Annotated in this window: 92 protein-coding genes, 1 tRNA gene, 2 rRNA genes and 1 pseudogene (2 of these 96 running past the window's edge); 26 read left to right on the forward strand and 70 right to left on the reverse strand. The window is 59.0% G+C overall.

Features of this window, described 5'->3' with window-relative positions; all coding sequences use genetic code 11:
* Positions 1-75: the end of a GNAT family N-acetyltransferase gene (locus LCH97_RS09645; protein WP_227301539.1), read on the forward strand. 384 nt of this gene lie to the left of the window's left edge; only the last 75 of its 459 coding nucleotides appear in the window; its start codon lies off the left edge, out of view; it ends in the stop codon at positions 73-75.
* 28 nt (positions 76-103) lie between these two features.
* Here LCH97_RS09645 and queG read toward each other — a convergent pair whose 3' ends face one another.
* Positions 104-1,153 carry a tRNA epoxyqueuosine(34) reductase QueG gene (queG, locus tag LCH97_RS09650; RefSeq protein WP_227301540.1) on the reverse strand — a complete coding sequence of 350 codons (1,050 nt, stop codon included), beginning with the start codon at positions 1,151-1,153 and terminating at the stop codon, positions 104-106.
* 37 nt (positions 1,154-1,190) lie between these two features.
* Here queG and tsaE point away from each other — a divergent pair, with 37 nt between their 5' ends.
* Both tsaE and LCH97_RS09660 read left to right on the forward strand, forming a co-directional pair.
* Positions 1,191-1,682 (forward strand): tRNA (adenosine(37)-N6)-threonylcarbamoyltransferase complex ATPase subunit type 1 TsaE, encoded by a 492-nt coding sequence (tsaE, locus tag LCH97_RS09655; RefSeq protein WP_227301541.1) that lies wholly within the window; start codon positions 1,191-1,193, stop codon positions 1,680-1,682.
* Entirely contained in the window at positions 1,643-2,881 is a 1,239-nt protein-coding gene (locus LCH97_RS09660; protein WP_227301542.1) for an N-acetylmuramoyl-L-alanine amidase, read from the forward strand. The genes tsaE and LCH97_RS09660 overlap by 40 nt, the downstream gene beginning before the upstream one ends.
* Before the next feature lie 75 nt (positions 2,882-2,956).
* Here the strand turns inward: LCH97_RS09660 and yacG are convergent, their stop codons facing one another.
* The 7 genes from yacG to LCH97_RS09695 all read right to left on the reverse strand — a co-directional run bounded on the left by yacG (position 2,957) and on the right by LCH97_RS09695 (position 9,470).
* Positions 2,957-3,142 carry a DNA gyrase inhibitor YacG gene (yacG, locus tag LCH97_RS09665; RefSeq protein WP_081600596.1) on the reverse strand — a complete coding sequence of 62 codons (186 nt, stop codon included), beginning with the start codon at positions 3,140-3,142 and terminating at the stop codon, positions 2,957-2,959.
* 2 nt (positions 3,143-3,144) lie between these two features.
* A complete protein-coding gene (gene zapD / locus LCH97_RS09670; protein ID WP_227301543.1) occupies positions 3,145-3,930 on the reverse strand; it encodes a cell division protein ZapD in 786 nt (261 codons plus the stop codon).
* A complete protein-coding gene (gene coaE / locus LCH97_RS09675) occupies positions 3,927-4,544 on the reverse strand; it encodes a dephospho-CoA kinase (protein ID WP_227301544.1) in 618 nt (205 codons plus the stop codon). The genes zapD and coaE overlap by 4 nt, the downstream gene beginning before the upstream one ends.
* Positions 4,537-5,391: an A24 family peptidase gene (locus LCH97_RS09680; RefSeq protein WP_227301545.1), complete on the reverse strand. Its 855-nt coding sequence runs from the start codon at positions 5,389-5,391 to the stop codon at positions 4,537-4,539. The genes coaE and LCH97_RS09680 overlap by 8 nt, the downstream gene beginning before the upstream one ends.
* Entirely contained in the window at positions 5,391-6,611 is a 1,221-nt protein-coding gene (locus LCH97_RS09685) for a type II secretion system F family protein (RefSeq protein ID WP_227301546.1), read from the reverse strand. The genes LCH97_RS09680 and LCH97_RS09685 overlap by 1 nt, the downstream gene beginning before the upstream one ends.
* Positions 6,612-6,629: 18 nt before the next feature.
* Positions 6,630-8,342, reverse strand: a complete 1,713-nt coding sequence (gene pilB, locus LCH97_RS09690; protein ID WP_370630685.1) for a type IV-A pilus assembly ATPase PilB — start codon at positions 8,340-8,342, stop codon at positions 6,630-6,632.
* Between the two features lie 150 nt (positions 8,343-8,492).
* A complete protein-coding gene (locus tag LCH97_RS09695; RefSeq protein WP_227301547.1) occupies positions 8,493-9,470 on the reverse strand; it encodes a porin in 978 nt (325 codons plus the stop codon).
* Between the two features lie 305 nt (positions 9,471-9,775).
* On the opposite strand from LCH97_RS09695, the gene LCH97_RS09700 reads away from it, so the two are divergent.
* Positions 9,776-11,182: a deoxyribodipyrimidine photo-lyase gene (locus tag LCH97_RS09700; RefSeq protein ID WP_227301548.1), complete on the forward strand. Its 1,407-nt coding sequence runs from the start codon at positions 9,776-9,778 to the stop codon at positions 11,180-11,182.
* A gap of 103 nt (positions 11,183-11,285) precedes the next feature.
* On the opposite strand, the gene LCH97_RS09705 is transcribed toward LCH97_RS09700, so the two are convergent.
* Positions 11,286-11,672 (reverse strand): ComEA family DNA-binding protein, encoded by a 387-nt coding sequence (locus LCH97_RS09705; protein WP_227301549.1) that lies wholly within the window; start codon positions 11,670-11,672, stop codon positions 11,286-11,288.
* Between the two features lie 67 nt (positions 11,673-11,739).
* A complete protein-coding gene (locus LCH97_RS09710; protein ID WP_227301550.1) occupies positions 11,740-12,447 on the reverse strand; it encodes an inner membrane protein YpjD in 708 nt (235 codons plus the stop codon).
* A gap of 214 nt (positions 12,448-12,661) precedes the next feature.
* Between LCH97_RS09710 and ffh the strand changes: the two genes are divergently transcribed.
* From ffh to purB, 3 genes are all read left to right on the forward strand, one after another.
* Entirely contained in the window at positions 12,662-14,017 is a 1,356-nt protein-coding gene (gene ffh, locus LCH97_RS09715) for a signal recognition particle protein (RefSeq protein ID WP_017508264.1), read from the forward strand.
* A 57-nt stretch (positions 14,018-14,074) separates the two neighbouring features.
* Positions 14,075-14,974 (forward strand): RimK family alpha-L-glutamate ligase, encoded by a 900-nt coding sequence (locus LCH97_RS09720; RefSeq protein ID WP_227301551.1) that lies wholly within the window; start codon positions 14,075-14,077, stop codon positions 14,972-14,974.
* A gap of 72 nt (positions 14,975-15,046) precedes the next feature.
* The gene (gene purB / locus LCH97_RS09725) at positions 15,047-16,417 is read left to right on the forward strand and encodes an adenylosuccinate lyase (RefSeq protein WP_017508266.1); all 1,371 of its coding nucleotides are present in this window, start codon (positions 15,047-15,049) and stop codon (positions 16,415-16,417) included.
* Between the two features lie 151 nt (positions 16,418-16,568).
* Here purB and LCH97_RS09730 read toward each other — a convergent pair.
* From LCH97_RS09730 to LCH97_RS09755, 6 genes are all read right to left on the reverse strand, one after another.
* A tRNA-Met gene (locus LCH97_RS09730) sits at positions 16,569-16,645 on the reverse strand.
* A gap of 48 nt (positions 16,646-16,693) precedes the next feature.
* Entirely contained in the window at positions 16,694-17,512 is an 819-nt protein-coding gene (locus LCH97_RS09735) for an undecaprenyl-diphosphate phosphatase (RefSeq protein WP_227301552.1), read from the reverse strand.
* 71 nt (positions 17,513-17,583) lie between these two features.
* Complete coding sequence (locus tag LCH97_RS09740; RefSeq protein ID WP_227301553.1) at positions 17,584-18,189, reverse strand: thiol:disulfide interchange protein DsbA/DsbL; 606 nt, start codon at positions 18,187-18,189, stop codon at positions 17,584-17,586.
* 15 nt (positions 18,190-18,204) lie between these two features.
* Complete coding sequence (locus LCH97_RS09745; RefSeq protein WP_227301554.1) at positions 18,205-18,819, reverse strand: SPOR domain-containing protein; 615 nt, start codon at positions 18,817-18,819, stop codon at positions 18,205-18,207.
* Between the two features lie 114 nt (positions 18,820-18,933).
* A complete protein-coding gene (locus LCH97_RS09750) occupies positions 18,934-20,448 on the reverse strand; it encodes a YifB family Mg chelatase-like AAA ATPase (RefSeq protein WP_227301555.1) in 1,515 nt (504 codons plus the stop codon).
* 6 nt (positions 20,449-20,454) lie between these two features.
* A complete protein-coding gene (locus LCH97_RS09755; protein WP_227301556.1) occupies positions 20,455-20,727 on the reverse strand; it encodes an accessory factor UbiK family protein in 273 nt (90 codons plus the stop codon).
* A 248-nt stretch (positions 20,728-20,975) separates the two neighbouring features.
* Here LCH97_RS09755 and glnK point away from each other — a divergent pair, with 248 nt between their 5' ends.
* Both glnK and LCH97_RS09765 read left to right on the forward strand, forming a co-directional pair.
* Positions 20,976-21,314 carry a P-II family nitrogen regulator gene (glnK, locus tag LCH97_RS09760; protein WP_017510221.1) on the forward strand — a complete coding sequence of 113 codons (339 nt, stop codon included), beginning with the start codon at positions 20,976-20,978 and terminating at the stop codon, positions 21,312-21,314.
* Between the two features lie 23 nt (positions 21,315-21,337).
* A complete protein-coding gene (locus tag LCH97_RS09765; protein ID WP_304956706.1) occupies positions 21,338-22,645 on the forward strand; it encodes an ammonium transporter in 1,308 nt (435 codons plus the stop codon).
* A gap of 80 nt (positions 22,646-22,725) precedes the next feature.
* On the opposite strand, the gene LCH97_RS09770 is transcribed toward LCH97_RS09765, so the two are convergent.
* The 10 genes from LCH97_RS09770 to gltB all read right to left on the reverse strand — a co-directional run bounded on the left by LCH97_RS09770 (position 22,726) and on the right by gltB (position 35,985).
* Positions 22,726-23,157 (reverse strand): ClpXP protease specificity-enhancing factor, encoded by a 432-nt coding sequence (locus tag LCH97_RS09770; RefSeq protein ID WP_227301557.1) that lies wholly within the window; start codon positions 23,155-23,157, stop codon positions 22,726-22,728.
* Positions 23,158-23,251: 94 nt separating this feature from the next.
* On the reverse strand, positions 23,252-23,854 hold the full coding sequence (locus tag LCH97_RS09775) for a glutathione S-transferase N-terminal domain-containing protein (protein ID WP_026108187.1): 603 nt from the start codon (positions 23,852-23,854) through the stop codon (positions 23,252-23,254).
* A 233-nt stretch (positions 23,855-24,087) separates the two neighbouring features.
* Positions 24,088-24,849, reverse strand: coding sequence for a cytochrome c1 (locus tag LCH97_RS09780; RefSeq protein WP_227301558.1), 762 nt, complete (start codon positions 24,847-24,849; stop codon positions 24,088-24,090).
* 13 nt (positions 24,850-24,862) lie between these two features.
* A complete protein-coding gene (locus tag LCH97_RS09785) occupies positions 24,863-26,200 on the reverse strand; it encodes a cytochrome bc complex cytochrome b subunit (protein ID WP_227301559.1) in 1,338 nt (445 codons plus the stop codon).
* 15 nt (positions 26,201-26,215) lie between these two features.
* Positions 26,216-26,800 (reverse strand): ubiquinol-cytochrome c reductase iron-sulfur subunit, encoded by a 585-nt coding sequence (gene petA / locus LCH97_RS09790; protein WP_147682542.1) that lies wholly within the window; start codon positions 26,798-26,800, stop codon positions 26,216-26,218.
* 125 nt (positions 26,801-26,925) lie between these two features.
* The gene (locus tag LCH97_RS09795; protein WP_227301560.1) at positions 26,926-27,672 is read right to left on the reverse strand and encodes a Nif3-like dinuclear metal center hexameric protein; all 747 of its coding nucleotides are present in this window, start codon (positions 27,670-27,672) and stop codon (positions 26,926-26,928) included.
* 151 nt (positions 27,673-27,823) lie between these two features.
* Positions 27,824-29,467 (reverse strand): chaperonin GroEL, encoded by a 1,644-nt coding sequence (gene groL / locus LCH97_RS09800; protein WP_147682540.1) that lies wholly within the window; start codon positions 29,465-29,467, stop codon positions 27,824-27,826.
* Between the two features lie 47 nt (positions 29,468-29,514).
* On the reverse strand, positions 29,515-29,802 hold the full coding sequence (groES, locus tag LCH97_RS09805; protein ID WP_017510212.1) for a co-chaperone GroES: 288 nt from the start codon (positions 29,800-29,802) through the stop codon (positions 29,515-29,517).
* Between the two features lie 228 nt (positions 29,803-30,030).
* Complete coding sequence (locus LCH97_RS09810; protein WP_304956707.1) at positions 30,031-31,446, reverse strand: FAD-dependent oxidoreductase; 1,416 nt, start codon at positions 31,444-31,446, stop codon at positions 30,031-30,033.
* Between the two features lie 87 nt (positions 31,447-31,533).
* A complete protein-coding gene (gene gltB, locus LCH97_RS09815) occupies positions 31,534-35,985 on the reverse strand; it encodes a glutamate synthase large subunit (RefSeq protein WP_227301561.1) in 4,452 nt (1,483 codons plus the stop codon).
* Between the two features lie 257 nt (positions 35,986-36,242).
* Here gltB and LCH97_RS09820 point away from each other — a divergent pair, with 257 nt between their 5' ends.
* From LCH97_RS09820 to LCH97_RS09835, 4 genes are all read left to right on the forward strand, one after another.
* On the forward strand, positions 36,243-37,694 hold the full coding sequence (locus LCH97_RS09820; RefSeq protein WP_227301562.1) for a phosphatidylserine/phosphatidylglycerophosphate/cardiolipin synthase family protein: 1,452 nt from the start codon (positions 36,243-36,245) through the stop codon (positions 37,692-37,694).
* A gap of 520 nt (positions 37,695-38,214) precedes the next feature.
* Positions 38,215-40,476: an arginine/lysine/ornithine decarboxylase gene (locus LCH97_RS09825; protein WP_227301563.1), complete on the forward strand. Its 2,262-nt coding sequence runs from the start codon at positions 38,215-38,217 to the stop codon at positions 40,474-40,476.
* A gap of 73 nt (positions 40,477-40,549) precedes the next feature.
* Entirely contained in the window at positions 40,550-41,302 is a 753-nt protein-coding gene (locus LCH97_RS09830; protein ID WP_227301564.1) for an ABC transporter substrate-binding protein, read from the forward strand.
* Positions 41,303-41,562: 260 nt separating this feature from the next.
* The gene (locus LCH97_RS09835; RefSeq protein WP_227301565.1) at positions 41,563-42,564 is read left to right on the forward strand and encodes a Wzz/FepE/Etk N-terminal domain-containing protein; all 1,002 of its coding nucleotides are present in this window, start codon (positions 41,563-41,565) and stop codon (positions 42,562-42,564) included.
* Between the two features lie 172 nt (positions 42,565-42,736).
* Here LCH97_RS09835 and LCH97_RS09840 read toward each other — a convergent pair whose 3' ends face one another.
* The 9 genes and pseudogenes from LCH97_RS09840 to LCH97_RS09875 all read right to left on the reverse strand — a co-directional run.
* Positions 42,737-43,510, reverse strand: coding sequence for an ABC transporter substrate-binding protein (locus tag LCH97_RS09840; RefSeq protein WP_227301566.1), 774 nt, complete (start codon positions 43,508-43,510; stop codon positions 42,737-42,739).
* Between the two features lie 11 nt (positions 43,511-43,521).
* Positions 43,522-44,310: an ABC transporter substrate-binding protein gene (locus LCH97_RS09845; protein WP_227301567.1), complete on the reverse strand. Its 789-nt coding sequence runs from the start codon at positions 44,308-44,310 to the stop codon at positions 43,522-43,524.
* 72 nt (positions 44,311-44,382) lie between these two features.
* A complete protein-coding gene (locus LCH97_RS09850) occupies positions 44,383-45,525 on the reverse strand; it encodes a PLP-dependent aspartate aminotransferase family protein (RefSeq protein ID WP_227301568.1) in 1,143 nt (380 codons plus the stop codon).
* Positions 45,526-45,609: 84 nt separating this feature from the next.
* Positions 45,610-46,269: an amino acid ABC transporter permease gene (locus LCH97_RS09855; RefSeq protein ID WP_227301569.1), complete on the reverse strand. Its 660-nt coding sequence runs from the start codon at positions 46,267-46,269 to the stop codon at positions 45,610-45,612.
* 63 nt (positions 46,270-46,332) lie between these two features.
* On the reverse strand, positions 46,333-47,112 hold the full coding sequence (locus tag LCH97_RS09860) for a transporter substrate-binding domain-containing protein (RefSeq protein ID WP_227301570.1): 780 nt from the start codon (positions 47,110-47,112) through the stop codon (positions 46,333-46,335).
* 227 nt (positions 47,113-47,339) lie between these two features.
* Positions 47,340-48,002 carry an IS3 family transposase gene (locus LCH97_RS09865; protein ID WP_227301571.1) on the reverse strand — a complete coding sequence of 221 codons (663 nt, stop codon included), beginning with the start codon at positions 48,000-48,002 and terminating at the stop codon, positions 47,340-47,342.
* A gap of 21 nt (positions 48,003-48,023) precedes the next feature.
* Positions 48,024-48,116, reverse strand: coding sequence for a helix-turn-helix domain-containing protein (locus tag LCH97_RS18785; RefSeq protein WP_304956708.1), 93 nt, complete (start codon positions 48,114-48,116; stop codon positions 48,024-48,026).
* A gap of 41 nt (positions 48,117-48,157) precedes the next feature.
* Entirely contained in the window at positions 48,158-48,472 is a 315-nt protein-coding gene (locus LCH97_RS09870) for a DUF1153 domain-containing protein (protein ID WP_227301572.1), read from the reverse strand.
* Between the two features lie 57 nt (positions 48,473-48,529).
* Positions 48,530-48,649 (reverse strand): annotated as a pseudogene (locus tag LCH97_RS09875) (transposase); the annotation flags it as partial.
* On the opposite strand from LCH97_RS09875, the gene LCH97_RS09880 reads away from it, so the two are divergent.
* The 8 genes from LCH97_RS09880 to LCH97_RS09915 all read left to right on the forward strand — a co-directional run bounded on the left by LCH97_RS09880 (position 48,615) and on the right by LCH97_RS09915 (position 56,923).
* Positions 48,615-48,917 (forward strand): hypothetical protein, encoded by a 303-nt coding sequence (locus LCH97_RS09880; RefSeq protein ID WP_227305433.1) that lies wholly within the window; start codon positions 48,615-48,617, stop codon positions 48,915-48,917. The pseudogene LCH97_RS09875 and the gene LCH97_RS09880 sit on opposite strands and share 35 nt — an antisense overlap.
* A 107-nt stretch (positions 48,918-49,024) precedes the next feature.
* Positions 49,025-50,182 (forward strand): HD-GYP domain-containing protein, encoded by a 1,158-nt coding sequence (locus LCH97_RS09885; protein WP_227301573.1) that lies wholly within the window; start codon positions 49,025-49,027, stop codon positions 50,180-50,182.
* Positions 50,183-50,185: 3 nt separating this feature from the next.
* Positions 50,186-51,712 (forward strand): PAS domain-containing methyl-accepting chemotaxis protein, encoded by a 1,527-nt coding sequence (locus LCH97_RS09890; RefSeq protein ID WP_227301574.1) that lies wholly within the window; start codon positions 50,186-50,188, stop codon positions 51,710-51,712.
* Complete coding sequence (locus LCH97_RS09895; RefSeq protein ID WP_227301575.1) at positions 51,705-52,922, forward strand: HD-GYP domain-containing protein; 1,218 nt, start codon at positions 51,705-51,707, stop codon at positions 52,920-52,922. The genes LCH97_RS09890 and LCH97_RS09895 overlap by 8 nt, the downstream gene beginning before the upstream one ends.
* Positions 52,923-52,963: 41 nt before the next feature.
* Positions 52,964-54,544 carry a PAS domain-containing methyl-accepting chemotaxis protein gene (locus tag LCH97_RS09900; protein ID WP_227301576.1) on the forward strand — a complete coding sequence of 527 codons (1,581 nt, stop codon included), beginning with the start codon at positions 52,964-52,966 and terminating at the stop codon, positions 54,542-54,544.
* 93 nt (positions 54,545-54,637) lie between these two features.
* Positions 54,638-55,348: a two-component system response regulator RstA gene (rstA, locus tag LCH97_RS09905; RefSeq protein ID WP_227301577.1), complete on the forward strand. Its 711-nt coding sequence runs from the start codon at positions 54,638-54,640 to the stop codon at positions 55,346-55,348.
* A gap of 3 nt (positions 55,349-55,351) precedes the next feature.
* Complete coding sequence (gene rstB, locus LCH97_RS09910) at positions 55,352-56,650, forward strand: two-component system sensor histidine kinase RstB (protein ID WP_227301578.1); 1,299 nt, start codon at positions 55,352-55,354, stop codon at positions 56,648-56,650.
* A gap of 84 nt (positions 56,651-56,734) precedes the next feature.
* Positions 56,735-56,923, forward strand: a complete 189-nt coding sequence (locus tag LCH97_RS09915) for a hypothetical protein (RefSeq protein WP_227301579.1) — start codon at positions 56,735-56,737, stop codon at positions 56,921-56,923.
* An 84-nt stretch (positions 56,924-57,007) separates the two neighbouring features.
* On the opposite strand, the gene rph is transcribed toward LCH97_RS09915, so the two are convergent.
* The 3 genes from rph to LCH97_RS09930 form a co-directional block, all read right to left on the reverse strand.
* Positions 57,008-57,724: a ribonuclease PH gene (rph, locus tag LCH97_RS09920; protein ID WP_227301580.1), complete on the reverse strand. Its 717-nt coding sequence runs from the start codon at positions 57,722-57,724 to the stop codon at positions 57,008-57,010.
* Between the two features lie 64 nt (positions 57,725-57,788).
* On the reverse strand, positions 57,789-58,652 hold the full coding sequence (locus LCH97_RS09925; RefSeq protein ID WP_227301581.1) for a PP2C family serine/threonine-protein phosphatase: 864 nt from the start codon (positions 58,650-58,652) through the stop codon (positions 57,789-57,791).
* Between the two features lie 2 nt (positions 58,653-58,654).
* The gene (locus tag LCH97_RS09930; protein WP_227301582.1) at positions 58,655-59,593 is read right to left on the reverse strand and encodes a serine/threonine-protein kinase; all 939 of its coding nucleotides are present in this window, start codon (positions 59,591-59,593) and stop codon (positions 58,655-58,657) included.
* Positions 59,594-59,673: 80 nt separating this feature from the next.
* Here LCH97_RS09930 and LCH97_RS09935 point away from each other — a divergent pair, with 80 nt between their 5' ends.
* Positions 59,674-60,540: a YicC/YloC family endoribonuclease gene (locus LCH97_RS09935; protein WP_017509658.1), complete on the forward strand. Its 867-nt coding sequence runs from the start codon at positions 59,674-59,676 to the stop codon at positions 60,538-60,540.
* A gap of 58 nt (positions 60,541-60,598) precedes the next feature.
* Here LCH97_RS09935 and LCH97_RS09940 read toward each other — a convergent pair whose 3' ends face one another.
* The 26 genes from LCH97_RS09940 to smc form a co-directional block, all read right to left on the reverse strand.
* Positions 60,599-61,468 (reverse strand): NAD(P)-dependent oxidoreductase, encoded by an 870-nt coding sequence (locus LCH97_RS09940; RefSeq protein WP_227301583.1) that lies wholly within the window; start codon positions 61,466-61,468, stop codon positions 60,599-60,601.
* Entirely contained in the window at positions 61,465-61,824 is a 360-nt protein-coding gene (locus LCH97_RS09945) for an EscU/YscU/HrcU family type III secretion system export apparatus switch protein (RefSeq protein ID WP_227301584.1), read from the reverse strand. Before LCH97_RS09945 ends, LCH97_RS09940 begins: the two co-directional genes overlap by 4 nt.
* Positions 61,805-63,313, reverse strand: a complete 1,509-nt coding sequence (locus LCH97_RS09950; RefSeq protein ID WP_227301585.1) for a flagellar hook-length control protein FliK — start codon at positions 63,311-63,313, stop codon at positions 61,805-61,807. The genes LCH97_RS09945 and LCH97_RS09950 overlap by 20 nt, the downstream gene beginning before the upstream one ends.
* Positions 63,310-63,702 (reverse strand): DUF2802 domain-containing protein, encoded by a 393-nt coding sequence (locus tag LCH97_RS09955; RefSeq protein WP_227301586.1) that lies wholly within the window; start codon positions 63,700-63,702, stop codon positions 63,310-63,312. The genes LCH97_RS09950 and LCH97_RS09955 overlap by 4 nt, the downstream gene beginning before the upstream one ends.
* Positions 63,703-63,744: 42 nt before the next feature.
* Positions 63,745-64,026 carry a flagellar protein FliT gene (locus LCH97_RS09960; protein WP_227301587.1) on the reverse strand — a complete coding sequence of 94 codons (282 nt, stop codon included), beginning with the start codon at positions 64,024-64,026 and terminating at the stop codon, positions 63,745-63,747.
* Between the two features lie 25 nt (positions 64,027-64,051).
* Positions 64,052-64,474, reverse strand: coding sequence for a flagellar export chaperone FliS (fliS, locus tag LCH97_RS09965; RefSeq protein WP_227301588.1), 423 nt, complete (start codon positions 64,472-64,474; stop codon positions 64,052-64,054).
* A gap of 30 nt (positions 64,475-64,504) precedes the next feature.
* On the reverse strand, positions 64,505-65,908 hold the full coding sequence (gene fliD / locus LCH97_RS09970; RefSeq protein WP_227301589.1) for a flagellar filament capping protein FliD: 1,404 nt from the start codon (positions 65,906-65,908) through the stop codon (positions 64,505-64,507).
* A 15-nt stretch (positions 65,909-65,923) separates the two neighbouring features.
* On the reverse strand, positions 65,924-66,346 hold the full coding sequence (locus LCH97_RS09975) for a flagellar protein FlaG (RefSeq protein ID WP_227301590.1): 423 nt from the start codon (positions 66,344-66,346) through the stop codon (positions 65,924-65,926).
* A 75-nt stretch (positions 66,347-66,421) separates the two neighbouring features.
* Positions 66,422-67,261, reverse strand: coding sequence for a flagellin (locus tag LCH97_RS09980; RefSeq protein ID WP_227301591.1), 840 nt, complete (start codon positions 67,259-67,261; stop codon positions 66,422-66,424).
* 203 nt (positions 67,262-67,464) lie between these two features.
* Positions 67,465-68,307: a flagellin gene (locus LCH97_RS09985; RefSeq protein WP_227301592.1), complete on the reverse strand. Its 843-nt coding sequence runs from the start codon at positions 68,305-68,307 to the stop codon at positions 67,465-67,467.
* A 170-nt stretch (positions 68,308-68,477) separates the two neighbouring features.
* Positions 68,478-73,022, reverse strand: coding sequence for a glycosyltransferase (locus LCH97_RS09990; RefSeq protein ID WP_227301593.1), 4,545 nt, complete (start codon positions 73,020-73,022; stop codon positions 68,478-68,480).
* A gap of 69 nt (positions 73,023-73,091) precedes the next feature.
* Positions 73,092-74,486 carry a radical SAM/SPASM domain-containing protein gene (locus tag LCH97_RS09995; protein ID WP_227301594.1) on the reverse strand — a complete coding sequence of 465 codons (1,395 nt, stop codon included), beginning with the start codon at positions 74,484-74,486 and terminating at the stop codon, positions 73,092-73,094.
* Positions 74,487-74,508: 22 nt separating this feature from the next.
* Positions 74,509-75,564 carry an alpha-ketoacid dehydrogenase subunit beta gene (locus LCH97_RS10000; protein ID WP_227301595.1) on the reverse strand — a complete coding sequence of 352 codons (1,056 nt, stop codon included), beginning with the start codon at positions 75,562-75,564 and terminating at the stop codon, positions 74,509-74,511.
* Positions 75,564-76,538 (reverse strand): thiamine pyrophosphate-dependent dehydrogenase E1 component subunit alpha, encoded by a 975-nt coding sequence (locus LCH97_RS10005; RefSeq protein WP_227301596.1) that lies wholly within the window; start codon positions 76,536-76,538, stop codon positions 75,564-75,566. The genes LCH97_RS10000 and LCH97_RS10005 overlap by 1 nt, the downstream gene beginning before the upstream one ends.
* A gap of 2 nt (positions 76,539-76,540) precedes the next feature.
* The gene (locus LCH97_RS10010; protein WP_227301597.1) at positions 76,541-77,641 is read right to left on the reverse strand and encodes a radical SAM protein; all 1,101 of its coding nucleotides are present in this window, start codon (positions 77,639-77,641) and stop codon (positions 76,541-76,543) included.
* A gap of 7 nt (positions 77,642-77,648) precedes the next feature.
* Positions 77,649-79,166: a PfkB family carbohydrate kinase gene (locus tag LCH97_RS10015; protein ID WP_227301598.1), complete on the reverse strand. Its 1,518-nt coding sequence runs from the start codon at positions 79,164-79,166 to the stop codon at positions 77,649-77,651.
* Positions 79,167-79,170: 4 nt separating this feature from the next.
* Entirely contained in the window at positions 79,171-79,737 is a 567-nt protein-coding gene (locus LCH97_RS10020; protein ID WP_227301599.1) for an SIS domain-containing protein, read from the reverse strand.
* Positions 79,734-80,726: an SDR family oxidoreductase gene (locus LCH97_RS10025; protein WP_227301600.1), complete on the reverse strand. Its 993-nt coding sequence runs from the start codon at positions 80,724-80,726 to the stop codon at positions 79,734-79,736. Before LCH97_RS10025 ends, LCH97_RS10020 begins: the two co-directional genes overlap by 4 nt.
* A gap of 77 nt (positions 80,727-80,803) precedes the next feature.
* The gene (locus LCH97_RS10030) at positions 80,804-81,526 is read right to left on the reverse strand and encodes an S-methyl-5'-thioinosine phosphorylase (RefSeq protein WP_255619193.1); all 723 of its coding nucleotides are present in this window, start codon (positions 81,524-81,526) and stop codon (positions 80,804-80,806) included.
* Positions 81,527-81,629: 103 nt separating this feature from the next.
* On the reverse strand, positions 81,630-82,172 hold the full coding sequence (locus tag LCH97_RS10035) for a hypoxanthine-guanine phosphoribosyltransferase (protein ID WP_017509678.1): 543 nt from the start codon (positions 82,170-82,172) through the stop codon (positions 81,630-81,632).
* 66 nt (positions 82,173-82,238) lie between these two features.
* A complete protein-coding gene (gene galU / locus LCH97_RS10040) occupies positions 82,239-83,111 on the reverse strand; it encodes a UTP--glucose-1-phosphate uridylyltransferase GalU (RefSeq protein WP_227301602.1) in 873 nt (290 codons plus the stop codon).
* Between the two features lie 56 nt (positions 83,112-83,167).
* A complete protein-coding gene (locus LCH97_RS10045; RefSeq protein WP_227301603.1) occupies positions 83,168-84,610 on the reverse strand; it encodes a tetratricopeptide repeat protein in 1,443 nt (480 codons plus the stop codon).
* Positions 84,607-87,045 (reverse strand): NAD-dependent DNA ligase LigA, encoded by a 2,439-nt coding sequence (gene ligA, locus LCH97_RS10050; RefSeq protein ID WP_227301604.1) that lies wholly within the window; start codon positions 87,043-87,045, stop codon positions 84,607-84,609. Before ligA ends, LCH97_RS10045 begins: the two co-directional genes overlap by 4 nt.
* A 66-nt stretch (positions 87,046-87,111) precedes the next feature.
* Complete coding sequence (locus tag LCH97_RS10055) at positions 87,112-88,254, reverse strand: cell division protein ZipA C-terminal FtsZ-binding domain-containing protein (RefSeq protein WP_227301605.1); 1,143 nt, start codon at positions 88,252-88,254, stop codon at positions 87,112-87,114.
* A 99-nt stretch (positions 88,255-88,353) separates the two neighbouring features.
* Positions 88,354-89,034, reverse strand: a complete 681-nt coding sequence (locus tag LCH97_RS10060) for an energy transducer TonB (protein WP_227301606.1) — start codon at positions 89,032-89,034, stop codon at positions 88,354-88,356.
* 4 nt (positions 89,035-89,038) lie between these two features.
* A complete protein-coding gene (gene smc, locus LCH97_RS10065) occupies positions 89,039-92,521 on the reverse strand; it encodes a chromosome segregation protein SMC (RefSeq protein WP_227301607.1) in 3,483 nt (1,160 codons plus the stop codon).
* Between the two features lie 139 nt (positions 92,522-92,660).
* Between smc and LCH97_RS10070 the strand changes: the two genes are divergently transcribed.
* From LCH97_RS10070 to LCH97_RS10085, 4 genes are read left to right on the forward strand one after another with little or no spacing between them, the layout of a single operon-like run.
* On the forward strand, positions 92,661-93,221 hold the full coding sequence (locus LCH97_RS10070) for a YqgE/AlgH family protein (RefSeq protein WP_147689057.1): 561 nt from the start codon (positions 92,661-92,663) through the stop codon (positions 93,219-93,221).
* A complete protein-coding gene (gene ruvX, locus LCH97_RS10075; RefSeq protein WP_017509686.1) occupies positions 93,214-93,645 on the forward strand; it encodes a Holliday junction resolvase RuvX in 432 nt (143 codons plus the stop codon). The genes LCH97_RS10070 and ruvX overlap by 8 nt, the downstream gene beginning before the upstream one ends.
* Position 93,646: 1 nt before the next feature.
* Positions 93,647-94,294, forward strand: coding sequence for an HAD family hydrolase (locus LCH97_RS10080; RefSeq protein ID WP_227305313.1), 648 nt, complete (start codon positions 93,647-93,649; stop codon positions 94,292-94,294).
* Entirely contained in the window at positions 94,273-94,848 is a 576-nt protein-coding gene (locus LCH97_RS10085) for a nucleotidyltransferase family protein (RefSeq protein WP_227301608.1), read from the forward strand. The genes LCH97_RS10080 and LCH97_RS10085 overlap by 22 nt, the downstream gene beginning before the upstream one ends.
* 41 nt (positions 94,849-94,889) lie before the next feature.
* On the opposite strand, the gene ylqF is transcribed toward LCH97_RS10085, so the two are convergent.
* From ylqF to LCH97_RS10115, 6 genes are all read right to left on the reverse strand, one after another.
* Positions 94,890-95,825 (reverse strand): ribosome biogenesis GTPase YlqF, encoded by a 936-nt coding sequence (gene ylqF / locus LCH97_RS10090; RefSeq protein ID WP_227301609.1) that lies wholly within the window; start codon positions 95,823-95,825, stop codon positions 94,890-94,892.
* Positions 95,826-95,828: 3 nt separating this feature from the next.
* Entirely contained in the window at positions 95,829-96,041 is a 213-nt protein-coding gene (locus LCH97_RS10095) for a DUF3820 family protein (RefSeq protein WP_017509690.1), read from the reverse strand.
* A 69-nt stretch (positions 96,042-96,110) separates the two neighbouring features.
* Complete coding sequence (locus LCH97_RS10100) at positions 96,111-96,464, reverse strand: hypothetical protein (RefSeq protein WP_227301610.1); 354 nt, start codon at positions 96,462-96,464, stop codon at positions 96,111-96,113.
* 27 nt (positions 96,465-96,491) lie between these two features.
* A complete protein-coding gene (locus tag LCH97_RS10105) occupies positions 96,492-97,016 on the reverse strand; it encodes a hypothetical protein (RefSeq protein ID WP_227301611.1) in 525 nt (174 codons plus the stop codon).
* A gap of 476 nt (positions 97,017-97,492) precedes the next feature.
* Positions 97,493-97,605, reverse strand: a 5S ribosomal RNA gene (rrf, locus tag LCH97_RS10110).
* A 107-nt stretch (positions 97,606-97,712) separates the two neighbouring features.
* A 23S ribosomal RNA gene (locus tag LCH97_RS10115) occupies positions 97,713-99,433 on the reverse strand (it continues 1,170 nt past the right edge of the window).

Raw genomic sequence — 99,433 nt, forward strand, 5'->3', positions numbered from 1 at the left:
CGTACCCAGGCGCACAAGCTGTACTTCCGTCTGGGCTTTGTGATTTCCTCGTTCCACTTCACCAAAGCCCTGTAATACCCAGGTTGGCCGCGTGCGGCCAACCTTATCCCGCCGCGGCCTTGCTGTGTTGCTGCTGCAGCGCCCACTGTACCGACTCGCGCAATACCTCATCCTCCGCCTGGCACTGCTGTTGCAGCGCGGCAACAATGTCTATGGCGTACGGGGCATTCCCCAGCGCAATGGCAATATTGGACAGCCACTTACTGTACCCGATGCGATAAATCGGGCTACCGGCCATGCGCTGCTGGAAATCCTGCTCGCGCCAGGCAAACAGCGCCAGCAAACTGATAGCGTCCAGGCCATGGCGTACGGCAAAGTCAGCCTCGGCTGTCGGCACAGCAAAGCGGTTCCAAGGGCATACCAGCTGGCAATCGTCACAGCCATAAATGCGGTTGCCAATGAGCGGGCGAAGCGGCTCGGGGATGGCCCCTTTGAGCTCGATGGTGAGGTAAGAAATACAGCGCCGCGCGTCCACGGTATACGGTGCCACAATCGCCCCGGTGGGGCAGGCGTCCAGACAGCGGGTACAGCTGCCGCAGTGCCCTTCCTCCGCGGGATCTTCCGGCAGAGGCAAATTGGTCAGGATTTCGCCCAGGAAAAACAGCGAACCCTGCTTTTTGTTAAGTAGCAGGGTGTGCTTGCCGCGCCAACCCTGCCCGGCTTGCGCCGCCAGGGCCACCTCGGCTAGCGGAGCACTATCGGTAAACACACGAAACTGGTGCTCGGGCACGGCCGCACTGATCTGCTCGGCCAGCTTTTGCAGCCGGTTGCGCAGCACTTTGTGATAGTCACGCCCCAAGGCGTAGCGTGATATGTAAGCCTGATCTGGCTGCTGCAGTACCACCTCGGCATCGGCTGCGCTTTGCGGCCAGTAGTGCATACGCAAGCTGATCACACGCAGCGTACCCGGCACCAGCTCGGCTGGGCGCACCCGCAGTGCACCATGACGTGCCATGTAGTCCATCTCGCCGTGATAAGCTGCGGCCAACCAGCTGGCAAGGCGCTGCTCGGCCTCGGGTGGCAACGCCGCCTGCGTGATGCGTGCCTCGGCAAAGCCCAGGCCCTGCGCCCACTGCTTGATTTGGCTGGCCAAATGGCGATAATTCTCGTTTTTACAGGATATTCCACTCATGGCAACGGATGATACCAGTGTCAGCGCCGGCTACCTTGCCGATGAAGCCGCGACTTTGCAGCTGGGTAGTCAGCTGGCCAGCGCTTTGCAAGGCGGGCTGCAACTACAGCTGGATGGCAACCTCGGCGCGGGCAAAACCACGTTCACGCGCGGCCTGTTGCAGGGCCTGGGCTACAGCGGGCGGGTAAAAAGCCCGACCTATACCTTGGTAGAGAGCTATCCGCTACCCACGCTCACTTTGCACCATTTCGACCTGTACCGTTTTAATGACCCGGAAGAATGGTACGACGCCGGCTTTGCCGACTACTTTGCCAACGATACCGTCTGCGTTATCGAATGGCCTGACAAAGCCGCGGGAGTATTGCCCCAGCCCGATCTGGTACTGAAACTTAGTGTAGATGGCGATGGTCGCAACTATCGCCTTCATGCCCACAGTGAAACAGGACACGTATGTCTCAAGCGCTTCATGACGCACTGCGCCGCAAGCTGATCGGCGCGGCTGCGGCCACTTTTCTGCTCACAGTCAGCCGTGCGGGCCTGGCCGCCAGCAGCCAGATCGTTGCCGTACGGGTGTGGCCGTCATCCACCTATACCCGCCTGACTATCGAAGCCGGTAGCGAGATCCGCTACAAGCACTTTGCCTTGGCCAACCCGAACCGTCTGGTGATCGACCTGGAAGACGTGCAGCTCACCGGTGTACTGCAAGAAATCAGCGGCCAGATTCAGTCCGCAGACCCGTTTATCCGTACCGCACGCGCCGGCCAGTTCAATAGCAACACCGTGCGTCTGGTACTGGATCTGCGCAACGAAGTGAAGCCGCAAATTTTCTCGCTCAAACCGGTAGGCGAATACCAGCATCGCCTGGTAGTAGACCTGTACCCGGCCAACGCGCAGCAGGACGACCCGCTATTGGCACTGCTGCAGGACTACAACAAAGGCCAACTGGACAACAACGCCCCACGCGGTAATAAAGGTAAAACCGACCCGGCACGCCCGGTGGTCATCATGATCGACCCTGGCCACGGTGGCGAAGACCCTGGTGCGGTAGGCCCCAGCGGTACGCGCGAAAAAGACGTAGTGCTGCGTATTAGCCGCCAGCTGAAAAAGCTGGTGGACGCCGAAAAGAATATGAAGGCCTATCTGACGCGCGACGAAGACGTATTCCTGCCGCTGGGCGTACGCGTGGCCAAAGCGCGCAAAATCGGTGCAGACCTGTTTATCTCGGTACACGCTGATGCAGTAGATAACCGCACCGCACGTGGCTCGTCGGTGTTTGCACTGTCCGAAAACGGCGCTACCAGTACCATGGCGCGCCTGCTGGCCAAAACGCAGAACGACGCCGACATGATTGGCGGGGTCAAGATTGCCGGCAAGGACAAGTACCTGGCGCACACCCTGTTCGACCTGACCCAGACGGCCACCATCAACGACAGCCTGAAGCTGGGCAAAGCCGTACTGGGCAAAATGGGCGGCCTGAACAAGCTGCACAAGGAAAAAGTAGAGCAAGCCGGTTTCGCGGTACTGAAAGCGCCGGATATTCCGTCCATCCTGGTGGAAACCGCCTTCATCAGCCACCCGGAAGAAGAGCGCAAGCTGGTCGACCCCGCATTCCAGCAAGATATGGCCGAGGCCATCATGTCGGGCGTGCGCACCTACTTTGCCCAAGGCGCGGTGATTGCACGTACCTGAAGGTTGGCCGCAGCCGGCCTGCCATGAAAAAAGCGCTGCCTTGGCAGCGCTTTTTACTTAACGGCGTCCCGCAGCTTAGAGCGAGTCCAGTTCTTTCATCGGGTCATCGCCAGACACTGGCACGCGGTACTCTTCGTTGGCCCACTGGCCCAGATCGATCAAACGACAGCGTTCACTGCAAAAAGGGCGGTACGGGCTTTGCGGCCCCCACGGCACTGCTGCCTTGCACTGCGGGCAGGCGACGGTACGTGTTGTTGTCATGGTCAGAACTTGCAATAGGTCAGAGAGAAATCCACGTCATCCTCTACCTGGCGCGAGCGTACTTCGCCGGTAGCCGCGTGGATAAAGCGTACATTGATGGCGTATTTGTTGGCAGAGACTTCCGGCACGATCTGCAAGCTACTGTCGAAACCGACACGAATCAGCTGCACGACCTTGCCACCGGACATCTGCTGAAAAGCGCCACGCCGCGCGGTGTACTGGTGGGTTTTACCGCTATCACGCAGCAATTTCAGCAGGATGTTGGCCGCCCAGGCAGTGGGCATCAGCGGCGCAGCCCAGCGCTGCAGGTCGGCCCTGCGCTGCTCGCTATCGTGCTGTAGCCACAGGTGATACGACGGCAAATCATACTGGCAGGTACCACCCGGAATCACCGAGCGCTGTTTGATAGCCATCAGCCATTCATTCTCGCGCAGGTGCTGGCCAAACTTGCCGGTGATATCCAGCAGGCTCGCCATGGTGCGCTCGATTTCCTCCTGCTGTGACTCCAGCGCGTCCTGCTGTACTACCGGGTTGTCGCGTAGCGACTCCAGGTTCAGCTTTTGACGCTCCAGCTCTTGCAGCAAGTCGGACTTCAATTCGGTACGCCCGGCGGCTTCCAGTACCTCGAACAGCGACATCAGCGCAGCATGGTGCGAATAGCTCTCCTGCTGGGCAATGAAAAACACCAGACGCTGGTATACCTGCTCCAGTCGAAGCAAAGTACGAGTACGTTCTACTAGGGGAAACTCGAAACTGGTCACAGCAGCTGTCCGTTGATTAGATGTCATGCCGGATCGGCAATGCCAAAGCAGGCTAGATAATAACGGTGTTTGGCAGCAACTAGAAGCGCCAGCGCTGCCAGATCGCCATCATTAGGCAAAACATCATCCGCCAGTGACAAACGCTGCTCACGGCTCATCTGCGCAGCAATGATGGCGCGTACCTGCTCCTCTGCCATGCCGTTACGCGCCATTACCCGCTCAATCTGCGTGGCGGGGGCGCAATCCACGAGCAAACTACGCGAGATGACCTGTTGGTAACGCTGGCTTTCAAACAGCAAAGGCACCGCCAACAAGCAATAAGGCGCGGATAGCGCCGCCAGTTGGCGCAGGCTCTCCGCATGAATCATCGGGTGCAGAATACCCTCCAGCACCTGCCGCTGTGCTGGCTCGGCAAATACCAGCGCCCGCATCGCCGCGCGGTCCATCGCACCATCGGCCTGCTGCATGCCGGCGCCGAACGCCGCAACAATCGCCGGCATGGCCGCGCCACCCGGCGCGGTCAACGCATGGGCAACGGTATCGGTATCCACACAGGGGATACCATAGCCCGCAAAAAGCTTGGCTACGGCACTCTTGCCGCAACCTATGCCGCCGGTCAGCCCCACGACCGGGCTAGGCACCGGTATACCAAGCCACAATCGGCTTGCCCCAGACAAACGCAATCATGCCCGCCGCGGCCAGATAGGGGCCAAACGGCATCGCCTGGCCACGATCGTGGCAGCGTAAAGCCACCATCAGCAAGCCAACCACAGCGCCTACCAGCGAAGAGAGCAGCACCACTAGCGGCAGCATGCTCCAACCCAGCCAGGCACCCAATGCGGCCAACAGCTTGAAGTCGCCATAGCCCATGCCCTCTTTACCGGTAGCCAGCTTGAACAGCCAGTAAATGCTCCACAGGGTCAGATACCCTGCCATGGCACCGACCACCGCATCAGCCAAAGGAACCGTGACGCCAAGCAGGCTAAACAGTAGACCAGCCCACAGCAGTAGTAGCGTCAGGTCATCGGGTAGCAATTGTGTCTTGGCATCGATCAGCGCCAGCGCCAGCAGCAGCATGCTGAAAAAACATGCGGCCAACCATGGCCAGCCCAGCCCCAGCTGCGCGGCAAAAGCAGCAAATGCCACACCGGCGACCAGCTCTACCAGCGGGTAGCGCCACGCAATGGCGCCACCACAGCTGGCACAACGCCCGCGCTGCCACAGATAGCTGAGCACCGGGATGTTTTGCCAGGCCCGGATAGGAGCATGGCAGTGCACACAAGCGGATGGGGGGTAAAAAAGATTGTAGTTGGCCGCAGGCTGCGGCTCCTGCCCCTGCAACACCGCACACTCTTGCTGCCACTGCTGCTCCAGCATCAATGGCAAGCGGTGTATCAGCACATTCAGAAAGCTGCCCACCAGCAAACCCAACACCAGCGCGAAACCGACCTGCCACGCTGCGGGCAATAACATCAATTCGTCCAGCATTAGCCCACCACCTGACCCATCTTGAAGATCGGCATATACATTGCCACCACCAGGCCACCAATCAGCACACCCAGAATCACCATGATCATCGGCTCCAGCAGGCTGGAAAGTGCGGCGACGGCGTTATCGACTTCTTCTTCGTAGAAGTCCGCCACTTTGTCCAGCATGTCATCCAGCGCGCCGGATTCCTCGCCGATCGCCGTCATCTGCAGCACCATATTGGGGAACAGATTACTGCGCTGCATGGAAAAGTTCAGCGTGGAGCCGGCACTGACATCGGCCTGGATAATCTTGGTTGCGTCAGCATAGACCTGGTTGCCCGCAGCGCCAGCCACCGAGTCTAGCGCCTCGACCAAAGGCACACCGGCGGTAAACAGCGTAGACAAGGTCCGTGACCAGCGGGCAATCGTGGCCTTTCGTACGATGTCGCCAATAATCGGTACACGCAGCAGCAAGCGGTCCGCACCTACCTGCATGGCGGGCGAACGCTTGTACACCGTCACCAGCCCCCAGATAGTGCCGCCGATACCACCAAAAATCAGCCACCAATACTCGACAAACAAATCAGACAGCCAGATCACCAGCTGGGTAGGCCCTGGTAAGTCGGCACCAAAACTGGAGAACAGTTCTTTAAACGCGGGGATAACATAGATCAGGATCACCGCCGTGATTACAAAGGCAGTAACGATAATTGCCGACGGGTAAATCATCGCCGACTTGATCTTGCCCTTGATCGCGATGATCTTTTCCTTGTAAGTCGCCAGCTTGTCCAGCAGCGAATCCAGCACACCGCCGGTTTCACCGGCCGCGATCAGATTGCAAAACAGGCTGTCGAAATACACCGGATATTTGCGAAAGGCATCAGCCAGGTTGCTACCGGTTTCCACCTCGGAACGCACATCCAGCAGGATTTTGGTAAAGGCCGCATTGCTATGGCCTTTGGCACTGATGTCAAACGCCTGCAACAGCGGCACGCCCGCTTTCATCATGGTGGCCAGTTGCCGCGTAAACAGCGCCACGTCCCGCTCAGTAATGCGCTTGCCAAAACCAGCACGCTTCTTGCTGACCTTGGTGGCGTTGATGCCTTGGCGGCGTAGCTGTGCCTTGGCCACCGTCTCGGACTCGGCACGAATCTCGCCACGGATGATCTTGCCTGTCTTGTCCTTACCCTCCCAGTTCCAGATCGCCGAGGAGGGCTTCTTCAGTGCAGCTTCCGCCATAATGCCGGGTTACTTTCTTTATTCGTTGGTAACGGCTTCAATTTCGGTCAACGAGGTAACGCCCCGCTTTACCTTCAACAAACCAGAGTGACGCAGATCCACCATGCCCTCTTTCTTGGCAAGGTCGGCAATGTCTATCGCGTTACCGTCCGACATGATCAAACGCACCATGGCATCAGTAATAGGCATTACCTCATAAATACCGGTACGGCCTTTATAGCCGGAACCACGGCATTCGTCGCACCCCACCGGGCCATAAGGCTGCCAGCTACCGTCCAGTTCTTCTTCGGCAAAGCCAGCACGCAGTAGCGCCTCATGCGGGATATCCACCGGCTTTTTGCAGTGGTTACACAGCTTGCGCGCCAGACGCTGCGCCATGATCAGCAGCACCGAGCTGGCAATGTTGAACGGTGCTACGCCCATATTCAACAAACGGGTCAGCGTCGCTGGTGCATTATTGGTGTGCAGCGTAGAAAACACCATGTGGCCGGTCTGGGCTGCCTTGATAGAAATATCCGCGGTCTCGAAGTCGCGAATCTCACCCACCATGATCACGTCCGGATCCTGACGCAGAAACGAACGCAAAGCCGAGGCAAACGTCAGGCCCGCACGCTCGTTGACGTTAACCTGGTTGATGCCCGGCAAGTTGATTTCCACCGGGTCTTCCGCGGTAGAAATATTGGTATCCGGTTTATTCAGGATATTCAGGCAGGTGTACAAGGAAACCGTTTTACCGCTACCGGTGGGCCCGGTTACCAGCACCATGCCATACGGCCGCTCAATGGCTCGTAGTAACAGTGCCTTCTGGCTGGGTTCAAACCCTAGTTGTTCGATATCCAGCGAGGCGGCAGACGCATCCAGGATACGCATCACGATTTTCTCGCCATATAGCGTAGGTAGCGTGCTGACCCGGAAGTCCACAGCCTTGGTACTGGATATTTTCAGTTTCAGGCGGCCATCCTGCGGCACACGCTTTTCCGAGATATCCATGCGCGAGACCACCTTGATTCGCGAGGCAATCTTTTCTTTGATCGATAATGGTGGCTGCACAATCTCTTTCAGATTGCCATCGATACGGTAGCGCACGCGGTAAAAGCGCTCGTACGGTTCGAAATGGATATCCGAGGCACCACCATTAATCGCATCCAGCAGGATCTTGTTTACAAACTTCACCACCGGCGCATCATCTACATCCGGCATGCCATCCGGTACCGCCTCGGTATCCGGGTCGGCGATTTCCAGCTCGCCAAACTCGTCCGCCGCCATACTGTTAAATGCGGCAACGGCGGCATTCTCGCTGTAGCGGCCAACCAGCTTGCCTAGCTTGTCGTCCTCGACCACCACCACATCTACAGTCAGACCAGTCTTGAAGGTAATGGCGTGAAACGCCGCAGTTTGTGTCGGATCAGACGTCCCGACAAACAAGCGCGTACCACGTTTATACAATGGCAATAAGCGCTTACCCGCCACCAATTCGTCGTCCACCACGCCTTTGGGGAGGCTGTCACTACTGACCGTAGACAAGTCCAGCAAAGGTAAACCAAACATGCTGCAGGCAAACTTGGCAATCGCCAGCGGCGTAAGCTTTTTGCTCAGCACCAATTGCTCTACGAATGAAATGCCAGATGCCTGGGCCTGACGCTGGATGCTTTCTGCGTCTTGCACCAACAGATGTTCGCTTTGCACCAAAGCACGACCGAGACCGGAAATCGAAGCAGCGTCCATAGACATCAGTACTTGAAAGTGAGTTAAGCCGATTATACGACCGAAGCCGTCAGGTATCAGCAAGCATTGTGTACTTTACTGCAAAGCCATGCCTTGTTCTGCAATAAAAAAAGGCTGCCGAAGCAGCCTTTTTGCATACTAATCGAAAAGATTCGATTAGAAGCTGTGTACCAGGTAAACAGCGGCAGTACGCTTCTTGTCGTTTTTGCCAGTTACAGTCTCGGACTGCTTCTGGAACTCAACGCCAGCGTTGGTGCGCTTGGACAGAGCGTAGTCTACGCTAGCCGAGAACACGTTGAAGCCGTCTTTCTGGGAAACGCCACCTTTTTTGCTGTCGTTCTGTTTCCAGTAGCCGACCATCGGAGTAACAGCACCCATTGCGTAGGTAGCGCTGATACCGTAGCCACGTTTTTTGGTCTGGTTTACGCCAGTGTTTGCTTTGGCATCGCCGTAACCGAAGTTCAGGCCAACATCACCCAGGGAAGCCTGAGCGGTGAACTGGTTGGTTTTGTCGGTAACACCAGCAACAGTACCGTTCTTTTTGGAAGTACCGGAGTAAATCAGGGTCACAGGACCAGCAGCGTAGCTAATGCCCAGGCCGCTGGAGTAGGAAGTGGCGTTAGCAGCAACAGCTTGGCCGGAACCTTCTTTCAGCTGTTGGGAGATCGCTACTTTCAGACCAGCAACTTCAGCGGAGTCAAAGCGGATGGAGTGAGCCAGACGTGCTTCGCCATCTTTGTAGGAACCGTCGCCGTGCAGACCGATTACGGTGAACACATCAGCGTTACCGGAGAAACCGGAGTTGGTTGGGTTGCTTACGTTACCGAAGCGAACTTGACCGAAGGAGCCTTTAACACCAACGAAAGTGTCACGACCGCCCCAGGCGTTGGTTTTTTCGTCGTAAGCAGGGTCGATACGGTTAGCAACTTGCCATACAGCTTTCAGGCCGTTACCCAGATCTTCGGAACCAGCGAACTTCACTTCACCGGCAGCGCGGTTCATGTCGTTAACGGAGCCAGCGGAACCAGTTTTGGTGTTTTGGATACCAACGCCAACAACGCCGGAGATAGTAACGTCAGCCATTGCAACAGCCGGCAGAGCAGCCAGAGTAGCCAGTACGATCAGCTTCTTCATGTGTGTTCCTTTCGAGGTCATGTACACTGCCCGATGAGTAGCCGGCACGTTTTGTGGGTGCCGGGCGGGCTGTCTTGACCACCGGTTAACCGGCGGTATCTGGACTGGAATATAAATGCACCGTTGCAAAAAAACAAAGCTTTAGTGCGGTTTTTTTGGTCACTGCAGTTTGTATACAACCAGAAAATACAAGGCAAGGCATTGTTTATTAAGGAAAAAGACTATTTTTCAACAGTTGTACACTAGCAACAGAAAACATGCCTACCACGCTAGCTGTTGCGTTTGCCACACAAGACCAATCAAACATGACTCTATCGAAATCACTAATCTGGTTCCGGCGCGACTTGCGCCTGGCCGATAATGCCGCGCTGTTCGAAGCCTGTACTCACGCTGACATGGTGTATGGCGTGTTTGTCTTTGACAGCACAATACTGGCACAGCTGCCGAGTGACGATGCGCGGCTGGGCTTTATCCACCACGCCGTTAACGAGCTCAAGCAGGCACTGCAAGCCCGCGGTGGCGACCTTCTGGTTTTGCACGGGGATCCCGCCACCCTAATCCCTGCTCAAGCGCACGCCCTAGGTTGCCAATCCGTATACGCGAATCGTGATTACGAGCCCTACGCCCGCAGCAGGGATGCACAAGTCGCCAGCCAGCTGGCGCAGCTCGGCAGTACATTGGTTTTGTGTAAGGATCAGGTCATTGTTGAGTGCGACGAGCTGCTCACCGGGCAAAACAAACCCTACACGGTGTTTACACCGTATATGCGCGCCTGGCGGAAACGCTTCCACGCCGGTTTAGTGCAACCTTACCCGGATACAGGAAAAGCATGCTGGGGCAAGCCTGACGCGGCCATCTCACCCATGCCCATGCTGGATGAATTAGGATTCGGCCCGTCATCGATCACCCCAGCGGCCAACCCCGGGCGTGATGCCGGGCTGGACTTGCTGACTCGCTTTACCCGCAAACTGCCGCATTACCATACCCTGCGCGACTTTCCTGGCGAACCCGGCGTATCCGGCCTGTCTGTTCACCTACGTTTTGGCACCGTATCGGTAAGAGAAGCCGTAGCCCTCGCCATTTCACAAGAAAACGAAGGCGCCAGCTGCTGGCTCAACGAACTGATCTGGCGCGAGTTCTACCAGCAATTGCTATGGCACTTTCCGCATGCGGCAACGGAAAGCTTCAAGCCTGCGTATCAGTCGCTGCAGTTTCCAGGGGAGCGCAGCTGGTTCGAAGCCTGGTGTGAAGGACGCACCGGCTACCCTATCGTGGATGCGGCAATGTGCCAGCTGAACCAGACCGGCTACATGCACAACCGACTACGCATGATTGTGGCCAGTTTTCTGGTGAAGGACTTGCTGATTGACTGGCGCTGGGGCGAGGCCTATTTTGCCGCCAAACTAATGGACTTTGATCTTGCGGCCAACAATGGTGGCTGGCAGTGGGCGGCCTCTACAGGCTGTGATGCGCAGCCTTACTTCCGTATCTTCAACCCGGTAAGCCAATCGGAAAAGTTTGACCCGGAAGGGAAGTTCATCCGGCGCTATCTGCCCCAGTTGGCCGCACTGGATAACAAGCAAATCCATGCCCCCTGGCTGGCCAAGCAGCTTCCCTTGGGCTTTATCCTGGGCGAAACATATCCGGAGCCCATCGTTGACCACGCCGTGCAACGGGAACGGGCACTGGCGCTGTTTGGCAAGCAAGATTAGCCATGGGCCTGCGCCAATCCATACACCTGAAACACGCTGCAGACTGGCTTATCGCATGAAAAAGCCCGGCATACGCCGGGCTATGTGCAGGACAGGTGTCTGCTTAGGGTTTTTTGGCGGCAGCAGGCGTAGCAGCATTTGCTGCAGCCTTGGCAGGTTTAGCTGCTTGCTGTGCCGTGGCGGGTGCTGCAGTGCTTGTTGCACCTTTGGCTGCGACTTTAGCTGCCGCAGCATTCGTGCTACCACTCACGGCCAGATCAGCTTTGAGCTTTTCTACCGTTTTCTCGCCGATGCCTGGCACATTCACCAGATCCGCCTGGCTTTTGAAAGGTCCATTTTTGGCTCGGTAGTCAATAATGGCCTTGGCTTTTACCGGGCCAATACCCTTCAGGGTTTCCAGCTCTTGCTGAGTCGCCGTGTTGATGTTCACCGCGGCCAGGGCGGCTACCGACATCAGCATGGCAAACAGGCCAATAATCCATTTCTTCATAACTACTCCTTATAGAAAGATGTGATTACGGCACAGATGCCTGCCGCTGACTCAATATGCCAAAAGCTCAATAGCGATGTAAAACAAACTCCAGCACTATCTTGCTACCGATATAGCCAAAAAGTAACAGTGCAAAACCCGCCAGCGTCCAGCGTATGGCCAAGCGGCCGCGCCAGCCATGCATCTTGCGGCCAACCAGCAAGCTGCCGAATACCAACCAGGATAAAAAGCCGAAAATGACTTTGTGGCTCAGCGGCACCGCACGACCAAACACCTCTTCAGCAAAAAACACACCGCTGGCCAGACTGCATGTCAGCAAGATAAAGCCCGTGCCCAGGGTCTGGAACATCAGGTTTTCCAGCACCAGCAACGGCGGCATCTGCCGGGCCAGGGCAAACCGCCGGTGATGCAAGGCGCCCTCCTGCACCAGCATCAGGACAGCCAGCATGGCACCGATCGCGAACAGACTGTACGCCAGCAGAGAGACGAGCAAATGCAGCATGAACGCCAGGTTATCGATGGCATACAACGTGTGGGGAATGGGCAAAACTTCTGCCATCAGGAGGCCTATGGCGGCTAAAGGCACCAAAAATATCTGCAAACCTTCCATACGGGCAAAGTAGCTGCCGGTCCAGAAAATCAGCAGCATGATCCAGCTCAGCAGGGACAGCACCGAACCAACCCCCAGACGGACGCCGCCATCGTGCAGCACCGGCATAGCCAGAATGGCGGCGTGCATTAGCAGGAGTATGCCCAGCAAGGAATGCTCGCTCACCGGCTGGCGCTGCCAGGAAGCCGCACCGCGCCAGTGCGCCAGGAAATGCCAGGACAGCCCCATATAACCGCAGGCCAGCAGAATTAGCAAAATGAAGAGGAATCCGCTCATGGAATGTGGGAGCTCAACGAACCGGAACCGGGTCGTGGTAAAATGAACGATTGCAGAAGTCTACACCAAGCCGAGAGCGCTTGGCAGACCATAAGGATATCCCATGCTTGACAACCTTACCTCACGCCTCACCAGTGCGCTGAAAACCTTGCGCGGTCAGGCACGGATCTCGGAAACGAATATACAGGATGCCCTGCGCGAAGTGCGCATGGCGCTGCTGGAGGCCGATGTCGCCCTGCCGGTGGTAAAAACCTTCATCAGCCAGGTGAAAGAACGGGCCCTAGGCCAAGAGGTTCTGGGCAGCCTGACCCCAAGCCAGGCGCTGATCGGCGTGGTGAATGAAGAGCTGGTCAAGCTGATGGGCGAGAAAAACGACGCCCTGAACCTGGCCGCCGTACCACCCGCCATTATCCTGATGGCCGGCCTGCAGGGCGCCGGTAAAACCACCACCGTCGGCAAGCTGTCCAAACTGCTGAAAGACACCCAGAAGAAAAAGATTCTGGTGGTGTCTGCCGACGTGTACCGCCCTGCTGCCATCGAGCAGCTGAAAACCCTGGCTGAACAAGTTGGGGTGGAGTGGTTCCCGTCTGCCGGCGACCAAAAACCGCTGGCCATTGCCCAGGCGGCGCTGGACTACGCCAAACGCCATTTCTTTGACGTGCTGATGGTGGATACCGCCGGCCGCTTGGCCATTGACGAAGCCATGATGGCTGAAATCAAGGAGCTGCACGCTTTCCTGAAACCGGTAGAAACCCTGTTTGTGGTAGATGCCATGCAGGGCCAGGATGCTGTCAACACGGCCCAGGCTTTCAACGAAGCGCTGCCACTGACCGGCGTAGTGCTGACCAAGATGGACGGCGACTCGCGCGGTGGTGCCGCGCTGTCGGTGCGTCATATCACGGGCAAACCGATCAAGTTTATCGGTGTAGGCGAGAAAATCAGCGGCCTGGAGCCCTTCCACCCAGACCGTCTGGCTAGCCGCATTCTGGGCATGGGCGATGTGCTATCGCTGATTGAAGACGTGCAAAAAGGCATAGACCAGGACGAAGCCGCCAAAATGGCGAAAAAGCTGAAATCCGGCAAAGGCTTCGACCTGGAAGACTTCAAGGCCCAGATGCAGCAAATGAAGAAAATGGGCGGCATGACCAGCCTGCTGGAAAAAATGCCAGGTGAAATCGGCCAGCTCGCCAAGGGCGTGCAGGGTGCCGAGGCTGAAAAATCCATGCGCCGCATCGAGGGCATCATCAACTCGATGACCATGGAAGAGCGCCGCAAGCCCGAGCTGATCAAAGCCAGCCGCAAACGCCGTATTGCCAACGGTTCCGGCGTGTCGGTACAAGAAGTAAACCGCTTGCTGGCCCAGTTCGAACAGACACAGAAAATGATGAAAGCCTTTTCCTCCAAAGGCGGCATCATGAAACTGATGAAGGGCATGAAAGGCATGCTACCTGGCATGTAATTGTGAGCAACGGGCGTCGTGTACGCCCGTTTTTCATGCGGATGTGAAGGGTGTTTGATGCAATACGATATCGTTGTCCTGACCGACCACGCCTTACTGCAGCAAGATGAAAACGATTGGTACAGCCGCCAGGTTCATCTGGAAGATGGTCTGGTAGCAAGCGCACTGGCAAAGCTAGGCCTGAAGGTTGGCCGCAAAGACTGGGCAGAATACGGCTATGACTGGGCACAATGCCGAGCCGCCGTGTTTCGTACTACCTGGGATTACTTTCACCGCTTTGACGAATTTGCCCCCTGGCTAGCCAAAGTCAGCCAGACCACCCGCCTTTTCAACGAGGCCGGGCTGATCCACTGGAACCTCGACAAGCATTATCTAGCCGACTTGCAACTAGCCGGTATCAATACCGTGCCTACCTGCTATATCGAAGTGGGCGATACCCGCACACTGTCACAAGCACTAACCCAGAGCGGCTGGCAAGAAGCCATCCTGAAACCGGTGATTTCCGGTGCCGCCCGCCATACCTACCGGCTACAAGCCGATGGTGCCGCCGCACTGGAGTGCACTTTTGCCGAGCTTATCCAGCAGGAAGCCATGATGCTGCAGCCGTTCCAGCACGACATCCTGACGCAAGGCGAGCTGTCACTGATGGTCATCGACGGCCAGTACACCCACGCCATACGCAAAACAGCCAAAGCGGGTGACTTCCGCGTGCAGGACGACCATGGCGGTACCGTGCACCGTTACGAGGCCAGCGCCGAGGAAATCCGCTTCGCCGAAGCTGCAGTGGCAGCCGTACCGTTTGATGTGCTGTACGCCCGGGTGGACATGGTGCGCGACAACCGCGGCCAACTTGCCATCATGGAGCTGGAAATGATTGAACCCGAGCTGTTCTTCCGGTTCAAACCGGAAGCAGCCGACCTACTGGCCGCGGGTATTGCGCGCCGGCTGGCCAACTGAGCCCGCACTGAAGATTTCTTTTTGAAGCAACCGGCCAGCCTGCGCTGGCCAGCAACCTGGAAGCACTGAGTGATGAACCTGACCACGCTGACCGCCCTTTCCCCGCTCGATGGCCGCTATTCCGGCCAAGCCGAACCGCTGCGCACCATCTTCTCCGAATACGGCCTGATGAAAGCCCGTATCAAGGTAGAGCTGGAGTGGCTGAAAATGCTGGCTGCCGAGCCGGGCATCGAGGAGGTAAAGCCGTTCTCTGACGCCACCATCCGCGAAATCGACGATGTCATCGCCAACTTCTCCATCCAGCACGGCGAAGAAGTCAAAGCCATCGAAGCACGCACCAACCACGACGTAAAAGCCATCGAGTACTGGCTGAAAGAGCGCCTGTCCGGCAACCCGGAAGTGATGGCTGCCAGCGAGTTCATCCACTTCGCTTGCACCTCGGAAGATATCAACAACCTCAGCCACGCCCTGATGCTGAAAACCGCGCGCAATACCGTGATGCTGCCGGCGCTGGACGAGGTGATCACCAAGCTGAGCCAGCTGGCACACGACCAGGCTGCCGTACCGATGATGTGCCGCACCCACGGCCAACCTGCCACCCCGTCCACCATGGGTAAAGAGCTGGCCAACGTGGTTTACCGCCTGAAGCGCCAGCGCGAGCAGCTGGTAAAACAGGAACTGCTGGGCAAAATCAACGGCGCCGTGGGCAACTACAACGCCCACATCGTGGCCTACCCGAACGTCGACTGGGAAAGCCTGGCAGGCCGTTTTGTCAGCGGCCTGGGTCTCACCTTCAACCCGTACACCATCCAGATCGAGCCGCACGACTACATGGCCGAGCTGTACCAGACCCTGAGCCGCGTGAATACCATCCTGATCGACCTGGACCGCGACATCTGGGGCTATATCTCGCTGGGTTACTTCAAGCAGAAGGTAAAAAAAGACGAAGTGGGCAGCTCCACTATGCCGCACAAGGTGAACCCGATCGACTTCGAAAACTCGGAAGGCAACTTCGGCCTGGCCAACGCCATCCTGCAGCATCTGGCAGAAAAGCTGCCGGTGTCCCGCTGGCAGCGTGACCTGACCGACTCCACCGTATTGCGCAATATGGGCGTGGGCTTTGGTTACACCCTGCTGGGCTTCAAGGCACTGATGAAAGGCCTGAACAAGCTGGAAATCAACCCGGCCATGCTGACATCCGACCTGGACGCCACCTGGGAGCTACTGGCCGAACCGATCCAGACCGTGATGCGCCGTTACGGCGTACCTAACCCGTACGAGCAGCTGAAAGAGCTGACCCGTGGCAAAGACGGTGTCACCCGTGACACCTTGGCAGCATTCATCAAAGGCCTGGAGATTCCAGAGGCAGAGAAAGTACGCCTGCTGGCGCTGAGCCCGGATAGCTACCTGGGTAAGGCAGAAGAGCTGGCTCGCCGCATCTGATGCCCCTGGCTGCCGCGCATGTCGTGGTAGCCACCAAAACACAAAACCCCTTTCAATATGAAAGGGGTTTTGCTTTTACATCGACAGTGCACAGAGTCGCGCGCGCATGAAAAAAGCCGTTAATCAAGGATTAACGGCTTTTTTTGAAACTTGGTTGCGGGAGCAGGATTTGAACCTACGACCTTCGGGTTATGAGCCCGACGAGCTACCAGACTGCTCCATCCCGCGACAGAGAGAACGCATAATAGACGATCCCTATAATAACGTCAAGCCTTTTTATACGTGCCAGGCCACCAAGCCAAAATACCATGTCGCCAGAATCACCAAACCAAACACAATGCGATACCAGGCAAAAATCTCATAGGTATGGTTGGCCACAAACTTGACCAAGGTACGCACTGCCAGCAAGGCACTCAGGAAGGCCGCCACAAAGCCGACGGCAAACATGGGGAAGTCGGCCATCGATAGCAGGTCGCGGTGCTTGTACAGGTCGTACACAGTCGCGGCAAACATGGTCGGCACAGCCAGAAAGAAGGAAAACTCGGCAGCTACTTTGCGATCCAGTCCAAAGAACATGCCGCCGATGATGGTAGCACCGGAACGGGAAGTACCCGGGATCATGGCAATCACTTGCGCCAGCCCCACCTTCAAGGCATCGCGGCCGCGAATATCATCCACCGTATGGATACGCGCTACCTGCTGACGACGCTCGGCAAAAAGAATCACCAAGCCACCGATGATCAGTGCGGTGGCGACGCTGATCGGGTTAAACAGATGCGCCTTGATCTGCTTGATAAACAGCAGCCCGATTACCGCCGCAGGCAGAAAAGCAATCAGCAAGTTGGCCGCAAAACGCTGCGCCTTGGCATCATGGGTAATGCCGGTGGCGAGCGAGACAAAACGTTCCCGGTACTGGAACAGCACCGCCAGAATGGCACCAAACTGGATAGCAATCTCGAAGACTTTGCCTTCGTTCTGGAAGTTGATCAGATCCCCGACCACAATCAGGTGGCCTGTACTGGATACCGGCAGAAACTCGGTCATCCCCTCGACAATACCCAAGAGCAGCGCCTTGGCGAGCAATAGAAAATCCACAGAGAACCTTTTGTACTTAAGTAAAGAAAACAGGCCGCCCATCACGGGGCGGCCTGCTATGTCACCGCAGCTTACTTGCCGCGCGCCTTGATGATCAGCTCATCAACAACCTGCAACAGGCGGGCAGGCTCGGCTGCCATGGTAGCGTACTTGCCGGCCACGACAATGGTAGGGGTACCCTGGATAGCATAGTCGCGGGTCATTTTACTAGCGCGGCCAACCTGGGCATTGATACCAAAAGATTTATACGTCTGCATGAAGGCCGTGACGTTCACGCCAGGCTGTGTTGCCAGCCACTTGCCCAGTGCAGCTTCGTCAGCCAGGTTGATCTTTTGCTCTACCATGGCCTTCAGTGCCGGGGCATGCAGCTTGTCCAGGGTCTTGGTGGCATTAAAGGTAGCAAACAGACGGGCCAGCGGCTCCATCTGCGCACCCCAGACAATCTGCTCACGACGGAAGCTTACATTGGCAGGCAGCTTTTTGGCCCAAGGCGCCAATACCGGCTCCAGATGGAAGCAATGTACGCAGTGATAAGAGAAGAACTCGATCACCTCCACTTTGCCAGGCGTCGCCACCGGTTGGGGCTTGGGCAGAACCGTGTAGTCTTTACCTTCCACAATCGCGGCATGGGCAAAGCCGGTAAGGGTAAACATCAGGGCAAGCAACCACTTCTTCATGACAGATCTTTCGTCTTATTTAGCAGGTAATTTTACAAGCGACGCGTCAACACCTTCCTGACGCAGGCGGGCCTTCAATGCATCGACATCTTCCTGACGCTCGAATGGCCCGATACGCACACGGTGTACCAAGCCTTTTTCGGGCAGGTTAAGCGACTGGATCTTGGCTTCCACCCCCATCAATGCCAGCTTGGCTTTCATATTGTCTGCATCGCTTTCCGACTGGAAAGCGCCGGCCTGCAAGAACAGGCGTGGCAGCGCTGGGGGCTGCGCCGCATCTGCCGGCTTGCCATCCTGCTGGATAGCTTCCTGCTGACCAGGAAGAATCTTGTAGAAATCAAAGCGCTGCCCGTCCGCATCCGCCGGCGCTGGCTTTGCTGGTACCGCAGCAACAGGTGCCGAGGCCGGCACCACAGCCGGCACCGCTACCGGCGCGGGCACAGGTACCGGTGCAGCCGTAGTGGCAAGCTTGGCACCCGGCTCAAGCAGCTCGGCAGCAGGCAAAGAGGCTTCCTCTTTGCCCTGCATCTTTTCGAGATTACTGAAAGGCGTAGAGGCACGATTCAGGTACATGGTCATGCCTACGGCAATACCCACACCGACAATTAGCCCTACCAGCACGCCAGTCATCAAACCACCACTACTCTTGCCAGCTGGCGCACTACGCCCCCCTGCTCGGGAGGTATGCTTCAAATCTCTGTTACTCATAAGCCCACTATATTAATTTTAATCTTGCCATGCTGTTTACTTGCCCGCGGCAAAGCCGGCCAACCCTCGCCGGAACTGTACCGCCTGCAGGATATGCTGGCGTGACACTTCCTGGCTTCCCGCCAGATCGGCCAGTGTGCGCGCCACACGCAATACGCGGTGATACGCACGGGCTGACAAATCCAGTTTTTCCAGTAGCTGATTGAGCTGCTGCTGCAAGACTGGCGACAAGGCACAGTGCAAAGCGAGCTCGGCAGCTTGCAAACTGGCATTGCTCTTGCCCTGACGCTGCCACTGACACTGCCGGGCGGCATCTACCCGCTCACGCACCCGCGCGCTAGACTCGCCAGCGGGTAACGTCTGCAACTCGTCAAGCGAGAGCGACCCGACTTCTACCATCAAATCAAACCTGTCCAGCAACGGACCCGACAGTTTACCCCGATAGCGCAAAACCTGCTCCGGCGTACAGCGGCAAGTGCGACGCGCATGCCCCAGGTAGCCACAAGGGCAAGGGTTCATGGCGGCCAACAGCTGGAACCTGGCCGGATAACACACCTGACGCGCGGCACGGGATATATGAATCTCTCCAGTCTCAAGAGGTTCCCGTAAGACCTCCAGCACTTTGCGGTCAAACTCGGGCAATTCATCCAGAAACAGTACGCCATGATGCGCCAGCGTGATCTCGCCCGGGCGCGGATCTGACCCGCCGCCCACCAACGCCACCGCGGAAGCGGTGTGATGCGGGTGCCGATAGGGCCTAACGCACCATAAACGCACATCAAAGCCTTGGCTGCCCAAAGACTGCACAGCAGCACTCTCTAGCGCCTCATCTTGGCTCATTGCCGGCAAAATGCCGGGCAAGCGTGCGGCCAACATGGACTTCCCCGTACCCGGAGGGCCCTGCATCAACAGGCTATGCCCACCGGCAGCGGCCACTTCCAATGCCAGCTTGGGCAAGCCCTGACCTTTCACCTCGTCCAGATCGGGATAAACCACCTGGCCTTGCCATCCCTCGGGATAAACGGTGCGTTCCAGCAGGCTGATGCCTGATAGATGTGCACAAACTTCTACCAAGCTATCCGCAGCATAGATCTCGACCCCCTGCACCAAGGACGCCTCTATTGCACTACTTCTGGGCAGGATAAAGCGCCTGCCACTACTACGTGCCGCCGCCACCATGGCCAATGCACCACGAACAGGCCTGAGCTCCCCGCCCAAACCAAGCTCACCGGCCAATTCGTAGCCGGACAACACATCTAGTGGCAGCTGGCCATCTGCGGCCAACAATGCCACAGCAATGGGTAAATCAAAACGGCCCGACTCTTTCGGTAAGTCGGCAGGCGCCAGATTCACCGTAATGCGACGGGCCGGAAAATCAAAACCGGACTGGATGATCGCAGCGCGCACCCGTTCGCGACTTTCCTTTACCTCGGTATCCGGCAACCCTACCAGGGTAAAGGCGGGCAGGCCGTTAGCCAGGTGCACTTCGACCGCCACCTCGGGTGCACTGATGCCGGCAAGCGCGCGGCTCAAGCAGACCGCGAGCGACATACAGATCTAGCTAGGGTCAGCCTGCGCATCCGTACTGGCCGGCGTGGCGCTTTGCGTTTCGAGCTGCACCAGACGGAGCTCCAGCTCGGTCAGCTGAGCCCGGGTTTGCGCCAGCACTTCCTGCTGGATATCAAACTCTTCACGCGTCACCAGATCCATACGGCTGAACGTTGCAGCCATCATGGCTTTCACGTTCTTTTCCAGATCTTTAGCCGGGCTGGCAGCGATGGTTTCGGAGATTTTATTGCTGATTTCGTCGAACAGTTTCTGACTGAGCATGATGACGCCTTGACTTTGGCATGATGAATGCAGGGCAGTTTAGCAAAAAGTGCCCTCCCCTGCATAAGCGCAGACGCACCATTACCGAGCAAGCCCATCTTAAAGCGTGCAACATAGCAAGAACGTATCGAATACAGAAATGGAAATTGCTGCAATTGATTGAAATATAAAGAAAATACAACTCTGGCACAGTTCATGCATAGGCAGATTTGTCACACTCACTCATTACTGAGCACCAAGGAGCCAACATGAAACTGGTCAGCGCCATTATCAAGCCCTTCAAGCTTGACGAAGTCCGTGAAGCCCTTTCCGCCATCGGCGTGCAAGGTATTACCGTTACCGAAGTGAAAGGTTTTGGCCGCCAGAAAGGCCACACAGAGTTATACCGTGGCGCAGAATATGTCGTGGACTTTCTACCGAAGGTCAAACTGGAAATTGCCATTAGTAACGAGCAGCTGGATCAAGTAGTTGAAGCCATCGAAACAGCCGCCCGTACCGGCAAAATCGGTGATGGCAAGATCTTCGTCTACGATCTGGAGCAAGTGGTTCGTATCCGTACCGGTGAAACTGGCGCCGACGCCGTTTAAGCCTCTGCTGAAAGGACAATAAAATGAGCAAGAAACTACTCTCGCTAGCAGCACTCGGCGCACTGTGTACAGCTTTTCCGGCGCTGGCCGATGGCGCGCCAACCCTAGTGGAAACCAAAGTCATCAGCGCGGGTGATACCGCCTGGATGATGACCTCCACCGCGCTGGTTCTGTTCATGACCATCCCTGGCCTGGCACTCTTCTACGCCGGCATGGTCCGCAAGAAAAACGTGCTGGCCACCCTGATGCAGAGCTTTGCTATCTGCGCGCTGATTACCGTGTTGTGGACCGTGGTGGGCTACAGCTTGGCATTCACCCCGGGCAACAGCCTGATTGGCGGCCTGGATCGCATCCTGCTGGACGGTATGCTGTACCTGAAAGATGAAGGCAAGCTGACCGTACACCCACTGGCTGGCACCATCCCGGAAGCCGTATTCATGATCTTCCAGATGACCTTTGCCATTATCACGCCAGCACTCATTACCGGTGCCTTTGCCGAACGCATGAAGTTTTCCACCATGCTGGTCTTCATGGCGCTGTGGTCTCTGCTGGTTTATGTACCGGTAGCGCACTGGGTATGGGCACCCGGCGGCTGGATGTTTGACCACGGCGTACTGGACTTTGCTGGTGGTACGGTTGTCCATATCAACGCGGGTATTGCCGGCCTGGTAGCCGCGCTGGTTCTGGGTAAACGCGTCGGTTTTGGCCGCGAAGCCATGCCCCCGCATAACCTGGTACTGACGCTGGTGGGCGCATCCATGCTGTGGGTTGGCTGGTTCGGCTTCAACGCCGGCTCCGCTGTAGCCGCTGATGGCCGCGCCGCCATGGCCATGGTCGTGACCCAAGTTGCTACCGGCATGGCCGCCCTGTCGTGGATGGCAGCCGAGTGGATCGCCAAAGGCAAGCCCTCGGTGCTGGGTATTGTGTCCGGTGCTGTTGCAGGCTTGGTAGCCATTACCCCGGCAGCGGGTTTTGTCGATGCCAAAGGTGCACTGGCAATTGGCTTGATCTCTGGTGCCGTGTGCTACTGGAGCGCAACCTCGCTGAAACACATGCTGAAGTACGACGACTCACTGGATGCTTTTGGTGTACACGGCGTAGGCGGCATCATCGGCGCACTGTTGACCGGTATCTTTGCAGTAAAAGAAATTGGTGGTGTGGAAGGCAATCTGATGACCCAGGCGGTAGGTGTAGGCGCTACCGTAGTGTATTGCGCCATCGTGACCTTTATCCTGCTGAAACTGCTGGATATGGTGATGGGTCTGCGTGTGAGCGAAGAAGAAGAGCGCGAAGGCCTGGACGTAGTACTCCATGGCGAGCGCGTAGAATAAGCAGCCTGGCCAAGCGTCGAACTTGGCCGCAAAATAAAACCGCCCGGGCTTACCGGGCGGTTTTTTCATGGGCGCACTGTTTAGCTGCGACGCCCTGGAAACGTGATGACCTTCGCCCCTTGCGGCGCAGCATCGGTAGCAGGCTCGGCCGGGGTAGCGGTCACCTCGGCAGCGACAGATGGGCGCACCGCCGTGTCTGCGAGCTTCTCCAGCTCAAAGCCCATACCTTCACCAGAGTCGCGTGAAAAGATGGACAGCACATTACCGACAGGCACCCAGATTTCACGCGAGATACCACCAAAGCGCGCCGAAAACGAAATCCAGTCATTTTCGATACTCAAGCCCTGCGTAGCACCGTAGCCAACATTGAGCACGATCTCGTTGTTCTTCACAAACTCCATCGGCACCTGCACATTCTCGTCGACCCACACCACCATATAAGGTGTCTGCCCCTGATCGGTGCACCACTGATGAATGGCACGAATCAGATAAGGCCTGGTACTGGCTGTCATGGGGAATTCCTCTGCTGGCAATATGAAAACAGGCCAGCCAGCTCTACGGCAGCAACCCTGCCATAAAGCCTAGCCGGCCTGCCTGGTAATGCTATTACTTGCGCATGGCCTTTTCTGCAGGCGTCAGCGAGTCGATAAACGACTGGCGCTGGAACAGGCGCTCGGCGTATTTCAGGATAGGCGCTGCGTTTTTACCCAGGTCAACACCATAGTGCTCCAGACGCCACATCAGTGGCGCAATGGCAACGTCGATCATGGAGAATTCGTCACCCAGCATGAACTTCTGCTTGGCGAAAATCGGCGCGATGGTTACCAGGCCATCACGAATAGCTTCGCGGGCTTTATTGGCTTCTTTGCCGCTAGCACCGTTTTCCAGCGTTTTTACGTGCACAAACAGCTCTTGCTCGAAACGGAACAGGAACAAACGGGCACGCGCGCGCATCACCGGGTCTGCCGGCATTAGCTGCGGGTGCGGGAAACGCTCGTCGATGTATTCGTTGATGATATTGGATTCATGAAGAATCAGGTCGCGTTCTACCAGCACCGGAACCTCGTTATACGGGTTCATCACGGCCAGATCTTCAGGCTTGTTGTGAATATCCACATCAATGATCTCGAAGTCCATGCCCTTCTCGAACAACACGATGCGACAGCGTTGGCTGAAAGGACAAGTACTACCAGAGTAAAGGGTCATCATGAGGCATTCATTCCTTAAACAGGCTTGTTGATCAAATAACGTGCAATTCTAGCACCTTTGACCCACCACTTTCCACAAAAGTTGCATAAGTCAATGAATAAAAAGAGAAATATCAAAAAACCAATCTGTAGAAAACAGGAAAAGCACACTCCGGCACGCGGAATACAAAAACCCCCTTCGCGAACGAAGGGGGTTTGGCTGGCAGCATCAAGCCGCCCCACTTGGCACATGGCTTAGTGGATGTCTTTCCAGTATTCCTTCTTCAGGAAATAGGCGAAAGGCAACAGCAGCAAGAACAGATACAGCAGTACGGTGTAACCCACCTGATGGCGCTTCACTTGTACCGGCTCACCGATATAAACCAGGAAGTTGGTCAGGTCGGCCATACGCTTGTCAAACTCGGCGGTATTAGCCTTGCCGTTTTCCAGCTTGGTCAGCGTGCCGGCATTCACCAGCTCCAGCTTGTGCTCTTCATGACCGTCTGCGCCTTTATGGGTACGCAGCTCTTGCTCACCTTGCCATTCCCACAGGATGTGCGGCATGCCCACCTTGTCGAATACCAGGTTGTTCCAGCCGGTTGGGCGGCTAGGGTCACGATAGAAGCCACGCAGGTAGCCGTACAGGTAGTCGGCACCACGCGAGCGCGCAATCACGGACAAGTCCGGGGGTGTTGCACCAAACCAGGCCTTGGCATCTTTCTTGTCCATGGCCACGTTCATTTGCTCGCCGATCTTGTCGGTAGCAAACATCAGGTTGGACTTGATCTGCTCTTCGGAAAGGCCAATGTCAGTCAGACGGTTATAGCGCATGGCGCTGGCCGAATGGCAGGACAGGCAGTAGTTCACAAAGGTCTGTGCGCCACGCTGCAAGCTTTCGGTATCCTGGATGTTGATTGGTGCTTTTTCGAGGGCAGGGCCTTCGGCAGAAGCAAACGCACCAACAGCAGGAACCATGAGGGCTACGGCGGCAACCAGTTGACGGATAGTCTTGTTCATAGTGCCCCCTCTATCAGATGAATTTTGCAAACAGGGTAGCGGCCACCAGCGTTACTGCCACCAGTACCACAAAGCGTACCTGGCGAGCTGGAGTGCTCATGGTCACACGGGTCGGAACCGGTGTAGTACCCACGTCGTTCTTGGTATAGAACGGCATGCCCAGGAAGAACGCAAAATAGATAAAGGAGAACAGCTGAGCCACGATGGTGCGCAGGTTGGTGGACGGCAGTGCACCCAGAATACCCAGACCGATAAAGGCGGTAATGAACAGGGTCAGCATGATCTTGAACTTAGGACCACGATAACGGATTGACTTCACCGGGGACTTATCCAGCCACGGCAGGAAGGCAATCAGCACTACGGCAGCACCCATTGCCAGCACGCCCCACACCTGGGTACCGGCAAACGACGGTACTGCGCGCAGAATCGCGTAGAACGGGGTGAAGTACCATACCGGCGCAATATGCGGCGGGGTCTTCAGCGGATCAGCCTGGTCGAAGTTCGGATGTTCAAGGAAGTAACCACCCATTTCCGGCGCAAAGAACACGATCGCGGAGAAGACAATCAGGAACACTGCCACACCCAGAACGTCTTTGACGGTGTAGTAAGGGTGGAACGGAATGCCATCCAGCGGCTTACCGTCTTCACCTTTCAGTTTTTTGATTTCCACGCCGTCAGGGTTGTTGGAACCCACTTCGTGCAGGGCGATCAGGTGGGCTACTACCAGAGCCAGCAGAATCAGCGGTACAGCAATTACGTGCAGGGCAAAGAAGCGGTTCAGCGTCGCATCGCCCACCACGAAGTCACCGCGGATGAATACCGACAGATCCGGGCCGATAACCGGGATGGAAGCAAACAGGTTAACAATCACCTGCGCCCCCCAGAACGACATCTGGCCCCACGGTAGCAGATAGCCCATGAAGGCTTCAGCCATCAGCACCAGGAAGATCAGGGTACCGAATACCCAGACCAGCTCGCGCGGCTGCTTGTAGGAACCGTAGATCACGCCACGGAACATATGCAGGTAAACCACGACAAAGAACATGGATGCGCCAGTGGAGTGCATGTAGCGGATGATCCAGCCACCTGCCACATCACGCATGATGTATTCCACCGAAGCAAACGCCACCGGGATGCCAGCGCCGTTCAGCGTGCCATCCGGCTTGTAGTTCATGGTCAGGAAAATACCGGTAACGATCTGGATCACCAGCACCAGCAGTGCCAGGGAGCCGAAGAAGTACCAGAAGTTAAAGTTTTTTGGGGCGTAGTACTCGGTGACGTGCTCTTTCATCATCGAGGACAGCGGGAAACGCTCATCCACCCAATTGAGGATTTTTTGGCCAGTGCTCATGTATTTTCCCCTCGCTTACTTGTCATCGCCGATCAGCAGCGTGGTATCGGTCAGGTACTTGTGCGGCGGGATTTCCATGTTCTTTGGCGCCGGCACACCGTTGTAGACACGGGCAGCCAAGTCAAACTTGGAGCCATGGCATGGACAGTAGAAACCGCCAACCCATTTCGGGCCCAGGTCGGCAGGCGCCAGGTCCGGACGGTGGGTCGGAGAACAGCCCAGGTGCGTACAGATACCCACGGCTACCAGTACTTCCGGCTTGATGGAGCGGGTCGCATTCTGGCAATACGCCGGTTGCTGCGGCGCTTCCGATTTCGGGTCCAGCAGATCGCCTTCGATAGTCGACAGGTTTTTCAGCTGCTCAGGTGTACGGGACAGAACCCATACCGGCTTGCCACGCCATTCGACGTTGATCTTCTGGCCCGGCTCCAGCTTGCTGATGTCCACTTCTACTGGCGCACCTGCAGCCTTGGCACGCTCAGAAGGTGCAAAGCTCATCAAAAACGGGACAGCCACACCGGCTGCCGCCACACCACCAACCGCGCTGGTGGCCACCGTCAGAAAACGACGGCGCCCCGCATCAACGTGTTGTTCACTCATTACAGTCATCCTCAAACGTGGAAACCGAGCTATAAACTTGAAACTTTACAATTCTACCCGATTCCATGAGGGAACTTGAAGCGCATATGCGACAAATCGCCTCATTGACAACAGGGGCTTAGTTTTCAAACCGGGTTAAAGAGATCGATAAATTGCACATCCAGGGCAAAATCATGCGCCAGCCACTCGCCTAGCGCCTTTACACCATAGCGTTCGGTGGCATGATGGCCCGCCGCGATGAAGCTTACGCCTGTTTCATTGGCCAAATGCTGATTTTGCTCAGACACTTCGCCAGTAATGAACACATCCACCCCCAAAGCGATGGCTTGTTCGAAATAACCCTGCGCGCCACCGGTACACCAGGCCACATGCTGCACGCTACGCGTCTTGTCCCCTAACAGTAGTGCGTCGCGCCCCAGGTTGCGGCCAACTTGCTCGCACAAAGCCTCTGCAGTAGTGCACTGCGCCAGCTCACCGGTCCAGATCAGCGGCTCAGTCACGGACGGAGCCCCATTCTGCAAGCCCAACACTTGGCCCAGCTGCGCGTTATTACCCAGCTCCGGGTGCGCATCCAGTGGCAGGTGATAGGCAAACAGGTTGATGTTGCTGCGCAACAACGCCGCAATACGCTGGCGCTTGATGCCGGTAATGGGCGCTGCCTCGCTTTTCCAGAAGTAACCGTGATGCACCAGAATGGCATCGGCTTGCCGGCGGATGGCTTCGTCAATCAAGTCTTGCGAGGCAGTGACGCCGGTTACCACGCGGCGGATCTCGTCGCAGCCTTCCACTTGCAGCCCGTTCGGGGCGTAATCCTTGAAGCGCCACGGCTCCAGCTTGCCGTCCAGCGCTTTGAGCAAATCTGATCGTTTCATGTTGACGCTCCGCGAGATAAAGCCGGCATTGTGCCAGACTGCACGGGCAAAACAATGCGGCCACCCTGCTGAAAGGTTGGCCGCATTGCCGTAGCACATAAAAAACCCCGCACCGTAGTGCGGGGTTCTGGCTTCGCAGTAGCGAGGCAGCTTACATCATGCCGCCCATACCACCCATACCACCCATACCGCTCATGTCTGGCATGGCAGGCTTGTCTTCCGGCAGTTCGGCTACCATGCAGTCGGTAGTCAGCATCAGGCCGGCTACGGAGGCTGCGTGTTGCAGCGCGGAGCGGGTTACTTTGGCTGGATCCAGCACGCCCATTTCCAGCATGTCGCCGTATTCGCCGGTAGCGGCGTTGTAACCGAAGTTACCTTTGCCTTCCAGCACTTTGTTTACCACTACAGATGGCTCGTCACCGGCGTTCTGCACGATCTGGCGCAGCGGGGCTTCGATGGCTTTCAGTACGATCTTCACGCCGGCAGCCTGGTCGGCATTGGCGGTTTCCAGATCGGCCAGGGTGGAACGGGCACGCAGCAGGGCTACGCCACCGCCAGGCACCACGCCTTCTTCAACGGCAGCACGGGTAGCGTGCAGCGCGTCTTCCACGCGGGCTTTCTTCTCTTTCATTTCCACTTCGGTAGCTGCACCGACCTTGATCACGGCAACACCGCCAGCCAGCTTGGCTACGCGCTCTTGCAGTTTTTCACGGTCGTAGTCGGAAGTAGCGGCTTCGATCTGCTGACGGATCTCGGCAACACGTGCCTGGATCAGCGCGGCATCGCCTGCACCATCGATGATGGTGGAGTTCTCTTTACCCACTTCAACGCGCTTGGCTTGGCCCAGCATGTCCAGGGTCACTTTTTCCAGGGTCAGGCCCACTTCTTCTGCAATCACGGTGCCGCCGGTCAGGGTAGCGATGTCTTGCAGCATGGCCTTGCGACGGTCGCCGAAGCCTGGCGCCTTCACGGCAACCACTTTCAGGATGCCACGGATGGTGTTCACTACCAGAGTAGCCAGCGCTTCGCCTTCTACGTCTTCAGCGATGATCAGCAGCGGGCGGCCGGACTTGGCCACTTGCTCAAGTACTGGCAGCAGGTCGCGGATGTTGGAGATTTTCTTGTCGAACAGCAGGATGAACGGATTATCCAGTGCGGCAATCTGTTTTTCCTGGTTGTTGATGAAGTACGGGGACAGGTAGCCGCGGTCGAACTGCATGCCCTCTACTACGTCCAGCTCGTTCTGCAGCGATTTGCCGTCTTCAACGGTGATCACGCCTTCTTTGCCGACTTTTTCCATTGCAGTAGCAATGATTTCGCCGATATCGCTATCGGAGTTGGCGGAGATGGAGCCAACCTGGGCGATTTCTTTGGTGGTGGCGCAAGGCTTGGCGATCTTGGCGATCTCGCCTACCAGCGAGATAACGGCTTTGTCGATACCACGCTTCAGGTCCATCGGGTTCATGCCGGCAGTCACGAACTTCATGCCTTCGTGCACGATAGCCTGGGCCAGTACGGTAGCGGTGGTGGTGCCGTCACCGGCAACGTCGGAAGTCTTGGAAGCGACTTCTTTCACCATCTGGGCGCCCATGTTTTCGAACTTGTCTTTCAGTTCGATTTCTTTGGCAACGGATACACCATCCTTGGTGATGGTCGGGGCGCCGAAGGAGCGGTCCAGTACCACGTTGCGGCCTTTCGGGCCCAGAGTCACTTTAACGGCGTCAGCCAGAATGTTGACACCCACTACCATTTTTGCGCGGGCGGAATCGCCGAAGCGTACGTCTTTAGCTGCCATGCTTGAAATTCTCCAGAATCAGTTTGATAAGAGGGATGCGGCCCGGATTACTCAACGATGCCCATCACGTCTTCCTCGCGCATAACGAGGAGCTCATCACCGTCAACCTTGACGGTTTGGCCGGAATACTTGCCGAAGATAACCTTGTCGCCAACTTTCAGCTCCAGCGCACGGCGATCGCCGTTTTCCAGGATCTTGCCGTTGCCTACGGCAACGACTTCACCCATGTCTGGTTTTTCAGCTGCGGCGCCCGGCAGAACGATGCCGGAGGCGGTTTTTTCTTCAGCCTCGAGGCGCTTGATAACAACACGATCGTGCAGAGGACGAATTGCCATTTGACTCTCCTAATAGCAGTGGCTGTTGAAAGATGATTACCTATCAATTCAGCGATAGCGGACAGGTGCATTAGCACTCTGCCCTGACGAGTGCTAATCATAGGGACGGCATAGCCGGTTTTCAAGAGGGGGCCGGCCAAGATTTTTACAGTTTGCCACCGCCGGAAATGACAAAGCCCGCCATGTGGCGGGCCGGGCAAGGTTGGCCGCAAGGGCCACTGGCGCGTTTTACCAGACTTGCAGATAAGCCAGCATGCCTTCTGCAGCCTGGCGGCCTTCAAATACCGCACGCACTACCAGGTCGGCACCGCGCACCTGGTCACCACCCGCAAAGATTTTCGGGTTGCTGGTCTGGTGCTTGAACTGGCCATTGGCCGGGGCCACGGTACGGCCCTGCGCATTGCTGGCAATGCCCTGGCGTTCGAACCAGCTAGCGGCTTCTACCTGGAAGCCAAAAGCCACGATAACGTGATCGCACTCGATGACCTCTTCGCTGCCTGGCACGATCTCGGCATTACGACGGCCTTTGGCGTCCGGCGCGCCCAGGCGGGTTTCAGCCAGTTTCAGGCGCAAGCTGCCATCGGCTGCCTGCTCTACGCCCATAGGCTGGCGGTTCCACAGGAACTCCACACCCTCTTCCTTGGCATTGGCCACTTCGCGCTTGGAGCCCGGCATATTGGCCTCGTCGCGGCGATAGGCACAGATCACCTTGCTGGCGCCCTGGCGGATGGAGGTGCGATTGCAGTCCATGGCGGTATCGCCACCACCGAGCACTACCACTCGCTTGCCGGCCATGGATAGTGGTGCATCGCCGGCAGGCAGCGTATCCATGCACTGGCGCACGTTGTTGATCAGGAAAGGCAGCGCTTCCAGCACGCCAGGCAGGCTTTCGCCTTCAAAACCACCCTTCATGTACTTGTAGGCGCCCATGCCCATGAACACGGCGTCGTACTGCTCCAGCAGCGCCTCGATTTCGACATCGCGACCCACTTCGGTATTTAGCTGGAAGGTCACGCCCATGCCTTCCATGATCTCGCGGCGGCGTTGCACCACGCTCTTTTCCAGCTTGAACTCGGGGATGCCGAAAGTCAGCAGGCCGCCGATTTCTTCGTAGCGGTCGATCACTACCGGGCGTACGCCGTTACGCACCAGCACGTCGGCACAGGCCAGGCCAGCAGGGCCGGCACCAATGATGGCAACCTTCTTGTCGGTCCACACCACTTTGGACATATCCGGGCGCCAGCCGGCTTTGTAGGCTTCATCGGTGATGAATTTTTCTACGCTGCCAATGGTCACGGCGCCAAAGCCACCCTGCTCCAGCGTGCAAGCGCCTTCGCACAGGCGATCTTGCGGGCAAACGCGGCCGCAGATTTCCGGCAGGCTATTGGTCTTGTGCGACATCTCGGCCGCCTCGAACAGCTTGCCTTCCTTCACCAGCTTCAGCCAGTTAGGAATGTAGTTGTGCACCGGGCACTCCCACTCGCAGTAAGGGTTGCCACAGGACAGGCAGCGGCCGGCCTGGTCTGTCGCGTCCACCGCGTGTAGCGGGGTGTAAATCTCTTTGAATTCGATCTTGCGCACGGCAACTTCTACTTTGTCGCCCGGGTTGCGCGAGAGCTTCATGAACTGGAAAACGTCACCCATGATCACTTGTCCTTTGCCCTTGCGGCCAACCTTGGCCGCAAGGTGCTTTTATTGCTATCAAGGGGCGGACCAACCCGCCCGTCCCTATCAGTCTTTCAGCAGGCTTTCCAGCTTGGCTGCTTTAGGCTTCACCAGCCAGAAGTAGTCGACGTAATCGTCGAAGTTTTCCAGCATGGCACGGCCGGTTTCAGAACCGGTCAGCTCTACGTGCTTGGCGATCTTCTCCAGCAGGTAGGCACGGTACATGCCCATGGCTTCGCCGTTGATCAGGTTGATATCCACCAGCTCGTTGTTGAAACGGTAGGCAAACTTCTCGGCACGGTCGTATACGAAGGCAAAGCCCCCGGTCATGCCGGCGCCAAAGTTGTAGCCGGTTTCGCCCAGCACGATCACGCTACCGCCGGTCATGTATTCGCAGCAGTGGTCACCAGCACCTTCGATCACCGCCAGCGCGCCAGAGTTACGCACCGCGAAACGCTCGCCGGCCACACCGGCAGCAAACAGCTGGCCGCCAGTGGCGCCGTACAGGCAGGTGTTACCGATGATGATGGACTCGTCCGACTGGTATGCAGCGCCTTTTGGCGGGTAGATGGTCACGCGGCCACCGGCCATGCCTTTGCCCACGTAATCGTTGGCATCGCCTTCCAGCTCCAGGTGCAGACCTGGCGCGTTCCACACGCCAAAGCTCTGGCCGGCGGAGCCGGTGAACTTCACTTTCAGGCAGCCAAACGGCAGGCCGGCTGCGCCATGTACGCGGGCGATTTCGCCAGACAGACGGGCGCCGATGGAGCGGTGAATGTTCTCGATCGGGTAGCTCAGCTCCAGCATCTGCTTGTTGTTGATGGCCGGCAGCGCGTCCACCAGAATCTGCTCGGCCAGCTCGCCCTTGTCGAAGGACGGGTTGGAGTCACTTACGCAGAAGCGTGGCACGCTATCCGGCACCGTGCCTTGCGACAGCAGTGGCGACAGGTCCAGACGCTGCTGCTTGCTGGTTTTGCCGTCCTCCAGGGTGAGCATTTCCATGCGGCCGATCAGCTCTTCCATATTGCGCACGCCCAGCTTGGCCATCCACTCGCGGGTTTCCTGGGCGATGAACAGGAAGTAGTTCATTACCATTTCCGGCAAGCCAATAAAGTACTTGGAACGCAGCTTCACTTCCTGGGTGGCTACACCGGTGGCGCAGTTGTTCAGGTGGCAGATACGCAGGAATTTGCAGCCCAGCGCCACCATCGGCCCGGTACCGAAACCGAAGCTCTCGGCGCCCATGATGGCGGCCTTGATCACGTCGAGGCCGGTTTTCAGACCGCCGTCGGTCTGCACGCGGACGCGGCCGCGCAAGCCGTTGGCACGCAATACTTGCTGCGCTTCGGTCAGGCCCAGCTCCCACGGGCTACCGGCGTATTTCACGCTGGTCAGCGGGCTGGCACCAGTACCGCCGTCGTAACCGGAGATGGTGATCAGGTCGGCGTACGCCTTGGCCACACCAGCGGCAATGGTGCCCACGCCCGGCTCGGCCACCAGTTTTACCGACACCAGCGCCTTCGGGTTCACCTGCTTCAGGTCGAAAATCAGCTGCGCCAAGTCTTCGATGGAGTAAATGTCATGGTGCGGCGGCGGCGAAATCAGGCTGATGCCCGGCTTGGAGCAGCGCAGCTTGGCAATCAGCGGCGAAACTTTATCGCCCGGCAGTTGGCCGCCCTCACCCGGCTTGGCACCTTGCGCAACCTTGATCTGCAGCACTTCGGCGTTCACCAGGTAGTGCGGGGTCACGCCGAAACGGCCGGACGCCACCTGCTTGATCTTGGACATCTTCTCGGTGCCGTAACGCGCCGGGTCTTCGCCACCTTCGCCGGAGTTCGAGCGGCCACCCAGGCGGTTCATGGCGGTGGCCATGGCTTCGTGCGCCTCGGGCGACAACGCGCCCAGCGACATACCGGCAGAGTCAAAGCGTTTGAGGATGCTTTCCACCGGCTCCACTTCGTCAATGGCAATCGGTGTCACGCCGTCGAAATTCAGCTGCATCAGGTCGCGGAACATAGCCACCGGACGAGTGTTCACCAGCTCGGCATACTGTTTGTAGGCGTCGTAATCGGTGTTCTGTACCGCTTTTTGCAGCGTCATCACCACGTCCGGGTTGTAGGCGTGGTATTCCTCGCCGTGCACGTACTTCAGCAGACCACCGTGAGTCACCGGGCGCATCGGGTTGAAAGCCAGACGCGACAGCAGCTTCTGGTCTTCTTCGAAGTCTTCAAAGCTGGCACCCGAAATACGCGACACCGTGCCCTTCAGACACAGTTTGACCAGGTCTTCGTGCAGGCCGATGCCTTCGAACAGCTGGGCACCGCGGTAGCTGGCGATGGTGGAAATACCCATCTTCGACAGCACTTTCATCAGGCCCTTGTTGATGCCCTTGCGGTAGTGTTGCAGCGCTTCGTTCACGCGCAGGCTCACGTCGCCGGTGGCCACCAGGTCGACGATGGTCTGGTACGCCAGGTACGGGTAAACGGCGGTAGCGCCGTAACCCAGCAGGCACGCCATCTGGTGCGGGTCACGCACGGTGCCGGTTTCGGCGATGATGTTGGCCTTGCAACGCAGGCCAGCGTCGATCAGCGCGTGGTGTACGGCGCCGACGGCGAATAGCGCAGGAATCGGCAGACGGTTGGCCGCGATGGTACGGTCGGACAGCACCACGATCACGGTATCTTCCTGCACCGCCTCTACCACGTGCGCCGCCAGGCGCTCGATGGCTTGCTGCAGCGTGCGTTCGGACGGGTCGAAGCACAGGTCGAAGGTGGTGGTCTTCAGGTACGGCTCGGTGCGCGTGGTAATGCGGATAAACTTCTCGCGCGACAGTACCGGGCTGCGCACTTCCAGGCGTTTGGCGTGCTCGGCGGTTTCCTCGAACATATTGCGTTCGGGGCCGAACACGGTGTTCAGCGACATCACGATGGCTTCGCGGATCGGGTCGATCGGCGGGTTGGTCACCTGGGCAAACTGCTGGCGCAGGTAGTCAAACGGCGAACGCACCTTCTGGCTCAGTACCGCCATCGGGGTATCGTCACCCATCGAGCCTACGGCTTCCTGGCCGTCCTCGGCCAGCACGCGCAGAATCTGGTCGCGCTCCTCAAAGCTGATGTTGAACAGCTTCTGGTAGGTCAGCAGCTGCTCTTTCGGCCATGCCTCCAGGCCGGCATCGTCCTCGATGGACAGCTCCAGGCGCGAACCGGCGTCCTTGATCCACTGGCGGTACGGTTTGGCCGACTTCAGCTGCGCGTCGATGTCTTCCGGGTACAGGATTTCACCGGTTTGCAGGTCGGCGGCAAACAACTGACCCGGCTTCACGCGGCCCTTTTTCACCACGTCTTCCGGCTTGTAATCCCACACGCCCACTTCGGACGCGATGGTGAGGATGTTGTCTTTGGTCAGCACCCAGCGCGCTGGGCGCAGGCCGTTACGGTCCAGCATACAGCCGGCGTAGCGGCCGTCGGTCAGCACGATGCCGGCCGGGCCATCCCACGGCTCCATATGCATGGAGTTGAATTCGTAGAAGGCACGCAGGTCTTTATCGGTGGAATCCACGTTCTGCCATGCCGGCGGCACCAAGAGACGCAGCGCACGGAACAGCGGGATGCCGCCCATCAGCAGGCCTTCCAGCATATTGTCCAGGCTCATGGAGTCGGAACCGTCGGTCTGCACGATAGGGCGGATGGCGTCCATGTCGATGTGCGGCGAGGTCATGATGCGTTCGCGCGCGCGGGCCCAGTTGCGGTTGCCCTGTACGGTGTTGATCTCGCCGTTGTGCGCCAGGAAGCGGAACGGCTGCGCCAGCTTCCACTGCGGCCAGGTATTGGTGGAGAAGCGCTGGTGGAACACCGCCAGACTGGACTCGAAACGCGGGTCGGACAGGTCCAGGTAGAACTTGTGCAGGTTGTCCGGCGTTACCAGGCCTTTGTACGACAGCGTGTGCGGCGACAGGGTCGGCAGATAAAAATAAGGGTCGTCTGCCTTGTTGGCTTTTTCAGCCTGGCGACGACCCATATACAGGCGGCGTTGGAACGACAACTCGTCCATGCCGAAGGGGCAGTTAACGAATACCTGGTAGAAGCTGGGCAACGATGCCATTGCCTGCTCGCCACAGGCGCCGATATCGATTGGCACCTGGCGGAAGCCGGCCACTTCCAGGCCCTGGGCTTCCAGGAATTCTTTCAGCCGGTTGCGGCTGCGCTCGCCCTGGGCGGCGTCGGGGTGGGCAAACACCAGACCCGCGGCATACACTGCCTTCAGGGCAAAGCCGGCTTCGGCGGCAACTTCACGCAGGAAGCCGTCCGGCTTGCGGAACAGCAAGCCACAGCCGTCACCCGATTTGCCGTCGGCAGCCACGGCGCCACGGTGGGTGAGTTTGGCCAAGGAGGATATGGCGGTATTGACCAGCCAGTGCGATGGCTTGTCGTCCAGTTGGGCGATCAGGCCGAAACCACAGCTGTCTTGTTCGAAATCCGGGCTGTATAAAGTGCCCTCCAGCCAGCGCTGTCTGTCCATCTTTTGTCCCTGCTTATAATGTGATGCGAATGTTTCGATTCTAAGGTCAAGAATACTGACCCTGCAACCGCTTTTTGTGCGACGCATTATCATTTAATAAACAATAACTTACTGTAATTTTGCCACTACAAAATGCGGGATTACCCGTATCACTCTTTATAATTTGGAGACGCCAACATTCAAAAAAACGACTTGCCTCCCACCACAGCAAAACCCTACAAAATAATGAATTTTTAATACTGTCAGACAATAAACAAATGACATCACCCCACGCTAGCCCGAACCCCAGCTCATTGTTTCGCCAACTGGCAGAACAGGCACTGGCGCGCTCGGCTGGCGCACCACTGGTCGCCGGGAACCAGATAGCGGTGTTGTTTGATGCCGAAGCCAATTTCCAGGCGTGGTGGGACAGTATTGCCGCGGCACAACACAGCGTGCTGATAGAAATGTACCTGTTTGCCGACGACGAATTTGGCCAGCAACTGCGCGGCTTGCTGCTGGAGCGCCTGGCTCATGGCGTGCAAGTGTATGTGTTGTACGACTGGCTAGGCTGCTGGCGGGAACACTACCGCGGCTTTTTCAAACCGCTACAGCAGGCCGGCGCCCAGGTACGCGCCTGGCAAGCACCGGGCTGGGCCAGCGGCCTGAGCCTGCTGGGGCGCGACCATCGCAAACTGATCGTGGTGGATGGCGATACGGCGTTTATCGGCGGCCTGTGCGCCAGCTCGCGCTGGCAGGACTGGCGCGATACCGGCTTGCGCTTACGCGGCCCGCTACTGGCCGACGCCATGGCGGCCTTTGCCGACAGCTGGGCGGCATGTGGCGAGCCCTTACCCGCGCTTGCGGCCAACCTTGCGGCGGCAGGCCAGGTCAGCGCCAGGCTGATCGCCACCACGCCCTCTACCGCCAAGCTGATGCGGCTGGATTTGCTGATTGCCGGCTTTGCCCGCGAACGGCTATGGCTGACCGATGCCTACTTCATGGGCACGGGGGCTTATCTGAGCGCCTTATGCAATGCTGCCCGCGACGGGGTGGATGTGCGCCTGCTGGTGCCGCGCAGCAGCGATATCGGCTGGATCGCCACCGTATCACGCACGCTGTACCGCCCGCTGCTGGAAGCCGGGGTACGGGTATTCGAATGGAACGGGCCCATGATCCACGCCAAAACCGCTGTAGCGGATGGCCGCTGGGCGCGCATCGGCTCTACCAACCTTAACGTGTCCAGCTGGCTGGCCAACCGCGAGCTGGATCTGGCGATAGAAGATGCCCAGCTGGCAGCCCAGATGGAAACCCGCTTTCTGCAGGATATCGATCACGCCACCGAGGTGGTACTCAGTGGCATGCACAAGCGGCCGGCGCTGGCCAAGCCGCGCCAGCAAGGCCCACGCCTGCCCTTGCGCCAGCACGCGGCCGCCAGCGCCGCAGCCGCCGCGCGGCAAGCGGCCCGGTTGGGCGAGGTTCTGGACACCGCCGTACGCGGCACACGCAATGTCGAAGATAGCGAAGCCAGCGCCTTTGCCAGCATCGCGCTGGTGCTGCTAGCGCTGGCCGCCGCCATTCTGTGGCAACCCTATCTGGTGGTGATACCGCTAGCGCTGGTGCTGGTGCTACTAGGTGGCAGCGTACTACTGCGCGCCTTGCCTCGGCTCTGGCGGCGGCGCCAGCGCAGCACGCCTAAAAGCGGTACGCCACCCGACGCCACACCGTAGCAAACACTTGTTTGCGCACGTCTTTTTGATCAAATATATTTGATTACCTTGCAGCGGCAGCCTGGTACGAAAAACTTTTTCTGCCTGTAATACTGCCGTGCAACATAAACGCCCACAATGCCGCTACAATGCGCGCTTTCTTGGGTTATTCGAAGGTGTTTTCCGTTGCGGCCAACCTCAATCAAGGCCACCCGGACGACAACACCCTAAGCCGGCAGACGTGAAGGAGGCGAGCCTCCCAGTGCGGACCGCGGTGCAAAGCGCCCCTTTGTTCCGTCGTGCCTTGGCATGGCGGATAAACAATCGCGCCTCAAGGCCAGCCATCCAGGGCGGCGGCATCACGTCGTACGTACAGAACTGTGCCCCAACGCGCACCGAGTGACACTTCCGGCCCCCGCCGCGAAGGCCAGCTTTGGCGTTACAGGTGCTCACGCCGCCGCACCCGGCGTGGTTCACGCGCAGCCCAAGCGGCCCCACGGCAGCCTGATGTGTCCGAGTTAACAGTCACAAGGACTCAGGTATGCGTTTTCACTTTCCCATCGTCATCATCGACGAGGACTTCCGTTCCGAGAACACCAGCGGTTCCGGTATCCGTGAATTGGCCGCCGCCATCGAAGCGGAGGGCATGAGCGTTATCGGCTACACCAGCTACGGCGACCTCACCTCGTTTGCGCAGCAGCAAAGCCGCGCCGCCGGCTTCATCCTGTCTATCGATGACGAGGAATTCCACACCGACGACTCGGCCGAAACCGCGCTGGGCGGCCTGTACGGCTTTGTGGCGGAAATCCGCCGCCGCAACCCCGACATCCCGGTGTACCTGTACGGCGAAACCCGCACCGCGCGCCACATCCCGAACGACATCCTGCGCGAGCTGCATGGTTTCATCCACATGCACGAAGACACGCCGGAGTTCGTGGCACGCCACATCATCCGCGAAGCCAAATCCTATCTCGACAGCCTGGCGCCGCCATTCTTCCGCGCGCTGGTGAACTACGCTTACGACGGCTCCTACAGCTGGCACTGCCCGGGCCACTCCGGCGGCGTGGCGTTCCTGAAGAGCCCGGTCGGCCAGATGTTCCACCAGTTCTTCGGTGAAAACATGCTGCGCGCCGACGTGTGCAACGCGGTAGACGAGTTGGGCCAGCTGCTGGACCACACCGGCCCGGTGGCCGCGTCCGAGCGCAACGCCGCGCGCATCTTCAGCTGCGACCACCTGTTCTTCGTGACCAACGGCACCTCCACCAGTAACAAGATCGTGTGGCACAGCACCGTCGCCGCCGGCGACATCGTGCTGGTAGACCGCAACTGCCACAAATCCAACCTGCACGCCATCATGATGACCGGCGCCATTCCGGTGTTCCTGATGCCCACGCGCAACCACTACGGCATCATCGGCCCGATTCCGAAAAGCGAGTTCTCGCTGGAAAGCATTCGCGCCAAGATTGCGGCCAACCCGTTCGCCCGTGAAGCGCTGGCCAAGAACCCCAATACCAAGCCGCGCATCCTCACCATCACCCAGTCCACCTACGATGGCATTTTGTACAACGTAGAAGAGATCAAAGGCATCCTGGATGGTGAAGTCGACACCCTGCACTTCGATGAAGCCTGGCTGCCGCATGCCAGCTTCCACGACTTCTACGGCGACTTCCACGCCATCGGTGAAGGCCGCCCGCGCTGCAAGGAATCGATGATTTTCTCCACCCAGTCCACGCACAAATTGCTGGCCGGCATTTCACAAGCCTCGCAGATCCTGGTGCAGGACCCGGAGAACCGCCAGCTGGACACCATGAGCTTCAACGAAGCCTACCTGATGCACACCTCTACCAGCCCGCAGTACGCCATTATCGCCAGCTGCGACGTGGCCGCGGCCATGATGGAGCAGCCAGGTGGCCAGGCGCTGGTAGAAGAGTCGCTGGTCGAGGCGCTGGACTTCCGCCGCGCCATGCGCAAGGTGGACGAAGAGTACGGTGAAGACTGGTGGTTCCGTGTGTGGGGCCCGGACGCCCTGTCCGACGACGGCATTTGCGACCCGATCGACTGGACGCTGAAACCGGAAGACAGCTGGCACGGTTTTGTCGGCATCGAAGACGGCTTCAACATGCTGGACCCGATCAAGGCCACGCTGCTGACCCCGGGCCTGTCGCTGGACGGCAGCTTCGAGGAGCTGGGCATCCCGGCGGCCATCGTCACCAAGTACCTGACCGAACACGGTGTGGTGGTGGAAAAAACCGGCCTGTACAGCTTCTTCATCATGTTCACCATCGGCATCACCAAAGGCCGCTGGAACACGCTGATTTCGCTGCTGCAACAGTTCAAGGACGACTTCGACAAGAACCAGCCACTGTGGCGCGTGATGCCGGAGTTTGTCGCCAAGTACCCGCAGTACGAGCGTGTGGGCCTGAAAGACCTGTGCCTGAAGATCCACAGCCTGTACCGCGAGCACGACATTGCCCGCCTCACTACCGAGATCTACCTGTCCGATATGGAGCCGGCAATGCGCCCGGCCGACGCTTTCGCCAAGATGGCACACCGCGAGATCGAGCGCGTACCGGTAGAGGCACTGGAAGGCCGCGTTACCGCGGTACTGCTGACCCCGTACCCGCCGGGCATCCCGCTGCTGATTCCGGGCGAAGTGTTCAACACCACCATCGTCGACTACCTGCGCTTTGTGCAGGCCTTCAACAGCCAGCTACCCGGCTTTGAAACCGACGTACACGGCCTGGTGGCGACGCTGGTCGACGGTAAAAAAGTGTATTGCGTGGATTGCGTCAAGGCAGGCTAAGCCGACAGGCGTACAATCAAGGCGTACAGGCGCTGCCCTGTGCGCCTTTTTTATTTTTCCGGCCATGTTGTAGATGCTGATTCGCCTGCTGCCACTCTTGTTGCCAACCTTGCTGCTATTCGCCCCTTCAGCCCAGGCACAGACCGCGCTGCAGGCATACAGCATGCTCTACCCGCCACTCCATATGGGCCCCGGCAGTGGGCAGAAACCCGGCATCGCCGACGAGCTGGTACTGCGTGCGGCCAACCTGGCCGGCGTCACCATCGAGATCCGTACGCTACCCTGGCGCCGGGCACAGCTGATGGCCAGCCAGCATCGCGATGCCTGCGTGTTTCCCCTTAGCCGACACCCCGCCAGAGAAAAGCAGTACCAGTGGGTGGGGCTGATCGCGCCGGGTCAGTTGCGCCTGTATAGCTGGGTGGGCAGCACACGCCTGGCAAGCCTGCAATCGGCTGCCGACGCACGTATTACCGTACTGGCAGGGTCATCGGCAGAAATACGCCTGCAACAACAGCGCCTGCCCTATAGCACAACCAATGTCGTCGCAGACGGCTTACGGTTGCTGCAGCTAGGCCAGGCTGACTATTGGGCCGTACATGATGTGGTAGCCCGCTACGAAGCCAGGCTCAGCCGCTTTCCTTTGAAAGCCGTGGCCAGCCTGGGCGAAGCCAACTCCTGGCTGGCTTGCCACCGGAATACCCCGAAAGCACAAGTCCAAGCGCTACAGCAGGCATTTCTGCAGCTACAGGCTCAGGGAGAGGCCGAGCGCATCATGCGAAACTATCTGGGTGACAGGCATGATGAGACCAAACCAGCTGCAGAGTAAGCCACAGGCGCGCTATAGCGTGGCTACACGCTACCGGCCCCCCATCATTCATGATGAAGACATCACGCAGCATGATGCGCACATCACCCGACTACGGTTGACATCATGCCTGCTCAGCCGCGGATAGCACGACAGACTGCCCGCAAACAGCCTTGGCCTTGCCTATTATATATACGCATGTTTTCGGTATAATCACTTACTTGAAACATGCAACTCATCGCGCTAATACGTGTTAACCAACAATAAAGCCGTATACCTCCATGACGCCATCCGAACACTACACAGAAGAACAAGACGAGTTTTCTCTCATTGAATTGCTTACCGTCCTGGTCGTATACCGCCGCCTGATTGCCGTCTGTATCCTGATATTTGCTGCCCTAGGGATGACCTACGCGTACGTAATCAAGACTCGCACCTTTACCGCCGCGGCGACCATTATCACGAACAAAAATAGTGACGTAGGTATCGCCCCGGAGACGATACTATCGCTGGCGCAAAGCGAAGGCATCAAACAGCCGTTGATCAAGCAGCTGGAAAAAGATGGCTTGATCACCGCCGCGGACATCATCAACGATCTGGACGGCACCTACACGGCCAGCCTGAATAACAAAACCAGCCAGATACAGCTCAGCCTGAAGCTGGACGATGCGGCAGCAGCACAAAAGAACATCAATAACACTGTAGAGTGCATTATTGCCGAAGCTAAACGGATGCAGCTCAGCACGGTCAGCCAGAAGATAAGCAAACTGGATGCTGCCAAAGCCGACGTAGCAGCTGAAATCGCTGCCATTGCCGTACCGGCAGGCAAAGCAGACATCGACCAGAATGAATTCCTGGCCTACGCTCTGCCGATTGCGGCGCTGGAATCATCGGTTATCCTGCAAGGCGGTGAGAAGCAATTAGTGCAGAAGATGCAAGAAAATGCGGTATCGCTGCTGCAAGGCGGCAAAGCAGGCAACGTGAGCGATAGACAGAAAAAAGACCTGTTTATTCATACCTACAAAACACTGGTAATACAAAATATTGACAGAGAGCTCAAGTCGCTGAAGCAGCAAGAGCAATCCATTGTCATTGCCATGCCGGCCGCCATCCCTAAAAAAGCAGACAAACCCGGTCGGGCACTGATCGCCCTGCTGTTCATCCTGGCCGGGGTCATGGTAGGTTGCTGTACGGCCTTTGTGCGCGCGGCTATCGAAAAAAGCCAGCACAACCCGGAAACGAAAGAGCAATGGCAACGCCTGAAAAATGCGCTACGCAGCTAACCTAAGCTGATAGCAAGCCATCACGGCAGCACCTTCGGGTGCTGCCATTTTCTTTCTGATGAGCCCGATGCATATCATTTTCGCCGCGCTGCATGCAACTTAGTCATTACAGGTGACTCAAGCAGGCCGCAAATGCAGCGCCAGCCAACCCAAACAATATCCGCCAGCCAAGCTAGCCATCGTTCAGCCGGGAAAAGGCCTGGTGATGGCTGCCATCCTGCACCAGCTTGCGGTAGTGGTAGCGCAGGGTATTCACATATTCGTAAGAGGTCTTTTTGCTCGCGGCCAGGTACAGCGACATCGTCATCGGCAGCGGGTACAGCTGCCGAAACTGCCCACAATCCAGTTTGCTCTGGCGGCAATAAGTCTGCATGGCAATGCGGCTGACAGGCACCGCATCGACCATGCCACGCCGCAGCTTGAGCATGTTGACCTCACTGTTTTCTGACAGATCCAGGCCGCCTACAGAAGTAGGGCTCAGCTCGCTAAAGCCGTTTGCCTTGAGCCAGTCCAGGCGGATATCTTTGTTAATCACACCAATCCGCAGCTGCCTGGCTTGCGCCAGCGAATCCACTTGCGGCGTCTTGCGGCCAACCATGCCGTAAAGATAAATGCGCATATCGACCAGCTCGCCTATCCAGTGAAAGCTGGCTTCGCGCTCCGGCGTGCGTGCCAGAGCATAAATCAGTACATTCGGCGCGTGCTGGGCCAGTGCCAGGCTGCGCGCCCAAGGATAAACATGATGGGTATAGGGCAAGCCGGCGGCCTGCATCAGCTTGTCCACAAAAGGCAATACCGGGCCAGCCAGCTCGCCATCGTGCCAATAGGTAAAAGGCGGCGCATCCTCGGTTACCACGCGGAAAGTCGTGGCAGTGGCAGCTTGCGCCATGCTGCACGCACTCCACCAGCACACCGACAGCAACAGGCGCTGCGTCCATTTCTTCATGATCAAGCTCTCTACCGTACCAGCGCTACGCTAGCACCATCGATATACGGTGCCATCAAGCGTTGATAGCGACCACTACGGTTAAGACGATCGTACGCGCCACGCAGGGCTCGCACTACTGGAGGGGGCGTTTTCAAGCTAGCAGCCACGTACAAGTCCACACTGAAAGGCAACACCATGACACGGCGAAAACGGCTGCAGTCTACATTTTCGGTCAGGCAGAACGAGCGCAAGCCCACAGCCGAGGTGGGCACCATATCGACGCGGCCTTGCAGCAGCTTGCGCATATTGCTCAACCCATCGTTGGTAATATCCATACCGGTACGGCTATCCGCACTTACCTCGCGGATGCCCTGCTCACGCAACCAGTTGGCGCGCACATCATTGGCTGTCACACCCAGCCGGTAATTATGCAGATCGTCTACCGTGCGGGCACGGATATCCTGGCGTGTCTGTAGGGCATACATGGCGTACTGCACCGTCAGCAGTTTGCCAACCCAGTGAAACTGCGCCTCGCGCTCCGGTGTGCGTGCAATGGAATAAATCAGCACATTGGGCAGGCTGCTGGCCATCAGATAAGCCCGCGCCCATGGGTAGACCTGCTGACTGTAGCGTATATCCGCCTCGCGCAGTAGCTGGTCAATCAGCGGCGGGGCTTCGCCCTGCAACTGCCCCTGCCATACATAATGAAGCGGGCGCGCATCTTCGGTAACCACCACCATGGCAGGCAGGCTGGAAGCCTGCACCGTGGCCATTAGCATGCTGGCACCCAGCACCAGCCCTCGAAAAAGACGCTTCATGGCTACCTTGCTCGTGGACAATATTAGTTCATTATTGAACCAACACATCCTTTAGGCCAAGCTGCTTAACGATCAAGCCAAAGCCTGTGCCAGGTCGGCCAGGATATCGTCGATATCCTCGATGCCGATCGACAAACGCAGTTGCCCCTCACGTATGCCCAGCGCCGCTTTCTGTGCTGGCGGCATGCCACCATGCGACATGGTATAGCTGTGATTCACCAGCGACTCCACGCCCCCCAGCGACTCGGCCAGCATGAATAGCTGCAGGCGGCTGGCCACCCGGCTGGCGGCCTCGCGGCTGTCTTCCTTCAGGTAGATGGTGACGATACCGCCAAAACGGCGCATCTGGCGGCGGGCCAGCTCATAGCCCGGGTGGCCGGGCAAGCCGGGGAAAAACACATGCTCGATGGCCGGGTGCTGCTGCAGGTAAGCTGCCACCCGCTCGGCATTGTCGCAATGGCGCTCCATGCGCAGTGCCAGCGTCTTGATGCCGCGCAGGGTCAGGAAGCAGTCCTGTGGGCCGGGTACCGCGCCGGCGGCGTTCTGGATGAACTTGATGGCCTTGAACAGTGCCTCGTCATTCACGGCGACCAAGCCCAGCAGCACGTCGGAGTGCCCGCCCAGGTATTTGGTGGCCGAGTGCACCACTATATCAGCCCCCTGATTCAGCGGGTTTTGCAGATAAGGCGTGGCAAAAGTGTTATCCACTGCTACCTTGGCGCCGTGGGCGTGGGCAATGGCCGACAGCGCCGCCACGTCCACCAGGTTCAGCAGCGGGTTGGTCGGCGTTTCCAGCCAGACCAGACGGGTTTGCGAGCTAATCGCTGCGGTGAGGTTGGCCGCATCGCTCAGGTCGGCAAAGGTCACCTTGATACCCAAGGGCTGCATCACTTTGTCCAGGATGCGATAGGCACCGCCGTACAAGTCGGCTACCGCAATCACTTCGTCGCCCGGCTGCAAGGTAGCACGCAGTACCGCGTCGATAGCGGCCATGCCGCTGGCGAAGGCCAGGCCGTGTTGCGCATCTTCCAGCGCCGCCAGGTTGGCCTCCAGCGCGGCGCGCGTTGGTGTGCCGGTACGGGCGTAGGCAAAGTCCAGCTGCTCGCCTACCGCGTCGTGGGCAAACGCCGAGGTCTGGTAGATGGGCGGCATCACCGCACGGTTATGCTGGTGATAGTCGAAACCGGCATGTACAGCCTTGGTAGCAAATTTCATGGTCTTTATCCCTTGCGGCCAACCCTGGCCGGTATGCATTTGCCACGCCTGCCATGGCACAAACAGGCAGGCCGCGTAAGTGGCTTAACGTTGATAAGCTTTGGCGTAGTGCTGCTCCACACGCTTTTGCACACGCTCAAATAGCGCGCTGAGTACCCAGTAGAGGGCCGCAGCCATCAGGTACAGCGGCAGTGGCTGGAAAGTCTGCGCGATCATGTCCTTGGTAGCCATCATCAGCTCGGACACGGTAATCACCGACACCAGCGAGGTGTCCTTGATCAGCGAAATCAGACTATTGGCCAGGCTGGGTACCGCCAGGCGTATGCCCTGCGGCGCGATGATGTGGCGCATACTCTGCCACCAGCTCAGCCCCAGCGACTGCGCCGCATCCCACTGCCCCTTGTCCACGCCGGCAATGGCACCGCGCAAGCTTTCCGACAGGTAGGCAGCCACATTCAGCGTTAGCGCCAGCACACCGGCGGTCACCGGCTCGAATTCGATACCCACCGACGGCAGGCCATAGTAGATGACAAAAATCTGCACCAGCAGCGGCGTGCCACGCATGGCGCTGACGTAAAATGCCACCAGCGGCGCCAGTAGCGGCACTTTCGCCAGCCGCACCATGGCCACGACAAAACCCAGCGTCAGCCCCAGTACCATGGCACTCAGCGCAAAGAATACCGTCAGGCCAGCACCCTTGAGCAACACCGGCAGCGCCTCTTGCGCCAGACTCAACCATTCCATTCATGCTCTCCAAAACACAAACGCCCCTGCACACGGCAGGGGCGTGATATTCAAGCTGCAGGATTATCGCGCAGCTGGTGCTTTCGATACATCAATACCGAACCACTTCACCGAAATTTTCTTGAACGAGCCATCCTTGTGCAGCGCATTCAGGGCATTGTCGATAGCAGCCTTGAACTTGGGGTTGCCCTTGGCAAACGGAATGCCCATCTGCGTGGTGCCACCTACCGGCGCGCCGGCTTTCAGCGGCAGCTTGGCTTCTTTCAGCGCAAACGGAATCAGCAGGCTGTCGTTGATGGCAGCATCCACACGGCCCAGCGCCAGATCCTGGAAGATCTCGGCGGCAGACGGGTAGAACTTGGCGTCGATACCACCCTGCGCCTTCACCATATCAGCGTAGTTGCTGCCCTGGGTTACGCCCATCTTCTTGCCGGCCAGGTCGGCCAGGCCCTTGAAGGCGCGGGTTTCGTTCTTGCGCACGATCAGCTGCGCGCTGGAAATGGTGTACGGCTGCGAGAAGTCGAACACTTCCTTGCGCTTGTCGTTGATCGACACCTGGTTAAGCACCACGTCGAACTTGCCGCCTTGCAGGCCAGCCAGCAGGCCGCTCCACTCGCCGGTGGTGAATTCCGGCTTCACTTTCAGTTTCTGCGCCAGCGCGGTAGCCAGCTCCACTTCAAAACCAGTCAGCTTCTGGTCTTTGTCCTTGAAGTTGAACGGGGGATAGGTGCCTTCCAGCGCGATTTTCAGCGTACCGCGTTGTTGCACGGTATCCAGCAAGTCGGCAGCGTAAACGTTGGCCGCAAAGCCCAGCAGAGACAGGGTAAGAAGTGCTTTTTTCATGTTTGTTTATTCCTGATAGCTATTGATTTGGCAATCAATACAATGAAAGAAACTATAACAAAGCCGACTGTTTTGCTCCAGCATTGGCTTGGAACAAAAACCGCTAAGCAAATGAAAAAACCCGCCAGTTGGCTAATGCCAGTCAGTTAACGCTGACTGGCATTTTTCGTTGGATATTTGTGCGCCCTGTTCTTCACCATGTAATGACCCAGCCCTTTTTGCACAGGTCAGGCTGCTAATTGATACGCCATCGCTGGCGTCTTCACCCCCAAAGCCTGGTGCGGGCGTCGGTGGTTGTAAAACCCGATCCAGTCTGCAATAACCCGGCTGGCGTGCGCCAGGTTTTCAAAGCGGTGCCGATGCGCACACTGCTCTTTCAAGGTGCGGATCACCTGCTCCACCATGCCGTTCTGCTCCGGCGTGTACGGCGTGATGAACTCCTGCTGCAAACCGTAGCTTTTCACCAGTGCGGTATAGCTGCGGCTGGTAAACACCAAACCATTGTCACTGCGTAGCAGAAAGCGTTGCGGTACCCGGCCCAGGCAACCAAAGCGGTTGATCAGCGCGTGTTTCAGCGCCGACTCGGCCGTTTTGGACTTGCCACTTCGCGATAGATGCCAGCCCAGCAATTCCCGGGTGCAGCAGTCAATCACCAAGGCCAAATGGCACCAGCCATCCTTACCGGCCCAGATACGGCACAGGTCGGTGGCCCAGCGTTGATTGGGCTCGGCCGCCACCGATGGCAGGGCTTGCACACGCGGGCGGAAGCCGACCGGCCGCTTCTTCACCTGCCAGCCTTTGAGCTGGAAGATGCGCTGCACGGTGTTTTTGTTCATGCCCAGCAGGCCTGCTACGGTTCGGTAGCCGAATGAGGGATTCTCCTCAATCATCTCCTTGATCGGCTCGACCAACTACGGCTGCAGCTTGGGTGCAGCCTTCTGCGGGCGGTAGTACAGCGTGCGACGTGGCACGCCGAACCAGCGGCACAGCTTGCTGATGAGCACCTGGATGTCGTCGTCTACTAGTCCCTGCCGGACGAGGTGGACTACTTGTCGTCCTCGCCCAGCAGAGACTGCAGCTTTTTTCTGGCACGTAGCTCCAGCATGGCTTCGCCGTAGGCTTCCTGCAGTTCTTTGAGCTGTTTTCCGTACTGCTCGCGGATGTCCATCGGCTTGGCACGCAGGGCGTTTTCCATGCCGCGCTTGGCCTCATCGACCCAGATCTCGATCTCGGAAGGGGCCAGGTCGAAGGCGCGGGAGGCTTCGGCCACCGTGCGCTTGCCCTGAATGATCTCCATCACCAGCGCGGCTTTGCGCTTGGCGGTCCAGCGTTTGATATCGTCTTCCATGGTCATACTCATCACGTGCTCCTGTGTGAATTATGACCTGCACAGGTTTTTAGTGGGTCATTACAGTCACTTGTAGAACCTCGCGGAACTGATGCCGTGCTCTCGGCATAACTCCGGAACCGGCTTACCAGCCTCTCCCTGCTTGAGCACCGTAATGAGCTGGCTGTCCGAAAACCTTGATTTCTTCATCTGGCAGAACGTCCTCGATTCGAGAAAATTCTACGTCCAACGCCGCTGGTTTCCAGGGGAATTGCCAATATTGGCACCAGCGCAAGCTGCGTGCCCAGAGCGGAAGCTTTACCTACTGCCGATAAAAGTTGGTGTTCTGCTAGGAGAGTGCCTGCACAAGACAGGCATACCATTGGTCTGTATCAATTCAGAGACAGATGCAGCCATCACATTTGCCAGACCAGCAGCATTTGATCTGGGTCAAGCCTGTCCACAAAGCATCCACTAGCATTCGTTTCCCTATAAATATCGGCCAAATTTTCAACACCCTGTTAATACCAGATCAATAATCAAATAAATCATTAAAAATAAAGTAAGCATCATTTAGAGATATTTATGGCCCAACTCCTCCGCAAACTGGCGTTTGCAGACATACAGATGCACAAGCCTATCGACTACTCGATTTTCGACCGCTCGGGAAACCTGATCCTGCGCAAAGGCTTTGTCGTGTCCATGCCTGGCTTTGCCGACAAACTGGTAGAGCGGGGCTATTTCATTGGTATTTCCGAAGCGGGTGACTTGCCATCGGCCAAGGAAATCAAGGCCCGTGCGACGCGTCGCCCGGCAGAGCAAACCAGCGTATTCGTCGAGATGGCCAGCTTTGTCGAAGCCATCGCGCGGATCCACCGCATCATCCTGAGCCCACCCAATAACCTGGCCAATGTGGAAGAGCTGATGCGCAGCCGCGCCCACCAGTTGGTGGGGTTTATCCAGCATGACCCGGACGCGGTGCTGGCCGCTTTATATCTGCAACAACACGGCCAGGACCTGCGCGCCAACAAGCATGTACTGGGTGCCGCAGTGTGTTACATGCTGGCCAGCCAGATCTGCCAGGACGACACCGCCCTGGATTCACTCCTGTGCGCCGCCCTTACCCGGGACCTGGCGCTGTACCACTTCGATAAAGGCCTGGGTGCGCAAAAGGGCTTGGGCGAGCTGGAACAGCTGGCGGTATGGGAACACACCAGCACCACGGTCAAGTTACTGCAAAAGCACGGCATACAAGACAAACAGTGGCTGCTGCATGTTTACGAACACCATGAGCAGCCCAATGGCCGCGGCTATCCGCTAGGCAAAACGCGCGGCGAGGCCCACGAGCTATCCCTGCTGCTGGGGCTGGCCGACGCCTACGCCGGCATGACCATTGCCAATAAGTGGCGCCCCGGCATCTACCCTGCCAACACGCTGAAAGAGCTGTACCTGCAAAAGGACAGCAAGTATCTGGAAAACCATATCGGCTTGCTGATCAAGAAACTCACACGCTTTCCCGCCGGTACCGTCGTAGCGCTGCAAAGCGGCGAGATCGGCGTGGTGAAGAACACGAACTACACCCGCAAGAGCCCGATGGTGTACTCCATCATCGACGAAAAGGGCTTCCCCCGCAGCGAACCGACCCCGCGCGATACCCTGAATACCAAGTACGAAATCAAAGGCTGCATTTCACCGGAGCGGTGCAAAACCGCGCTGCTGGCTATCAAACGGATCTGGATGTAAGACATGAGCGACATCGAATACAAGGTTCCCCTCCACACCGCCATCGTGTCCAAGACCGATCTGAGCGGCATGATTACCTATGCCAATGACGCCTTTATCGCCATCAGTGGTTTCAGCCGCGAAGAGCTGATAGGCAAACCGCACAATATCGTGCGTCATCCGGACATGCCCGCCGCCGCCTTTGCCGACCTGTGGGCAACAGTAGAGCAAAACAAACCCTGGCGCGGCATTGTCAAAAACCGTACCAAAGACGGCGGCTTCTACTGGGTGCAGGCAACCATCGTGCCAATCCGCAAAGCCGGCAAAGTGGTGGGCTATATGTCGGTACGCTACGCCGCCAGCGACGAGCAAATCGAACAGGCCGCCCGTTTATACGCCCAGCCCGGAGCCAAACTGCCCAAGCAAGGGGGCCTGAAGCGCTTGCTGTCGATCAAGTCGGGCTATATCGCCGGCTCGCTGTTCGTGATTGCGCTGCTGATTACCGGTGGCATCCTCGGCATCGGTACCATCCAGCACAGCACCGAGCAGATCAACAAGGCCGACGGGCAATACCTGCGCAAGCTGGACGTGATCAGCCAGCTGGAAATCGACGCGACCCGCGCCCAGAGCGCCCCGATTGCCCTGCGCCAAGCCGGCATTGCACGGCTAGGCAGCCGCTATGCCGCCAACCCGCACACACCCGCAGATATCCGCGACCGCCTGAAAGGGCTGGATGCCCTGAACAATGCCGCCCGCCTGGCGCATAGCAGCGCGCTGGATGCCAGCCTGGAAAACCAGCTACAAGTACTGGTACAGCTGGCAGAGCAGAACCGGCTGCAGATACTGCGCCAGTCGGCGCAGGAGGTTGGCCGCATTAACCAGCGCAACGAGCAGATTGTGGATATCTCCTTGCTGGGCATCATCACGGGCATCATTACCGTGGTGGCCTTTGGCCTGGTCTTCATGCGCCAGATCGTACGTCCGCTGGATTCGGCTATCGAGAACTTCGAGAAAATTGCCGAAGGCGACCTGACCGGCGACGTGCCACTGGATGGTGCCGGCGAAACCGGCCACCTGCTGCGCTCCAGCGTAATCATGCAGATGCACCTGAAGGTGGTGATGGACGAGCTGAACCTGCTGGCAGGCCAGATCGACACCGCCTGCCTGAGCCTGAACACGGCGCTATTCGAGATCAGTGACCATTCCGAGGTACAGCACGACAAGCTGGAAGAAGCCAAGTCGTTCATGTCGCTGGACTTCATCTACGAGCTGTCCAACCAGCTGACCATGCTGGACGAGCTGCTGGCCGACAAGGAAGTTGCCCCGCAGGTAGCCGACTGCATTGCCAGCATCACCAACCTGAACCGGCTGCAAACCTTTGCCCTGGAAGACTTCCTGGACAAGATCGACCTGATCCTGAAGCTGATCGTGTCTAACCGCCAAGATACGCAGGAAGCGTATGCCATGTCGGCCAAACTGCACGAGGTGGCACAAACACTGAACACGCTGGTGAATTACTTCGTGCCGGACGGCAAGAAATACAATGCCTAAGCTACGCAAAATCCATATCGACCAGGCCATGGTAGGCATGTTTGTTGCCAGCCTGGATTGTGACTGGACTGCGCACCCGTTCTGGCTATCGCGCTTTTGCCTGCGTAATGCGGCGCAAATCGACATGCTGCGCCAGGAAGGCATACAGAGTTTTTATATCGATACCGAAAAAGGCCGGGATATTCCCCACGCCACCAGTGCGCCAGCCCCCGCCAGCAACACGGCTACGAAGAAAAGCCAGGTCCGCGCCACCCCACTAAGCCACGAGCTGGGGCTGGCGCGCGATATCGTGCTACGCACCGAAGCCATTACACAAAACCTGATGAAAGATGCCCGGCTGGGCCTGCGGCTGGATGTGGCGGCGCTGCATGGCATCAGCAGCGAGCTGTCCGGCTCATTGGACCGCAACGCACTGGCACTGCGCATGGTGGCGCAGATGTACAGCAAGGATGCCTATACCTTTCAGCACTCGGTCAGCGTGGCGCTGTTGTTGATGATCCTGCAGCACTATCAGGGCGCACCGCACGAGATCGTGGTCGAAGCAGGTATGGGTGGGCTACTGCACGATATCGGCAAGACCCGCATTCCCTTGCAACTCCTCAACAAGCCTGGCCGCCACACAGCAGAAGAGCGTCAGCTGATGCGCGAACACGTGCGCTTTAGCCAGCAGATTCTGGATGAAAACGGTATCCACTCGCCCATCATCCGCGCCATCGCCCTGCAACACCACGAGCGCTTCGACGGAACCGGCTACCCGCTGGGGCTAGCGGGGGGGGCCATCTCGGTATACGGCCAACAAGCCGCCATTATCGATGTATACGACGCGATTACCTCTGACCGCTGCTACCACAAAGGCCTGCCCGCCCCGGTAGCCATCAAGAAAATCTTTGAGCTGGGCAAAAACCACTTTGACCCGAAAGTCGTACGCGAGGTTGTGCACTGCTTCGGCATTTACCCGCCAGGTACCCTGGTACGCCTGGCAAGCGGCAAGCTGGCCGTGGTGAAACGCCACGCAGACGGCGACCTGACCCGCCCCGAAGTGGTGGTGTTCTTTGACACCCTGCGCAACCAGCGCCTCAAACCTGAAAGCATCAACCTGGCCATACGCTATGGCCCCCATGCCGACGATCATGTGGTGCACCACGAGGCCGCCGAGCACTGGCAAGCCCTGCTACCGGATATTCACCAGCTCTTGCTGGATAGCCCCTGACACATAGCCATCCCTTATTTCCCCTTACCGACCCGATCACCATGCGTACAAACTTGCCTGTCAGCCAGACCGAAATACCGTTTACCGAAGGCATCATCGTGACCCAGACCACCCTGGACGGCACGATTACCTATGCAAACGACCGCTTTGTGCAGCTCTCCGGTTTTAGCCGGGAAGAGCTGCTGGGCCAGCCCCACAATATCGTGCGCCACCCGGAAATGCCGCCCGTGCTGTTTGCCGACTTGTGGCATACCGTCAAACAAGGGCAATGCTGGCGGGGCTTGGTGAAGAACCGTACAAAATGCGGTGATTACTACTGGGTAGACGCTTTTGTCGTGCCGGTACTGGAAGGCGACAATATCACCGGCTATATGTCGGTACGCACCCCGGCCAGCCGGGCTGACATCCAGCAAGCCGAGCAAACCTATCCAGCCCTGCTCGCAGGTAAACGCTGGCAAAAACCACCCAAAACCGGGCGCCTCATGGTGTGGTTCCGCCCGCTCTACGTCACCTTGATGACACTGATGGTGGTGCTGGCCGGTGCCACGCATCCCGACCAAAGCGGTCTGCTGATCAGTGCACTAGGCATGGTAGCTACTGGCCTGTGGCTGGTGCTGGAGCGCCAGCGTAAGCAGCAGCAGCAAACCCTGCTGCAAGCCTGTCGCAATATTGCCCAGGGCAAACTCACCAACCCGCTGTGCATCAACCGTGCCGGAGATCAGGGCAAAATAGAGAACGCCCTGGCTTACATGCAGGTCAACCTGAAAGTCATGCTGGATAACCTGCAATGGACCGCTCACCAGCAGACCCGCAACACTCAGCAAGTCCAGGTCGCCGTAGGCGAACTGCTGGGGCATATTGATGAAAGTACTACCGCGGTTACCCAAATGGGCGCTGCGGTAGAAGAGCTTTCGGCCTCGATAGAGCAAGTCGCCTCCAATGCCGAACATACCGCGCGGCTAAGCCAGAATACTCGCCACGACCTGCAGCAAAGCGTAGAACAGATGGCCAGCTCGCAAAACCGCAACCAGGCGGCCGCCCAGGCGGTAGAAGAAGCACAGAACACCATTCGCGCGCTTTCCAGTGCCATCGGGAGTATTTCCCAGGTAACACAAACCATCCACGATATTGCCGACCAGACCAACCTGCTAGCCCTGAACGCTGCCATCGAAGCTGCCCGCGCGGGCGAAAGCGGCCGCGGCTTTGCCGTGGTAGCGGACGAAGTGCGCAAGCTGGCCGAACGTACCAGCCTGAGCACCGACGAAATCAAACACCTGGTCAGCAATGTACAGTTGGCCGCCAAAGGCACTGTCGATGCGATTGCTGCCATCACGCAGGAAACACGGGCCGGCGTGGAAACCGTACAGCAAACACTGACGCGGCTGGACGCCCTGCAGCAGGGCTCCGGCGAGGTGAACATGATGATGCAGGAGATTGCGGTAACCAATGCCCAGCAGTCTGCCACCGCCGGCCACCTGGCCGAACGCATGACACTGATCTCGGCCAGGTTCGATGCCTCGACCGAACAGATTGCCACGGCCAGACAAGCGATTGCCGGCCTGGCCAGCGAGGCCGCCCAGGTAGCCGCACTGGCCAGTGCCTTTGAGGTAGAAAAACGCTAATGCGTGCTTGTCCGGCCATCATGCTGTTACAGGCGCAGGCTTGCCCGGAAAAGCGCAGGCGGCGATACTCAGTTTTTTAGCCGACTGCGCCCCATGAAACACACCGTGCTTTTTGTTGAGGACGACGCCGAACTGGCCGCGCTGATGCGCGACTTTCTGGCGCGCCACGATCTGGACGTGATCATCGAGCCACGCGGAGATACCGCACTGGATGCCGTCACCCGTGTACAGCCTGCGCTGATCCTGCTGGATATCATGCTGCCGGGCAAAGATGGCCTGACGCTGTGCCGTGAGCTGCGGCCAACCTTTCACGGCCCCATCGTGATGCTCACCTCGCTGGATAGCGACATGAACCACATCCTGGGGCTGGAGCTGGGTGCGAACGACTATATTCTCAAAACCACCCCACCAGCAGTCGTAGCGGCGCGCCTGCGCGCCCAGCTGCGCCAGCACACGCCAGCGACAGCCAGCCCGCCCACCCCGTCCAGTCAGCCACAACGACTGGCATTTGGCACACTGATCATCGATGGCCCCTGCCGAGAAGTGTTGCTCGCTGGCGAACGTGTCGCGCTCTCGACATCCGACTTCGATCTGCTATGGCAGCTCGCCAGCCACGCCGGAGAAATCCAGGATCGCGACACCCTGTTACGCGTGATGCGCGGCCTGAGCTACGACGGCCTGGATCGCAGTATCGATATTGCCGTGTCACGGCTGCGTAAAAAGCTGGGGGATGATCCGCTTGCCCCGCAACGTATCAAGACAGTACGCAATAAAGGCTATCTATTCTCGCCGGCAGGCTGGTAAGCCATGCGTAAACTGTTTATCCAGTTTTATCTGCTACTGATCTTCAGTTTTCTGGTGGCGGTATCGCTCGCGGGCCTGGTGTACAAGGAAGTAGCCGAAAAGGCTGGTGACCGCGCGCTGGCCGATCTGCTGAAAACCACGCTCACGCTGATCGAGCACACGCTGGATGGTGTTCCGCAACAGCAATGGCCAGCCGAACTGGCCAAGCTGGACCACGAGCTGGATTTCAATGTAGCGCTACAGCCACTACATAGCCTGCCGCTTGACCCTGTCTCCATGCAGGCCCTGTTGCGTGGCGATATCGTGATGCTGGAAGACGATCTGGTCTACCTGCAGCGCGTCAAGCAGTCACCCTACGCACTCGTTGCCGGGCCAATGAGCTATCTGGTATTCATGCACGAGCTAAAGTGGCTGGACTACGCCCTGCTCACCATGATCGGCCTGTCGCTAGCCATACCCGTGCTGCTATGGATGCGGCCACACTGGAACGAGCTGGTACAACTGGAAAATGCCGCCAAACAGCTCAGCCAGGGGCAGTTTCAGGCACGCGTCAGCCTGGCGCCCACCTCGGGCCTGCAACCGCTGGCACGCGGCTTTAACCATATGGCAGAAAGCGTAGAACTCCTGCTGGAAAGCAAGCAAACCCTGATCAATGCCGTGGCACACGAGCTGCGCACCCCCTTGGCGCGATTACGCTACCGCCTGGCCTTGCTGGACGTGGACGCGGCCAACCCGGTACACGAGGGCATAGAGCGCGATCTCAACAATATCGGCTCGCTGATTGACGAACTGCTGCTACACGCCCGGCTGGGCCGCCCGGACTTGCCGATGCAGCCAGCAACCCTGCCCGCGCACACCTGGCTACGCCAGCGTCTGGACGACCTGACCAGCCACCACCCGCAGCTAAGGGTAAGCCTGCGGGTCTACCACGATAGCCTGCATGCAGACCCCACCCTGCTGGCACGGGCACTGGATAATCTGCTGAACAATGCGGCCAACTACGGCCAGGGCGAAATCGAGCTTAGCTTCACCGTACTCAATGGCGAACAGCAGTTGAGCGTGTCAGATAACGGGCACGGCATTGCCGAAGCCGACCGTTCCAATGTGCTAGAGCCCTTTGTGCGGCTAGACCCAAGCCGTGGTGCCGGCCAGGGGGGTTATGGCCTGGGCTTGGCCATCGTGCGGCAGATCATGCTGGCGCATCATGGCCACATCCGGATAGACGACAGCACACTGGGTGGTGCACGCTTTACCTTGGGCTGGCCGGAGCAACAAAGCGATACAACGATGAACAATTCATAACAGACAAGTAGCAGGCAACTACCTAACATGGCATCAGACGTTGAACACAACGTGTATACCCTACTCTTTGCAAAGGATTTCACCATGAAAAAACTGACTCTGGTTGCTGCTGGTCTGGCTTTCGCTGTTGCTGCTTCCGCTGGTTTCGCTGCTGATGCCAAGAAACCTGCTGCTTCGGCTCCTGCTGCTGAAAAGAAAGTAGAAAAGAAAGCTGAAAAGAAAGTAGAGAAAAAAGTTGTTAAGGCTAAAAAAGCCGCTTCCGCTGCCAAGTAATTCGGCTGCAGGATAAAAAAGGGCACCTTGCGGTGCCCTTTTTTCGTATAAGCCTGCCGGGAAACACGGCAGGACATGACCTGGCTAGCTGGCCAGTGCCTGCTTTTGCAGCGACACCAGCTCGGTAATACCCTTTTCTGCCAAAGCCATTAGCGCATTCATTTCATCGCGGCTAAAAGGGGCACCTTCCGCAGTACCTTGTACCTCGATAAAACGGCCATCACCGGTCATCACGACATTCATGTCGGTTTCGCAGCCCGAGTCTTCTACATAGTCCAGATCCAACACCGGCTGGCCAGCCACCACCCCTACCGAAATGGCAGCAACGTGGTCACGCAAGGGGCTTTCTGCCAGCTTGCCTGCCGCGATCAAGCCGGCAATCGCATCGGCCAAAGCAACAAACGCACCGGTAATGCTGGCCGTGCGCGTGCCACCATCGGCCTGGATAACATCACAGTCGATCAAAATCTGGCGCTCGCCCAGCTTTTGCAGGTCCACCACCGCGCGCAAGCTGCGGCCGATCAGGCGCTGGATTTCTTGGGTACGGCCAGACTGCTTGCCACTAGCTGCTTCGCGGCGCATACGGCTTCCGGTAGAACGGGGAAGCATGCCGTACTCTGCAGTGACCCAGCCTTGCCCCTTGCCTTTCAGAAATGACGGCACCGACTCTTCCACGCTGGCAGTACAGATCACTTTGGTATCACCGCACTCTATCAATACCGAGCCTTCGGCATGTTTGGTGTAATGGCGGGTAAGGCGGACGGTGCGCAGGGCATCTGCGGCGCGTTGGGATGGGCGCATGCGGTTTCTCTCGGTACGTCTGAAACCGGCATTCTAGCGCAAAGCCTTACCAGGCTGACGGGTATCAGCCACGTTTCAGGCCCTGGGTAAGCTCGCTATCCATCAGGGTAGACTGCCAAGTTTGCTCGCTTTGCGTATCGGCGAGCGTTTCACTGTCGATGAAACCCTCCCGCCCCGGGACGAATTGCTCGTCAGACAGCAGCTGCAAGGCAATGGCGCTCAGGTTATCGCTATGCGCACCTGCACGCTTTTCGGCCACGCTGAGCAGGGCGGGCACCACCATGGAGGGCAAACGGCCAACAAAAGCCCTGGCGATTTCATCGTCGCGCAATGGCCCCCACACACCATCAGAACACAGCAACAGCGTATCGCCATAGCCCAAGGGCAAAGTCTCGGCCAATTCGATATCCGGCTCACCGATAGCGCCTAGGCAGTTGTAAATACGGTTACGCGCCGGGTGGTCGTGGGCGTCGGCCTCGTTCAGAAAACCAGTATCGATCAGACGCTGTACATGGCTGTGATCGTTGCTACGCCAAACCACCTGGCCGTCCCGCAGCAGATAGCAGCGTGAATCCCCCGCGTGCGCCACCCACGCCTCGTCGTCCTGAATCACCACCACCACCACCGTGGTACTGGGCACTTCACTCATCCGGTGACGAATGGCGTGGTCCAGAATAGCCTGATGAGACTCTTGCCCGGCATTGAGCAAAAAACGTCGTGGATGCTGTAGCCGGGGTTTGGCGGCTTTCTTGAACAATTCGCAGAACACATCGACTGCAATCTGCGCAGCCACCTCGCCATGCGCATGGCCGCCCATACCATCAGCCAACACCAATAGCTGCGCCTGCTCGGTACAGACTACACCGATGCGATCTTCGTTATAGGGGCGACCACCCACTCTGGTATCTACCGCAATGGCAAATTTCATGGTTATCGCCCTATTAGCCTGCCAAGCCAGGCGGACACGCCGCGCGGGGGCTCGGGGGTAACGTAGTTTTTGTCCCGTAGCCGCTTTTGCATTTCACTCAGGCTAGCCAGACGGGTGAGCGGGTCCAGCCCCAGGCAATCGTCTACCAATGCCAGAAGTTCCGGGGAGTAATAACGGGCAAACGCCTTGCTAGCCGGTACCACTTTGTCCTGTTTCAGACGCAGATCCGCCGACGGCAGCTTGTCGCCCCCCATAGCCATGTACATGCAGGCACCGAGCGCATAGATATCGGTCCACGGGCCCAGCTTGGCCTGGGCATCATACTGCTCGGGCGCAGCATAGCCAGGAGTAAACATGCTGGCCAAATGCTGGACACGCCCCAATGTCTGGCGGGCGGCACCGAAATCCAGCAACACCGGTGTACCGTTGCGACGCAGGTAAATATTGGCCGGCTTGATATCCAGATGCAGCAAATGCTGCAGATGCACTTCGCGCAGACCACCGATCAACTCGGCAAACAAGCGGCGCAGACGCGGTTCGGCAATGCCCTGCGGCGACAGCTCGATCTCCTTGGCCAGCGGGCGTCCTTCGGTATAGTCCATCACCATGTAAACGGTCTGGTTGGCACGAAAGAAGTTACTCACCCTGACAATATTGGGGTGCTGGATAGCGGCCAGGATACGTGCCTCTTCAAAAAAGCACTTCAAGCCCAGCTTGAATGCCTCCCGATCCAGCTCGTTCAACACCGTGACATCGGATTTGCCACGCCGCCCGGTCATGGAGAGTGGCAAATACTCTTTGATCGCGTATTTACGGTCGTACTGGTCCAGCGCCAGATAAACCTCGCTAAAACCACCAGAGCTCAGGCTGCGCACCACGGTGTAATCTTCCAGCCGTGTGCCTACCGGTAGTGCTCGCTGCTTGGATTGCGTAGTGTCCATTGTTATAGTGTGCCAGCCTCAGGATCGATAGAACGATCCGGGGTCAGTTTCCAATTATTCATTCCGTTTCGGGAGCCCCCATGATTTTAAGCATGACAGGCTTTGCCTCTACCACCCGTGAATTCCCGGGTGGCCTGTTATCCATCGAGCTGCGTGCGGTCAACCACCGCTATCTTGACGTGCAAATGCGTCTGCCGGAAGAGCTGCGTATCATCGAACCACAATTGCGCGAGCTGATCGGCGGCCGTGTTACCCGTGGCAAAGTGGAGTGCCGCATTGGCCTGAACCAGACCGACAGCGATACCCCGCAGCTGGAGCTGAACCGCGACACCGTCCAGCGCCTGCTGGCCGTCAGCGCCGAAGTCCGCGAGCTGGCCCCGCAGGTACGCGACCTGGGCATGGGCGAGCTGTTGCGCTGGCCGGGCGTACTCAAGTCGAACTCGCTGGCACCAGAAGTATTGCACCAGCTGTGCCTGGAAGGCCTGAACGCCGTACTGGGCGACTTCCGCGACACCCGCGCGCGCGAAGGCAGCAAACTGGCCCAGGTACTGCTAGACCGCATCAGCGGCATGGACCACATTATCGCAGAGGTCAAGCCACGCCTGCCGGTTATTCTGGAAGCATACCGCACCAGGTTGGCCGCACGTCTGCAAGAAGCGCTGGGCAACGTAGACGACGACCGCATCAAGCAGGAGTTTGCCCTGTTTGCCCAAAAGATCGATGTCGACGAAGAGCTGGAACGCCTGACCACACACCTGGCCGAAGTACGACGCATCCTCAAAACCGGTGGCCAGGTGGGCAAACGCCTGGACTTCCTGATGCAGGAACTGAACCGCGAAGCCAACACACTGGGCTCCAAGTCGGTTTCCACCGAAACCACCCAGGCCTCGGTAGAGCTGAAAGTACTGATCGAACAGATGCGCGAGCAAATTCAGAACGTGGAGTAAGCATTCCGCAATACCCGGCAAGCAACAAGGCCGCCCATCACGGGCGGCCTTGTTACTGTCAGGCGTTATCCGCCCAGATCAGACGGGCAATGGCGGACGAGTCCAGTTCGCCTTCGCCGTTGGCTACCAGCTGGCTGATCAGCCCGGCCACGCGCTCAGCCTCGGGCAGACGAATGCCCAGCTCACGTGCCGTGTCCAGAACAATGCCCATATCTTTCTGATGCAGCTTGGCCTTGAAGCCGGGGGCGTAGTTGTCGTCGATCATGCGCTGGCCGTGCACGTCCAGCACCTTGCTGCCGGCAAAACCGCCCAGCAGCGCCTGGCGTACCGGCGCCGGGTCCACACCGCAGGCCTGTGCCAGCTTCATCACCTCGGCGACTGCCGCAATACCGACCCCTACCGCAATCTGGTTGCATGCCTTGGCTACCTGGCCGGCGCCGCTCGCGCCGATATGGGTAATGGTCTTGCCCATGGCGGCCAGCACCGGACGTACCTTATCCAGTGCAGCCGCATCGCCGCCCACCATGATGGTGAGGGTACCGTTGATAGCGCCGACTTCACCACCGGACACCGGGCAATCCAGAAAGCTGATACCGCGGGTAGCAAGGTTGGCCGCGATGTCACGAGCACCGATGGGCGAGATGGTACTCATGTCGATACACACCAGCCCCGGGCGGGCTGCGCTGGCCACACCATCGTCACCCAGTAGTAGCGCGGCGACGTCGGCGGTATCGGACACATTGGTGATCAACACGTCCACCTTTGCGGCCAACTCGGCCACGCTGGGCACCCAGTGGGCACCATCGTCAATCAGGCTGGCGGCGGTTTCCGGACGGCGTGCCCATACTGCCACCTCAAAGCCGGCGCGCAGAAGGTTGCTGACGCAGGGGCGTCCCATGATGCCCAGACCGATATATCCCACTTTCATTGTTTGGCTCCGTTATCTGCCGCGACGGCAACAGGGGGGGGCCGGCGCATGGCCAGCCATTGTGCAAAGTCGAGTTTTTCGCCCTTGGCGTGCTGTTCCAGGAAATAGACAAAAGCCAATACCTCGGCCACGGCGCGGTAAAGCTCGGGCGGGATATGGCTGTCCAGGTCCACCTGCATCAGCAGGTTGACCAGCTCGGGGGAGTCGTGCACGAACACGCCCGCGTCTTTGGCGTGCTCGATGATGCGCTCGGCCGTCTGGCCGTAGCCTTTGGCTACGACAGTTGGCGCACTGGCGCCATCCTTGTACTTGAGCGCTACCGCGGAGCGGCGGCCATCAGCCCGTACTGGCTTCATGTCTTACCTGCAAGCTGGCCAGTGCCAGACCGGCGGCTTCCATCGAGCCGGCCAGCTGCTGACGGTATTGTTCTATCAGGGTGGCGGCTTCGGGGTTATCGGTATCAAAGGTGAGCTGCACCTGGTTACCTACCAGACGCAAGCGTGCGGCCAGGCCGCCCAATGCCGGCAAACTCATGGCCAGGTTGGTATGCCATGCGCGCATCTCTTGCTGGCCGTTACCCTCGCGCTCACCGCCCTGCTCGGGCTGGATCTGCCATTGTACCAGCTGGCCGGGCCACGCTTGGCCGGTGTACATGAACTGGTGCTGCTCCAGGGTATCAAGCTGGCGCTGTACCAAGTGGCCCGCTTCAGGCGTTACGACGTGCTTGGCGGCACTCGCGTCGGCAGTCGTCAGGGGCGTTGCCAGCCGCGCCTGCGGCTCTTGCTTGAGCTCATCCAGCGACAGGCGGCCATCGACCCAGGCTTTCTGATGGGCTTCGTAGAATACCCCACTCTTTTCAACCGTGGCCTTGAGGTGGGTTTCGTGCGCGGGTGCCGGCTGTGCCGGGTCGGGCAGCAAAGCCGCCTGGGTGGCATGGGCACGTAACGCAGCAGGCATAGCGGCCAACCCTGCGGCCAGGCGGTTGGCAATGACATCCGACAGCGGCTTTCCTTCCAACTGCGCGGCAGCAGGCAAGGCATTGGCCAGTGAGGCAGAGGCCGCCGTTGCGGTAGACCCCTGCACGGTATTGCCTGATGCCAACAGGCTGCTCAGATAGCGCGAAGCGGTGCTAAACGATACAGGGGCTGATTTGTCGCTGGCAGCGGCTTGCGACAGATTGACTTGGGTAAAACTGAGTACCGGCTCAGTAGCACGCACGCGCAACATTAAAGGGTCGGCGCGCAGTGCCTGGCCATCTCCGGGTGCTTTCAGGGTAAACGCTGCATTTTTTACCAGAACGGCAGCACTACCATCAGGTAGACGTTCTGCCACTCTGGCCATCACCCATTCGCCAGACTGGAAAGCCGGTAGCTTGCCCTGTGGCTGGGTAAGAGTTTCCAGCTCGACCCCCTCGCTGCCTGCGGCCAACTGCAGGGCTTGGGCCAGGGCCTGCGACTGCTTGGTGCTTGGCGTATCCGCAGGCGAAGGCGCGGGTTTGAGATCGTCGGCATCCAGCAGCAGGAAGGCCAGCGGCTGGGTAGTAGCCACCCGCAACCGCAGGTCTTCGCCTTGCAGCGTGGCTCCCTGCGGCACATTCAGCAAAAATGGTTCGCCCTTTATCTGGGCCGCGATACGGCCATCAGGCAGACGCTCGCTGATCTTGGCCAGAATGGTTTCGCCACCTTGCAGTACCGGCATGCGCGCCGGGGTACTACTGGCTTCCAGCAGTAAACGCCCCTGCTCTCGGCTAAGCTTGATGGCCTGTGCTGCGCTAAGGGGGTTGCCGGCCAGCTCGGATGTACCTGTCTGCAGACCGGGCAAACCCTGGGAGAGTGGGGAGATCATGCAGTAGGACTATTGCGGTACAAGGAAAGGATCAACTCGGCCTCGCTGCGCGAGATACCGCAGCGTTCGGCCACATCCGCAGTAGAGAAGCCACGCTTGAACAGCTCGATAGCCTGGTTATAGGGGCTGGCGCCCTCAGTAGTGGCGAGTGGCTGCTGGCGAGGCTGCGGTCTGACAGGGGGAGGGACTACGGTAGCGTCGGTGCGTGGTGCCGGAGGTATCTCCTGCACCGTGCGCTGCAAGGCACTGATTTGTCGCTGCAAGTGGTCAAAGGTACTGGCTTCAACCCTGCGCTCGGACTCCATCATGTCAATACGACGCCAGAGCCAGAACACAATGCCGGACTGCAGCACGACAATCAAAAATAATAGCCAATCGGTGGTATTCATCACAGGCTCCGGGGTCTGAGCAGCCAAAACAGCAGCTGAAGCCTAGCGGTATACGGTAGATATCTTCTGCTGCTGGCGTAAACTCTGCAGCATCTCGGAAAGCTCGTGATGACGGCTGGCAACCAGCGTTTCCATCTGTTGATTTTGCTGCAAGGTTTCTATCAATATGGCACGTGTTTGCTCATCCAGCGCGTCGACTTGCAAGCTTTCGCGAAGGCGGGCAAAGCATGGGTCGCGCTGCTCATCCAGCAACAGCCAAGCCTCCCAGTCTTCGCACTGCGCGACAGCCAGCATCTGGGCGGTGAGCTCGGAATAACGCGACAATATTGCAATATCCCAACCAGCCATCTCAAACCTGCCCAACCCGCTGTCCAGCCCCCTGCATCTTGTCCAGCTGTTTCCAGGCTCCGAGCAGGTCTTCGAGCAGCAAAATCACCTCACCCAGTATTTCAGCGTCATTCTTCATGTTTGCCACACCAAGACGGTGCTTCATGTAGAGGTATAACTCCCGTAGGTTGGCAGTCACCTCACCACCTTTTTCAAGGTTAAGCACCGTATCCAGGCCATTGATAATGTCCAGGCCCTTACCGATGAGTTTGCCTTTTGCAATGTAGTTGTTAAGTGCAATCTCGCCCTGCGCCTTGCGTAGAGCCGAGATAGCGCCTTCGTACAACATTACGATCAAACCGACAGGGCTAGCGCCATATACCGAGGCCTCAAGAGCATCGGATTGGTACGCTTTGTTCAATTGCTGCAATGCCAGTCGATTCATTTATTATCACCCTGCCGCATTTTATTAAAATCAACCAAGCATTGATGCCATATAGCTACTTTGGTTCTTCATTTTGGCCAACGCAGCATCCAGTGCCGAGAATTGCGTCATATAACGCTTCTGCATCATGTCCAAACGCGCCTGGATCTGGTCCTGCTTCTGCTTTTCGTACGTGACTTGCTGATTCAGGCTATCGGTACGTACCTGTACCATGCCTTCGGGGCCCAGCATTTTGTTGAGTTTGTCGTTCAGACGGTCAGCGTACCCATCGGCATTGCTGTTACTGAACAGCTTGTACACTGCCGTTGAGTCTTTATTCAGTGCCTTCTTGAACGCTTCACTATCCAACTTTAGGCTACCGTCTTTCTGCAATGCAATACCAGCCTGTGACAAATAACCCAAACCAGACTCAAGCGATACGCCGGCAAGGCCTACTGTCATTTCAGCGGTCAGGTCCTGCATGATCATGCGAGCACCGCTATCTAGCCTTACCGCCGTCCCTATCACCTTGCCGTCAGCATCGGTAACCTGGCTGCTGCTCTGCTTATACATACTATCGATCTGGCTTTTGATTTTATTGAAGCCATCAACAAACGCCTGCACATTCTTGATAACAGCGTCGTCATCACGCGTTACGGTGACGGTAGCGGTCCCAGTCTTGTACAGGTTTAACTCCAGACCGGTCAATGCCTCAGTAACCTTGTTGGAAGATGCCGTAATGGCTACCCCGTTTACCGTGAACTGCGCGTCGCTAGGTGCTGCGGTGCGTTTGGCCAGGTTGGACGCTGCCGTACTAGTACGGTCAAAATCCAAAAATCCCAAACCCAGTGCCGCGCCGCCCGTCAACGAGAATGCACCATCATTACCCGCTTTTTTGCTACTCAGTGCGAGCTTGTAACCATCAGTCCCACTATTGACAACGGAAGCGGAGACATCTCCTCCTTTGGCATTAATGGCGTCACTGATCGACTGCAGCGACGCATTGGCGCCGATCGTCACGCTCAATGTAGTGCCAGATCCGAAAGCAATGCTCAGATCACCTCCAGTAGCATTACCCAGACTTTGAGTATTGGAAGTGATCTTACCTGTGCTGCCGTCATAACTGCTTAGCGCCAATGTCTGAGCGGCCGCCAGCGACGTAACATTTACCACATAGGTGCCAGAAGCCGCAGTTGAACCTGCACTGGCTTTGACCGCACTTGCATCACTGCTGTCGGTCTTGTTGGCATTCAATGCCGAACCGGAAATCAAGCCTCGCAGAGATGTCTGAAAATCCGACAAGGTCGATTTCAGCTTACCTAATGACGAGACCTGATTGTTATAAGTATTGATCCGATTCTTGCTGGATGTCATCGGAGCCTGCTCCAGCGACATCAACTGGGATACCAGTCCCTGCACATCGAAGTTACTGCCGGCGGTGGTGATTGCGGCCATGATCTACTCCAGAGGCTAAGCCTCGTCGTGCAGCAGGATACTGCGAAAATCCTCGATGGCCTTCGCAATACGGATGACTTCAGGCGAAGGAATCTGCCTAATCACTTCCTTGCTGCTTTTGTCAACTACCTTGACGATCTGCATCTGGGTATCGTCGTCTACCGTGAACTGCAGATCACCCTTGTAAAGCTTTACCGTGTCATTCAGCTTTTTGACGGCATCTGCCAGGTCTGACTGGCTGAATACCTGCTGATCAGCCTTACTTTTGGCCTGCTCTTTTGCTTCGGTCTCTTTAACGCCACTTACTGCCTTTAAAGTCTCAGGTTTGATGGTACCCGCAGCCTCTCCGTCTTTGGAGAGCTGTTGCGGCAACTCTACCTGTTGCTTGGCAGTCAGGCCCAAAGGTTGAAAGCCCCCCGTTACTGATCCGATTTGCATGATAAATACCTCATAAAAAAGGACTCCCCCCTACAGCATAATTCAGACCATAGGAGGGAAACCACTTTTCTCACCTTAACGTAGCAAGGACAGCGCAGCCTGCGGCACGGTGTTGGCCTGACCCAGAATGGCAGTACCAGCCTGTTGCAGGATCTGATTACGAGTCAACGAGGCAGTTTCAGAGGCAAAGTCGGTGTCCATGATACGGCTCTTCGATGCACTAAGGTTCTCCACGTAAGCCTGGGTGTTGGCAATCACAGCCTCGAAACGGTTCTGGATGGAACCGAAAGTGGCACGCGTATTGGTCACGGTACGGATGGCCGCATCCATAGAAGCAATCGCAGCCGATGCAGAACCGGAGGACGATACGTTCACCGTACCGGTAGCGGTCAGCGAGCCACTATACGCAGAGATACCAGACAGTTCGACACCACTAGTGGTCACCTGGTTATCTGTAGAGCCAGAGGAGCCTACCTGGAAGGTCAGACCGGAGCCACCTGTGAGCAGTTTGGTTCCGTTAAAGTTCGTGGTTTGAACGATACGCGATACTTCCTGAGTCAGTTGGTCTACCTCTTTCTGCAGCTGCGAACGGTTGTCATCCGAGATGGAGCCGTTAGCCGCCTGCACTGATATTTCACGGATACGCTGCAGGTTGTTTCCTACTTGGCCCAAGGCACTTTCAGCTGTCTGGGCTACCGAAATACCATCGTAGGCGTTTCGAATACCCTGGGAATTACCCCGGATCTGCGAAGAGAGACCTTCAGAGACCGCCAGACCAGCGGCGTCATCCTTGGCAGAGTTTACGCGTAAGCCGGAGGACAGCTTTTGCAGGGAAGAAGCCAGTGCCGAGTTGGACTGGTTCAGGTTGCGCTGCGCATTGAGCGAGGCAATGTTACTATTTACGATGATAGGCATTTTAAACTCCGTTATTATGGCGACTTGGCTCGGAAGCGAACTCCCCGGGTTTTGATACCAATCGCTCTAACACTCTATCGTCAGTTCTTTATTGCTCTTGAGGCCTTTTTTTAAATTTCTCAAAAAAACCCAAAAAAAAATCCCTGGCCGTTGAGCCAGGGACAGAGGTACCAAATTAGTTTGTATATCGTTGTTAGCTATCCTTAGCCACGTAGCAGGGAAATGGCTGCCTGTGGTACTTGGTTTGCCTGCCCCAGGATGGACGTACCAGCCTGCTGCAGAATCTGGTTACGGGTCAGCTGTGCGGTTTCAGCGGCGAAGTCGGTATCCATGATACGGCTGCGGGAAGCCGACAAGTTTTCAGTAAACGCCTGCATGTTGGCGATTACTGCTTCAAAACGGTTTTGTACCGAACCGAAGGTGGCACGTGTGTTGGTAACGGTGCGGATCGAAGCATCCATCGACGCGATCGCCGCAGAGGCAGCACCCGACGAACTCACGTTTACAGTACCGGTGGCAGTCAACGAGCCGCTGTAACCTGCAATACCGCTCATCTCTACACCACTTGTGGCCACCTGGTTATCTGCAGAACCAGACGCACCTACCTGGAAGGTCAGGCCGGAACCGCCGGTCAGCAGCTTGGTGCCGTTAAAGTTAGTGGTCTGTACGATGCGGGAGATTTCCTGCGTCAGCTGATCTACTTCTTTTTGCAGCTGGGAACGGTTGTCATCCGAAACACCACCGTTGGCAGCCTGTACTGCTACTTCACGGATACGCTGCAGGTTGTTGCCTACCTGTCCCAGCGCACTTTCAGCGGTCTGTGCTACCGAGATACCGTCGTAGGCGTTACGCACACCCTGGTTGTTACCGCGAATCTGCGAGGTCAGGCCTTCTGCCACGGCCAAGCCAGCGGCATCATCTTTGGCGCTGTTCACGCGCAGACCGGAGGACAGTTTCTGCAACGAGCCAGCCAACGCAGTATTGGACATGTTCAGGTTGCGCTGTGCATTCAGGGATGCGATGTTGCTGTTAACGATAATGGACATTTTGGCACCTCATTGATTCTATTTGGTTTCTGACCATGCACCGTCTGGCTTGATTCTTGCTGGCAGTGCATTAGCTTATGACCATATTTCGGCCCCCCCCTGCAGAACTTTAAATTTTTTTGTGGCAAAACGAAAAAAGGCAGCTAACGCTGCCTTTTTGCCCGGGTGGCCTAGCGGGTAAACGCGGCTAGCCATTCATCCAGATGATCCTCCAGCCAGTAATCACGGTCCACCCAGGCCCTTAACTGCTCGCCCTCGCATACCCTGGCCGCAGGGTCGGCCGCCAGACGGCGAATCTGGGCAATCCAGGCTTTGGCGTCGTCGCCCACCCGTGTCACTGGCGGCTCGCCGGTGCGGTAAGGGTAAACATCGGAACAGATCACCGGCCAGCCCATCACGCCGTATTCCAGCAGCCGCAGATTGCTCTTGGCCTCGTTGAACGGCAGGGTTTCTAGCGGGGCAACCGCGATGTCCAGATTCAGCGCTGCCATTCTGGCTGGATACTGGTCAAAACTCACCGGTTCATGCTTCTCGGCAATGTACTCATCCAGCCCTTGCGGCCACATGCCCATAAAGACCCAGTCCACCTCATGTGCGGTGGCCTTGATCACCTCTTCCAACAGGGCCAGATCGCCCTGATGCTGCTGAGCACCGACCCAGCCCACTCGCGGTTTGCGGCCAACGTTACGCTGCGACGTCACCCCGGACCAGTACTCGCGCGACAGCCGGTTTGGTACCACGCGGATGTCCGCGATCATGTCGGCTGCCATCTCGCGTAATGGCTCGGTGGTCACTACCAGGCGGTCCACCAAGCCCAGCATCTGGCGCAGGCGACGGCGACCGTCGCGGAAATTGGACATGAAGTGCTTATAGAGCGCACTTTTCTCCGGCAGCTGGGTAATCAGGTCGTCCAGCGACATCACCATGAAAATACCCGGCAGATGCTTGCGGTAGGCCTGCAGCAACTCCAGCTGCGGGTCGGTCATGGCGTTCTGCATAACATAGCTGTCTACGCCCAAACGCTGCAGCTCCACTACCGTTACCAGACGCTGGACATCTTTCTGCTGCCGCAGGCAGGCGGTCAGTGCCTTGCCATCGCGGCTGAGCGCACGTAGCGGCTGGTCAACGCGATATTCACCACTGCCTCCGGCAATGCCGTTACCTAGGATACGCGGTAGTTCAGTGAATTCCGACGGCCAGAAGCGCAGCACTTTCTGCTCGATCTCGCATGGCTTACCGGTCAAAGACAGGTTGGGGTTGTAGGCCGGATCGTTGGCCAAGGCCGGCAACCAGCGCTGCAACAGACGCCCTTGCTCCTGCTGGTTCTGCTCGTGCCGGCGCATGGCTTTCAGCACCTGCTCGCCTTCGGCACGGATGCTGATGCTGTGGTGATGTACCAGCGTGGCATACGGCGTCCACAGGGTGTGCCAGCCGGCGTCACGCAGTCGCAGGCAGTAATCGACGTCGTTGTAGAGCACAGCAAAGTCGTGCTCGTCAAAACCGCCAATTGCACGGAACGCCGAAGCCGGCGTCAGCAGGCAGGCCGCCGTCACCGCCGATAAGCGCTGATCGATCTGCAAGCGGCTCATGTAGCCGGCATCCCCTGCCTCGGCCATCCAGCCCAAGTGGGCGGCACTGCCGATACGGTCGGGGCCGCTGCCAAGGAAAATACCGGCATGCTGCACCTTCGCCGTTTCCGGGAACAGCAGCTTGGCGCCTACCGCACCGACACCATCGCGTACGGCGTGCTGCAGCATGCGCTCCAGCCAGTCCGGCTGCACGATCTCGATATCGTTGTTCAGCAGCAGCAGGTAGTCGCCGCGGGCGTTGGCCGCACCCAGGTTGATCTGGGCCGAAAAGTTGAACGGGGCGTCGTAATGCACCACGCGCAAGCGCTCGCCAAAGCGCTGGATGGCCTGGTCGTAAAAGAGCAGCACGTCCGGATCGTCCGACTGGTTGTCCACCACCACCACGTCGAAATGCGGGTAGGCGGTACGCTCGAACAAGGTGTTGATGCACGGCTCGATGAATTCGAAAGCGTTGCGGCTGGGGATGATAATGCTCACCAGCGGCTGTGCCGTCAGCGGGTACACCACACGCAGCGTCTGCTCAGCCAGGCCCAGCTCGACACGGGCCGGCGTCGCGCTGGCTTGCAGCCAGTCTTCTACTGCCAGCTTGCGCATTGCCAGCTTGCCGTCACGGGCAGGCAAGTGCAGCAACAGCTCCGGCAGGTTGGCAATGGCCGCCGCACCGAAATGGGCCGCCAGGTTCAGCAGCAGCTGGTAAACCTCGAAGCCTTCGTACGGCTGCAAGCCGCCCAGGTGCTGCACAGCGTCGGCACGCAGCAGCACGCTGGCACCGATGTAATCGTAAGCCAGCAACATGTCCAGATCGAACGCCGGCTTGAACTGTGGCTGCTCGTAACCACGCATCGCTACGCTGTCGTGGTCGCAGTAAAGCGCCAGGCAGTTCGGGTCCCGGACCACGCGATCTGCGAGGCGCAGCAAGGCATGCGGCTCCAGCTCGGCGCCGCACGGCAGCAGCATGCCCCAATCCATGCCCACCTCGGCCAGCACCGCGTTGAACAGCTTGGCGGTATCGTCAAACTGGTCGACATGATCCACTTGCAGCCAACCCAGTATCTCGCTGTTTTCAAACAGCGGGTCCGGCGCGGCAAAGTCGGCCACCACGATCAGCCGCCACTGTTTGTACAGCTGCAGCTGCAGCGAATCCAACGTCTTGGCCAGCAACGGGCCCTGCGCCTGGCTGGCCAGCACCACCAGCGTGATCTGCGGCTGCTGTGGCCAGGCCATCAGACGGCGGGCGAGCACCTCGGCGTCAGCTTCGGTCAGCGCGTGGCCGGCCAGCCAGCGCATGTGGTCGACGGCGGGCTGGAAGTTGACCTTGGCCTTGCTCGGGTGCTCGGCAGCCAGTACCACCTTGCGCGCCTCGCGGATATCGTGCTCGCCCAGATCGTCGTAGCGGCGGTAGATCTCGGCAAACACCGCCCGCATGCCCCCCCAGCTTTGTACGGTACGCGAGTCGCCGGCGTTGTCCTTGTCTTCGCGGCGGCGTACCTGCACCGTGGCTTCGGCAAAGTGTACGAAGGGGATGAGACGAGACAGGCGGATCAGGAAGTCCCAGTCTTCCAGCGACGGCAGCTTTTCATCGAAATCGCCCGCCTCGGCGACCACCGATCGCGGGTGGGCCAAGCAATTCACCGGAATGTAGTTGCTGACCTGCAGCATGTTGAAGTCGTAACGCTCGCAAGCGATCTGGTGCTGGCTGACCTCGCGGCGGATGCCGCCTTCCAGCCGCTCCATCACAAAGTGCGCATCACCGAACACCAGCGCCCCCGGGTGCTTGCCGATTTCCTCGTGCAAGCGCGCCAGGTGCTGCGGGTACATCAGGTCGTCGTCGTCGATGTACACGATGTACTGGCCGCGGGCTATACGCAGCGCGAGGTTACGGGCAGACCCGACGCCGCCATTCGGCTTGCGCACGTAGGTGTAAGCCGGCAGCGCATCGGCCACGATGCCCAGCAAGGCCTCCTGCGGTTCGCCACCATCGTTGACGTAGATGAGCTCGAAATCCCGAAATGTCTGCGCTGTAATACTCTGCAGCGTATTCACCGCCAATCCCGGCCGGTTATAGGCGGTACAAATAATGGTAAAGAATGGGCCATCAGCCAAGTGGGGGATCGTTGGCAACAGCGGCTTGGCAACAAGTTCCGGCGCCAGTACTTCTGCGGCAAGGTTGGCCGCATGCATTACGGCGGCTTGCGCCAGTGACTCAGCCGGCACAGTCATCAATTGCTCGCACTGCGCCAGCACCTCGTTCGCTACCTGTGCGGCCAACGGCAGGCGGCCGCTGAACTCGGGTAGCGCCAATTGCTTGAAGAACTCTAGCTTGCCCTGGTACAGGCGGAAAATGCCTTCTAGGTCGGGCAGCAGGCGCGGCAGGTTGGCCGGCGTCAGATAGCGCTTCAGCAGCAGCGAGTGCTCGAAAAACGCCAGACCGGAGCGGGCGTAGCGGTCGCTGGACGAGGCCTGGCTGGCGTGTACACGGAAGACGGAAATATTGGTATTGAGGAAAGCACTCGGCACGCCCGCACACGCCAGTGACAGTGACTTATCCCAGTCTGTGGCACGGAAAAATCTTTCTTCAGGAAAAACCGACAATGACGTATCGAAGAACGGGGACCCGTCCAGAATGCTACGACGAAACAGTGTCGCACAAATGTTGATGTAGCAATCAAAACGAAGTAATGCCGGAAACTCGTCGCGACTGGCAGCATAATCGTACGCCAACCAACCTGGGTGCTCTAGCTGATGACGCTGGCCATTTTCATCCTGTAGCGTGTAGCGGCCAAAAACGTAGCCGCACTCTGGGTGTACCTCTAGCATAGCTAGCAACTTGCCCAATGCACCTGGCTCGATGAAGTCATCCGCGCCCAGTAACATGACATATTCGCCCTGCGCCAATGCTATGCCCTGATTGATATTGGGCGTGGCACCCAAGTTGTGTGTGTTCAGCACGTACCGCACACGTGGGTCGCGGCTGACATAGTCGGCTACCACCTCGGCAGTATTGTCGATAGAGCAGTCATCGCAGATGATCAATTCGAAATCATCGATATCTTGTCGCAATACACTGTCAATGGCTTCGGGGAGATAGTGCGCGTAGTTGTACGCAGGGATGACAATGGAAATCATGTTTAACCCGGTAAGTAGCCAAGCTCACTCGTAGCAAGGGCTTGCCGCTGGCAAGCCCTTGCTACCCGTCTAGATAAAGTTGATGTGTTCCGGCGGGTTTTTCAGGTCCCACAGGAATTTGTTGACGTAGTCCTGGCGGCAGCCGATGGCGCAGTCCTTGTGCACATCTACCGAGGCTTGTACATCCTGGTGTACCTGCCAGTAACGCTCACCACTCACCATGTCGTAGAACGACTGCTCGTGCAGGTCGCCAATGTAGAAACGTTCCTTGTTGAAGAACGGGCCGCAAGGATAAACCTTGCCATTACCGGATATCTGCAGCAGGAATGGCGTGCCGTAGCACACGTCGTATTTACGGTAGCCATCCTTGTACAGTGCCGACTCTGCGGCGGCGTTGATCTTGTTCCACTTGGCCTGCACCACGTAGTCTGCCGTAGAGTAGCTTTCGGCCTCTTTCAGCATGTCGCCGATCTTCAGGTACTCGTCGTAGTTAATACCGATTTCCTTGTATTCGGAATCGGAGCAGTGCTTGATCACGAAATAATCCACGCCCAGCTCGGCACCCAGCTTGGCTTCCGGCAACACCTCGTCAAAGCACTCCGGGATCAGCACCATCTGCAGACCCAGCGTGCACTTGTAGCCGTACTCTTTCTTGATGCGCACCAGCTCGCGGATCTTGTCGATCAGCAAGTCGAAGTTTTCCTCGCGCGACTGATGCACGCGGCGGAAACCATCGGGGGTACCTGCCGACAGGTTGAAGCGGATCCAGCTCATGTTTTGCAGCAGGTCGTGCGCGCGGTCCATGTCCAGCAGCAGGCCGTTGGTGGCCATCGAGGTATCGATGCCCAGCTTGCCAGCCAGCACGGTGGCGTCGTACAGCGCCGGGTTCAGCGTGGGCTCGCCATCGCCGATGAAACCGATGGAACGCACGCCCAGCTTGCCGCAGTCTTCGATGTAAGACAGCAGCGCCTCGCGGCCGATCATGGTGCCCTTGGTCATGTTCTGTACCACCGCGTAGCAGTAAATGCAGGCGGTATTGCAGAACTTGGTCAGGCCCATGTCGATGTGGATGGGAGCAAAGCGTTCGCCGTTCTGCCACGCCATCACCCGGTCCAGGTGATGCATCATCTTGTGGCCATCAAAGCGGAAGCGCTGCGGCGGGTTGCGGAAGCTGGGGCCGGTAAACTGGTTCGGCACGTGCGGCGCTTCCTCGCTGTTGGCGATGCGGATCACGCCGGTCTGGCCTGCCTCATTGTAAAACTGGATTTTCTGGCCAGTGGGCTTATCCAGCTTGTAGCTATTAAGCAGCGCCTCTTCGTCGGTCAGTGCCTTGCGGTTGACGATGACGTTGGAGGTACGCAACTTGTGGCCCGGGTTACGCGCCAGCGGAGCGTCATCGGGAATCATGGTGGTGGTGTTTTGACCGAAACGGTTCACACCCTTTTGTTGTTCATTATCGCTCATGGCAGTCTCCTCGGCGATGGATTCAGAATGGGCCGGTGAACCAGTCACCCGGCACATCGTGGTGTGTTCTTGCTGGCGGCAGGGCGTCCAGCGGCAGCGTTGTCAGGCCCAGCATGCGACCAACGCAGCGCACGATATCGGCCGCCTCGGTATAAAACTGTCGCGTCAGGCCATAACTGGTGGGCTCCGGGCAGTCCGGTGCGGCCAACCGTTGCGGGGCAGCACGCAGCAGCGACCAATGGTCCATGCTGATGCGGGCAATGATTTCGGCCGCTACGGAGCCGGTAGCAAAACCGCTATCCAGCACCAGCAAACGGCCAGTACGCGCCACCGAGGCACGGATGGTGGTCATGTCCAGCGGCTTGATGGTACGCAGATCGATCAGCTCGCAATGCACGCCGGCCTGTGCCAGTGCGCGGCAGGCGTGGCTGGCTTCCGCCACCAGGTAGGACATGGCAACGATGGTGACAGCATCGCCCTCGCGCAGCGTAGCGGCCTGGCCGATCGGCACGCGTACGTCGCCGTCTGCCACCTCGCCCTGCGCCGAATGCACCCAGCGGTGCTCCAAGAATACCACCGGGTCGTCATCGAAAATGGCCGACAGCAGCAGGCCTTTGGCGTCGGCGGCGGTGGCCGGCATCACCACTTTCAGCCCCGGCACATGGGCAAACCAGGCTTGCAGATTCTGGGAATGGGTCGGCCCCTGCCCCCAGCCGCGGCCCACGATCAGGCGCAGCGTCAGCGGCACTTTGTGCCCTTCGCCAAAGGTATAGCGCCACTTGGCGGCGTTATTCACCAGCTGGTCCATCGCCAGCAGGAAGAAGTCCAGGCGCTGGTGGCACATCACAGGGCGCATGCCACCCAGCGCGGCACCGATGCCGATGCCGGTCATCGCGTTCTCGGCGGTGGGCATGTCGAATACCCGCGCCGCGCCAAAGCGCTCCTGCAGACCGGCGGTGGTGCCGAAAATGCGTTTCGGATCGTCTACCCCCAGGCCGTAACACAGCACGCTGGGGTCGGCAGCCATCGCCACGTGCAAGGCGTCATGGATGGCCTGGGCTGCATGGATGCGGGCCATCAATGTTGCTCCTGTAACGGGGTGGCGTAGATGCCGTCGAAGGCGGTATCCGCAGCAGGAAACGGTGCAGCCTTGGCTCGGGCAAAGGCGGTATCGATGCGTGCGGCCAACGTTGCCTCGCACTGCGCCAGCCAGTCAGCGTCGGGTTGCAGGCTGGCAATCAGCTGCGCCACCGGGTCGCGCGCTTTCCAGTCCGCCAGCTCGCCGTCAGGGCGGTAGCCCAGGTGATCATCGTCGGCGTGGCCACAGTGTTCCAGCCAGCGATAAGTGGGCATTTCAATAAAGGCAGGGCCAGCACCGTCACGCAGGCTGGCCACTACCTCGGCGCTGAGCGCCGCGACGGCAGCCACGTCATTACCGTCAACCTCCCACGCGCGCAGACCCAGACCTTCAGTCAGCGTCGTCAGTTTTCGGCCTGCCGGCTGACGCTTTTCCAGCCCGGCGTACACCGAATAGCGGTTGTTCTCGCAGGCAAACAGTACCGGCAGGCGGCGTACGGCAGCAAAGTTGGCCGCTTCGTAAAACACGCCCTCCTCTACCGCACCATCGCCCAGGAAGACACAGGTCACGGCACGGCTACCCTGCAGCTGCTGGGACAGCGCCATGCCGACGCCCACCGGAATGCTGTTGCCGACAATAGCGGTACTGGCCAGAAAGCCGACACGGCGGTCCGACAGGTGCATGGAGCCACCACGGCCACCACAGCAGCCCGTAGCTTTACCGTAGATTTCGGCAATCAGCGCATCCAGGTCGCCGCCTTTCGCCAGATAATGGGCGTGGGCGCGATGGGTGCTGACCGCCTGATCCTGCTCGTCCAGCGCGCTGCAGATACCAACAGCTGCCGCTTCCTGGCCGATAGAAAGATGCACCGGGCAGCGCATCTGCTGCTCGGGATAATGGCGGGCGATGGCCTCTTCGGTACGGCGTACCAGCAGCATGCGCGCCAGCATGGACAGAGATTGTTCGCGACTCATGATCAGATGAAGTTGATGTGCGGTACCGACTGGTTGATCAGGCGGTCCAGATAGCGGTTCACCTCATCCATGCGGCAGTTGCGGCGGCACTCTCGGATATCGAGGTCCTGCCGCACATAACGGAAGCTCTCACGTCGCTTGTCGCCTTCCCAGATAGCCTGGAAGCTACTGTCGTTGAGGTTGCCGTATTCGAAACGCTGGTCCAGCAGGTAAGCGCTGCAGCCGTAGACTCGGCCGTCTGCCATCACGTAGCCCCAGACGAACGGCGTGGCGTGGCACTTCTGATAGCGCTTGGCCGGGTCTTCCAAGTATTTGTGCATGGTATGGCTGCGGAAGATCACCTGGAAGCCGGGGCGATTGTACGTTGCCAGCTCCTGCTCCATCGCCAAATAGGGGTTGTAGTTAATATCTTCGTACTGCCGGGTTTCGCTGAACAAGTGTTGCGAGTACGGTTTGATCACCAGATAGTCGGCACCAATCTCGTCGCTCGCAATACGCGCCAGCTCGGTCATTTCGTGCGCGTTTTCCGGTAGCAACACGGCCTGGATGCCGATGGTGCAGTCGATACCGTGCTGGCGCTTGTAATCCACGGCGTAACGCAGGTTGTCGATCACGCGCTGGAAGTCGCGATCGCGGGTTTTGTGGATGGCGGCGTACGACGCGGCACTACCGGCATTCAGCGACACCTTAATCCACGACACCTTGTCCAGCGACTGGTGCACGAAGGCCTCGTTCAGCAGCACGCCGTTGGTGGTGAACGATACGTCGATGCCGGACGACTTGGTCAGCGCCACGATCTCGTTGATCTTCTTGTGCAGCAAGGGCTCACCCTCGCCGGCGTACATGATACTTTTCACGCCCAGCCGGCCCATCTCGGGCAGCCGTTGCGACAGCATGTCGTAGTCCAGCATCACCGACTTGTAGCCGATGTAATCCACCGCGCAGAAGGTGCAGCGATGGTTGCAGGCGCCCACCGGCGACAGTTCTAGGTAGATCGGGTAGACCTGTTTCGCCTTTTCCCAGTCGTCGCCCACCTCGATCAGGTCCGCCACGCGGCGCGGGTGGTACACCAGCTTATGGCTGTCAATCAGATACGTATCCATGTGCGGCTCACTTCAGCAAGGTGGTGGCGTATTTGGCAAACAGCACCGGGTCGACCGGCTCGCGATTGCATACGATCTGCACGTCCAGCGCGGCGGCGATGCTGCCGGCCAGGGCTACGGTGTCGAGCGGATAGCCGGCGGCCATGCACAGGCCGGCCACCGACAGGAAGGCATCCCCGGCACCGATACGGTCTACCACGCGCGACGACAGCGCCGGAATAGCAAGTGCCTGCTCGTCGTCGACGATCAGTGCCCCCTGCGCACCACGGGTTACCACCATGGCGCGGGCCTGCAACTTGTGGCGCAAGTCATCGGAAATCTGTTCCAGCGACGACTGGCGGTCGTGCGCGGCCAACCTGGCTTCCGGCTCATTCATGCACAGGAAATCGGCACGCGGGTAACGGGTAATCACGTGATAGCCGCGGTTGCCACTGTTGATCTGGGTATTCACCGCCAGGAAGCGGGCATGGGCGGAAATGGCGGCGGCCATCGGGCGCGAGATCAGGCCATTGCCGAAATCCGGCACGATGACGGCATCGAAATCAGCCGCATGCGCTGCAATCCACTCACAGAACTCGGCCTCCAGCGGGGGCTCGCCCGGCTCTTCGCCACCGTAGTACACCTCGAACAGACGTTGCAGGTCCTGGTCAACAAACCGGCGTTTGATCAGCGTAGAAGCGGTAGGGAAATGACGGTGCTCCAGCGTGACGTTGGCCGCCAGCTTGCCCTGCACATAAGCCAGCGAGTCATCGTGGCGGCCCAGGCCGGTTAGCAAGGTCACTTCGCGGGCAAAACCGGCGATATGGTTGGCCACCGCGATGGCGCCACCGGCAAAGCGTTCGGCATCCTGATAGCGCACCGCCAGCGCATTGCCCTTGCCGGTCTGGCCCAGGGTACTGACGTAGTGGTATTCGTCGATGATGGCTTCGCCAATCACCAGCACGCGCAGCGCGGACAGGCCCTTGATGCGTTCCAGGAAGGTGTCCAGTGGACACTGCTGTTTGAACTGCTCGAGAAACTCGCGCGTTTGCGGCGGGAAAACATCGAAATGGTTATTCAGCAGCTTGGTGGAGCTGAAGGTGATTTCGTCGGTGAAATACACGTCACCGCCGTGACGGCGGACCGCCTCGATCTCGCGGGCGATATTGCCGGTGACATCGCGGCTGGCGTCGACATAATCGCTGCCTTTGACGTACAGCGAGGGCTGGATGTGTTCCAGCGCCGGGATGGCGGTTTCGGCATCGCTGACCGCCACCCAGTCCACACAGGCCAGTGCGGCCAGGTTTTCGGCGCGCAGGCTGTCGCCAAATACCGGGCGCCCCGGCCCCTTGCGCACGAAGGCGTCGGCGGTGACGGTCACCACCAACATGTCGCCCAGGCTGCGGGCATGTTGCAGATGGCGGATATGGCCGGCATGCATCAGGTCGAAGGTGCCGTGGCAGTGGATGACACGCTGCCCGGCGGCACGGGCGGCGGTGGTCAGTGTACCGACGTCGGCCAGGCTTTTGATCTTGTCTATGCTCATTACATTACACCAGGGCGTCCGACAGGTAGTGGAGCAGCAATTGATGGCCGACTTCCACCTCGCCAAAATCGTCGGAAGGCAGCCAAAGGTTGATATCGCCAAGCGCACGCAGCGGGTTGGCCACAGCGAAACCGGACAGCGTCAGTACCGCAGCCCCATGACGGCGGGCGGTGGCGACGGCTTCCAGGATATTGGCCGAGCGGCCGGAGCTGCTGACCGCCACCAGCAAGTCGCCGGCGCGCAGGAAGCGGTCCAGCAACTGGCCATACGCGTGCGGGTAGCCGTAGTCGTTGCTCATGCAGGTCAGCACCGAGGGCTCGTGCAGCACATGCGCCCGCAACCTGGCCTTGTTGACCAGGTCGTTCTGCGCGTGGGCCACCAGCGCGGCGCTACCGCCATTGCCGATCAGGTACACATCCTGCCCCTGCTGCTGTACCTGGCGGAACAGCGCCAGCGCGGCATCCAGCCCAGCTTGCTGCACCAGCGGCTGCCCGTCGCGGGCACTGGCCTCGGTACTTTCCAGTACCTGGTTGAAACGCGCCAAGGCGGCGGTAAACGAAGTGGTGATCATGGTTTACTGCCCAGGTGGTCAAACCACGCTCGCGTCGCATCGGCGATGCTTTCCGGCGTCCACAGTGGGGCATCGTTCCAGTCTTCCATGCACTGTTTCATGATGGCAACCCCTTGCTCGAAAGGGACTTGCGGCGCCCAGTCGAGCGCAGCACGGATGCGGGTGGTATCGGCAAAAGTGCAGTCCGGCTCGCCGGGGCGCTTGGGAATATAGCTGCGCTGGCCACCAATAAGGTCCACCAGCTGGTTGACGCTGTAGTGGTTGCCGCTGCCCACGTTGAAAGTTTCACCGCAGATGCCGGACTCGGCTGCCGCCAGAAAGGCGCGGGCCACGTCGGTGACAAAGGTGAAATCGCGGGTTTGTGTGCCGTCGCCGACAATGGTCAACGGCACACCCTTCAGCCGCTGGGCCAGGAACACGCCGAACACTGCGCCGTAGGCACCACTGGTGCGTGAACGCGGGCCGTACACATTGAACAGGCGCAAGGCCATCGCCGGCAGCTGGTAGACCTTGGACCAGTGCAGCACCAGTTCTTCCCCCATCGCCTTGGTCAGCGCGTACGGGTACTCGGGCCGTACCGGAGCCGTTTCCGGCGTGGGGTAGGTGTCAGGAATGCCGTAGCAGGAAGACGAGGCAGCGTACACCAGCCGTTTGACACCCTGTTCGCGCGCCGCTTGCAGCACGTTCAGCGTGCCGCTGACGTTAACATCAAAATAATCATCCGGCTGCTCGATGGACGGCACGATATCGGAGCGGCCCGCCAGGTGCATCACCCAGTCCACGCCGGCAAAGTGCGGCATCAGCGCGGCGCGGTCACGAATGTCGGCTTGCACAAAACGCAGGCCGGGCGCTTGTTGGTAGGCCGCCAGATTGCGCAGGTTGCCGGTGGACAGGTCATCCAGCGCCACCACCTCGTGGCCCTGCTGCAGCAATAATCCGGTCAAATGGCTGCCGATAAAGCCGGCAGCGCCCGTTACCAACACTTTCATCTCAATTCCTTATTATTGAAATTCATCGATATCTATCTGTATCGACCACATACGCTATTAGTTGAGCATCAACATGTTCAAAGCGCTTGCAGGATGCGCTGCAGTTGGTCGGTGGAACCGGCGATGATAGCAGGGTTGAAGTTGGCCGCCGCTTGCTGCCCGCCCAGGCCGGACGCCCAGTTGGTGACGATGCACAACGAGGCATAAGCCAGCCCCAGCTCGCGCGCCAGTGCCGCTTCCGGCATGCCGGTCATACCGACTATGTCGGCGCCCAGCCGCGACAGGGCGCGCACTTCGGCAGCGGTTTCCAGGCGCGGGCCCTGGGTGCAGGCATAGACGCCACCGTCCGCCACGTCTACCCCGGCTTGCTGCGCGGCGGCCAACAGTTGCTGGCGCAAGGCGTTATCGTACGGCTGGGCAAAATCGACATGCTGCACCGCAACACCCTGCCCTTCGTGATAGGTATGCTTGCGGCCCCAGCTGCTGTCGATCAGGTCGTCCGGCAAGGCCAACCGCCCCGGCGCCAGATCGGGACGAATGCCTCCGACACTGGCGATGGCAATGACCTGACGCACGCCCAGGCTGTGCAGCGCCCAGATATTGGCGCGGTAATTGATTTCATGCGGCACGATGGAGTTGCCGTAACCGTGACGGGCCAGGAAAACCACCGATTGCGCCGCGATCTGCCCGAACGTCAGCGCGCAGGACGGGTCGCCGTAAGGCGTACGAACGATCTGGCGATGGGTGATCTGCAGGATGGGGAGTTGGGAAAGACGGGAGCCTCCGATAATGGCAAGCATGACATGCTCCTTCTTGTTATGACTGACTTCCATTTTAATCCGCAGGCATGAAAAAAGCCCACAACATTTCCATGTTGCGGGCCTTGCAAGCCAATGCCGGCGCTTATTTCAGCGCATGGATCGCCGGCAGGTTACGCCAGGCACCGCGTACGTCCATGCCGTAGCCGAATACATAACGGTCTGGCACGTCCAAGCCGACGAAGTCGGACTTGATCGGTTTTGCTTTGCTGATCAGTTTGTTGGCGAAAACGCCGCTGTAGAACGCCTTGGCGCCCATTTCCAGCACTTTGTCGCGGATAGCCGCCATAGTGTGGCCTTCGTCCAGGATGTCGTCCAGCACCAGTACCACGCGATCGCGCACGTCTTCTTTTGGTGCGGTCTTCCACACCAGCTCGCCGCCCTGGGTTTTGTCGCCATAACGGGATACGTGTACGTAGTCAAAGTCCAGCGGGAACAGCAGACGCGGTAGCAGCTGGCCGGTGAACACCACCGCGCCACCCATTACCGACAGTACCAGCGGGTAGGTTTCACCCAGCTCGGCAGTGATTTCGGCGGCCATGCGGTCTACCGCGGCGTCCACTTCGGCTGCGCTGAACAGGATATCGGAGCTATTGAGAATGCCACGAGCTTCGGCAACATTAGGCATGGTATTTCCTTTCAAAAAACAAACGCCGCCTTTATGACCAAGGCGGCGCAGAATGTCAATGCGGGATTAGCCGCGTTGTAGCGAATTCAGGTAGGCGCAGAAGTCTGCACCGACTTCGTGGTGCTGCAGGCCGAACTCCACCGTAGCTTTCAGGTAGCCCAGCTTGGAACCGCAATCGTAGCGTTTGCCCTGGAATGGCAAAGCCAGCACCGGCTCGTCTTTCATCAGCGCGGCGATACCGTCGGTCAGCTGGATTTCGCCACCGGCACCCGGCACGGTATTGATGAGCTTGTCGAAAATACGCGAGGTCAGGATATAGCGGCCAACTACCGCCAGATTGGACGGTGCCACGTCCGGGTGCGGCTTTTCCACGATGCTGGCCACTTCCTGATGGCCGCGTACGTTTTTCTGTACTTCGACGATACCGTAAGAGCCGGTTTCCTCACGGGCAACGGTTTCCACACCCAGTACCGAGCTGTGCGTGTCATCAAACAGGCGCACCATCTGCTCCATGGCACCGGGCTCGCCGGCGATCAGGTCATCAGCCAGAATCACGGCAAAGGGCTCGTCACCCACTACCGGTTTGGCGCACAGTACGGCGTGGCCCAGGCCCAGCGCTTCGGCCTGGCGGATGTAAATGCAGCTGACGTTGGCCGGCAAAATTTCCTGCACCAGCTCCAGCAGCTTTTTCTTGTTACGGTTTTCCAGCTCGGTTTCCAGCTCGTAGGCCTTGTCGAAATGGTCTTCAATACTGCGTTTGTTACGCCCGGTGATGAAGATCAGCTCGGTGATACCCGCCGCTACAGCTTCTTCCACCGCGTACTGGATCAGCGGTTTATCCACCACAGGCAGCATCTCTTTCGGGCTGGCCTTGGTGGCAGGCAAGAAACGCGTCCCCATACCGGCAACCGGAAACACTGCTTTACGAATTTTTTGCATGTGAAGACACCTGCCTCTGCACCAGAAATGAATAATCGGTGTGGATTCTAACATTTTCAGGCAAGCGAATCGCTGCCCGTGATCAGCAAGCGGTGCAGTGCATCAGCTACCTGCAGCCCGACCTCCCGCCACTCACCTACGCGGGGCTGGCACCATAATGCAACCGAGTCATACCACGGCGAGCTGTGCCCCTCAGCCAGAAAGAACGGTGCCCGCTCGGCGCGCATCATCACCCATACCGGTTTGCCTAGCGCCGCCATCAAATGCAAGGCTGCCGTATCGGCGGTGATCAGCAGGTCCAGCTGCACCGCCATGGCGGCGGTATCGGCAAAATCCTGCAATGGCAACGGCTGTACCCAGCCAGCCAGCAGCGGGTCGACGGCGCCGGGCTGCAGCGCGTAGAAGTCCACGCCAACAAGCTCGCGCAAGGGCAACAGTGCCTCCGCCGGTACCGAGCGACCCTGGCGTGCCAGCTCGGCAATGCCGCCGCCCTGCGGTACCGCCAGCCACACCAGCCCTACTTTCAGGCGCCCGGTGTGAGGCAGCAGCCGTGGTGGCTGCGCCAGCACACTACGCAGATAAGGCTGTCGCGGCAGGCTGCCCAGGTCGACGTTGAGCACGCCGGGGAGCGACATCAGCGGCAGCTGCCAGTCAAAGGCAGGCACGGCGCTGGACAAGGGCACAACGGTGACGCCGTCGAGCTGGGTCAGCAAACGCAGCAAGCTATCCTGCACTGCCAGCACAATGTGTGCCTCAGGGTTGGCCGCACGCAGCAAAGGCACAAAGCGCACCATCTGCAGCGTGTCGCCCAGCCCCTGCTCGGCCCACAGCAGCAATGTCTTGCCTGCCAGTGGCTGCCCCTGCCAGCGCTGCGCAGGCCAACGCGGCTGCAGCATGCCTTCCCAGCGCGCCTCGTAGTAAGGCCAGGCCTCGGCATAACGCCCCTGCATCAGCAAGGCTACCGCCAGGTTGAAGCGGCATACCGCCGGCGCGTCGGGCAGCGCCAGTGCGCGCCGTAGCTGCTGTTCGGCTTGCAGCGGCTGCAACGCCGCAATGCACGCCATGGCCAGGTTGTTCAGCCTCGCCGGGCTGTCACCGGCGATGTCCAGTGCCTGCTGTTGGCATTGCCATGCCTGCGCGTAATCGGCCTGGTAATAGCAGATGGTGCCCAGATTGCTCCAGGCATCGGCGTGGCCCGGCTCTTGCCCCAGCACCTCGCGCAATAGCGACTCGGCCAGCGCCAGCTCGCCCAGCTCTTTCAGTAAAACGGCCAGGTTGACCTTCACACTGCTGGCCTGCGGCTGCAAGGTGGCGGCTTGCAAATAATCCTCCAGCGCCAAATTGAGCTGGCGCAACGCCATGCGCGCATTGCCACGGTTAAGCCAGGCCTGCCAATCTTGCGAGTTGACCTGCAAGCAGCGGTCGAAACAGGCAATCGCCTGCTGGTACTGCCCGGCCGCCATCAGCTGGTTGCCCTGCTCGAATGCCTGGGTATTCATGCAGGATCCTGCCCCAGCAGCGCCAGCAAACCCGCCTCGTCCAGCACCGGCACACCCAGCTCCAGCGCTTTATCGAGCTTGCTGCCAGCCTCGGCGCCAGCCACCACGTAGTGGGTTTTCTTGGACACGCTGCCACTCACCTTGCCACCAGCGGCCTCCACCAGTGCTTTGGCCTGGTCGCGCCCCATGGTAGGCAGCGTACCGGTCAGCACAAAAGTTTTGCCGGCCACCGCTTCGTTCAGGCTGGCCGCCTCTTCCACCGGCGTAGCGGCCAGCACTGCATCACGGTAGGCTGCCAACTGCAGCAGCGCGGCACGGTTGGCAGCCACGTCCAGCCAGTCGGCCAGCGCGTTCACCACCTCGGCCGGCAGCGCCAGCTGGATAACGTCCACACGCGGCATGGCCGCCAGCGCGGCGATATCGGGCTGCAAGGCCGCTAGTTGCTGCGCACGCACCTCGGTCAGCCGCGGCACGCCCAGGCGGGCATAAAGGTTGGCCGTAGTCAGTTTGTCGTGCAGCTGGGCCCGCGGCGCGTGTTCGTCAGCAGGGGCTACGCCGGCGGCCAGCAAGGCGTCGATCACCGCTTCGTTCTGCGCCTCGGCAAAGAATTCGGCGATGGCGTCGGCCACCACGCCGCCGATATCCGGCAGCGCCGCCAGCACTGCGCGCGGCGCCTGGCGGATGTGCGCCAGCGAACCTAGCCAGTCGGCCAGCGTCTTGGCGGTAGATTCGCCCACATGACGGATCCCCAGCGCAAACAGCCAGCGCGCCAGCGGCGGCGTTTTGCTGGCGGCGATGGCGTCGATCAGATTTTCGGCCCATTTGGTGGCCACTTTGCCAGCCTTCACCGTTTCTGGCGTGATGCCTTCCTGCTCGTCGGCACGGCGCTTCATTTCCAGTAAATCAGCCAGCGTTAGCCGGTACAGGTCGGCCACGCTGCGCACGTAGTCGAACTCCACCAGCTTGTCGATGTAGCGCTCGCCCAGGCCGTCGATGTCCATCATGCGGCGCCCGGCAAAGTGCTGGATGGCTTGCGTGCGTTGCGCCTTGCACACCAGCCCGCCACTGCAGCGGGCGATGGCTTCGCCTTCTTCACGCACCACGTGGCTGCCACACACCGGGCACTGGCTTGGCAGGCGGTAGGCACTGTACATCGGCTCTTCGCTGCTGCTGAACAGGTCGCCACCCAGGGTTGGCCGCATCGGACGCTTGTCCGGCACCACGGCTACCACTTCGGGGATCACGTCGCCAGCGCGGCGCACGATGACGGTATCACCCACGCGCACGTCCTTGCGGCGCACTTCGTCCTCGTTGTGCAGCGTGGCGTTGGTGACGGTGACGCCGCCGACAAACACCGGCTGCAAGCGCGCCACCGGGGTAATGGCGCCGGTGCGGCCAACCTGTTCCTCGATGGCTTCCACCACGGTCAGCGCCTCTTCGGCGGGGAATTTATGCGCTATGGCCCAGCGCGGCGCGCGCGACACGAAGCCCAGGCGGTTCTGCTGCGCACGGCTGTTCAGCTTGTACACCACGCCGTCGATCTCGAACGGCAGGCCGGCACGGCGCGACAGCACGCTTTCGTAGTAGGCGGCCAGCCCGGCAGCGCCGTGCACCACCGGCCGCAAGTCGGCCTGGACTACCGGGAAGCCCAGCGCAGCCAGCCAGTCCATTTCGGCATCGTGCGTGGCAGGCCAGTCGGCACCGTCTACCTGGGCAATGGCGTAGGCAAAGAACGACAGCCGGCGCTGCGCGGTAATGCGGGAGTCCAGCTGGCGCAGGCTGCCGGCGGCAGCGTTGCGCGGGTTGGCAAACGGCTTGTCACCGCGTTCGCGCTGGGTCTCGTTCAGGCGCTCGAAATCGCGCTTGAGCATCAGCACCTCGCCACGCACCTCCAGCAGCGACGGGACATGCTCGCCATGCAGACGCAGCGGGATAGCACGCACGGTACGGATATTGGCGGTAACGTTCTCGCCACTGCTGCCGTCGCCACGGGTGGCGGCCTGCACCAGTTCGCCATCGCGGTACAGCAGGCTGATGGCCAGGCCGTCGAACTTGGGCTCGGTGGCGTAGGCCAAGTTGGCCGCCGCCAGGTCGCGGCCAACCCGCTCGTCAAAGGCAATCAGCTCGGCGTGGCGCACGGCGAAATCATCGGCCTGCATGTCGGAAAAGGCGTTGGACAGCGACAGCATCGGCACCGCGTGCGTCACGCTATCGAAAGCCGGCAGTACCTCGCCGCCGACCCGCTGCGTGGGCGAGGCGGGGGTTTTCAGCGCCGGATAGTCGGCCTCCAGCTGCTGCAGCTCGCGGAACAGGCGGTCGTATTCGGCGTCTGGCACCGTGGGGGCGTCCAGCACGTAGTATTGGTGGTTGTAGCGTTCCAGCAGCTGCACCAGCTCGGTGGCGCGGGTCTGGACAGGGGCAGGGATGACAGTCATGGCCTAACCTGGAATGCAGCACGCCGGCAGCTGCCGGCGTGATAGTGAATGGGAAATGCTGGCCGCTCAGGCAAACAGCCGCAGGGCAGCCACGCTGCCTGGCGCAATGCCGCGGTCGTCCATATTGCCGTAGATGCGGGTGAGCTGATCGCGGATCTGCGCCAAGCCCTGGTCGCTGAGCACACGGCGGTTATCGTCTACCAGCTGCGCGTCAAACTCTTGCGACAAATGCTTGGCAAACTGTACTGCACGGTCGAATACGGCTACCCCGCCAGCCACACGCGGCACGTCGAACATCAGCGTCAGCGCCGGGAACTGTTTGTCCAGCAAGGTGTGCAAGGTAAACGGGGTCTGGTCGGCAGAAGCCAGCGAAAACAGCGTATTGCCGGAGTCGGCCAGATAGTGGAACTGCCCATCCGGCTCCAGCTGCAGGCCGGCGGCCTCGGCAACACTGCGCAGGCGCGCACCGGCAATGGGCTTGCCTGCCACAATATTGATACCGATCAGCACGTCTACATCAACGCAGAAGCGGTCCAGCTCGCGCGCCGACACCAGCTTTTGCTGGCGCTGCGGAAAACTGACCTGGGCGCCGAGCTTTTCAGCGTAGTGGCTTACCTGTTGGCAGAAGCTGGCCAGTTCCTGCTCGGTAACCGCACCGCCGCGGTCAACCAGCTGCAGGCCAAAGTTCACTTGTTTGTAGCGGGTGCCCGGCAGGATTTCGGCCGGTTTCCACAGGCCACGCTCGGTGCGCAGGATAGCCTGCACACGTTTGGCCACATTGAAGCGCGGCAGCTGGTCTAGCGCCTGCGGCTGCGCGAAGACCACCTCGGCGATGAAGTCCAGCGACGGATCCAGCAGCGATACCACCAAGGCCTGGTGGTCGGCCGCGTCCAGCTCCGGAGGCTCCTGCACTACCGGGGCAGCAGGCTCCGGCTCGGCGGTGCGCACCAGCGGCGCGGGCGGCGGGATATCGTTCAGGTAGGCTGGTGTAGTGTCGTCTTCGTCATCCAGCAACACGGGCTCCAGACGCGCCTGCTGGCCGTCACGCACATTATTTCTGGGGACGTCCAGCAACACATCGGTGTGATGGCGTGCAAAGGCCTGGCTAGTCTTCTTGCGAAAGCGCCATTCCTGATAAAAATTGAAGCCGAATACCAGTGCTACTACCAATGCACTCAGCAACAAGATGCCTATTTTCATTTCGCTCATTGAGCTTTTTCCACAGCAGCAGCCATTATCCGAACCGGTATTATAACAAACCCCCGCAGGGGTACGGCGCGTGAATCAGTACGTCATTTAGCGTTTTGTTCAATTTTCGTCAAGGGAAAAGCGCACCGGCAGCACCAGCTGGGCTGCCACCGGCCGCCCGTTTTCCAGCGCGGCCTGGAACTGCCAGCGCGCCACGCTATCGCGCGCGGCCTTGTCCAGGCGGGTAAAACCACTGCTTTTCTGCAGCTCGGTGCGCTGCAACCTGCCATCGGCATCTATTGCCAGCCGCAACATTACCACGCCTTGCTCGCCCAGATCGCGCGAGATGACAGGATAATCGGGCCGCGGCGCTTGCAGTACACGGGCGGGGCGGCTACTGGCGGCCTCCTGGCTACCCGCCTCGCCACGGGCCGGGCTCTGCCCACCCGGTGTAAGCGGCGCAGCAGCACCAGCGGGCAGCGCTGGCGCAGGGCTAGTGGATAACGGTACCGCGACAGGCACCGGCGCGGTGGCGGTTGATACGGCTGCATCTTGCGCTGCCACAGGGTTGGCCGCGCGCGCCACTTGCGCTGCCCGCCCGCCGTGATCCGGCTTTGGCGCAGCCGGCCTGGCTGGCGTGCCCGGGCTCGCCCGCGGCTGGTGCGCATAGGCTGATACCGGTGCCGGCTGCAGGCTGATCAGCAAGGCGGGGGGCCCTGCCGGTGGCAGCGACAAGGCTGTGGCCAAACCCCATAGCAGCAGGGCATGCAGCAGTAGCGATGCCAGCAGCGCCCGGCGCATGGGCTTAAGCCGTTTCGCGCATTTTCAGCGCCTCGACAATATCCACCGCCACAATACGGCTGCAGCCTTGCTCTTGCATGGTCACGCCCACCAGCTGCTCGGCCATTTCCATGGTGAGGCGGTTATGGCTGATGTACAGGAACTGCGTGTGCGCCGCCATCTGCTTCACCAGGTCGCAGAAACGGCTGGTATTGGCGTCGTCCAGCGGGGCGTCCACTTCGTCCAGCAAGCAGAATGGCGCCGGGTTCAGGCTGAATAGCGAGAACACCAGGCTCATGGCGGTAAGCGCTTTTTCGCCACCCGATAGCAAGTGGATGGTGCTGTTTTTCTTGCCTGGCGGCTGCGCGATGATCTGGATACCCGCCGATAGCAAATCCTCGCCGGTGAGCACCAGCTCGGCGCGGCCGCCGCCAAATAGCGTGGGGAAAAACTCACTCATCTTGGCGTTCACCGCGTCGTAGGTAGCCTGCAGCATATCGCGGGTTTCGCCGTCGATTTTGGCGATGGCTTCTTCCAGCGTAGCCATGGCCTGCATCAGGTCATCGGTCTGGCTGGCCAAATAGTCGCCACGCTTTTTGGCTTCTTCCAGCTCTTGCAGCGCGGCCAGGTTCACCGCGCCCAGGCCATCGATGGCGCGCGCCAAGCGGGCGATTTCTGCGGCCAGTGCATTGGGTTTTACCGCGTCGGTCAGGTGCGGCAGCAGCGCGGCTTCGTCGGCCTCGGCGGTTTTCAGCTCTTCGTCAAAACGCTCTACGTTCAGCCGTGCTTCCTGGTGTTTCAGCAGCCAGTCCGAGCGCGCCTCGCGCAGCGCCGGCAGCGCCGCGTTGATTTCTTGTTGACGTTGCGTGTACTGGCGCAGGGCTTCGGTGAGGGCATTCAGCTGGTCGCGGGTAGCGGACAGGCTGTGCTCGCGCATTTCGCGCACCGCCAGTGCCTCTTGCAACACGTCGTCCGGCGCGGCCTCTTCTACGGTTTCGGCCTCCATGACCAGCGTTTCCAGACGCTCCTGCAGCTGCTGGTCGCGCTCGACCAGCTCGCGCGCGCGGCGCGCCAGCTCGGCTACTTTTTGTTCGGCGGTGTGCTGGGCCAGCTTGATTTCGTGCAACTGGCGTTCGGCGTCGCGGGTTTTGTTACGCGCCAGTTCCAGACCGGTTTCGGCGTTCAGGCGCGCCAAGCGGGCGTCTTCCAGCTGCTCGGCCAGCTCTTCCAGCTGCATGGCGTTTTCTTCAGCCAGCAGCTCGGCATCGGCGATGGTGTCTTGTGCGGTGCTGCGCTCATCTTGCAGGCGCTGCTGCTCGGCGTGGATGGCCGCCAGGCGGGCGGCGCCCTGCCGTGCGGCCTGGTCCAGCTTGACGTGCTCCAGCGTGGCGGCGTTCAGCTCCGCCTCTAGCCGCGACACGGCGGATTTCTGCGCGCGGATGGCTTCGGCCAGCATGCCCAGCATGGAAACCACGCTATCGCGGCGGCGCTGCGCGTCGCGCTGCTGTGGCTGCAAGGTGGCTAGCCGTTCGGCGGCGGCGTCACGTGCGGCTTTGCGCGCCATCATGCCGTCGCCAGCTTGCGCGGCGTGAAAATGCACGGCATGGCGGCTAATGCGGTGGCCTTGCGGCGTAACCCAGCACTCACCGGCGGCCAATTCGCCACGGCGGGCGATGGCGTCGTCCAGGTTGGCCGCGCAGTACACGCCGGCCAGCCAGTCGGCCAGCGCGCCGGCAAAAGCGCTATCCACGCTAAGCTGCTGCAGCAAGGCGGGGCGCGGGCCGCTGGCCGCGGGCTGGCTGGCTGGCTGATCCACCAGCGCCACCGGGGCGGGTGGGTCGGTGTCGCCAGCGTGGCCTGCACGAGCGGCCAGGCGCTCGCCCAGTACCACCTCCACGGCGGTGCGCCAGGCATCATCTACCTGCAGGCTTTGCCATAGCGCCGGTGCGTCGGCCAGCTGCTGGCTGGCCAACCAGCCGGCTAGCTGCTCGCCTGCTGCTTCGCGGGCCAGCACGGCGTCAAGCGCGGCCATTTCAGCTTCGGCGCGGGCGGCGTCGCTGTGCAGGGCGTTGAGTGTTTTATCCAGTTGCTCGCGCTCGGCAGACAAGTCGGCCTGTTTGGCTTCATCTGCGGCCAACCTGGCGCGCACGGCGTCCAGCGCGCTGCGGGCTTTGTCTACTTCGGCACGGGCAGCGTCCAGCACGGCGTGTTCTGGCAGGTTCAGGTCTTGCAGCTCGCGCTGCAGGGCGTGTTCGCGCCCGGCCAGCTGCTCGATACTGCGGCGCAGGTGCTCGCCCTGTTGCCGCGCCAGGTCGCGCTCGCGGGTCAGGTTGGCAATTTGCGCGGTCATCTGCGCCAGACGCTGGTCGGCCACGCGGAAGGCGGCCTCGGCCGATGGCAGGCTGTCGGCGCCGTCTTCCAACCCCATTTGCGCTTCTTCCATGCGCATCTGTGCTTCTTCGCGGCGCGGCAGCCAGTCGTCCAGCTCGTCTTCTACCTGGGCTTGGTGCTCGGCCAGCTGCTGGCGCTCGTTGCGGGCGCTGGCCAGCTCGCGCTCCAGCCGTTCGCGGCTTTGCAGTCGGTGGCGCTGCTGCTCTTCCAGCCGCGCCAGATTGGCATTGGCTTCAAACAGCGCCTGCTGCGCCTCGTGCACGGCATCGCTGGCGGCGTAGTGCGTTTCGCGCACGGTTTCCAGCTCGGTTTCCAGGTGGGTATGGGCGGCTTCCAGCGCGGTTTCTTCGGTTTCGATACGCGCCAGCTCGCCACGTGCGGTGGCTTCGATGCGGGCGGCTTCTTCGCGCCGCGCCAAGGCCAGCAGGTTTTGCTTGAAGGTGAGCGCGCCGCGCATGTCCTGGTAGTTGGCCGCCACTTCGGCTTGCTCGCTCAGGCGTTCTACCTGGCGGCCCAGCTCCAGCTTGAGATCTTCGATACGGGTCAGGTTGTCGCGGGTATCGGCCAGGCGGTTTTCGGTTTCGCGGCGGCGTTCTTTGTACTTGGACACGCCAGCCGCTTCTTCCAGATAGGCGCGTAGCTCTTCGGGGCGGGCCTCGATAATGCGCGAGATCATGCCCTGCTCGATCACCGCGTAGCCACGTGCACCCACGCCGGTACCAAGGAACAGGTCAGTAATGTCGCGGCGGCGCACTTGCTGGTTATTGATGTAATAGCTGGATTCGCCCTGACGCGTGAGTACGCGCTTGATAGACACCTCGGCGTACTGCCCCCACGGGCCGGTAAGCTGGCCGTCGGCGTTATCGAATACCAGCTCGACCGAGGCACGTGATACCGGTTTGCGCGTGCTGGAACCGTTGAAAATCACGTCTTGCATGGACTCGCCGCGCAGCTGCTTGGCGCTGGACTCGCCCAGCACCCAGCGCACGGCGTCGATCACATTGGATTTGCCGCAGCCATTGGGGCCGATCACGGCCACCAGCTGGCCGGGCACGGCAATACTGGTAGGGTCGACAAACGATTTGAAGCCGGCAAGCTTGATATGGGTAAGGCGCAAGGGGCGAGTCCACAAACGGTTGAATCAGCCGGGCATTTTACCCGCCCGCACCCACCCTGCGCCAAAGCAATCTGTCTGCAATAAAAAGAAACTGCGGCCAACCTTTGCCGGGCATGACATTGGTTGCCATAATGCGCCTATGGAAACGCTATCTCTTGCCCATCATTTCTTGATTGCCATGCCCGATATGGCCGACCCGCTGTTTGCCAAAAGCATCGTGTACCTTTGCGAGCACGGTGAACAAGGTGCCATGGGGGTGATTATCAACAAGCCTTCCGGCATCGTGCTGGCGCAGCTGCTGGAGCAGATCGACCTGCCGCTGACCAACGACGACACCAACACCACGCCGGTTTTCTTTGGCGGCCCGGTGCAACCAGACCGTGGCTTTGTGCTGCACAAACCCATCGGCAACTGGCAATCCACCCTCACCATCACCGACGACCTGGCGCTGAGCACCTCCAAAGACATTCTGGCTGCTGTGGCCGACGGCCGCGGCCCGGACAAGCTACAGATCAGCCTGGGTTACGCCGGCTGGGAAAAAGGCCAGCTGGAAGAAGAAATCGCCGCCAACAGCTGGCTTACCGTGGCTGCCGAAGACTGGGTGATCTTCGATACCCCGGTAGAAGAGCGCTACACCTGTGCCATCAAGCTGCTGGGCTTTGACCCGGCGCTGCTGTCCAGCGTATCCGGCCATGCATAAGGGCACGGTGCTGGGTTTTGACTTTGGCGAAAAGCGCATTGGTGTGGCACTTGGCGAGCCGCAGCTAGGCATTGCCACCCCGCTGCAAACCATCCACAGCGAGGTGAACGACGTGCGCTTTGCCGCCATCGCCAAGCTGATAGACGAATGGAAAGCCACCGGTTTCGTGGTGGGCCTGCCCATGCATATGGATGGCAAAGAGCACGCCCTGACCGCACTGTGCCGCAAGTTTGCCCAGCGCCTGCACGGCCGCTACGGCCTGCCGGTATGGCTGGTGGACGAGCGCCTAACCTCGGTCATTGCAGAAGGCCTGCTGGAAGACGCTGGCGTGTACGGCCGCCGGCAGAAAGAGATGCTGGACCAGGTGGCAGCGCAAGCCATCCTGATGGGCTGGTTCGAGCAGCCCGGCGAGCCCATTGCCTGATATGCGCATCGCCGCCCTGCTGATCGATATCGACGACACCCTGCTGGACGACGCCCATGCCACGCGCCACGGGGTGGCCGCCCTGTTGGCCGCGCACCAGCTGCCCTACACACTGGACGAGGCCTGCCAGCGCTGGCACACCCTCACGCAGCAGCACTGGCTACGCTTCGAGCGCGGCGAATGCAGCATCATCGAGCAGCGCCACGCCCGCCTGCGCGGCCTGTTCCAGCGCGAGCTGTCCGAAGCCGAGGCTACACAAGCCTTCGAACCCTACATTGCCGGCTACCGTAGTAACTGGAAGGCATTTGACGACGTGGCCCCCTTCGTGGCCGCCACCGCCCACCTGCCCCGCGTGCTGGTCAGCAATGGCCATCTCGACATCCAGCAACGCAAGTTGGCCGCTACCGGGCTGGACGAGCACTTCCCGCACCTGCTGACGCCGCAAAACTGCGGCCACGCCAAGCCCGACGCCGCCATCTTCGAAGCCGCGGCCGCGCTGGCCGGCGTGCCGCTACAACAATGCATGGTGATAGGCGACGACCCGGTACGCGATATCGGCGCCGCCCAGGCCTTGGGCATGCCGTACTTTCATGTCGATCGCCGCCGTGCCGATGGCGGTTTGCTGGCGTGCCTGCCACTGCTGGCATGAACGACGCCGAGGCGACGGCGCAACTGGCCGTCTGGCTGCGTGCAGACGCCTTCCGCTGGCAATGCCTGCAAACCGTACGCGATGCTTTACCCGTGCAGGCCTGGCTGGCTGCCGGCTTCATCCGCAATCTGGTCTGGGACCAACAACACGGCTATCTGCGGCCAACCCCGTTGCTAGACATTGATGTCATTTATCTGGATCTATTGCTGCAAGAGCCGGCACGGGATTATCACTACGAAGCCTTGCTTACCGCCCAGTTGGACACAGGCTGGCAGGTGCGCAACCAAGCCCGCATGGCGGCTCGCCAGCAATATGCGCCTTACCCGGATTGCGCCAGCGCCATTCGCCACTGGCCGGAAACCGCCACCTGCTACGCCGTACGGCTGGATGCCGACAACCAGCTGCACTGGCTGGCGCCACTAGGCTGGGCACCACTGTTTTCCGGTGAAGTCGTACGCAATCCGCTATTTGCTGGCGGCGATACCATCTGGCAGCAGCGGCTACAGCAAAAAATGTGGCGGCAACGTTGGCCGCAGCTGCGCTTGATCACATGAAAAAAGGCGGCCAAGGCCGCCTTTGCTTTACCGGCATCCGCTTAACGGGTGCCTTTTTTCTTTTCCTCACGCTCCAGGCGTGCATTTTCTTTTTGTGCAGCACGTAGCACTTCGTGCTCTTTGGCGGCTTTTTCCCACGCCATCCATTCTTCCGGCAGCTCCAGCGAGATACGGCCGGTAGCTCCCGCGCGGAAGTCGGTGAGTACGATTTCGGACGCCTTCTGGATATTGATGCGGCCACCAGGCAGTACTGCCCCGCGCTTTTTGCCAACCAGCTCCAGCACCTGCCAATCTTGCAAGCCGTCGATGTCGCCAATCTTGTAGCGCTCGTCCAGCTGCGGGGCGTAGTGCTTCATCAGGATCAGCAACAACTCCAACGCCACTTCTTCTTCGTCCAGCGCATTGCGGCCAACTGCACCACTGGCAGCCAGGTTGTAGCCACCTTGCGGCACGATAATCTTGGGCCACAGCATACCGGGGGTATCAAACAGCTCGATATCATCTGCCAGCATGATGCGCTGCTGGCCTTTGGTAATACCCGGCTCATTACCGGTTTTGGCGATGCGGCGGCCGGTAATACTGTTGATCAACGTGGATTTGCCCACGTTAGGGATACCGCAAATCACCACGCGCAGCGGTTTGTCCACGCTATTGCGGCCAGGCGCCAGCTCGCGGCACGCGGCCACCAGCTTTTGCGCGGGGGCGGCGTCCGAGGCATCCAGACCAATAGCACGGGTACCCGGCATCTTGCGGTACCAGTTCAACCATTGCTCGGTGACTTTGGGGTCGGCCAGGTCTTGTTTATTCAACACTTTCAAGGCCGGTTTGCCACGCGCCAGGCGGGCAATCATCGGGTTGGCACTGGAGCCCGGCAGGCGTGCGTCCAGCATCTCGATCACCACGTCGATACTGCCAAGGCGCTCTTCGAGCTCCTTCTTGGCTTTGTTCATGTGACCGGGGAACCATTGAATGGCCATGTATTATCGCTTTCGTAGTGGGTCGAGCAAAGAAGACAAACCGTTATGATCCAGCTCGTGCATCAGCGCCAGCAGGCGGCCGATCTCGCCAGGCGGGAAGCCTTCGCGGGCAAACCAGTTCAGGTAATGGCCAGGCAGGTCGGCAATCAGGCGGCCTTTGTACTTTCCGTACGGCATGACCCGTGTGACCAGCAGCTGCAGCAGGTGGGCGTCCATCTTCTTTTAAATCAAAGGGAAGGCGCGCATTGTGCCAAATTTTGCCCCACTACGCACGGGCAATCGTGCTTACCGCGGTAGCGGCTTGCCATCATTAAAAGCCAGAAAACCCCGCACGATGCGGTAAACATACCAGCACCACACCAGTGCGCCGGTCAAAAAGCCCAGCCCAAACAGGATAATCAATGGGTAAGAAATGGCAGCGCCCAACAAGGCCCACCAGAAAGTACGGATCTGCCAGCTAAAGTGGCTATCCCACAGCGTGTCGCGGGCTTCATCACGCTTCACGTAATTGATGATCACGCCGACTATGGCACCCGGCACACCAAACAGATTCACGATCTGCAGGATATACACCACCATGGTCAGGTTACGGATCGCATCATCCTGGCGCGGTATGCGCTCTACGGTACCGTCTTGCATAACACCTCCTGTCATTCATCCGGCAGGTCAGAACTTCGCCTGCCACGCTTGAGCCAGCTGTGCCAGCCATGGGCGTAGCTGCTCGCGCAGGGAAAGGGACTGCGCCACTACACCGCCTTGCTTGCGCAGTAACATCGGTGCGCCACCTTGGCACAACTTGCCGGGCAACGCGCCGCTCAATGCGAAGGATCGCAGTTGCGGCAGCTCCAGCTGCAAGAAAGTGGCCAGCCACGCCAGCTTCCGGTTAAGCACATCCATCATACCCAGCTCGGACAAACTCAGTGACAGATGATTCAACTGAAACACCGCAACACGCGCGGCAAGCCAGTCTTCGCGGCACGGGTGGCCACCTTGTGCCAGGATATTCGCCAACGTCCGCACCTCGGGAAACAAGGCCTCCGAAACCATTAAGCGGCCACCGGCATCATGGCCGCAGGCAGTCAGCTCACGCGCAGGCGCGGTCGCAGCATGCTCGACATCGGTAATAATGTGTATGGATTGCACGGGCAACGTGCAGGAGAAAGACTCAATCCAGGGCAGTGCATTTTCCATATTCAGGCTCCGCACCACCGTAACTGAAAAACCTTGCCCACAAAAGCAATGCCGCCAATTACGGCGGCATTGTTTGAAATATTGAGGGTCAGAATTCAGACCACAAGCTTCCCCGGTGCCGCCAGATGTGTGCGGTAACCATAATAATAAGCGTGGGAAACAAAAAGGTTTGTCTGAGCCATAGTGCTATCGATATTGCCTGCAGCAGGCAGTGTCGTCAAGTAGAAAAGGCGGCCAACATTGGCCGCAGCATAGCGGTAATGGTAGCCCGGCATAAGCTACAGGCGCATCCGGGGGCCGGCCGCAGGCCGGCTTGGGGTAGGTGGCGACGTGACCGGGGCCGTTCGGTGAGTGGCAGCGGCTCGTGCAAGCGCATGACGTGGCAGCCAAGGTTGGCCGCAGTATGCAGTGTGCGGTGTTTTCGCAGCACCAAAGCACAAAGCCCAGCTCGTGTGAGCTGGGCTTCGGTATGGGGCGTCTGGCGGTGTCCTACTTTCACACAGGAATCTGCACTATCATCGGCGCTGAGGCGTTTCACGGTCCTGTTCGGAATGGGAAGGCGTGGGACCACCTCGCTATGGCCACCAGACATAAACTGTCACAAACTTAAAGAAGCCAGGCTGGATTTGTTTTCCAGCCGGTAGAATTTTCTTGTATCAACCAGCGCTTCATCATCAACAAAGCAACTCAAATGATAGGATCAAGCCTCACGAGCAATTAGTATCGGTTAGCTTAACGCCTCACAGCGCTTCCACACCCGACCTATCAACGTCCTGGTCTCGAACGACTCTTCAGGGAGGTCAAGCCTCCAGGGAAGTCTCATCTTCAGGCAAGTTTCCCGCTTAGATGCTTTCAGCGGTTATCTCTTCCGAACTTAGCTACCCGGCGATGCGACTGGCGTCACAACCGGTACACCAGAGGTTCGTCCACTCCGGTCCTCTCGTACTAGGAGCAGCCCCCGTCAAACTTCCAACGCCCACTGCAGATAGGGACCAAACTGTCTCACGACGTTTTGAACCCAGCTCACGTACCACTTTAAATGGCGAACAGCCATACCCTTGGGACCGGCTACAGCCCCAGGATGTGATGAGCCGACATCGAGGTGCCAAACTCCGCCGTCGATGTGAACTCTTGGGCGGAATCAGCCTGTTATCCCCGGAGTACCTTTTATCCGTTGAGCGATGGCCCTTCCATTCAGAACCACCGGATCACTATGTCCTGCTTTCGCACCTGCTCGACTTGTCGGTCTCGCAGTTAAGCTACCTTTTGCCATTGCACTATCAGCACGATTTCCGACCGTACCTAGGTAACCTTCGAACTCCTCCGTTACACTTTGGGAGGAGACCGCCCCAGTCAAACTGCCTACCATGCACTGTCCCCGATCCGGATCACGGACCAAGGTTAGAACCTCAAACACACCAGGGTGGTATTTCAAGGACGGCTCCACTGAAACTAGCGTTCCAGCTTCATAGCCTCCCACCTATCCTACACAAGTCTGTTCAAAGTCCAATGCAAAGCTACAGTAAAGGTTCACGGGGTCTTTCCGTCTAGCAGCGGGTAGATTGCATCTTCACAAACATTTCAACTTCGCTGAGTCTCAGGAGGAGACAGTGTGGCCATCGTTACGCCATTCGTGCGGGTCGGAACTTACCCGACAAGGAATTTCGCTACCTTAGGACCGTTATAGTTACGGCCGCCGTTTACTGGGACTTCAATCAAGAGCTTGCACCCCATCATTTAATCTTCCAGCACCGGGCAGGCGTCACTCCGTATACGTCCACTTTCGTGTTGGCACAGAGCTGTGTTTTTGTTAAACAGTCGCAGCCACCTATTCTCTGCGACCTCTACTAGCTTCGGACGCGAAGTCCTACACCAACAGAGGCACACCTTCTCCCGAAGTTACGGTGTCAATTTGCCGAGTTCCTTCTCCTGAGTTCTCTCAAGCGCCTTAGAATTCTCATCCTGCCCACCTGTGTCGGTTTGCGGTACGGTTCTTATGCAGCTGAAGCTTAGTGGCTTTTCCTGGAAGCGTGGTATCAGTTACTTCAGGTCCGTAGACCCTCGTCATCACCTCTCGGCCTTAAGGTGCAGCGGATTTGCCTACCGCACCAGCCTACCGGCTTAAACGACCTATTCCAACAGGCCGCTAACCTAACCTTCTCCGTCCCCACATCGCACTGCATAAAAGTACGGGAATATTAACCCGTTTCCCATCGACTACGCTTTTCAGCCTCGCCTTAGGGGCCGACTCACCCTACGCCGATGAACGTTGCGTAGGAAACCTTGGGCTTTCGGCGAGCGGGCTTTTCACCCGCTTTATCGCTACTCATGTCAGCATTCGCACTTCTGATATCTCCAGCAGGGTTTACACCACCACCTTCACAGACCTACAGAACGCTCCCCTACCACGGACACAT

It is taken from the genome of Vogesella sp. XCS3 (genome assembly GCF_020616155.1).
In the GTDB taxonomy this organism is placed as follows: domain Bacteria; phylum Pseudomonadota; class Gammaproteobacteria; order Burkholderiales; family Chromobacteriaceae; genus Vogesella.

Coding starts and splice junctions, on each gene's coding strand:
- LCH97_RS09935 (WP_017509658.1), top strand. CDS start 59,674: ATGATTTTAAGCATGACAGGCTTTGCCTCTACCACCCGTGAATTCCCG.
- LCH97_RS09720 (WP_227301551.1), top strand. CDS start 14,075: ATGCAATACGATATCGTTGTCCTGACCGACCACGCCTTACTGCAGCAA.
- glnK (WP_017510221.1), top strand. CDS start 20,976: ATGAAACTGGTCAGCGCCATTATCAAGCCCTTCAAGCTTGACGAAGTC.
- fliD (WP_227301589.1), bottom strand. CDS start 65,908: ATGGCCGCAATCACCACCGCCGGCAGTAACTTCGATGTGCAGGGACTG.
- LCH97_RS09835 (WP_227301565.1), top strand. CDS start 41,563: ATGACGCCATCCGAACACTACACAGAAGAACAAGACGAGTTTTCTCTC.
- LCH97_RS10045 (WP_227301603.1), bottom strand. CDS start 84,610: ATGAATACCCAGGCATTCGAGCAGGGCAACCAGCTGATGGCGGCCGGG.
- LCH97_RS09755 (WP_227301556.1), bottom strand. CDS start 20,727: ATGCTCAGTCAGAAACTGTTCGACGAAATCAGCAATAAAATCTCCGAA.
- rstB (WP_227301578.1), top strand. CDS start 55,352: ATGCGTAAACTGTTTATCCAGTTTTATCTGCTACTGATCTTCAGTTTT.
- LCH97_RS10105 (WP_227301611.1), bottom strand. CDS start 97,016: ATGGAAAATGCACTGCCCTGGATTGAGTCTTTCTCCTGCACGTTGCCC.
- LCH97_RS10035 (WP_017509678.1), bottom strand. CDS start 82,172: ATGCCTAATGTTGCCGAAGCTCGTGGCATTCTCAATAGCTCCGATATC.
- LCH97_RS10010 (WP_227301597.1), bottom strand. CDS start 77,641: ATGGATACGTATCTGATTGACAGCCATAAGCTGGTGTACCACCCGCGC.
- LCH97_RS10100 (WP_227301610.1), bottom strand. CDS start 96,464: ATGCAAGACGGTACCGTAGAGCGCATACCGCGCCAGGATGATGCGATC.
- LCH97_RS09705 (WP_227301549.1), bottom strand. CDS start 11,672: ATGAAGAAATGGATTATTGGCCTGTTTGCCATGCTGATGTCGGTAGCC.
- rstA (WP_227301577.1), top strand. CDS start 54,638: ATGAAACACACCGTGCTTTTTGTTGAGGACGACGCCGAACTGGCCGCG.
- LCH97_RS09770 (WP_227301557.1), bottom strand. CDS start 23,157: ATGACAGCCAGTACCAGGCCTTATCTGATTCGTGCCATTCATCAGTGG.
- LCH97_RS09765 (WP_304956706.1), top strand. CDS start 21,338: ATGAGCAAGAAACTACTCTCGCTAGCAGCACTCGGCGCACTGTGTACA.
- LCH97_RS09745 (WP_227301554.1), bottom strand. CDS start 18,819: ATGACTGGCGTGCTGGTAGGGCTAATTGTCGGTGTGGGTATTGCCGTA.
- LCH97_RS10005 (WP_227301596.1), bottom strand. CDS start 76,538: ATGAGTCGCGAACAATCTCTGTCCATGCTGGCGCGCATGCTGCTGGTA.
- rph (WP_227301580.1), bottom strand. CDS start 57,724: ATGCGCCCATCCCAACGCGCCGCAGATGCCCTGCGCACCGTCCGCCTT.
- LCH97_RS09695 (WP_227301547.1), bottom strand. CDS start 9,470: ATGAAGAAGCTGATCGTACTGGCTACTCTGGCTGCTCTGCCGGCTGTT.
- LCH97_RS09865 (WP_227301571.1), bottom strand. CDS start 48,002: ATGATTGAGGAGAATCCCTCATTCGGCTACCGAACCGTAGCAGGCCTG.
- tsaE (WP_227301541.1), top strand. CDS start 1,191: ATGGCAACGGATGATACCAGTGTCAGCGCCGGCTACCTTGCCGATGAA.
- ylqF (WP_227301609.1), bottom strand. CDS start 95,825: ATGGCCATTCAATGGTTCCCCGGTCACATGAACAAAGCCAAGAAGGAG.
- LCH97_RS10015 (WP_227301598.1), bottom strand. CDS start 79,166: ATGAGCATAGACAAGATCAAAAGCCTGGCCGACGTCGGTACACTGACC.
- petA (WP_147682542.1), bottom strand. CDS start 26,800: ATGAGTGAACAACACGTTGATGCGGGGCGCCGTCGTTTTCTGACGGTG.
- LCH97_RS09870 (WP_227301572.1), bottom strand. CDS start 48,472: ATGAGTATGACCATGGAAGACGATATCAAACGCTGGACCGCCAAGCGC.
- LCH97_RS09955 (WP_227301586.1), bottom strand. CDS start 63,702: ATGAATACCACCGATTGGCTATTATTTTTGATTGTCGTGCTGCAGTCC.
- pilB (WP_370630685.1), bottom strand. CDS start 8,342: ATGTCTATGGACGCTGCTTCGATTTCCGGTCTCGGTCGTGCTTTGGTG.
- LCH97_RS09810 (WP_304956707.1), bottom strand. CDS start 31,446: ATGGGTGACGTTTTCCAGTTCATGAAGCTCTCGCGCAACCCGGGCGAC.
- LCH97_RS09995 (WP_227301594.1), bottom strand. CDS start 74,486: ATGAGCGATAATGAACAACAAAAGGGTGTGAACCGTTTCGGTCAAAAC.
- yacG (WP_081600596.1), bottom strand. CDS start 3,142: ATGACAACAACACGTACCGTCGCCTGCCCGCAGTGCAAGGCAGCAGTG.
- fliS (WP_227301588.1), bottom strand. CDS start 64,474: ATGAATCGACTGGCATTGCAGCAATTGAACAAAGCGTACCAATCCGAT.
- LCH97_RS09680 (WP_227301545.1), bottom strand. CDS start 5,391: ATGCTGGACGAATTGATGTTATTGCCCGCAGCGTGGCAGGTCGGTTTC.
- LCH97_RS09785 (WP_227301559.1), bottom strand. CDS start 26,200: ATGAGCACTGGCCAAAAAATCCTCAATTGGGTGGATGAGCGTTTCCCG.
- LCH97_RS09840 (WP_227301566.1), bottom strand. CDS start 43,510: ATGAAGAAATGGACGCAGCGCCTGTTGCTGTCGGTGTGCTGGTGGAGT.
- LCH97_RS09740 (WP_227301553.1), bottom strand. CDS start 18,189: ATGAAGAAGTGGTTGCTTGCCCTGATGTTTACCCTTACCGGCTTTGCC.
- galU (WP_227301602.1), bottom strand. CDS start 83,111: ATGCAAAAAATTCGTAAAGCAGTGTTTCCGGTTGCCGGTATGGGGACG.
- groES (WP_017510212.1), bottom strand. CDS start 29,802: ATGGCAATTCGTCCTCTGCACGATCGTGTTGTTATCAAGCGCCTCGAG.
- LCH97_RS09975 (WP_227301590.1), bottom strand. CDS start 66,346: ATGCAAATCGGATCAGTAACGGGGGGCTTTCAACCTTTGGGCCTGACT.
- LCH97_RS09685 (WP_227301546.1), bottom strand. CDS start 6,611: ATGGCGGAAGCTGCACTGAAGAAGCCCTCCTCGGCGATCTGGAACTGG.
- ligA (WP_227301604.1), bottom strand. CDS start 87,045: ATGACTGTCATCCCTGCCCCTGTCCAGACCCGCGCCACCGAGCTGGTG.
- LCH97_RS09880 (WP_227305433.1), top strand. CDS start 48,615: ATGAGCTGGCTGTCCGAAAACCTTGATTTCTTCATCTGGCAGAACGTC.
- zapD (WP_227301543.1), bottom strand. CDS start 3,930: ATGACATCTAATCAACGGACAGCTGCTGTGACCAGTTTCGAGTTTCCC.
- LCH97_RS09945 (WP_227301584.1), bottom strand. CDS start 61,824: ATGAAGCCAGTACGGGCTGATGGCCGCCGCTCCGCGGTAGCGCTCAAG.
- LCH97_RS10055 (WP_227301605.1), bottom strand. CDS start 88,254: ATGAGCGAAATGAAAATAGGCATCTTGTTGCTGAGTGCATTGGTAGTA.
- LCH97_RS10020 (WP_227301599.1), bottom strand. CDS start 79,737: ATGATCACCACTTCGTTTACCGCCGCCTTGGCGCGTTTCAACCAGGTA.
- ffh (WP_017508264.1), top strand. CDS start 12,662: ATGCTTGACAACCTTACCTCACGCCTCACCAGTGCGCTGAAAACCTTG.
- LCH97_RS09700 (WP_227301548.1), top strand. CDS start 9,776: ATGACTCTATCGAAATCACTAATCTGGTTCCGGCGCGACTTGCGCCTG.
- LCH97_RS09940 (WP_227301583.1), bottom strand. CDS start 61,468: ATGAAAGTGGGATATATCGGTCTGGGCATCATGGGACGCCCCTGCGTC.
- LCH97_RS09980 (WP_227301591.1), bottom strand. CDS start 67,261: ATGCCTATCATCGTAAATAGTAACATTGCCTCGCTCAATGCGCAGCGC.
- LCH97_RS09855 (WP_227301569.1), bottom strand. CDS start 46,269: ATGGAATGGTTGAGTCTGGCGCAAGAGGCGCTGCCGGTGTTGCTCAAG.
- LCH97_RS10030 (WP_255619193.1), bottom strand. CDS start 81,526: ATGCTTGCCATTATCGGAGGCTCCCGTCTTTCCCAACTCCCCATCCTG.
- LCH97_RS10080 (WP_227305313.1), top strand. CDS start 93,647: ATGCGCATCGCCGCCCTGCTGATCGATATCGACGACACCCTGCTGGAC.
- LCH97_RS09860 (WP_227301570.1), bottom strand. CDS start 47,112: ATGAAAAAAGCACTTCTTACCCTGTCTCTGCTGGGCTTTGCGGCCAAC.
- LCH97_RS09985 (WP_227301592.1), bottom strand. CDS start 68,307: ATGTCCATTATCGTTAACAGCAACATCGCATCCCTGAATGCACAGCGC.
- LCH97_RS09990 (WP_227301593.1), bottom strand. CDS start 73,022: ATGATTTCCATTGTCATCCCTGCGTACAACTACGCGCACTATCTCCCC.
- LCH97_RS09915 (WP_227301579.1), top strand. CDS start 56,735: ATGAAAAAACTGACTCTGGTTGCTGCTGGTCTGGCTTTCGCTGTTGCT.
- LCH97_RS09830 (WP_227301564.1), top strand. CDS start 40,550: ATGCTGATTCGCCTGCTGCCACTCTTGTTGCCAACCTTGCTGCTATTC.
- LCH97_RS10060 (WP_227301606.1), bottom strand. CDS start 89,034: ATGCGCCGGGCGCTGCTGGCATCGCTACTGCTGCATGCCCTGCTGCTA.
- LCH97_RS09750 (WP_227301555.1), bottom strand. CDS start 20,448: ATGTCGCTCGCGGTCTGCTTGAGCCGCGCGCTTGCCGGCATCAGTGCA.
- LCH97_RS09795 (WP_227301560.1), bottom strand. CDS start 27,672: ATGAAACGATCAGATTTGCTCAAAGCGCTGGACGGCAAGCTGGAGCCG.
- LCH97_RS09885 (WP_227301573.1), top strand. CDS start 49,025: ATGGCCCAACTCCTCCGCAAACTGGCGTTTGCAGACATACAGATGCAC.
- LCH97_RS09775 (WP_026108187.1), bottom strand. CDS start 23,854: ATGATGACCCTTTACTCTGGTAGTACTTGTCCTTTCAGCCAACGCTGT.
- LCH97_RS09925 (WP_227301581.1), bottom strand. CDS start 58,652: ATGAAATTTGCCATTGCGGTAGATACCAGAGTGGGTGGTCGCCCCTAT.
- ruvX (WP_017509686.1), top strand. CDS start 93,214: ATGCATAAGGGCACGGTGCTGGGTTTTGACTTTGGCGAAAAGCGCATT.
- LCH97_RS09850 (WP_227301568.1), bottom strand. CDS start 45,525: ATGAAATTTGCTACCAAGGCTGTACATGCCGGTTTCGACTATCACCAG.
- LCH97_RS09820 (WP_227301562.1), top strand. CDS start 36,243: ATGACATCACCCCACGCTAGCCCGAACCCCAGCTCATTGTTTCGCCAA.
- LCH97_RS09895 (WP_227301575.1), top strand. CDS start 51,705: ATGCCTAAGCTACGCAAAATCCATATCGACCAGGCCATGGTAGGCATG.
- purB (WP_017508266.1), top strand. CDS start 15,047: ATGAACCTGACCACGCTGACCGCCCTTTCCCCGCTCGATGGCCGCTAT.
- LCH97_RS09900 (WP_227301576.1), top strand. CDS start 52,964: ATGCGTACAAACTTGCCTGTCAGCCAGACCGAAATACCGTTTACCGAA.
- LCH97_RS09890 (WP_227301574.1), top strand. CDS start 50,186: ATGAGCGACATCGAATACAAGGTTCCCCTCCACACCGCCATCGTGTCC.
- LCH97_RS09950 (WP_227301585.1), bottom strand. CDS start 63,313: ATGATCTCCCCACTCTCCCAGGGTTTGCCCGGTCTGCAGACAGGTACA.
- LCH97_RS10095 (WP_017509690.1), bottom strand. CDS start 96,041: ATGGACGCCCACCTGCTGCAGCTGCTGGTCACACGGGTCATGCCGTAC.
- LCH97_RS10025 (WP_227301600.1), bottom strand. CDS start 80,726: ATGAAAGTGTTGGTAACGGGCGCTGCCGGCTTTATCGGCAGCCATTTG.
- groL (WP_147682540.1), bottom strand. CDS start 29,467: ATGGCAGCTAAAGACGTACGCTTCGGCGATTCCGCCCGCGCAAAAATG.
- LCH97_RS10070 (WP_147689057.1), top strand. CDS start 92,661: ATGGAAACGCTATCTCTTGCCCATCATTTCTTGATTGCCATGCCCGAT.
- LCH97_RS09930 (WP_227301582.1), bottom strand. CDS start 59,593: ATGGACACTACGCAATCCAAGCAGCGAGCACTACCGGTAGGCACACGG.
- LCH97_RS09825 (WP_227301563.1), top strand. CDS start 38,215: ATGCGTTTTCACTTTCCCATCGTCATCATCGACGAGGACTTCCGTTCC.
- LCH97_RS09845 (WP_227301567.1), bottom strand. CDS start 44,310: ATGAAGCGTCTTTTTCGAGGGCTGGTGCTGGGTGCCAGCATGCTAATG.
- LCH97_RS10000 (WP_227301595.1), bottom strand. CDS start 75,564: ATGGCCCGCATCCATGCAGCCCAGGCCATCCATGACGCCTTGCACGTG.
- gltB (WP_227301561.1), bottom strand. CDS start 35,985: ATGGACAGACAGCGCTGGCTGGAGGGCACTTTATACAGCCCGGATTTC.
- LCH97_RS09780 (WP_227301558.1), bottom strand. CDS start 24,849: ATGAACAAGACTATCCGTCAACTGGTTGCCGCCGTAGCCCTCATGGTT.
- LCH97_RS09660 (WP_227301542.1), top strand. CDS start 1,643: ATGTCTCAAGCGCTTCATGACGCACTGCGCCGCAAGCTGATCGGCGCG.